The sequence below is a fragment of the Streptomyces sp. NPDC048337 genome, assembly GCF_043201175.1.
GTDB lineage: Bacteria > Actinomycetota > Actinomycetes > Streptomycetales > Streptomycetaceae > Streptomyces.
Map to the genome: position 1 here is coordinate 1 of NZ_JBICYR010000026.1, position 93,845 is coordinate 93,845.

The 93,845-nt window shown below is 71.7% G+C and carries 100 protein-coding genes; 53 read left to right on the forward strand and 47 right to left on the reverse strand.

The features are described from left to right. Nucleotides 1–238: 238 nt before the first annotated feature. A complete protein-coding gene (locus tag ACGFYU_RS31440; RefSeq protein WP_393830713.1) occupies nt 239–757 on the reverse strand; it encodes an EF-hand domain-containing protein in 519 nt (172 codons plus the stop codon). A 314-nt stretch (nt 758–1,071) separates the two neighbouring features. Between ACGFYU_RS31440 and ACGFYU_RS31445 the strand changes: the two genes are divergently transcribed. The 3 genes from ACGFYU_RS31445 to ACGFYU_RS31455 all read left to right on the forward strand — a co-directional run bounded on the left by ACGFYU_RS31445 (nt 1,072) and on the right by ACGFYU_RS31455 (nt 4,492). Next, nucleotides 1,072–1,650, forward strand: a complete 579-nt coding sequence (locus ACGFYU_RS31445; RefSeq protein WP_393830714.1) for a sigma-70 family RNA polymerase sigma factor — start codon at nt 1,072–1,074, stop codon at nt 1,648–1,650. Then, entirely contained in the window at nt 1,647–2,876 is a 1,230-nt protein-coding gene (locus tag ACGFYU_RS31450) for a maleylpyruvate isomerase N-terminal domain-containing protein (RefSeq protein WP_393830715.1), read from the forward strand. The genes ACGFYU_RS31445 and ACGFYU_RS31450 overlap by 4 nt, the downstream gene beginning before the upstream one ends. A 776-nt stretch (nt 2,877–3,652) precedes the next feature. Then, entirely contained in the window at nt 3,653–4,492 is an 840-nt protein-coding gene (locus ACGFYU_RS31455; RefSeq protein WP_393830716.1) for an NAD-dependent epimerase/dehydratase family protein, read from the forward strand. Between the two features lie 167 nt (nt 4,493–4,659). Here ACGFYU_RS31455 and ACGFYU_RS31460 read toward each other — a convergent pair whose 3' ends face one another. Continuing rightward, entirely contained in the window at nt 4,660–6,213 is a 1,554-nt protein-coding gene (locus tag ACGFYU_RS31460) for an AMP-binding protein (RefSeq protein ID WP_393830717.1), read from the reverse strand. Between the two features lie 135 nt (nt 6,214–6,348). On the opposite strand from ACGFYU_RS31460, the gene ACGFYU_RS31465 reads away from it, so the two are divergent. The 7 genes from ACGFYU_RS31465 to ACGFYU_RS31495 all read left to right on the forward strand — a co-directional run bounded on the left by ACGFYU_RS31465 (nt 6,349) and on the right by ACGFYU_RS31495 (nt 13,364). Further along, a complete protein-coding gene (locus ACGFYU_RS31465) occupies nt 6,349–7,563 on the forward strand; it encodes an amidohydrolase family protein (protein WP_393830718.1) in 1,215 nt (404 codons plus the stop codon). Then, the gene (locus ACGFYU_RS31470) at nt 7,563–8,717 is read left to right on the forward strand and encodes an acyl-CoA dehydrogenase (RefSeq protein WP_393830719.1); all 1,155 of its coding nucleotides are present in this window, start codon (nt 7,563–7,565) and stop codon (nt 8,715–8,717) included. Before ACGFYU_RS31465 ends, ACGFYU_RS31470 begins: the two co-directional genes overlap by 1 nt. 5 nt (nt 8,718–8,722) lie before the next feature. Continuing rightward, nucleotides 8,723–9,706, forward strand: a complete 984-nt coding sequence (locus tag ACGFYU_RS31475) for an acyl-CoA dehydrogenase family protein (RefSeq protein WP_393830720.1) — start codon at nt 8,723–8,725, stop codon at nt 9,704–9,706. Between the two features lie 324 nt (nt 9,707–10,030). After that, nucleotides 10,031–10,528 carry an ATP-binding protein gene (locus ACGFYU_RS31480; RefSeq protein WP_393830721.1) on the forward strand — a complete coding sequence of 166 codons (498 nt, stop codon included), beginning with the start codon at nt 10,031–10,033 and terminating at the stop codon, nt 10,526–10,528. A gap of 383 nt (nt 10,529–10,911) precedes the next feature. Beyond that, complete coding sequence (locus tag ACGFYU_RS31485; protein ID WP_393830803.1) at nt 10,912–10,986, forward strand: tryptorubin family RiPP precursor; 75 nt, start codon at nt 10,912–10,914, stop codon at nt 10,984–10,986. A 91-nt stretch (nt 10,987–11,077) separates the two neighbouring features. After that, nucleotides 11,078–12,124 carry a cytochrome P450 gene (locus ACGFYU_RS31490; protein WP_393830722.1) on the forward strand — a complete coding sequence of 349 codons (1,047 nt, stop codon included), beginning with the start codon at nt 11,078–11,080 and terminating at the stop codon, nt 12,122–12,124. Continuing rightward, nucleotides 12,114–13,364, forward strand: coding sequence for a cytochrome P450 (locus ACGFYU_RS31495; protein WP_393830723.1), 1,251 nt, complete (start codon nt 12,114–12,116; stop codon nt 13,362–13,364). The genes ACGFYU_RS31490 and ACGFYU_RS31495 overlap by 11 nt, the downstream gene beginning before the upstream one ends. 18 nt (nt 13,365–13,382) lie before the next feature. On the opposite strand, the gene ACGFYU_RS31500 is transcribed toward ACGFYU_RS31495, so the two are convergent. Further along, complete coding sequence (locus ACGFYU_RS31500; protein WP_393830724.1) at nt 13,383–13,991, reverse strand: SgcJ/EcaC family oxidoreductase; 609 nt, start codon at nt 13,989–13,991, stop codon at nt 13,383–13,385. Nucleotides 13,992–14,130: 139 nt separating this feature from the next. Here ACGFYU_RS31500 and ACGFYU_RS31505 point away from each other — a divergent pair, with 139 nt between their 5' ends. From ACGFYU_RS31505 to ACGFYU_RS31515, 3 genes are all read left to right on the forward strand, one after another. Next, the gene (locus tag ACGFYU_RS31505) at nt 14,131–14,598 is read left to right on the forward strand and encodes a MarR family winged helix-turn-helix transcriptional regulator (protein WP_393830725.1); all 468 of its coding nucleotides are present in this window, start codon (nt 14,131–14,133) and stop codon (nt 14,596–14,598) included. Nucleotides 14,599–14,721: 123 nt separating this feature from the next. Next, nucleotides 14,722–15,438, forward strand: coding sequence for a hypothetical protein (locus tag ACGFYU_RS31510; protein ID WP_393830726.1), 717 nt, complete (start codon nt 14,722–14,724; stop codon nt 15,436–15,438). A gap of 129 nt (nt 15,439–15,567) precedes the next feature. Then, a complete protein-coding gene (locus tag ACGFYU_RS31515) occupies nt 15,568–16,491 on the forward strand; it encodes a zinc-binding alcohol dehydrogenase family protein (RefSeq protein ID WP_393830727.1) in 924 nt (307 codons plus the stop codon). Nucleotides 16,492–16,535: 44 nt separating this feature from the next. On the opposite strand, the gene ACGFYU_RS31520 is transcribed toward ACGFYU_RS31515, so the two are convergent. The 4 genes from ACGFYU_RS31520 to ACGFYU_RS31535 form a co-directional block, all read right to left on the reverse strand. Further along, nucleotides 16,536–16,955: a hypothetical protein gene (locus ACGFYU_RS31520; protein WP_393830728.1), complete on the reverse strand. Its 420-nt coding sequence runs from the start codon at nt 16,953–16,955 to the stop codon at nt 16,536–16,538. 105 nt (nt 16,956–17,060) lie between these two features. Further along, entirely contained in the window at nt 17,061–17,459 is a 399-nt protein-coding gene (locus ACGFYU_RS31525; protein ID WP_393830729.1) for a hypothetical protein, read from the reverse strand. Between the two features lie 301 nt (nt 17,460–17,760). Then, complete coding sequence (locus ACGFYU_RS31530) at nt 17,761–17,952, reverse strand: DUF397 domain-containing protein (RefSeq protein WP_393830804.1); 192 nt, start codon at nt 17,950–17,952, stop codon at nt 17,761–17,763. A 13-nt stretch (nt 17,953–17,965) separates the two neighbouring features. Further along, nucleotides 17,966–18,817 carry a Scr1 family TA system antitoxin-like transcriptional regulator gene (locus ACGFYU_RS31535; protein WP_393830730.1) on the reverse strand — a complete coding sequence of 284 codons (852 nt, stop codon included), beginning with the start codon at nt 18,815–18,817 and terminating at the stop codon, nt 17,966–17,968. A 284-nt stretch (nt 18,818–19,101) separates the two neighbouring features. On the opposite strand from ACGFYU_RS31535, the gene ACGFYU_RS31540 reads away from it, so the two are divergent. After that, nucleotides 19,102–19,455 carry an ATP-binding protein gene (locus tag ACGFYU_RS31540; protein ID WP_393830805.1) on the forward strand — a complete coding sequence of 118 codons (354 nt, stop codon included), beginning with the start codon at nt 19,102–19,104 and terminating at the stop codon, nt 19,453–19,455. 57 nt (nt 19,456–19,512) lie between these two features. Here ACGFYU_RS31540 and ACGFYU_RS31545 read toward each other — a convergent pair whose 3' ends face one another. Beyond that, complete coding sequence (locus ACGFYU_RS31545; protein WP_393830806.1) at nt 19,513–20,043, reverse strand: cupin domain-containing protein; 531 nt, start codon at nt 20,041–20,043, stop codon at nt 19,513–19,515. Nucleotides 20,044–20,066: 23 nt separating this feature from the next. Between ACGFYU_RS31545 and ACGFYU_RS31550 the strand changes: the two genes are divergently transcribed. Beyond that, on the forward strand, nt 20,067–21,281 hold the full coding sequence (locus ACGFYU_RS31550) for an RNA-guided endonuclease InsQ/TnpB family protein (RefSeq protein WP_393830731.1): 1,215 nt from the start codon (nt 20,067–20,069) through the stop codon (nt 21,279–21,281). 17 nt (nt 21,282–21,298) lie between these two features. On the opposite strand, the gene ACGFYU_RS31555 is transcribed toward ACGFYU_RS31550, so the two are convergent. Both ACGFYU_RS31555 and ACGFYU_RS31560 read right to left on the reverse strand, forming a co-directional pair. After that, nucleotides 21,299–21,535 (reverse strand): hypothetical protein, encoded by a 237-nt coding sequence (locus tag ACGFYU_RS31555; RefSeq protein ID WP_393830732.1) that lies wholly within the window; start codon nt 21,533–21,535, stop codon nt 21,299–21,301. A gap of 87 nt (nt 21,536–21,622) precedes the next feature. Beyond that, nucleotides 21,623–22,549 carry a cyclase family protein gene (locus tag ACGFYU_RS31560; RefSeq protein ID WP_393830733.1) on the reverse strand — a complete coding sequence of 309 codons (927 nt, stop codon included), beginning with the start codon at nt 22,547–22,549 and terminating at the stop codon, nt 21,623–21,625. Nucleotides 22,550–22,632: 83 nt separating this feature from the next. Here ACGFYU_RS31560 and ACGFYU_RS31565 point away from each other — a divergent pair, with 83 nt between their 5' ends. Genes ACGFYU_RS31565 through ACGFYU_RS31575 form a run of 3 tightly spaced genes read left to right on the forward strand, consistent with a single transcriptional unit; the run spans nt 22,633 to nt 25,826 of the window. Further along, nucleotides 22,633–23,553 (forward strand): SDR family oxidoreductase, encoded by a 921-nt coding sequence (locus ACGFYU_RS31565; RefSeq protein ID WP_393830734.1) that lies wholly within the window; start codon nt 22,633–22,635, stop codon nt 23,551–23,553. Between the two features lie 15 nt (nt 23,554–23,568). Then, the gene (locus tag ACGFYU_RS31570; RefSeq protein WP_393830735.1) at nt 23,569–24,762 is read left to right on the forward strand and encodes an acyl-CoA dehydrogenase family protein; all 1,194 of its coding nucleotides are present in this window, start codon (nt 23,569–23,571) and stop codon (nt 24,760–24,762) included. Further along, nucleotides 24,759–25,826 (forward strand): Zn-dependent alcohol dehydrogenase, encoded by a 1,068-nt coding sequence (locus tag ACGFYU_RS31575; protein WP_393830736.1) that lies wholly within the window; start codon nt 24,759–24,761, stop codon nt 25,824–25,826. Before ACGFYU_RS31570 ends, ACGFYU_RS31575 begins: the two co-directional genes overlap by 4 nt. Before the next feature lie 210 nt (nt 25,827–26,036). Here the strand turns inward: ACGFYU_RS31575 and ACGFYU_RS31580 are convergent, their stop codons facing one another. Then, nucleotides 26,037–26,654, reverse strand: a complete 618-nt coding sequence (locus ACGFYU_RS31580) for a flavin reductase family protein (RefSeq protein ID WP_393830807.1) — start codon at nt 26,652–26,654, stop codon at nt 26,037–26,039. 107 nt (nt 26,655–26,761) lie between these two features. Between ACGFYU_RS31580 and ACGFYU_RS31585 the strand changes: the two genes are divergently transcribed. The 4 genes from ACGFYU_RS31585 (at nt 26,762) to ACGFYU_RS31600 (ending at nt 30,398) form a co-directional block, all read left to right on the forward strand. Next, a complete protein-coding gene (locus tag ACGFYU_RS31585; RefSeq protein ID WP_393830737.1) occupies nt 26,762–27,709 on the forward strand; it encodes a hypothetical protein in 948 nt (315 codons plus the stop codon). 138 nt (nt 27,710–27,847) lie between these two features. Further along, entirely contained in the window at nt 27,848–28,687 is an 840-nt protein-coding gene (locus ACGFYU_RS31590) for a hypothetical protein (protein WP_393830738.1), read from the forward strand. Nucleotides 28,688–28,748: 61 nt separating this feature from the next. Then, nucleotides 28,749–29,513 (forward strand): hypothetical protein, encoded by a 765-nt coding sequence (locus ACGFYU_RS31595; RefSeq protein ID WP_393830739.1) that lies wholly within the window; start codon nt 28,749–28,751, stop codon nt 29,511–29,513. A gap of 105 nt (nt 29,514–29,618) precedes the next feature. After that, nucleotides 29,619–30,398, forward strand: coding sequence for a VOC family protein (locus ACGFYU_RS31600; protein WP_393830740.1), 780 nt, complete (start codon nt 29,619–29,621; stop codon nt 30,396–30,398). Nucleotides 30,399–30,403: 5 nt separating this feature from the next. On the opposite strand, the gene ACGFYU_RS31605 is transcribed toward ACGFYU_RS31600, so the two are convergent. The 3 genes from ACGFYU_RS31605 to ACGFYU_RS31615 all read right to left on the reverse strand — a co-directional run bounded on the left by ACGFYU_RS31605 (nt 30,404) and on the right by ACGFYU_RS31615 (nt 35,090). After that, nucleotides 30,404–31,204, reverse strand: a complete 801-nt coding sequence (locus tag ACGFYU_RS31605) for an enoyl-CoA hydratase/isomerase family protein (protein WP_393830741.1) — start codon at nt 31,202–31,204, stop codon at nt 30,404–30,406. Nucleotides 31,205–31,378: 174 nt separating this feature from the next. Further along, a complete protein-coding gene (locus tag ACGFYU_RS31610; RefSeq protein WP_393830742.1) occupies nt 31,379–33,613 on the reverse strand; it encodes an acetate--CoA ligase family protein in 2,235 nt (744 codons plus the stop codon). 325 nt (nt 33,614–33,938) lie between these two features. Next, the gene (locus tag ACGFYU_RS31615) at nt 33,939–35,090 is read right to left on the reverse strand and encodes a flavin-containing monooxygenase (RefSeq protein WP_393830743.1); all 1,152 of its coding nucleotides are present in this window, start codon (nt 35,088–35,090) and stop codon (nt 33,939–33,941) included. Nucleotides 35,091–35,273: 183 nt separating this feature from the next. Between ACGFYU_RS31615 and ACGFYU_RS31620 the strand changes: the two genes are divergently transcribed. The 4 genes from ACGFYU_RS31620 (at nt 35,274) to ACGFYU_RS31635 (ending at nt 37,470) form a co-directional block, all read left to right on the forward strand. Further along, the gene (locus tag ACGFYU_RS31620; protein ID WP_393830744.1) at nt 35,274–36,044 is read left to right on the forward strand and encodes a maleate cis-trans isomerase; all 771 of its coding nucleotides are present in this window, start codon (nt 35,274–35,276) and stop codon (nt 36,042–36,044) included. Nucleotides 36,045–36,117: 73 nt separating this feature from the next. After that, nucleotides 36,118–36,570 carry a DoxX family membrane protein gene (locus tag ACGFYU_RS31625; RefSeq protein ID WP_393830745.1) on the forward strand — a complete coding sequence of 151 codons (453 nt, stop codon included), beginning with the start codon at nt 36,118–36,120 and terminating at the stop codon, nt 36,568–36,570. Further along, the gene (locus ACGFYU_RS31630; RefSeq protein WP_393830746.1) at nt 36,567–36,977 is read left to right on the forward strand and encodes a Zn-ribbon domain-containing OB-fold protein; all 411 of its coding nucleotides are present in this window, start codon (nt 36,567–36,569) and stop codon (nt 36,975–36,977) included. The genes ACGFYU_RS31625 and ACGFYU_RS31630 overlap by 4 nt, the downstream gene beginning before the upstream one ends. Before the next feature lie 94 nt (nt 36,978–37,071). Continuing rightward, entirely contained in the window at nt 37,072–37,470 is a 399-nt protein-coding gene (locus ACGFYU_RS31635) for a VOC family protein (protein ID WP_393830747.1), read from the forward strand. Here the strand turns inward: ACGFYU_RS31635 and ACGFYU_RS31640 are convergent. Next, a complete protein-coding gene (locus tag ACGFYU_RS31640) occupies nt 37,467–37,886 on the reverse strand; it encodes a VOC family protein (protein ID WP_393830748.1) in 420 nt (139 codons plus the stop codon). The two genes, ACGFYU_RS31635 and ACGFYU_RS31640, sit on opposite strands and share 4 nt — an antisense overlap. 229 nt (nt 37,887–38,115) lie before the next feature. After that, the gene (locus ACGFYU_RS31645; RefSeq protein WP_393830749.1) at nt 38,116–38,790 is read right to left on the reverse strand and encodes a pyridoxal 5'-phosphate synthase; all 675 of its coding nucleotides are present in this window, start codon (nt 38,788–38,790) and stop codon (nt 38,116–38,118) included. A gap of 504 nt (nt 38,791–39,294) precedes the next feature. On the opposite strand from ACGFYU_RS31645, the gene ACGFYU_RS31650 reads away from it, so the two are divergent. Next, the gene (locus ACGFYU_RS31650) at nt 39,295–40,302 is read left to right on the forward strand and encodes a TauD/TfdA family dioxygenase (protein WP_393830750.1); all 1,008 of its coding nucleotides are present in this window, start codon (nt 39,295–39,297) and stop codon (nt 40,300–40,302) included. A gap of 99 nt (nt 40,303–40,401) precedes the next feature. On the opposite strand, the gene ACGFYU_RS31655 is transcribed toward ACGFYU_RS31650, so the two are convergent. The 7 genes from ACGFYU_RS31655 to leuC all read right to left on the reverse strand — a co-directional run bounded on the left by ACGFYU_RS31655 (nt 40,402) and on the right by leuC (nt 47,480). Further along, nucleotides 40,402–41,697, reverse strand: a complete 1,296-nt coding sequence (locus tag ACGFYU_RS31655) for an IS701 family transposase (RefSeq protein ID WP_393830751.1) — start codon at nt 41,695–41,697, stop codon at nt 40,402–40,404. A 146-nt stretch (nt 41,698–41,843) separates the two neighbouring features. Then, the gene (locus tag ACGFYU_RS31660) at nt 41,844–42,626 is read right to left on the reverse strand and encodes an L-threonylcarbamoyladenylate synthase (RefSeq protein WP_393830752.1); all 783 of its coding nucleotides are present in this window, start codon (nt 42,624–42,626) and stop codon (nt 41,844–41,846) included. A 120-nt stretch (nt 42,627–42,746) separates the two neighbouring features. Beyond that, nucleotides 42,747–43,268: a YbhB/YbcL family Raf kinase inhibitor-like protein gene (locus ACGFYU_RS31665; RefSeq protein WP_393830753.1), complete on the reverse strand. Its 522-nt coding sequence runs from the start codon at nt 43,266–43,268 to the stop codon at nt 42,747–42,749. A 203-nt stretch (nt 43,269–43,471) separates the two neighbouring features. Then, nucleotides 43,472–44,779 (reverse strand): hypothetical protein, encoded by a 1,308-nt coding sequence (locus ACGFYU_RS31670; RefSeq protein WP_393830754.1) that lies wholly within the window; start codon nt 44,777–44,779, stop codon nt 43,472–43,474. Then, a complete protein-coding gene (locus tag ACGFYU_RS31675; protein ID WP_393830755.1) occupies nt 44,776–45,420 on the reverse strand; it encodes an L-threonylcarbamoyladenylate synthase in 645 nt (214 codons plus the stop codon). Before ACGFYU_RS31675 ends, ACGFYU_RS31670 begins: the two co-directional genes overlap by 4 nt. After that, nucleotides 45,417–46,058 carry a 3-isopropylmalate dehydratase small subunit gene (gene leuD, locus ACGFYU_RS31680; protein ID WP_393830808.1) on the reverse strand — a complete coding sequence of 214 codons (642 nt, stop codon included), beginning with the start codon at nt 46,056–46,058 and terminating at the stop codon, nt 45,417–45,419. The genes ACGFYU_RS31675 and leuD overlap by 4 nt, the downstream gene beginning before the upstream one ends. A 24-nt stretch (nt 46,059–46,082) precedes the next feature. Next, the gene (gene leuC, locus ACGFYU_RS31685; RefSeq protein ID WP_393830756.1) at nt 46,083–47,480 is read right to left on the reverse strand and encodes a 3-isopropylmalate dehydratase large subunit; all 1,398 of its coding nucleotides are present in this window, start codon (nt 47,478–47,480) and stop codon (nt 46,083–46,085) included. 666 nt (nt 47,481–48,146) lie between these two features. On the opposite strand from leuC, the gene ACGFYU_RS31690 reads away from it, so the two are divergent. Further along, nucleotides 48,147–48,353 (forward strand): DUF4287 domain-containing protein, encoded by a 207-nt coding sequence (locus ACGFYU_RS31690; RefSeq protein ID WP_393830757.1) that lies wholly within the window; start codon nt 48,147–48,149, stop codon nt 48,351–48,353. A 323-nt stretch (nt 48,354–48,676) separates the two neighbouring features. On the opposite strand, the gene ACGFYU_RS31695 is transcribed toward ACGFYU_RS31690, so the two are convergent. Further along, nucleotides 48,677–49,891, reverse strand: coding sequence for an acetyl-CoA acetyltransferase (locus ACGFYU_RS31695; RefSeq protein ID WP_393830758.1), 1,215 nt, complete (start codon nt 49,889–49,891; stop codon nt 48,677–48,679). A 155-nt stretch (nt 49,892–50,046) separates the two neighbouring features. On the opposite strand from ACGFYU_RS31695, the gene ACGFYU_RS31700 reads away from it, so the two are divergent. Continuing rightward, on the forward strand, nt 50,047–51,267 hold the full coding sequence (locus tag ACGFYU_RS31700) for an acyl-CoA dehydrogenase family protein (protein ID WP_393830759.1): 1,221 nt from the start codon (nt 50,047–50,049) through the stop codon (nt 51,265–51,267). After that, entirely contained in the window at nt 51,267–51,740 is a 474-nt protein-coding gene (locus tag ACGFYU_RS31705; protein WP_393830760.1) for a nitroreductase family deazaflavin-dependent oxidoreductase, read from the forward strand. Before ACGFYU_RS31700 ends, ACGFYU_RS31705 begins: the two co-directional genes overlap by 1 nt. 55 nt (nt 51,741–51,795) lie before the next feature. On the opposite strand, the gene ACGFYU_RS31710 is transcribed toward ACGFYU_RS31705, so the two are convergent. Next, nucleotides 51,796–52,443, reverse strand: a complete 648-nt coding sequence (locus ACGFYU_RS31710) for a TetR family transcriptional regulator (RefSeq protein ID WP_393830761.1) — start codon at nt 52,441–52,443, stop codon at nt 51,796–51,798. A gap of 318 nt (nt 52,444–52,761) precedes the next feature. On the opposite strand from ACGFYU_RS31710, the gene ACGFYU_RS31715 reads away from it, so the two are divergent. The 3 genes from ACGFYU_RS31715 (at nt 52,762) to ACGFYU_RS31725 (ending at nt 56,702) form a co-directional block, all read left to right on the forward strand. Then, nucleotides 52,762–53,562, forward strand: a complete 801-nt coding sequence (locus tag ACGFYU_RS31715) for a VOC family protein (RefSeq protein WP_393830762.1) — start codon at nt 52,762–52,764, stop codon at nt 53,560–53,562. Nucleotides 53,563–53,743: 181 nt separating this feature from the next. Continuing rightward, nucleotides 53,744–56,137 carry a serine/threonine-protein kinase gene (locus ACGFYU_RS31720; RefSeq protein WP_393830809.1) on the forward strand — a complete coding sequence of 798 codons (2,394 nt, stop codon included), beginning with the start codon at nt 53,744–53,746 and terminating at the stop codon, nt 56,135–56,137. A gap of 67 nt (nt 56,138–56,204) precedes the next feature. Further along, nucleotides 56,205–56,702 carry a peptidylprolyl isomerase gene (locus ACGFYU_RS31725; RefSeq protein WP_393830763.1) on the forward strand — a complete coding sequence of 166 codons (498 nt, stop codon included), beginning with the start codon at nt 56,205–56,207 and terminating at the stop codon, nt 56,700–56,702. 61 nt (nt 56,703–56,763) lie between these two features. On the opposite strand, the gene ACGFYU_RS31730 is transcribed toward ACGFYU_RS31725, so the two are convergent. Further along, nucleotides 56,764–57,276: a hypothetical protein gene (locus ACGFYU_RS31730; protein WP_393830764.1), complete on the reverse strand. Its 513-nt coding sequence runs from the start codon at nt 57,274–57,276 to the stop codon at nt 56,764–56,766. 98 nt (nt 57,277–57,374) lie between these two features. After that, nucleotides 57,375–57,950: an NADPH-dependent FMN reductase gene (locus tag ACGFYU_RS31735; RefSeq protein ID WP_393830765.1), complete on the reverse strand. Its 576-nt coding sequence runs from the start codon at nt 57,948–57,950 to the stop codon at nt 57,375–57,377. Between the two features lie 165 nt (nt 57,951–58,115). Here ACGFYU_RS31735 and ACGFYU_RS31740 point away from each other — a divergent pair, with 165 nt between their 5' ends. After that, nucleotides 58,116–58,697 (forward strand): hypothetical protein, encoded by a 582-nt coding sequence (locus ACGFYU_RS31740; RefSeq protein ID WP_393830766.1) that lies wholly within the window; start codon nt 58,116–58,118, stop codon nt 58,695–58,697. Here the strand turns inward: ACGFYU_RS31740 and ACGFYU_RS31745 are convergent, their stop codons facing one another. The 3 genes from ACGFYU_RS31745 to ACGFYU_RS31755 form a co-directional block, all read right to left on the reverse strand. Then, nucleotides 58,698–59,474 carry an enoyl-CoA hydratase/isomerase family protein gene (locus ACGFYU_RS31745; RefSeq protein WP_393830767.1) on the reverse strand — a complete coding sequence of 259 codons (777 nt, stop codon included), beginning with the start codon at nt 59,472–59,474 and terminating at the stop codon, nt 58,698–58,700. Beyond that, nucleotides 59,471–59,920 carry a Zn-ribbon domain-containing OB-fold protein gene (locus ACGFYU_RS31750; RefSeq protein WP_393830768.1) on the reverse strand — a complete coding sequence of 150 codons (450 nt, stop codon included), beginning with the start codon at nt 59,918–59,920 and terminating at the stop codon, nt 59,471–59,473. The genes ACGFYU_RS31745 and ACGFYU_RS31750 overlap by 4 nt, the downstream gene beginning before the upstream one ends. Nucleotides 59,921–60,040: 120 nt before the next feature. Beyond that, on the reverse strand, nt 60,041–61,192 hold the full coding sequence (locus ACGFYU_RS31755) for a lipid-transfer protein (protein WP_393830769.1): 1,152 nt from the start codon (nt 61,190–61,192) through the stop codon (nt 60,041–60,043). 165 nt (nt 61,193–61,357) lie between these two features. Here ACGFYU_RS31755 and ACGFYU_RS31760 point away from each other — a divergent pair, with 165 nt between their 5' ends. Further along, nucleotides 61,358–62,968, forward strand: a complete 1,611-nt coding sequence (locus tag ACGFYU_RS31760) for a FadD3 family acyl-CoA ligase (RefSeq protein ID WP_393830810.1) — start codon at nt 61,358–61,360, stop codon at nt 62,966–62,968. Here the strand turns inward: ACGFYU_RS31760 and ACGFYU_RS31765 are convergent. The 4 genes from ACGFYU_RS31765 to ACGFYU_RS31780 form a co-directional block, all read right to left on the reverse strand. Beyond that, nucleotides 62,958–63,530: a Uma2 family endonuclease gene (locus ACGFYU_RS31765; RefSeq protein WP_393830770.1), complete on the reverse strand. Its 573-nt coding sequence runs from the start codon at nt 63,528–63,530 to the stop codon at nt 62,958–62,960. The two genes, ACGFYU_RS31760 and ACGFYU_RS31765, sit on opposite strands and share 11 nt — an antisense overlap. 59 nt (nt 63,531–63,589) lie before the next feature. Further along, on the reverse strand, nt 63,590–64,360 hold the full coding sequence (locus ACGFYU_RS31770; protein WP_393830771.1) for a class I SAM-dependent methyltransferase: 771 nt from the start codon (nt 64,358–64,360) through the stop codon (nt 63,590–63,592). Between the two features lie 141 nt (nt 64,361–64,501). After that, nucleotides 64,502–64,690, reverse strand: coding sequence for a hypothetical protein (locus tag ACGFYU_RS31775; RefSeq protein WP_393830772.1), 189 nt, complete (start codon nt 64,688–64,690; stop codon nt 64,502–64,504). Nucleotides 64,691–64,864: 174 nt separating this feature from the next. Further along, nucleotides 64,865–68,035, reverse strand: a complete 3,171-nt coding sequence (locus ACGFYU_RS31780; RefSeq protein ID WP_393830773.1) for a BTAD domain-containing putative transcriptional regulator — start codon at nt 68,033–68,035, stop codon at nt 64,865–64,867. Nucleotides 68,036–68,166: 131 nt separating this feature from the next. Here ACGFYU_RS31780 and ACGFYU_RS31785 point away from each other — a divergent pair, with 131 nt between their 5' ends. The 3 genes from ACGFYU_RS31785 (at nt 68,167) to ACGFYU_RS31795 (ending at nt 70,159) form a co-directional block, all read left to right on the forward strand. After that, nucleotides 68,167–69,393: an amidohydrolase family protein gene (locus ACGFYU_RS31785; RefSeq protein WP_393830774.1), complete on the forward strand. Its 1,227-nt coding sequence runs from the start codon at nt 68,167–68,169 to the stop codon at nt 69,391–69,393. Between the two features lie 110 nt (nt 69,394–69,503). After that, nucleotides 69,504–69,746: a type II toxin-antitoxin system VapB family antitoxin gene (locus ACGFYU_RS31790; RefSeq protein WP_393830775.1), complete on the forward strand. Its 243-nt coding sequence runs from the start codon at nt 69,504–69,506 to the stop codon at nt 69,744–69,746. Then, the gene (locus ACGFYU_RS31795; RefSeq protein WP_393830776.1) at nt 69,743–70,159 is read left to right on the forward strand and encodes a PIN domain nuclease; all 417 of its coding nucleotides are present in this window, start codon (nt 69,743–69,745) and stop codon (nt 70,157–70,159) included. The genes ACGFYU_RS31790 and ACGFYU_RS31795 overlap by 4 nt, the downstream gene beginning before the upstream one ends. Here the strand turns inward: ACGFYU_RS31795 and ACGFYU_RS31800 are convergent. Beyond that, nucleotides 70,156–70,659, reverse strand: a complete 504-nt coding sequence (locus tag ACGFYU_RS31800; protein ID WP_393830777.1) for an FBP domain-containing protein — start codon at nt 70,657–70,659, stop codon at nt 70,156–70,158. The genes ACGFYU_RS31795 and ACGFYU_RS31800 overlap by 4 nt on opposite strands. A 341-nt stretch (nt 70,660–71,000) precedes the next feature. Between ACGFYU_RS31800 and ACGFYU_RS31805 the strand changes: the two genes are divergently transcribed. Further along, the gene (locus ACGFYU_RS31805) at nt 71,001–71,870 is read left to right on the forward strand and encodes a trypsin-like serine protease (protein WP_393830778.1); all 870 of its coding nucleotides are present in this window, start codon (nt 71,001–71,003) and stop codon (nt 71,868–71,870) included. Between the two features lie 14 nt (nt 71,871–71,884). Here the strand turns inward: ACGFYU_RS31805 and ACGFYU_RS31810 are convergent, their stop codons facing one another. The 5 genes from ACGFYU_RS31810 to ACGFYU_RS31830 form a co-directional block, all read right to left on the reverse strand. Beyond that, the gene (locus tag ACGFYU_RS31810; protein WP_393830779.1) at nt 71,885–72,325 is read right to left on the reverse strand and encodes an NUDIX hydrolase; all 441 of its coding nucleotides are present in this window, start codon (nt 72,323–72,325) and stop codon (nt 71,885–71,887) included. A gap of 297 nt (nt 72,326–72,622) precedes the next feature. Further along, complete coding sequence (locus tag ACGFYU_RS31815) at nt 72,623–73,828, reverse strand: ABC transporter permease (protein WP_393830780.1); 1,206 nt, start codon at nt 73,826–73,828, stop codon at nt 72,623–72,625. Then, a complete protein-coding gene (locus ACGFYU_RS31820) occupies nt 73,825–74,523 on the reverse strand; it encodes an ABC transporter ATP-binding protein (RefSeq protein ID WP_393830781.1) in 699 nt (232 codons plus the stop codon). The genes ACGFYU_RS31815 and ACGFYU_RS31820 overlap by 4 nt, the downstream gene beginning before the upstream one ends. A gap of 5 nt (nt 74,524–74,528) precedes the next feature. Beyond that, nucleotides 74,529–75,659, reverse strand: a complete 1,131-nt coding sequence (locus ACGFYU_RS31825; RefSeq protein ID WP_393830782.1) for a peptidoglycan-binding protein — start codon at nt 75,657–75,659, stop codon at nt 74,529–74,531. Then, nucleotides 75,656–76,144: a hypothetical protein gene (locus ACGFYU_RS31830; RefSeq protein ID WP_393830783.1), complete on the reverse strand. Its 489-nt coding sequence runs from the start codon at nt 76,142–76,144 to the stop codon at nt 75,656–75,658. Before ACGFYU_RS31830 ends, ACGFYU_RS31825 begins: the two co-directional genes overlap by 4 nt. Before the next feature lie 90 nt (nt 76,145–76,234). Between ACGFYU_RS31830 and ACGFYU_RS31835 the strand changes: the two genes are divergently transcribed. Genes ACGFYU_RS31835 through ACGFYU_RS31845 form a run of 3 tightly spaced genes read left to right on the forward strand, consistent with a single transcriptional unit; the run spans nt 76,235 to nt 78,974 of the window. Further along, complete coding sequence (locus ACGFYU_RS31835; RefSeq protein WP_393830811.1) at nt 76,235–76,894, forward strand: response regulator transcription factor; 660 nt, start codon at nt 76,235–76,237, stop codon at nt 76,892–76,894. After that, a complete protein-coding gene (locus tag ACGFYU_RS31840; protein WP_393830784.1) occupies nt 76,891–78,153 on the forward strand; it encodes a sensor histidine kinase in 1,263 nt (420 codons plus the stop codon). Before ACGFYU_RS31835 ends, ACGFYU_RS31840 begins: the two co-directional genes overlap by 4 nt. A 26-nt stretch (nt 78,154–78,179) precedes the next feature. Further along, on the forward strand, nt 78,180–78,974 hold the full coding sequence (locus tag ACGFYU_RS31845; protein WP_393830785.1) for a hypothetical protein: 795 nt from the start codon (nt 78,180–78,182) through the stop codon (nt 78,972–78,974). Between the two features lie 15 nt (nt 78,975–78,989). Here ACGFYU_RS31845 and ACGFYU_RS31850 read toward each other — a convergent pair whose 3' ends face one another. Together ACGFYU_RS31850 and ACGFYU_RS31855 are read right to left on the reverse strand one after the other, a co-directional pair. Next, a complete protein-coding gene (locus ACGFYU_RS31850) occupies nt 78,990–79,382 on the reverse strand; it encodes a type II toxin-antitoxin system VapC family toxin (RefSeq protein WP_393830786.1) in 393 nt (130 codons plus the stop codon). Further along, the gene (locus tag ACGFYU_RS31855; RefSeq protein WP_393830787.1) at nt 79,379–79,651 is read right to left on the reverse strand and encodes a hypothetical protein; all 273 of its coding nucleotides are present in this window, start codon (nt 79,649–79,651) and stop codon (nt 79,379–79,381) included. The genes ACGFYU_RS31850 and ACGFYU_RS31855 overlap by 4 nt, the downstream gene beginning before the upstream one ends. Nucleotides 79,652–79,847: 196 nt before the next feature. Here ACGFYU_RS31855 and ACGFYU_RS31860 point away from each other — a divergent pair, with 196 nt between their 5' ends. The 5 genes from ACGFYU_RS31860 to ACGFYU_RS31880 all read left to right on the forward strand — a co-directional run bounded on the left by ACGFYU_RS31860 (nt 79,848) and on the right by ACGFYU_RS31880 (nt 86,327). Continuing rightward, nucleotides 79,848–80,795, forward strand: coding sequence for an LLM class F420-dependent oxidoreductase (locus tag ACGFYU_RS31860; RefSeq protein ID WP_393830788.1), 948 nt, complete (start codon nt 79,848–79,850; stop codon nt 80,793–80,795). A gap of 10 nt (nt 80,796–80,805) precedes the next feature. Further along, nucleotides 80,806–81,594: an SDR family NAD(P)-dependent oxidoreductase gene (locus tag ACGFYU_RS31865; RefSeq protein ID WP_393830789.1), complete on the forward strand. Its 789-nt coding sequence runs from the start codon at nt 80,806–80,808 to the stop codon at nt 81,592–81,594. Nucleotides 81,595–81,709: 115 nt separating this feature from the next. After that, nucleotides 81,710–82,831, forward strand: a complete 1,122-nt coding sequence (locus ACGFYU_RS31870; RefSeq protein ID WP_393830812.1) for an LLM class flavin-dependent oxidoreductase — start codon at nt 81,710–81,712, stop codon at nt 82,829–82,831. A gap of 275 nt (nt 82,832–83,106) precedes the next feature. After that, entirely contained in the window at nt 83,107–84,846 is a 1,740-nt protein-coding gene (locus ACGFYU_RS31875; protein ID WP_393830790.1) for an amidohydrolase family protein, read from the forward strand. Then, a complete protein-coding gene (locus tag ACGFYU_RS31880; protein WP_393830791.1) occupies nt 84,843–86,327 on the forward strand; it encodes an aldehyde dehydrogenase family protein in 1,485 nt (494 codons plus the stop codon). The genes ACGFYU_RS31875 and ACGFYU_RS31880 overlap by 4 nt, the downstream gene beginning before the upstream one ends. 45 nt (nt 86,328–86,372) lie before the next feature. Here the strand turns inward: ACGFYU_RS31880 and ACGFYU_RS31885 are convergent, their stop codons facing one another. After that, a complete protein-coding gene (locus ACGFYU_RS31885; protein WP_393830792.1) occupies nt 86,373–87,059 on the reverse strand; it encodes a hypothetical protein in 687 nt (228 codons plus the stop codon). A gap of 287 nt (nt 87,060–87,346) precedes the next feature. Between ACGFYU_RS31885 and ACGFYU_RS31890 the strand changes: the two genes are divergently transcribed. The 5 genes from ACGFYU_RS31890 (at nt 87,347) to ACGFYU_RS31910 (ending at nt 91,189) form a co-directional block, all read left to right on the forward strand. Next, nucleotides 87,347–88,912: an APC family permease gene (locus ACGFYU_RS31890; protein WP_393830793.1), complete on the forward strand. Its 1,566-nt coding sequence runs from the start codon at nt 87,347–87,349 to the stop codon at nt 88,910–88,912. A gap of 163 nt (nt 88,913–89,075) precedes the next feature. Continuing rightward, the gene (locus ACGFYU_RS31895; protein WP_393830794.1) at nt 89,076–89,525 is read left to right on the forward strand and encodes a helix-turn-helix domain-containing protein; all 450 of its coding nucleotides are present in this window, start codon (nt 89,076–89,078) and stop codon (nt 89,523–89,525) included. A gap of 164 nt (nt 89,526–89,689) precedes the next feature. Beyond that, entirely contained in the window at nt 89,690–89,989 is a 300-nt protein-coding gene (locus ACGFYU_RS31900) for a hypothetical protein (protein ID WP_393830795.1), read from the forward strand. 38 nt (nt 89,990–90,027) lie between these two features. Next, a complete protein-coding gene (locus tag ACGFYU_RS31905; RefSeq protein WP_393830796.1) occupies nt 90,028–90,330 on the forward strand; it encodes a hypothetical protein in 303 nt (100 codons plus the stop codon). A gap of 37 nt (nt 90,331–90,367) precedes the next feature. Then, the gene (locus ACGFYU_RS31910) at nt 90,368–91,189 is read left to right on the forward strand and encodes a DUF4239 domain-containing protein (RefSeq protein WP_393830797.1); all 822 of its coding nucleotides are present in this window, start codon (nt 90,368–90,370) and stop codon (nt 91,187–91,189) included. Here the strand turns inward: ACGFYU_RS31910 and ACGFYU_RS31915 are convergent. From ACGFYU_RS31915 to ACGFYU_RS31930, 4 genes are read right to left on the reverse strand one after another with little or no spacing between them, the layout of a single operon-like run. Further along, entirely contained in the window at nt 91,153–91,551 is a 399-nt protein-coding gene (locus ACGFYU_RS31915; RefSeq protein ID WP_393830798.1) for a VOC family protein, read from the reverse strand. The two genes, ACGFYU_RS31910 and ACGFYU_RS31915, sit on opposite strands and share 37 nt — an antisense overlap. Nucleotides 91,552–91,589: 38 nt before the next feature. After that, nucleotides 91,590–92,123: an NADPH-dependent FMN reductase gene (locus tag ACGFYU_RS31920; RefSeq protein WP_393830799.1), complete on the reverse strand. Its 534-nt coding sequence runs from the start codon at nt 92,121–92,123 to the stop codon at nt 91,590–91,592. 10 nt (nt 92,124–92,133) lie between these two features. Then, nucleotides 92,134–92,385, reverse strand: a complete 252-nt coding sequence (locus tag ACGFYU_RS31925) for a DUF397 domain-containing protein (RefSeq protein ID WP_393830800.1) — start codon at nt 92,383–92,385, stop codon at nt 92,134–92,136. Further along, a complete protein-coding gene (locus tag ACGFYU_RS31930; protein ID WP_393830801.1) occupies nt 92,382–93,218 on the reverse strand; it encodes a Scr1 family TA system antitoxin-like transcriptional regulator in 837 nt (278 codons plus the stop codon). Before ACGFYU_RS31930 ends, ACGFYU_RS31925 begins: the two co-directional genes overlap by 4 nt. 125 nt (nt 93,219–93,343) lie before the next feature. Here ACGFYU_RS31930 and ACGFYU_RS31935 point away from each other — a divergent pair. Then, nucleotides 93,344–93,845 (forward strand): ATP-binding protein (locus tag ACGFYU_RS31935; RefSeq protein WP_393830802.1); only part of this gene is annotated, 502 nt, incomplete at its 3' end.

The window sequence follows — 93,845 nt, forward strand, 5'->3', positions numbered from 1 at the left end:
CGCGGTTCGGGCTAGAACCCCCCCGGGGGCCCCGACCCCCACGATGCCCCCGCCAGGGATCGGCCGAGCTCCCGGCCGGGGAACCGGCTCCCGCGAAAGCCCCCGCCAGGGATCGGCCGAGCTCCCGGCCGGGGAACCGGCTCCCGCGAAAGCCCCCGCCAGGGATCGGCCGAGCTCCCGGCCAGGGAACCGGCCCCCCCGAAGCCCCCGGTCAGAACCGCCGAGCGCGCCGCAGGCGTCAGGCGTCCGGGGCCTCCACCCCGCAGTACGCCGCGAACGCCACCAGGATGTCCTCCTCCGCGAGGCGGCCGTCCCCGTCCGGGTCCAGGGCCGTCGCCACCCGCGTGGCCAGTTCCGGCGCCGTCCCCAGGACGCGGAGCACCCGCGCCGCCGCCACCGGCGTGGCCCCCGAGCCGTCCTCGTCCGCCACCGCGATCACCGCCCGCAGAAACGGCCGCGCGATCTCCGCGAACCGCTCCGGATTGTCCCGCAACCGCTTCGCCGCCCCGGTGATGAACTCCTCGCGGGACACCCGCTGGTCACCGTCGACATCGGCGATCCCGGCCATCCCCTGCCAGAACGCCTCCGCGCCCGCGAAGACGGCCTGGCCCTTGTCCGACCGGGCGGTGGTACCGAATTCGGCCAGGACGGCCTTCGCGGCCGCGCTGAAGTCCTCCCGGTCGATGTAGCCGGACCCGTCCTGGTCGAAGGTGGCGAATCGGGCGGCGATCTTGCGCTCGTATTCTGCGCTGTCCATATGCGGCGTTCCGCCTTCACGTGTGCGTGGGGTACAGATCAAGACAAGGCAGGAGCGTAAGGCCTCCGTGGCCTGCGCGTTAAGCGAAGTGGTCAAGGAGGTGGCCGCATCGAACCAGCGCACGGGAAGCGCGACGGGGCGCGTACAACTGTACCCATGTGCCGTCCGCCGCACCGGCGTTCACGCCGTGCCACACCCCTATCACGCAGGGCTCACTTCCAGGGCGAGGTTCTCCCAAAACGGGCGCACCAGGCCGAGTCCCGACTACATTCGATGCGTCGACACACGGCCACGGGCCACGGCTGGGGGCACTTATGCCGAAGGACGTACCACCGCGCTGGGACCGCCGCATGCAGCAGCGCCTCGCACGCGGCGAGGCCGCCGCGCTCGGAGAGCTGTACGACCGCTTCGCCTCGCTCGTGCACAGCCTCGCGCACCGGGTGCTCGGCGACGAGAAGGCCGCGGACCGCATCACGCGCGAGGTCTTCGGCTACATCTGGGAGAACCCCGACGCCTACGACCCCAAGCAGGGCTCCATGCGCTCCTGGGTCGCCCGCATCACCCAGGGCCAGGCGGTGGCCCGGCTGCGCCAGGCCGAACTGGGCCGGGGCTCCCGCGAGGAGCTGGAGCAGAAGGTGCGCAGCGCCAACGCCGCCGCCCGCGCGGACTACATCGTCACCTCCATGCCCGCGCCGCTGCGCGCCGCGCTGGAACTCGCGTACTTCAAGCGGCGCGACTACCGGCAGGCCGCCGCCGACCTCCAGATCAGCGAGGACGAGGCGCGGCGCCGGCTGCGCCTCGGGCTGCAGTTGCTGTCGACCGCCAATGCCCTCCCGCACGAGGACACCGCCCAGCCCGGATACGGCCCACAGGAATACGGAACGCGCCGATGAACGGCCCCGCCGAGTCGTCCGACGACAGCTACGAGGTACCCGGCGGCCCGATGCGGATACCGGGTCCGCGCGGGGCCGCCGACGACCTCGACCCGCGGCACGCGCCCCAGCCGTTGCCACTGCCGCCGCCCTCGCACGCCGTACTGAAGTCCCTGCTCGGCGCGTGGGCGTTGGCCGCCTGCTCCGCCGAGGAGACGCAGGCCGTGGAGGACCACCTCACCGAGTGCGCGCCCTGCGCGGAGGAGGCGCTGCGGCTGCGCGACGCGGTGGGGCTGCTGCATCCGGAGGAGACCCTCGACCTCAAACCGCTGCTGCGCTCGCGGGTGCTGGAGGACTGCCTCGGCAAGCGGCCGGCCCGCATTCCGGTTCCGGTGTGGGCGAACCCGTACGACACCGAGACCGCGCGGCTCGACGCGCTGCTCCAGGACTTCGGGGACTCCGAGTGGCACACCCCGGTCCGGCTGAAGTGGTTCGAGGAGGAGCGGCGCAGGTCGCACCGGACGACGGTGGCCGGGGTGATCGGGCACCTGCTGACCGTGGACGGGCTGATCGCCGGCGCGCTCGGGCTGGACGACCCGCTGGGGACGGACGCGCCGGCGGGCGGCCCGGCCGCGCGGACGGAGCACTTCTGGAAGGCGTCGGCGTACCCGGCGACGCGGCGGATCCGCGAGCCGTGGCGGGAGCAGGGGCACACGCTGGTGCGCACGGTCTCCTTCGCGGGCCGGGGCGTGGCGGAGCTGTCCGTGGACTACGGGGACTTCGCGCTGCCGCTCGGGGACGCGTTCCTGGAGCGGGCCTTCGAGTGCTGGGTGCACGCGTGGGACATCGCGGACGCGGTGGACTACCCGTACGAGCCGCCGTCCGGGCCGCACCTGCACGGGATGATCGACCTGGCGGCGCGCCTCCTGCCGGGGGCGCTGGCCGCGCGGCGACGGGCCGGGCTGGCCGCGCCGGCACGGGGCCTGGTCGCGGCGGGCGCGCCGGGTCGGACGCTGCACCTGGAGATCGAGGGCGCGGGCGGGGGCAGTTGGGACATCGCACTGGACTCACCGGCGGCGAAGCCGTCGGCGGACCGGACGGTGGCGGAGATCGCCCTGGACGGCATCGAGTTCTGCCAGCTGGCCGCGGGCCACATCGCCCCGGAGGACGCGGCCGCGGGCCAACATGGCGACCGCGAGGCCATCCGCGACGTCCTGTTCGCGGCGGCGTCACTGAGCCGGATGTAGGGGGGGCGGGGGCTCGTACGGGTACGGGTACGGCTCGTGCGGCTTGTATGGGTTTACGGCTTGTACGAAGCGACGCGTGGGCGGGGCCTTCGCCCCCTCTCACCACCCCTCCGGGGCGGTGGTTGCCCACCCGCCCCCCTCGGCGGGCTTCGTGGGGCACGGTGCATTGCCAGACGGGGTCGGCCGCACCGGCACCTCGCTCAGGGAAGCCGACCAGCTGGTCGAGGCTTCGGGGTTCGGGGGCCAACCGGATCGGCATCAGAGACGGTTTGGGGGTTTCCCGCCAGTCCCATAGTCCTTCCGGTGCGGGACGGCCTGTCAAGGGCGCTCCTTCGTCGCGTCGCTTAACGATGGCCTTCGGCCACCCTTGACAGGCCGTCCCACCCCGGAAAGACAAGGACTGTCGGGAAGCCCCCAAAAGAACGGTCACGGGTCAGAGACGCCTGCACGGGGCGGTCAGGGAGCCGATGCCTGCTTCCCTTGGCCAGCCAAGGCCCACTCCTCAGGTTGGGCGGCGACCCGGCTCGGGCATCACGGAGACATCCGCCCGGGCTCGTAGAAAGGCATGTTCCGGGTTGGGCGCGGTTCTACCTGCACGAAACAGCGGCGAGAAGCCCCTCGGAGGACGGTGGCGCGTCAAATCGCTACGCGCTCCTCGCGTCTCAGCGTCCGGCGGCCGTCTCGGACTGGGAATAGGCCGCCACTGATCGCTACGCGGCTGAGGTGATCCGGCGGCGATCAGCCCGCCATGGGCTGGGAACCACGACGATGAGAAGGTGATCGACGGCAGCGGAAGGATCTGGGGAGGCGCAGTGGGTCTGGGAACGGTGGCCATCACCGGTGCGGCGGGGAACATCGGCTCCGTGGTGCGGCAGGCGCTGCGAAACGACGTGACCCGACTGATTCTGCTCGACCGCACTCCGCTCCATCCGTGCGCGTCCAACGAGGAGGTCCACACCGTCGACCTGCGGGATGCGGCAGCCGTGGAAGTGGCTCTCTCGGGTGCGGACTCCGTGCTCCACCTGGGCGGATTGCCCGACGAGGCGCCCCTGGCAGCCCTGCTGGAAGCAAATGTCCTGGGGACCCACCACGTCCTCGAAGCCGCCCGGCGCACGGGAATCGACAGGGTGGTGCTGGCCAGCAGCAACCGTGTGACCGGTTTCTACCCGACCGCCCACGTCACCAGCCCGCACGAGCCGGTGCGTCCGGACGGTCTGTACGGGGTGAGCAAGGCGGCCATTGAAGCACTGGGGCAGATGTACGCGGACAAGTTCGACCTATCGGTGATCTGTCTGCGCATCGGAAGCTTCGAGGAGCGACCCACCGAGCTCCGCCACCTCGCAACGTGGCTCAGCCCGCGCGACGCGGTCGGCTACATCCGGGCCGCCCTCACCGCCCCACGCTCCACCCGCTTCACCACGGTCTACGCCGTCTCCGCCAACACCCGCCGCTTCTGGGAGCTCCCGGAGCAATCAGCCCTGGCCTACACACCCGTCGACAACGCCGAACTCCATGCCGCGAGCATTCCCGAAGCCCGCACCCCCGCAGACCCCTCAGCGCCACAGGCCGGCCCGTATGCCCTGCCCGATTTCACCCTGAAACACATTCCCCGCTGACTCCACGCCCAGGCAGACCCTGGTGCCGGACTGACCGCTGTCGCCGTCGCGGAGACGCTTGTAGCGATTTGACGCGTCCCCGACCCGGAACGGCCATGCATACGGGCCTCGGGCGGAGGTCTGCCTGGTGCCCGGGCCCCGAAGCCGCCGACCCAGCCTGCACCCCCCTACGCGTACCGCTCCCGCAGCTTGTACTTCAGGACCTTGCGGAGGGCGTCGTTGCGGGGGAGGGCGTCCACCAGTTCCAGTTGTTCCGGGAGTTTGTGGGTGGCCAGGCCTTCGGTGCGCAGATACGCGGTCAACTGGGGCAGGGTCAGGGGGGTCGCTCCCGTCGGCTGTTCGATGACCGCGCAGACGCGTTCGCCGCGTTCCGGGTCCGGGAGGCCGATGACCGCCACGTCCGCGATGCCCGGGAGTTGGTGGAGGAGGTCCTCTATCTCCTTTGCCGAGATGTTCTCGCCCTTGCGGATGATGACGTCCTTGCTGCGGCCGGTGAGGACCAGGTAGCCGTCCTTGGTGAGGTGGCCTAGGTCGCCCGTGATCAGGTAGCCGTCGGTGTCGAAGACCTGCGCCGACTGGTCGGGGTTGAGGTAGCCCTGGCAGACCGCTTCGCCCTTGAGGCGGACCTCGCCGTCCGTGTCCGGGGGCAGTACCGCTCCGTCCGGGGTCGTGATGCGGATGGACATGCCGGACGGGGGGCGTCCCTCGGTGGTGGCGAGGTGGTCCGGGGTGTCGTCCGGGGCGCCCATGGTGATCATCGGGACCTCGGTCATGCCGTAGCCGTGGGTCAGCTGGCAGCCCAGCTCCCGGACCACCGCGTGGTAGATCTCCGGCGGTTTCGGGGCCCCGCCGCCCGCCAGGAGGCGGAGGGTGGGGATGAGGGGCGTTTGCGGGGCCTTGCGTTGTTCCGTGAGGAACATCGAATAGAAGGCCGTGGAACCGCCGGCCACCGTGACCCCGTGGCGGCGGTAGCCGTCCAGGGCGTCCGGCATCGCGAACTTCTCGAAGAGGACGGCGGGGAAGCCGTACAGCAGCAGCATCACCGTGTAGTCCGGGCCCGCTATGTGCGCGAAGGGGAAGGCCATCGAGCCGACGTCGGACGGGGTCAGGTGCAGGGCGTGCGCGAGGCAGGAGCCGCCCGCGATCAGGGAGCGGTCGGTGTGCAGGACGCCCTTGGGGTCGGAGGTGGTGCCGGAGGTCCAGTAGATCCACCGGACGTCCGTGCCGGAGGCGGGGGGCGGGGGGAGTACGGACGGGTCGCCGTCCGGGAGGGCGGAGTAGGCCTCGAAGACGCCGCGCGCGCCGAGTCGCCGCGCCATCGCCGGGTAGTCGAAGCCGCGCCACACCCCGGGGACGGCGAAATACTCGGCTTTGGACTCCTGGAGGGCGAAGCCGACCTCCCGGTCCCGGTAGAAGGGGATGACAGGGGACTGGACGGCGCCGATCCGGGCGAGGGCGACCGAGAGCAGTACGGTCTCGATGCGGGTGGGGAGTTGCCAGGCGACGACCGTGCCGGGGCGTACGCCCATGTCGTGGAGGCCGGCCGCGACGCGCTCGGAGCGGTCGCGGAGCTCGGCGAAGGTGAGCCGGCGGTCGCAGGCCCGGTCCTCGGCCGCCTCGATGAGGACGGTGGTGTCCGGGGTCAGCGCCGCCCGGAGGGTGATCAGTTCCCACAGGGTCGCGGACCGGCTCAGTTCCGTTGCTGTCTCGGCGTCCGTCATCCCAGGCCTCCCCATAGCTGACGGATAGTCAGATCAAGCGGAGAGCGTAGAGCGCCGACGCTTGTCGGTCCAGGGGTGGCGGGGCTAGCTTGTTTCTGACGATCCATCAGATTGGCATCCGATTGGGGAGACCGCATGGGACTGGAACTGCCTCGGATCATCAGCGTCGACGACCACGTGATCGAGCCCGCCCACCTCTTCGACGTGTGGCTGCCGGCCAAATACCGCGACCGCGGTCCCAAGGCGCTCACCGCGGGCATCGGCGAGCTCGAGTACACGGGCGGCAAGTACGTGATCTCCATGGACCCGGACGGCCCGCCGACCGACTGGTGGATCTACGAGGACCTGAAGTTCCCGTACAAGCGCAACATCGCCGCCGTCGGCTTCGACCGCGACGACATGACCCTGGAGGGGATCACCCGCGACGAGATGCGGCGCGGCTGCTGGGACCCCAAGGCACGGCTCGCCGACATGGACCTCAACCACGTCGAGGCGTCCCTGTGCTTCCCGACCTTCCCGCGCTTCTGCGGGCAGACCTTCGCCGAGGCGCACGACAAGGAGGTCGCCCTCGCCTGCGTGCGCGCGTACAACGACTGGATGGTCGAGGAGTGGTGCGGTGACAGCGGCGGCCGGCTGATCCCGCTGTGCATCATCCCGCTGTGGGACATCGACCTGGCCGTGGCCGAGATCCGGCGCAACGCCGCCCGCGGGGTGCGGGCCGTGACCTTCTCCGAGATCCCGACGTACCTCGGGCTGCCGTCCATCCACTCCGGCTACTGGGACCCCTTCTTCGCCGTCTGCCAGGAGACGGGCACCGTGGTCAACATGCACATCGGGTCCAGCTCCCAGATGCCCGCCGCCTCCCCCGACGCGCCGCCCGCCGTGCAGGCCTCGCTCAGCTTCAACAACGCCATGGCCTCGATGATGGACTTCCTCTTCAGCGGGGTGCTGGTGAAGTTCCCGCAGCTGAAGCTCGCGTACAGCGAGGGCCAGATGGGCTGGATCCCGTACGCCCTGGAGCGCGCCGACGACGTGTGGCAGGAGCACCGCGCCTGGGGCGGGGTCCGCGATCTGATCCCCGAGCCGCCGTCCACGTACTACTACCGGCAGATGTTCTGCTGCTTCTTCCGCGACAAGCACGGGATCGCCTCGCTGGACGTCGTCGGGCGCGACAACGCGACCTTCGAGACCGACTACCCGCACGTGGACTCGACCTTCCCGCACACCAAGGAGGTCGCCCTCGACCACGTGAAGGGGCTGGACGACGAGACGATCTACAAGCTGATGCGCGGCAACGCCATCCGCATGCTCGGCCTGGATCTGGACAAGGACCGGGGCAAGGGCCGCTGATGGACCTCACCTACACCGCCGAGGAGCAGGACTTCCGGGCCCGGCTGCGCGAATGGCTCGCCAAGACCCTCCCCGAGCTGCCCGCCAAGCCGTCCCCGGACGACTGGCCCGGGCGGCGCGCCTACGACCTCGGCTGGCAGCGCCGGCTGTACGAGGCCGGGTACGCGGGCCTGCACTGGCCGGTGGACGCGGGCGGGCGCGGGGCCACCCCGACCCAGCACCTGATCTTCCTGGAGGAGGCGGAGCTCGCGGGGGCCCCGTACGTCGGGGCCAACTTCGTCGGGCTGCTGCACGCCGGCCCGACCATCGCCGCCGAGGGCACCGCGGAGCAGCGGGCGCGCTGGCTGCCGCCGGTGCTGCGCGGCGACGAGGTGTGGTGCCAGGGGTTCAGCGAGCCGGACGCGGGCTCCGACCTGGCCTCGCTGCGGACGCGCGCGGTTCGCGACGGCGACGACTACGTCATCACGGGCTCGAAGATCTGGACCTCGCACGCGGAGGTCGCGGACTGGTGCGAGCTGCTGGTGCGGACGGATCCGCAGGCCCCCAAGCACCGGGGCATCTCCTGGCTGGCCATGCCGATGGACGCGCCCGGGGTGACGGTGCGGCCGCTGCGCACGCTCGCCGGGTCGACGGAGTTCGCGGAGATGTTCCTCGACGAGGTGCGGGTCCCGGTCGCGAACCGGGTCGGGGACGAGAACGACGGCTGGCGGGTCACCATGGTGACGCTGTCCTTCGAGCGGGGCACCGCCTTCGTCGGCGAGGTCGTCGCCTGCCGCCGGACCCTGGGCGAGCTGGCCCGTACGGCGAAGGCGAACGGGCGGTGGGACGATCCGGTGCTGCGGCGCCGACTGGGGCGGTTGCACGGGGAGTTCGGCGCGCTGTGGCGGCTCACGCAGTGGAACGTGAGCGAGTCGGAGCGCACCGGCGGGGTCCCCGGGATCGGCGGCTCCGTCTTCAAGCTGGCGTACTCGCACGCGCGCCAGGAGCTGTACGAGGTGGCGGCGGAGGTGCTGGGGCTCGGATCCCTCTCCCTGGAGGAGGAGTGGACCCTGGACCGGCTCTCCTCCCTCTCGTACACCATCGCGGCCGGTACCTCGCAGATCCAGCAGAACATCGTCGCCGAGCGGATCCTCGGCCTCCCGAAGGGCCGGTGAGGGGCGTGGACTTCCAGCCGACCGAGGACCAGAAGGATCTGCGGGCGGGCGTACGGGACCTCCTGGCGGGGAGGTACGGGCGCGAGGAGCTGCGCGCCTCGGTGGACCGGGCGGCCGCCACCGGCCTGTCCGTGGACCGGGAGCTGTGGCGGGAGCTCGGCGCGGCCGGGTTCTTCGCGCTGCGGCTCCCGGAGAGCGAGGGCGGGGTCGGGCTCGGGCTGCCGGAGGCGGTCCTCGTCTTCGAGGAGGCCGGGCGGGCGCTGGTGCCGGGTCCGCTGGTCGCCACCCACCTGGCCGCCGGAGTGGTGGCGGGGGCCGCGGAGGGGGAGGCGGTGGTGACGGCCTTCGATCTGGACGGGGGGTTGGTGAGCCACTTGGGCGAGGCCGACGCGATGCTCGGGCTCGGCGGGGTGCCCGCAGGGGAGCCGGTGCGGTCGGCGGATCCGCTGACACCGCTGGTGCGGGTGTCCATGCGGACGCAGATCGAGGCGCGCTACAACATGCCCGGCCCCGAAGAGCGTGAGGCGGGGACGCTGCTGACGGCCGCGCTCCAGCTCGGCAGCGCGCTGCGGACCCTGGAACTGGCGGTGCGGTACGCGAAGGAGCGCGAGCAGTTCGGACAGCCGATCGGGGCGTTCCAGGCGGTCAAGCACCTGTGCGCGCAGATGCTGGTGCGGGCGGAGGTGGCCCGTACGGCGGTGTACGCGGCGGCGGTGATGGAGGAGTCCCTGGCGGAGCTGGCGGCGGCCAAGCTGCTGGCCGACGAGGCCGCCGTGCGCAACGCCCGGGACTGCCTGCAGGTGCACGGCGGGATGGGCTTCACCTGGGAGGCGGACGTGCACCTGCACCTGAAGCGGGCGTGGGTGCGGGCGAAGCAGTGGGGGACGGCGGCGCGGATGGAGGAGGTGCTGGCGGAGGAGCTGATGACGGAGGCGCGGTACCGGGCGGGGGAGCCGGGGAGCGCTGAGCCGTACGCTCGCTCGCTGTGACGGCACGGGCCGAAGGGTGGGCACGGGAGGGACGGCGCGGGACGCATGTCCGATTACAGAGAGTTGATATCGGTTTGTGTCCTTCGCCCGACTCCTTACGGACCGGAGTCAGGGGCCTGCTCCGGTACGCTCCCACGAATGCGAGCGGTTGAGCGGCGCGGGCGCCGCACAGTATGCACCACGCCTACTCCTTCGCGCGGGAATATGCCCGAAGCGCTTGTTGTGGTGACTGTATGTCAACCATGCTGCTCCGCAAGGGGATCACAGTGGGTGATCCCGTCCTGTCGCGAGGCGAAGTGTCCGCCGGTTCGGATGGTGTGAGCGGTGCAGGTGCTTCAGGTTCAGCTGGAGGTAGGACCGGATCCCGCCGAGGTCGGCCGGGCGCGCCGGTGGGCCCGGTCCCGGTTGGCAGGGTCGGGCATAGGGGATGACGAGCCGCTCGCCGAGACGCTGGTCCTGCTGATCTCCGAGCTGGTCACGAACGCGGTCGTGCACACGGGCTGTCCGGCCGTGCTGCGGATGCTGTTCGGGGGGCCGGGGGTGCGGGTCGAGGTCGCCGACGCGAGCGACCGGGCACCGTCCCGCCGGCAGGCCTGCGGTGACGACACGGGCGGGCGCGGCCTGGAGCTGGTGGACGGTCTCGCGGACCGCTGGGGCTGGCAGCGCGAGGGCGCGGGCAAGCGGATCTGGTGCGAGATCGACCGGGCGGAGAAGGCCGCGTCGGACCGCGCGGCGGACGGCCCGGGCCGGGCGCCGGAAGGCCGTGCCGAAGGCCGCGCCGAAGGACGTGCCGCCCTGCGGGAACCGCGCGTGTACCTCTAACGAGGTGTTGACGGTTCGTCACATGTTGATCACCCTGGTGTGGAGCGATTCGACGCGAGGGGACGCCAAGGGCAGGCCTTGACGAGTGCGGGTCGCGGGGTGGCGGCTGCCGTGCCGCGCTCGGGGCGTGCATGCGCGTACGCCGCCACCCGCAGGACCTCTTCTTGACGCGCCACTCGCACGTAAGGCGTCTCGGCGTTCAAGCCGAGATAAAAAGATGCACGCCCCATTGAATGAGCGCCGGTCGCCTGTCTATGGTGGCGGCGCGTGCCAACGGGAAACACCCGCGCTCTTCTCCTACCGGGGGAGTACGTGCGGGATTTGGCCTGCTACCCACAATTCGGCCACCAGCCACACATGGGAGAGGGGGTGCGGCGATGAAGATGCTTTTCGCCATCCGCAACGCTGTTTCCGGTCGGAAGAGCCTCAAGGCCAGCGCCTGGTATTTCTGGTACTAGACCGGCACGACCGCCGCCCCGGTCGCCGGCCCCGTCGCCGGCCGGCCGGGGCGGTATCCGACGGCACCGACCGGCCCCATCGGAGTCCCGCATGCCCCTCTCCTCCCCGCCGACGGCCCGGACCACGGAGTTCGCGCCCCGGCTGGCCGCCCTGCTCCGCGACCACACGGGTCGGGACGCCTTCCGGCTCGAACCCGACACCATGGGCGTCGCCGGGCCGGAGCTCGCCCTCCGGATCCTCGCCGCCCGGCGCGCCACCGAGACCGAACGGCCCACGTTCAAGCCGCTGCACGGCCGCTCCATCGAGCGGAACGAGGCGTCGTCGGTGATGCGGATCATCGGCCGTGACGTACGGGAAGCCCTGGAAAAGCCGTTGCCCAAGGAAGCGGACCTGTCCGGTCCGTGGCCGATAACCGGCCATTTCTTTCTCAGGGATCTCATTCTCGGCGACGATCCCTACCGGCTGCGCATTCTCATGAGCCGCAATCTCGAACTCACCCCGAAGCTCACCTGGTCCGTCATAGCGGCCGGCGCCGCGATTCCCTGGCGGAAAAGGCCGGGAGCCAGGACAACCGGAATATCCGGGCTGATGGCCGAAGCCGCCGGATACCACGACCGCCGTTATGCGATGGGCATGTACCGGAGGGCGGCCGCCCCGCTCTGCTTCACCGTCTCCACCCTCGTGGCGAACGCGCTGTGGCTGGGCTCGCCCTTCGATGACGGCGTGTCGAACCGCCACATCATCCACGAGGCCGCGCGGCTGCTGCCGCCCTCGTGGAACATCCTGCGCTACGCCTCACCCGAGTACACCGCCCTCGACGAACGCATCGGCGACGGCGACGACATCCTCGTCCTGCCGCTGCTGTCCCACCGGGACCCCGCGCTGTGGGAGGACCCGGAGGCGTTCCGGCCCGAGCGGTGGGACCACCTCGACCCCGACGCGGCCCCCGGATACCTGCCCTTCGGGCACTCCTCCGAGCGCTGCTGGGGCCGGCACATGGTCATGCCGCTCGCCGAGCTGCTCCTGGACCTGATCCGGGGCGCGGGGCTGGTGGTCGACCCCGGGCAGCGCAGGGCCAAGGTCCCGCTGGTCGGGCTGCTCGGGGTGGAAGACGTACGGCTCGTCCATGGGCGGTGACGGCATGGGGGACGGCATGGGGGACGGCACGGAGGAGGTGGACACCTCCTTCTTCGACCATCCGCACCCCGTCCTGCGACGCTGGCGGGAGCGGGGCGACGGGGCGCACCGGGTCCGGATCCTGGGGGAGGCCCCGCTGGAGGGCTGGGTGATCACCGGGCACGCCGCGTGCAAGGCGGCGCTCGCCGATCCGCGGCTGAGCAAGAACGCCGCCACCGAGGCCTTCGACCGCAGGGGTGGCGCCGACGAGGGGCCGGGGCCCGGGCGGGCGCTGACCGCGCACATGCTCAACACCGATCCGCCCGACCACACCCGGCTGCGCCGACTGGTCCAGCAGGCCTTCACCGTACGGCGGGTGGCCGCGCTGCGGCCGGTGATCGCGGCGCATGTCGAGCGGCTGCTGGACGGCATGGATGCCGTGGAGGGTGGCGAGGAGGTGGACCTCGTGGCGGAGTTCGCCGTGCCGCTGCCGCTCGCGGTGGTCTTCGACCTGCTCGGCGCGTCCGACGGCGCCGCGGAGATCCTGGCGGCCTGGGCCGCGACCCTGACCGGTGAGGAGGGCGACGGGGAGGTGTCCGTCGGGACGGCCGAGGCCCTGGTGGGCCACATCCGCGCCCTGCTGCGGCACAAGCGCACCCGCCCCGGCGACGACCTGCTGTCCGAGCTGATCGCGGCCCGCGACGCGGGGGACCGGCTCACCGAGCCGGAGATCACCTCGATGGCCTTCCTGCTGGTGGCGGCCGGCCACCAGACCACCGCCAACCTCATCGCCAACGGCGTACACGCGCTGCTCACCCACCCCGAGCAGCTCGCCGCCCTGCGCGCGGACCCCGCGCTGACGGGCGCCCTGACCGAGGAAGTCCTGCGGCACGAGAGCCCGTTCTCCATCGCCACCATGCGCTACGCCACGGAGCCCGTGACCATCGGCGGCACCACGATCCCCGCCGGTGACTTCGTACAGATCGCGATGCTGGCCGCCAACCGGGATCCGGCGGTCTTCCCCGACCCGGACCGCTTCGACCTGACCCGCCCGACGGCCGGCCACCTGGCCTTCGGTCACGGCATCCACCACTGCCTCGGCGCGCCGTTGGCCCGTCTCCAGGCCGAGATCGCCTTCACGGCGCTGCTCCGCCGCTACCCGGGCCTGCGGCCGGCCCCGTCCGCCCGTACGGCCGAACCGCACTGGCGGCAGAACCCGCGGCACCGGGGGCTGCGCAGCCTGCCGGTCCTGCTGCGCTAGCGGTCCGCAGGGCGCGGGTCACTTCTCCGCCTTCGGGGCCGTGCGGGGGGAGTAGAGGAAGGAGAAGCGCTCCATCACGTTCTGGCGCCGGGTGTTGTGGAAGGCGGCGATCCGCCAGGTGCCGTCGGTGTCGCGGACGAGGGTGTACGTCTGGACCTTCGAGAGCTCGGCGGCGGCGGGCCTGCCGCCGGTGTAGTCGTCGCCGCGGCCGGTGAGGAGGACGACGTCCTTGCCGAGGAAGCGCATGTCGAGGTAGGTGGCGGCGAGCTTGCTGCCCTTGACGAAGTCCGCGAAGAGCGCGCGGTGGCCCGCGGTGATGTCGGCGCGGCCCTCGTAGTGGGTGCCGATGTAGGTGGTGTAGGTGCCGTTCTCCGTGAACTGGAGGCCGTACGCGTCCGCGTCGCCGGCTCCCCAGGCGGCGGTGAGGGCGTCGAGGGTGGCGCAGACGGCCTCGCCGTCGGCGCGGGGCGCGTCGGCCGGGATGACGTCGGCGCAGGTCGCGACGCCGGTGCGGTGCACCTCGGAGGTGGTGTCGAGGTACAGGTACGCGCCCGCGGCGGTGAGGGCGAGGGCGGCGGAGGCGGCGAGGGCGGCGCGCTTGAGGGTCTTGGCGGTCTTGGCGTTCACGGTGATGCCTCTCTGCTGGCGCTAGGGCGCTAGGGCGCTACGGGCTACGGGGCCGCGCGATTGACTACACTTGTGCAGTAGCTGCGCACACTCATTATCTGCACGCATGCAGATATTCGCCAAGGGGAAAGGTGTCGGGATGGCAGAGCAGGATGAACGGCGGCTGGTTTTCCGGGACTACGTCGACGCCGTGGGGCTGCACGGCATGGCGGGCGCGGAGGCCGCGGGCCTCCAGGCGTCCGAGTGGTACGCGCTCAGCCGCATCACCCTGGCCGACGGCCTCACCTCGGGCGAGCTCGCGGCCCGGACGGGCCTCACGACGGGCGCCACGACGCGGCTGATCGACCGGCTGGAGCGGGCGGGTTACGTACGCCGCGTCGCCGATCCGGCCGACCGGCGCAAGGTCGTGGTGGAGGCGGTACCCGGCGCGCTGGCGGGGGTCGAGGAAGCGGTGGCCCCGGCGCGGCGGCGGATCGCGGAGGTGCTCGCCGAGTACACCGACGAGCAACGGGACCTGCTCTTCGGCTACTTCGCGCGCGCGGCCCCGGCGTTCCGCGAGGCGACCGAGGAGATCCGCGCCGCGACGCACGAGCGGAAGGGACGCTAGCCGGGGGCCCGGCCCGGGGCGGTCGGGTGTCTGCCGTCGTGGAACTATGAAGTGTCCATGACGCGTCATCGTTCGCGCGTCGGATCCAACACCCTTACCCTCCCTCATCATCAGGAGAAGCGCATGGCCAACCCGTACGCGGTGACGCCCCCTCCGCCCCCGCAGCCCCCGCGGCGTTCGGGAGGCGGCAAGCTCCCTGCCGTCCTGGCCGTCGTCCTGGTCATCGTCGGCATCATCGCGGCGTCCCGGTGGCTCGGCAAGGACGGCGACCCGGGCAACGGCAAGGGCACGTCCGCCTCCGCCACCGCGTCCCCCTCCGCCAAGGCGTCCAAGGACCCGGGCAACCCCGAGTCCTCCTCGGACACGTCCAGTTCGTGGAAGGTCGGCGACTGCGGCGGCCCCGACCCGGACAACAAGCCGGACGGCTACCGGCCGCAGAAGTGCTCGGCCGCGGGCGCCACCTTCAAGGCCATCGACATCAAGGACGCCAGCATGTTCCCGGGCGCGATCCAGTGCCCGGCCGGTACCGACCTGATGATCCAGGTGAGCATCTCCTACGGTTCGAGCAAGAAGGGCGGTATCCCCACCAACACCGTCTGCGGCCGGAACCTGTCCGGCGAGCACCCGGGTGACGCGGGCGCCGGCGGCGGGCAGCTGGTGCAGGGCGACTGCATCGACTCGCAGGCCCAGGAGGTCCCCTGCGCCAAGGGCGGTTCGGGCACGTACAAGGTGCTCGGCCTCGTCAAGACCAAGGACGAGTGCCCCTCCGGGACCACCGAGCCGATGCAGCTGACCATGGCCATCGGCCGCCCGTACGACGTGATCTGCGCGGACGGCTGACGCCCGCCCGCCGGCGCCGGGGTGGGGACGTCCGGCGCCGGCCCTCTTCGGAGGGCTCCGGTGGTCGGGGCGCCGAGGCCGGCCGACCTATCGTTGGGGCGTCCAAGGGAACCGGATCGGGGAGGTCCTGTGCTGCGCATTCGTCATGAGGTCAACGGTGGGCCCGAGGTGCTGTTCGCCGAGGAGGCCGACCGGCCCGAGGCGGGCGCCGGGGAGGTGTTGGTCCGGGTCGAGGCGGTCGGGGTGACCCTGCCCACCGTGCGCAAGGTGCGGGAGGGCAGCGGACCGGTCTCGTTCGGCGGCGAGGTCGCCGGGGAGATCGTCGCCGCAGGTGCGGGCGTGACCGCCTTCGGCGTCGGAGACCGCGTCACCGGGCTGTGCTTCGCCGACGCCTACGCCGAGTTCGCGGTCCTGAACACCGCGATGACCTCCCGGATCCCGGACGGCGCGACCGCTGTGGAGGCGGTCGCGCTGGTCCGCAGCGGGCTGGTGGCGCGCGGGGCGTATGAGGCCGGGCGCGTGGAGCCCGGCGAGTCGGTCCTGGTCACCGCGGCGGCGAGCGCCGTGGGCACGCTCGCCCTCCAGTACGCCAAGGCCGGCGGGGCGGCACGCGTCGTCGCCGCCGTCGGCAGCGCGGACAAGGCCGACTTCGTCCGGGGGCTGGGCGCCGACGAAGTCGTCCTGTACGAGGAACTCGACCGGGGTGCCCCGTACGACGTGATCCTCGACGGCGTCGGCGGTGACCTTCTCGGCCCCGCTGTACGGTCCCTGGCGACGGGCGGCCGGCTGGTGGCCTTCAGCTCCGGCGGTGGCACGGTGGAGGCGTACGAACTCCTGGTCCGCGGCGCCTCGATGATCGGATTCCAGATGCGGGCCATCGCCACCGGCAAGCCCGCACTCTACGACCGCTGGCTGCGCGAGCTCTGGCAGTCGCGTGACGCGGGGACCCTGCGCACCGCCGTGCACGAGGAGATCCCCCTCGGCGAGGCGGCCCGGGCCCATGCCCTCATCGAGCAGCGCCGCAACCTCGGCAAGGTCGTCCTCGTCCCCTGATCCGCCGGCGCCGGGTGGGGAAAGCCGGCGCCGGCGGCGGGCGGTCAGGCGACCGGCTGGCCGGTGAGCAGGCCCAGCAGGTGGTCCATCTCGGTGCGCCAGATGCGGTGCACGTTCATGCGCGTGGGCTGCGGCTGGCCGGGGAGCTGCATGCGGAAGTCGCTCCAGATCGTGTTCCGGTTGATCTGCCCGACGAGGCCGGAGGCCTGGTCCGCGGGGATCGCGAAGGCTATCTCCTGCGGGCGGTTGCTCATCCGGCTCGCCTTGTGGACCACGACGGCCTGTTCGGTGACGGTGATGAAGTAGTAGGTGAGGAACGCCTGGCCGATGAGGCCGAGCATGCTCATCAGCCACACGCTCGGGCCGGCGATGGCCTGGATGGTGACGAGGGGACGGTCGGCCGGGTTGGCCTGCGCGATGGCTGCCGCCACCTGCTGCTGGATGGTGGCCTTCTTCATGGCCATGGGGGACTCCTGAGCGGAAGAACTGCCTCCGGCGGTCGGAGGCACCGCAGGGTACCGACCGGCCACCGGCCGCTCCCCTGCGGGTCGGTCTGCGGGAGGAGCTCGTCATCGGTGCGAGACGGTCAGCGAGAGGCAGTCGACGGGGCGGACCCGCCATTCGGCGCGGAGCCCGTCGCGCAGGACGATGCTGAAGCCGGCGATCTCGCCGCGGTGGAGGGCGGCGAGGGCGGGGACGCGGCCGCCGCCATCGGACCAGGCGAGCGCGCGGTGCACCTCGGTCGGTGAGAGGGCGAAGGGGTGGGTGGTCCGGATCTGGACCCGGATCAGGCGGATCGCCTCCTCGGCGGTGTCCAGCATGACGCGGTCGAGGAGTTCGGGGGTCTGGGCGTAGGCGTCGGCGTAGCAGAGGGCCTCGAACCAGTAGCCGGTGCGGATCGCCACCGTGGCGTCTCTGGCGGTGGCCCCGGCCGGGGTGGTGTGCGGGGTGTGGTGTCGCGCGAGCATGCGGATCACTCCTGCCGGTGCGGCGGGGCCGCCCCCTCCAAGCCGTGACGAGCGGCGGGGCGGGGGCGGCGGTGCGCCTCCCATCAACTGGCGCAAGATTGAAGGGAGTTGCCCGCCTCCGGTCTGCGGCGCGTGGTGCGCGATACCGGAGGTGGCGTGCTTGGAAGGTAGCGCCGACCGAAGGGCCGTATCAACTGTTTGACGTCTAAAGAGTGAGACGGCATATGCCGACGCGTGGTACGGCAGCGAAACGGCTCCCCGCCCACAAGGGGGCAGGGAGCCGTTGGTTGCGGCGGGCTGCTCAGGCGAGGTCGTCAAACTCGCCTGCGGCGGCTCCGTCGATGAATGCCCGCAGCTTGGCTCGTGAGGTCTTGATGACCAGACCCGGCTGGTCGCTCTCCCGGATCAGGACCTCGCCGCCAACCACGGCCACTTCGAGGCAGTTGCCTTCCGCGTCCGTCGACTTCGAGGACTTGCGCCACTGAATATCCACTGTTCCCACGCCTTCATACTTGTTGCGCCATTTCGCGAATGAAGTCACGCGACCGTACGGGGTCGTACGACTTCTCCTCGGTCCGGTCCAGGACCGCCCGATAGTTGGCGAGCCGCGTCTCGGCATCGAGGAACGCGGGGCCGGTTGCGGTGTCCGTCTGCACCGTGTCGAGCTGCGGGACCGGGCCGTGCGCATAGAGTGTCGAGCTTCCCGCGTACGGGAAACCTCCGACCCGGAAGGGAATCACCCGTACGGTCAGGTTGTCGCGCTCCGACTGCTTGAGCAGGTAGTCGAGTTGCTGCAACGCGATCCCGCGGCCGCCGTACGTCATGCGCAGGGCGGCCTCGTGGATCAGGAAGGTGCAAGCCGGGGCGTCCGGACGGTCGAGGACATCGCGGCGCCTCATCCGGTGGGAGAGTCGCCGTCGGAGGTCTATCGGCCGCAGAGGCGGTACGGCCTCCTCGAAGACGGCCCGCGCGTAGTCCTCCGTCTGTAGCAGGCCCGGCATGTGCATGATCTGTACGGTGCGGAGTGCGACGGCGTGGTGTTCGAGCTCGGACAGGTCGAGCTGTCCTGCGGAGAGGTCGTCTCGATAGTCGTCCCACCATCCGCGGCCGCGTTCTTCCGCCATGGCCGCCAGGGCGTCGACGTAGGCCTGGTCCGGGCAATCGTAGTGACTGGCCCACGTGCGGACGCGTTCGCTGCTGACGCCGAACCGACCGCTCTCGATGTTGCTCATCGCGGTTCGGTCGGTGCTGAGTTGTGCCGCCGCCTCGGTGAGCGAGATTCCCGCCTGCTCCCGGATCTTCCGCAGCTCGGCGCCCAGCCTCCGCTGCCGCGCGGTCGGAGCCTTCCTCGGTGGCATCGGCGTCCCCTCCTGTCGGCTCCCAGTGTGACGCGTGGGCTCGCGCGAGGTCCACTTCGTCGCATCAAATATCCGAAACCGTAAAACAGATGTTACGTCTCCCGCTACAGTCGTGCTCAGCATCGCGCCGCACGCCGAAGGGAGCGAAGTGCAGCCGCTGGCGCGCGCCTTGGGGGCGCGCCACCTGGGGGCGGCCAAGGCCACGCACGGGCAGGCAGCGCGAATCCGTACCGCGTTGGGAGACGAACGTGACGCACGCGAGTGCCTTAGGGCTCAGCTACCGGATGATTGCGCCCAGTCGGCCCGATACGCCGAGGGTCGTGCGGGAGTTGGTGGCGCTGATCCTGCGGAGCGCAGGTTTCGCCCACCTGGTGGAGGCGGCGCGGCTGTGCACCTCCGAGGTGGTGACCAACGCGCACCGGCACACACGGACCACCCTGATCGGCATCGATGTCACCGTCGTGGGCGGCCGGGTTACCGTCGAGGTGTGCGACAGCGGGCCGGTGGGCCGGCTGGCGGGCGGGGGATTGCTCGATACCGGCGGTCGGGGGCTCGCGCTCGTCGGGGCGTACTGCGACGACTGGGCGGTGGTCAGCGGCGACGGCGGGACCGTGGTGTGGTTCCGGCTCGGCGGGTGAGCCACCTGCGGCCGTGCGCCGGGCGCGGGCGCGCCGTGGGCCGGGTCCCGCGTTCGGTCAGGGCCGTATCTGCATGCCGTAGCGGGCTGCCGCCTCCACGATCTTCGCGATGTCCGGTTCGGTGGGGGTGGGGAGTTCCTTGGCCGTCGCGGGTTCGCCCACCTCGGCGAAGAACTCGTCGATCGCGCCGCCCGGCACGAAGATGGCAAGCATGCGCGTGGTCTCCAGCGGTTCGAACCGCTCCCAGACGCCCTCGGGGAGGTGGAAGAAGGAGCCCGGGCCACCCTCGAACGTCTCGCCGTCGACGTGGTAGCGGACCCGGCCCTCCAGGACCAGGGCGCTCTCGGTTCCGGCGTGCATGTGGGGCGGTGGGCCCCGCCCACCGGGATCGTCATCTCGATGACGGCCATGGCGCCACCTGTCTCCCTGGTGGCCGCCTTCACCCGATTTCTCCCAGGATGCCCCGGCCTTCAGGCCGGGGTGGGGGTACCTCCCGCTTGCGGGGGAGAATGGGTCCTTGGCGCGGAGGCGCGGAGCGCCGGAGTTCTCTTCGCATCTGTTCTGACCTGCGCTCTCTTCCGTTGTCAGTGGGGGCTGTTAGGTTGCTGATCATGACGACAGCAGCGATAGCCGAGGAGGTGACCGGGCATGCCCGGTACACCTTCCGGCTGCGCGTGTCGAAGACGGCGCTGGCCCAGCTCGAAGACGAGTGGTCAAAGTGCCGTTGGGTGTGGAACGAGTGCGTGGCGATGTCCCGCAAGGTCCACAGGCACAGCAAGGCGACAGGCGAGAAGACCACGTGTGGTCCGTCGCAGCTGGACAAGATGCTGACCGAGGCGCGCGGCGTGATGTCGTGGCTGCGGAAAGGCAGTTCGGTTCCTCAGCAGCAGATCATCCGGGACTTCGCCAAGTCCCGGACGAAGGCGCTCAAGGACATCAAGGCGAAGCTGCCGATGCGGCAGCGGGCCGGGATGCCGAAGCCGAAGAAGAAGCGCGAGGCGCTGCCGTCGCTGAACTACAGCAAGCGTGGTTTCCGCCTCAAGGACGGCCGTCTGCACCTGGCCAGCGGGATCGTGCTGACGGTCGTGTGGTCGCGTGACCTGCCATCCGACCCGACGTCGGTCCGTGTCTACCGGGACAGCCTCGGACACTGGTACTGCTCCTTCGTCGTGTCCTCGATGACCGAGGCCCTGCCGGAGACCGGCCGCGCCATCGGCATCGACTGGGGCGTGCGCGAGACGGCCACCACGACCTCCGACGCTCACGACCTTCCGCACGCCCAGCACGGCAAGACCGCCGCGCAGAAGCTCGCCCGCTACCAGCGGATGATGGCCCGATCGCTTCGGGGCTCTCTCCCTTCCAGCGTCGGCCCGGCCGCCACCGGCCGGAATCCGGTTCCGTGGCGGGCGGGGCAACGGGCGACGGGAGACAATGGTGGGGTCGACCGGCGGATCCCTGTGGGCGAAAGGGGGATCGCGATGAGCGAGGCGATTCTGCGCTTCGATTCTCTTCTGTGCGAACGGTCCAGCGAGGACCCGGGCGATGAAGTGATCATGCACGTCGACGGTCGCAAGGTTTGGCCGGGCGACGACGGCGGTTACCCGATGTCGAGTGGCGCGGAGATCGGGTTTTCCAAGGACTTCCTGTTCCGCGCCGCCTATGTGGTCGTGGCGCTCTACGACCACGACGTTCTCACCCCGGACGACGACCTCGGCAGCATCAGCATTCCCGCCGACGAGGCAGGTACCGGGTCGCACACCCGGGACATCCTCGGACCCGGATCGCACTACAAGCTGAAGTACCGGGTCGGAAAGATCCAATTCTGAGGCGCTGGGGCGGTGGCTCACAGGCCGCCGAGGCCGACACCTCCGTCGCCGCCGTACCCCGAACCACCGGAGTCGGTACCGCCGGTGTCGCCGTTGTCGAAGGCGACGACCAGGCACATGACCGGCCAGGGGAGCACGAACACGAAGAGCAGGTAGACCCAGATCGAGTGGTGGCGCGAGGCGAGGACGAACAGGAGCGCGAGAAGGCCGGCCGAGACCACGGCGCCCACGACACCTGCGAGGCGTCTGACCATGGTCTCCTCCGGCCCCCCGTCGGGCGGCCACCCGCGGCCGCTCCCCAAGGTGGTACCCACCCGGCCTGAGCCCACCCCCGTCCGTCGTCAGAGGACGGCCACCGGGGACACCGGGGTGCCCACCGCGCCGACGAAGGGTTCCGGCATCGCCGACAGGAGGAAGGCGTAACGGTTCTCTTCTGCACAGGCTGTGGACAACTTTTCGAGGTTCCAGTTCTGGCCCTGGTGCATGCCCATCTCCACCAGGTCGAGCGCGTGCACGGGCAGCCAGAGGTTGTCGATCTCCGGGGGGAAGATCTCGAAGGTCAGGGTGTCGTTGGCGACCGCCGCCACGTCCCGCGCGTGGAACCACTCCGGGGTACGGACGGACAGGCCCGGGGACGGGAAGCCGTAGCCGTGCTTGTCGCCCGCCAGGTAGACCTGGACCTGGCCGGTGCGGACCAGGACGATGTCGCCGGGGCGGACCGTGACCCCGCCGAATTCCTCCGCCTCCGACAGGTCCTCCGGGGTCACCGCGTGGCCCCCGGGCAGCCGGTCCAGGCCCTTGGCTCGGGCCACGTCCAGGAGCACGCCGCGCGAGACGATCGGGCCGGCCTTGTCGATGCCGCTGAACTCGGCGCGGCCGTGCGCCGTGATCGAGGACGCCGGGCGGCCGTTGTAGATCCTCCCCGAGTGCGAGACGTGCGTCAGGGCGTCCCAGTGGGTGCCCGCCTGGAGTCCCATCGTCACGGCGTCGTCGCTGCACGCCACCGTGCCCGGCCCGAAGATCTCCTGGTTGATCTGCACCATCGTGTGCAGCGGGTTGATCCGGCCGGGAATCATGCCCGCCTGCACCCCGTCCTCCTTCAGCGGCAGGGCCAGCGGTATCCGGCGGCCGGTACGGATCTCCGCCGCGGCCGCCCGTACGACCTCGTCGGTGACGAGGTTGAGGGTGCCGATCTCGTCGTCGGCGCCCCAACGCCCCCAGTTGTTCACGCGCTTGGCGATGTCGTGGAACTCGGCGGGCAGGGTCATGAGGTCCCCCAGGGCTTGTGCTCCGGTATCTGACTGGTCATAGAATCTAACGGTCCGTCAGAAAACGCGGGAAGGGGCCGGACGTGGGGAACTTCTTGGCAGGCAAGGTCGTGGCCGTCACCGGCGCCGGCCGGGGCATCGGGCGGGCCGTGGCACTCGCCGCGGCCGCCGAGGGTGCCAAGGTCGTCGTCAACGACTACGGCGTCGGGATCGAGGGCGGGGAGCCGACGAGCGAGATCGCCGACGGCGTGGTGAAGGAGATCCTCGCCGCCGGCTGGGAGGCCGTCGCCGTCGCCGACGACATCTCGACGATGGAGGGCGGCCAGCGCATCGTCGACACCGCGCTCGCCCGCTACGGACGCATCGACGGCGTCGTCTGCGTCGCCGGCATCCTGCGCGAACGGATGCTGTTCAACATGTCCGAGGAGGAGTGGGACCCGGTGGTCGCCACCCACCTCAAGGGCACCTTCACCGTCTTCCGCGCCGCCTCCGCCGTCATGCGCCGCCAGGGCGGCGGCACCCTGATCGGCTTCACCAGCGGCAACCACCAGGGCTCGGTCGCCCAGGCCAACTACAGCGCCGCCAAGGGCGGGATCATCTCGCTGGTCCGCTCCGCCGCGCTCGGCCTGGCCAAGTACGGGGTCACGGCCAACGCCGTCGCCCCCGTAGCCAGGACCCGCATGTCGGCGGGCGTCCCCATGGAGCTCAAGGAGATCGGCGAGCCCGAGGACGTCGCGGCGCTCGTGACCTACCTGCTCTCCGACAAGGCCGTCGCCGTCGGCGGCGAGAAGATCACCGGGCAGGTCTACACGATCGCCGGCCCGAAGATCGCCGTCTGGGCGCAGCCGCGCGAGCTGCGCGCCGGCTACGCCGAGGGCTCCTGGACCCCGGAGAAGATCGCCGATTTCCTGCCCGGGACGGTCGGCACCGACCCGATGCCGATGCTCGCGCAGCTGGAGGCCATGGCGAAGGCGGCGGCCGCCAAGGACCGACCCAACGCGTAAAGGGAGGGACACGGCGTGGATTTCGGCTTCGGGGACGGGGACGGGGAGCTGCGCGGCCACGCCCGGGCGTGGCTCGCCGAGCACCTCGTCGGCCCGTACGCGCGGGCCAGCGGCCTCGGCGGCCCGGGCAGCGAGCACGAAGGCGTCGACGCCCGGCGCGCCTGGGAGCGCGAGCTGGGCCGCGGCGGCTGGATCGGGCAGGGCTGGGAGGCCGAGGGGTACGGGAACCGGCGGCTCTCCCTGACCGGGCAGGTGGTGTGGGCCGAGGAGTACGCGGCGGCGCGCGCCCCCGGCCGGGTCGGCCACATCGGGGAGAACCTCCTCGCGCCCACCCTGATCGCGTACGGCAGCCAGGACCAGCGGGACCGCTTCCTGCCCGGCATCGCCCGCGGCGAGGAGCTGTGGTGCCAGGGCTACAGCGAGCCGGGCGCCGGCTCCGACCTCGCGGGCGTCCGTACCGCGGCCGTACGGGACCCGGCCGACGGGCTCTTCCGCGTGACCGGGCAGAAGATCTGGACCTCGCTGGCCCGGGACGCCGACTGGTGCTTCGTCCTGGCCCGCACCGAGCCCGGATCCCGGCGCCACCGCGGGCTGTCCTTCCTGCTCGTACGGATGGACCAGCCCGGGCGCGTAGAGGTACGGCCGATCCGGCAGATGTCGGGGACCTCCGAGTTCAACGAGGTGTTCTTCGACGGAGCGGTGGCCTCGGAGGTCGTCGGCGGGGAGGGCGAGGGCTGGACCGTGGCCATGGGCCTGCTCGCCCTGGAGCGCGGGGTCTCCACCCTGGTCCAGCAGATCGGCTTCGCGGCGGAGTTGGAGCGGGTGATCCAGGCCTACGCGGCTTCGGGCGCGCCCGATCCGGCCCTGCGGGAACGCCTCGTACGGCAGTGGGCCGAGCTGCGCACCATGCGGTGGAACGCCCTGCGCACGCTCGGTTCCACGGACGACCCGGGGGCCCCGAGCGTGGCCAAGCTGCTGTGGGGCGGGTGGCACCGGCGGCTCGGCGAGCTGGCGGTGGAAGTGCGCGGCGCGGCGGCCTCGGCCGGCCCGCGGACCTGGGAGCCCGGGCTTCCGTACGAGCTCGGACTCGACGAGGAGCAGCGGCTCTTCCTGTTCACCCGCGCCGACACGATCTACGGCGGCTCGGACGAGATCCAGCGGAACATCATCGCCGAGCGGGTGCTCGGCCTGCCTAAGGAGTCCAGGTGAGAGGCGTCGTGTTCGACGGCAAGCAGGCCCAGGTGGTCGACGACCTGGAGATCCGCGATCCGGGGCCGGGCGAGGTGCTCGTCGCGATAGCCGCGGCCGGCCTGTGCCACAGCGACCTGTCGGTGATCGACGGGACGATCCCCTTCCCGCCGCCGGTGGTGCTCGGGCACGAGGGCGCGGGCGTGGTCGAGGCGGTCGGCACGGGCGTCACGCACGTGGCGCCGGGCGACCACGTGGCGCTGTCGACGCTCGCGAACTGCGGGGCGTGCGCGGACTGCGACCGCGGCCGGCCGACGATGTGCCGCAAGGCGATCGGGATGCCCGGGCAGCCCTTCTCGCGCGGCGGGAAGCCGCTGTTCCAGTTCGCCTCCAACTCGGCCTTCGCGGAACGCACGATCGTCAAGGCCGTGCAGGCGGTGAAGATCCCGGACGACATCCCGCTGACGTCGGCGGCGCTGATCGGCTGCGGGGTCCTGACGGGCGTGGGCGCGGTACTGAACCGGGCGAAGGTGGACCGCGGGGATTCGGTGGTCGTCATCGGCACCGGCGGGATCGGACTGAACGTCCTCCAGGGGGCCCGGATCGCGGGGGCCACGACCATCGTGGCGGTCGACGCGAACCCGGCGAAGGAGGCGGTGGCCCGGCAGTTCGGGGCCACGCACTTCATCGACGCGTCCGCCGTCCCGGACTCCTCCGCGGCGGTCAAGGAGATCCTCCCGACGGGCACCGACCACGCCTTCGAGTGCGTGGGCAACGTCAAGCTGATCCGGCAGGCCGTCGACCTCCTCGACCGGCACGGGCAGGCGATCCTGCTCGGCGTGCCCGGCTTCCAGGAGGAGGCGGCCTTCCAGGTCTCGTCGATGTACCTGGACAAGACGATCATGGGATGCCGGTACGGGTCCTCGCGCCCGCAGCGTGACATCGCGCTGTACGCCGAGCTCTACCGGCAGGGCCGGCTGCTGCTGGACGAGCTGGTCACGGAGGTCTACCCGGTCGAGGACTTCGCCAAGGCCGCCGACGACGCCCACCACGGGCGGGTGGCCCGGGGGGTGCTCACCTTCTAGTACCGGTCGTCATCCGGGCGGGGGTGGTACCAGTACCGCTTGGCCACCCAGGTCAGGGCCAGGGGCGGGGTCAGCACGGGACGGCGAAGGCGAAGAGGTACGGGAGCACCTTGCCCGGCTCGAGCTCGGGCGGCGTCTTCTACAGCCGGCCGAGCCGGGACGGTCCGCAGGATAACGGCGGCCCCCGGGCGCGCCCGGGGGCCGGGCCGGTCAGTCCGCGAGACGTCCGAAGCGGCCCTTGTGGAAGAGCAGCGGTTCACCCTCGCCGGCCGCGCCCATGGCCACGACCCGGCCCACGACGATGAGGTGGTCCCCGCCGGTGTGGACGGCGTGGATCCTGCAGTCGATCCAGGCGGGCACGTCGTCGAGCTGCGGGGATCCGGTGCCGGGGGCGGGGGAGTGGGCGACGCCGGCGAACTTGTCGGCGCCGCTGACGGCGAAGGAGCGGCACAGCTCGCCCTGGTCGGCGCCCAGGATGTTGACGCAGAAGACCCCGGCGCGGGCGATCCGGGGCCAGGTGGTCGACGTACGGGCCACCATGAAGGTGACCAGGGGCGGGTCGAGGGAGAGCGAGGCGAAGGACTGGCAGGCGAAGCCGGCCGGTCCGTCCTCGTCCTCGCCGGGCGGCGCGGTGATGACGGTGACCCCGCTGGCGAAGTTGCCGAGCACGGCCCGGAATTCGGCGGGGCTGACCGGCGCGCGCTCGTCCTCGCCGACGGCCCGGAGGTCGGGGCGCGGCAGGGCGTCGACGGGCTCGGGCCCCTGCTCCGGCGAGGCGGAGGTGGGGGAGCCGACTGACCTGAGGTATCGGACGACGGTGGCCGCCATCCCTGCGTGTCCCATCACACGGACGATTGAAGCTGACGGTTCGTCAGATGGGAAGGGTGGTGTAGGGTCCGGGTCGATTGAACATGTTCAAACGAGGGGCTGGCGGGATGAGCGGTACGGGTGGGGCGCCGCACGCGCACGGGACCACGCCACTGCGGGGATGGCCGCCACCCACGGGCCCGGCGCCCCGCCCCCGCCGCGGGTGGTGGGCCTCCGCGCCCGGGGCCGAGGTGATCGTCGGCGCGGAACTGCTGCTGGGCATGGCCCTGTGGGCCGTCTGGCCCTCCGGCGACGAATACGGACGGGGCGGCGGAGGCGACTGGGGTCCGTTCGCCATCGGCCTCCTCATCTCCCTGGTGCTCCTCGGCGTGGTCTGTGTCGTCGTGCTGCCGGTCCTCGCCTTCGCGCACGCCCTGGTCTTCACCCGGCCCGCCGTGGCCCTGGCCCGCAAGACCGGGAACGCGGCAGCCGCCCCCGCCTATCTGCTGGCCGTGTCCGCGGCCTGCGCGGTGTTCCCCTGGAGGCTCGGAGCCCCGTACGCCGAATCCCTGATCTGGATCGCGGGGAGCGGGACGGTGCCGCTCGTGGTGGCGTGGAGGGCGCAACGCCGCGGCCGGCGGCCCTGGGCCGTCGTGGGGGTGACGGCCGCGGTCACCGTACTGCTGCTGCCGGTCACGGTGGTGGGCGGGCTCATCCTGGTCGACCGGGGGGTGCTGACGGGGTACGAGCCGCCCCGGCTGGAGCGCGCGGCGTACGTCGGCGAGTGGCGCGGCGACGACGGCGGCGTGGTCCGGCTCCGCGAAGGCGGCCAGGTCGAGGTCGAGGGCCTGCCGGTCCGCCACGACGACCGCACCGTGACGAAGTGCACGGCCACCGGCACCTGGAAAGAGTGGACGGGGAGCCACGGGATGCGGGGCGGAGCGAACCTGGACGTCGACGGCTGCGCCGGCTGGGAGAGGAACTGGGAGGTGGCCGGCACCACGGAACACCCGAAGCTGTTCCACCTCGTCGGCGACCCGGACGCGGGACGCGTGCAGGCACTGCGCCGCACGTAGCCGAATCCCGTATGGTTGCCAACTCCCCTTGTGACAAAGGAGACATGACGCGAAACCTCACCCTGCCCACCACGCGTCGGTACAGTCGACGGCGCCGACGGCAGCGTGGCCGCCGCGAGGGGGGAGGCTGGAATGGGGATGGGGAGCGATCTTCGTCAGCGCGCCGAGCGGACCGGGCTGGCCATGATGGCGGCAGCGGGCATCCTCGTCACGGTCGCCGACACCCTCGGATGGCTCGACAAGGTGGCCCCCGGCGGCGTCACCAAGCTCACGCTGCTGATCCTGAGCGTGGTCACCGGGACCGTCCTGCTGGAGATCGGGCGCCTGGGGTTACTGGACAACGTCCATTCCCAGCTGTCCAAGCTCGACATGGAGGCCATCGCGCAGCGCCTCAAACGCGATCACTACAGCGGCGTGGTCCGGGTGCACGACCGCTTCCCCGAGGAGCTGTTCACCAGGTACGTGGAGACGGCCGCGCGGGAGGTGGTCATCCTGCAGACCTGGATCCCCAACCTCCACGAGTTCAAGCACGCGCTGAAGAAGGCCATCGTCGACCGGCAGGTGCAGGTACGCATCCTCCTGCTGCTCCCGTCCTCCCAGGTGGCCGGGTTCCGCGACGAGGCGCTGGCCGCCGCGGAGGGACGCCCGCCGGAGGCGGACGTGAACCTGGACGTGCAGCACTGCCTGGCCGGCCTGGCGGCCCTCTACGGCTCAGTCCGCCCGGAGCACCGCGCGCGGCTCCAGGTGAAGGTGTACAACTCCCTGCCCTCGATCGCCGTGTACAAGGCGGACGAGCACTACCTGGTCAGCTCGTTCCTGCACGGCCGGCTCGCCATCCAGTGCACCCAGACCGAGATCGACGGCGACGACACCGTGATGGGCAGTGAGGTCCAGGAGGAGCTGAACACACTGTGGCGCATCGGCGCCGCGATCGATCTCGGCGACTGGCAGGGATCGCTCAGCACCATCGTCATGTGATGTGCGGCAAGGCACGGCAAAGCACGGCACGAAGCGAGTACGAAGGGCAAAGGGTAAGGCCATGCGAGAACTTGACCGTTTCGAAGACGAACTGATCGACCGCTTCAAGGAGCACCCGGTCCTGGCCAACGTCGGACGGCTCTCCGACGAGGACTTCGGCAAGGTCCTGCTCCAGCGGCGTTTCCTGTCCCTCGCCTTCACCCCGGCCTACGACCTGGCCATCGACCTGCTGCGCGACGAGGTGGGCCTGCGCATCGCACGGGTCATCCTGCGCGAGGAGTACCCGGACGGCCAGGGCTACACCCGCTCGCACCGCGAGGACATGAAGGACGACATCCTGCGGCTCGGCGTCTCCCGGGAGGCCCTGGTCACGACGCGCCCGACGGCGGAGACGAAGCGCGCCATCGACGAGACCTTCGACCTGATCGCGGACGCGGGGGTCCACGAGGACTCCGACCTGCGGCTGCTCGCCATCCTCCGCTTCTGGGGCGAGATCCTCGTCTCCGTCGAGTACGGGTGCCTGTGGGAGCGGATGGAGACGGTCATGCCGCGCGAGGGCGAGAACCGCTCGCGCTTCTACTACCCGCACCATGTCCACGACGAGAAGCGGACCTCGCTCGCGTCCGTCTCCCTGCGGTCCACGACCCACCCCGACCGCCTGGCCAGGCGGCTCACCGAGCTGTTCGCGGGCGGGGCGTCCGAGGACTGCTTCAGGGAGGTGGAGGAACGGTCCTTCCGGCTGAAGGCGAGCTTCTACGACCAGTTCCTGAACCTGCCGTCGCTGGAAGGCGTCACCACCGCCGAGGCCGTACGCCCGGTCGGGTGAAGCCTCCGCCCTGACGGGGGCTGGTACGCACTCCCGCGCGCGGGGTTCGGCATCGTGTCGGGCGCACCGGAATCCGTACCCCCCGTACCTCTGGGAGAGGCCCCCATGCTCGGCACCGACTTCCGTACCGGATCACCCAACTGGCTCGACCTCGGCAGCCCCGACACCGCGGCCGCGGTCGAGTTCTACGGCGAAGTCTTCGGCTGGGACTTCGAATCCGCCGGGCCCCAGGCGGGCGGTTACGGGTTCTTCCGACTGGACGGCAAGACCGTGGCGGCCATCGGGCCGCTCACCGAGGAAGGGGCCACCTCCGCCTGGATGGTGCACTTCAACACCCCCGACATCCAGGCGAGCGCCGAGGCGGTGAAGTCCGGGGGCGGCACGCTCCGGATGGAGCCGATGGACGTCATGGGCGAGGGCTGGCTCGCCCAGTGCACCGACCCGCAGGGCGCCGAGTTCGCGATGTGGCAGCCCGGAAAGACCGCCGGGCTGGGGCTGGCCTCCGCCGACAACGCGCTGATCTGGGTGGAACTGCACGTACCGGACCCGGAGGCGGCCCTCGGCTTCTACTCCGGGCTCTTCGGGTGGCGGCACGCCGAGATGGCGGCGCCCGGGATGACATACCGGGTCCTGAGCACCGCCGACGGGGACCAGCAGGAGACCTCCTTCGGCGGGATCGCACCGCATCAGGGGCAGGGCGAGGAGTCGCGCTGGACCCCGTACTTCAACGTCCCGGACGTGGAGGCCACGGTCGCGGCGGTCACGGAGAACGGCGGGTCCGTCGTCCTCCCGGCGGCGGACATCCCGGAGGTCGGCCGGATCGCGTGGCTGGCGGACCCGGCGGGGGCGGTGTTCGCGCTGCTGAAGCCCAACCCGCGGATGTAGCGGGGTCATCGCCCCAGGTACTTGGGCGTCCGCCGCTCGACGAAGCTCGCCACGCCCTCGTTGGCGTCGGCCGTGGTCATGTTGATCTCCTGGGCGGTGGCCTCGGCCGCCAGCGCGGTCGCCCGGTCGCCGTCCAGGGAGGCGTTGACCAGCTGCTTCGTCATCGCGATGGCCCGGGTGGGACCCTGCGCGAGGCGCTCCGCCCACTCCCGGGCGGCCCCCTCCAGCTCCTCTGCCGGGACCACCTTGTTGACGAGGCCGAGCCGCTCGGCCTCGGCCGCCGGGACGGCATCGCCGAAGAACATCAGCTCCTTGGCCTTCTGCGGGCCGAGGAGGCGGGGGAGCAGGTACGCCCCGCCGCCGTCGGGGACCAGGCCGCGGCGGACGAACACCTCGATGAACCGGGCCGGTTCGGCGGCGATGACGAGATCGCAGGCGAGGGCGAGGTGGGCGCCGATGCCGGCGGCCGTGCCGTTGACGGCGGCGACGACCGGCTTCTCGCAGTCGAGGACCGCGGTGATCAGCCGCTGCGCGCCGAGCCGGATCATGCGGGCCACGTCCCCGGCGACGCGCTCCGCGCCCGCGGCTCCTCCGCGGAGGTCGGCGCCGGCGCAGAAGCCCTTGCCGGTGGCGGTGATGACGACGGCGCGGGTGGCGGGGTCGGCGGAGGCGTCGGCGAGCAGGGCGATGATGCGTTCGCGTTGGTCCCAGGTGAGGGCGTTCATGGCGGCGGGGCGGTTGAGGGTGATCCAGGAGACGTTGCCGTCGGTGCGGTGGAGGACTTCGTCCTCGGGGGCGGTGGTCATGGTGAACTCCCATCGTGTGGACGTGCGTTCCAGTGCTGCCGGTGCCGGTGCCGGTGCCGGTGCCGGTGCCGGTGCGCGGAGGACCGTTTCAGCCCCGCCGGCGTTCGAGGCGCGGGGGTCCGGGGGTCCGGGGGCGGAGCCCCCGCTCCGCGCAGCGGCGCGGCCCCGGCACGGTCAGCGGCAGATGGCCAGGGCGTCCAGGGCCACCGCGCCCTGGCCGCGGGGCAGGACCATCAGGGGGTTGATGTCCAGCTCGGAGAGTTCGTCGCCCAGTTCCAGGGCCATCCGCTGGATGCGGAGGACCACCTCCACCAGCGCGTCCACGTCCGCAGGAGGCGCTCCGCGGACGCCCTCCAGCAGCGCATGGCCGCGGAGTTCGCCGAGCATCGCCCGCGCCTGGTCCTCCCCGAACGGCGGCACCCGTACCGCCGCGTCGTGCAGGACCTCCACCAGGACCCCGCCCAGCCCCACCGTCACCGTCGGGCCGAAGAGCTCGTCCTGCGTGACGCCGACGACCATTTCCACGCCGCGTTCGACCATCTGGCAGACCAGGATGCCGTCCAGCGGGACGTTCTCGTAGCGGGCTATGTCGGTGAGTTCGCGGTACGCGTCGCGGATCTGGCTGGCCGAGGTGAGGCCGATCTTCACCAGGCCCAGTTCCGTCTTGTGCGCGAGCTGCGGGCCCGAGGCCTTCATCACCACCGGGTAGCCGACCAGGCCGGCCGCGCGGACCGCCGCCGCCGCGCTCGTCACCAGCTGCTCCCGCGGCACCCGGATCCCGTACGCCCGCAGCAGCTGCTTCGCCGCGTGCTCGCTGAGCTGCTGCCCGGGCCGCATCAGGGCCTGTGCCTTGCGGTACGAGGGCGAGGGCGTGCGCGGTGCGTCCTCGAAGGGGGAGCGGTAGGACGCGGTGAAGCGGTGGTGGCCGAGGTAGGCCCGTACGGCGGTGATGCAGTTGCCGAACGTACGGAAGGTGGCCACGCGGGAGGAGCCGAGGAGGGTGGTGCGGTAGGCCTCCTCGGTGCCGACCGGGGAGCCCCAGATCACGCAGATCAGCTTGTCGGTGGCCTCGGCCGCGTCGACCAGGTCCTGCGCGAGCTTGTCGCTCATGGGCGGGAACGGGCCGGTGATCGGGCAGATGAGGACGCCGACGGACGGGTCGGAGAGGATCGCGTCGATGATTTTGCGGCCGCGCCAGTCGCCGACGGGGTGGCCGCCGTTGTCGACGGGGTTGGCGACGTTCAGGTACTCCGGGATCCACTGGTGGAGCTCGTCCTGCTTGGCCTGCGAGAGGGTGGGCAGGGTCAGGCCCGCCTCCGTGGCGAGGTCCGAGAAGTGCGCGCCCGTGCCGCCGGAGATGGAGTACACGACGACCCCGTCGGCCTTGGGCTTGCGGGCCCGGGCGAGGAGTGCGGCCGTGTCCTGGAGCTCGTCGAGCCCGTCGACGCGGATGACGCCGAACTGGCGCATGGCGGCGTCCACCACGGTGTCCGCGCCGGTCAGCTTCCCGGTGTGGGAGGCGGCCATCCGGGCGCCGGTCTCCGTGCGGCCGACCTTGACGGCGACGACGGGGACGCCGTTGCGCGCGGCCCGGTCGGCGGCGAGGAGGAACTGGCGGCCGTCCTTGAGGCCTTCCACGTAGCAGGCGATGGCGCCGACCTCGGGCTGCTCGGCGAAGTAGGAGATGAAGTCCGAGGTTTCGAGGTCGGCCTCGTTGCCGGTGGGGGCCCAGTGGGAGAGGCGGATGCCGAGCTCCTGGAGGGTGTAGACGGGGCGGCCCTGGTGGCCGGACTGGGTGATGAGCGCGATCGCCGGGCCGTCGAGGTCTTCGCGGAACTTCTCGAAGGCGTTGAGGTTGGTGTTGGGGCCGAGGAGCCGCAGGCCGGAGCGCTGGACGGCGGCGGAGAGCCGGGCCTGGGCGGCGGCGCCGGCGTCGCCGGTCTCGGCGAAGCCGGAGGCGAAGGCGACGGCGAACTTGACCTTGGTCTCGGCCAGTTCCTCGATGACGGGGAGCGGGTCGGCGACGAGGAGGACGGCGAGGTCCACCTGTTCGGGGAGCTCGGCCACGGAGGCGTGGCAGGGCAGCCCGAAGACGGTGGGGCGGGTGGGGTGGACGGGGTGGATGCGGGCACCTACGCGTTCCGCCCAGGCGATGAGCTGGCGGGTGATGCCGGTGTTCGGTCTGCCGTCGGCGTCGGAGGCGCCGACGACGGCCACGGACTCGGGCCGGAAGAACCGGTCCAGGTCGGGCACGTCGGCGTGCAGGGGCCGTCCGCTGACGTCCACGGCTACCGCGTCCTCGGCGGTCGGGGCCGCGGTGGAGTGGACGGCCGTCCTGGGGGACTCCCCGCAGGCGTGGACACGTGCGCGGAAGTCGGTGGTGAGGGTGCCGTGAGTCGATCCAAGCATCGTTCCGCCCGCTCCTGCTCGATGGACCTCGATAACTGACGCTTAGTCAGATTACTGAACTGACGTGCCGTCAGGAACAGGGCTGCGCAGGAAAGGTGGTGGAGGTGGTGTGTGGAACGGTGTCAGATCGGTTCGGGGTGGGTCCAGAGTGCGGTTTCGGCCGCCGGGTGGGGGTGGGGCGGGCGGGGCCGGGGGCGGGGGGGGGTGTCGTCCGGGACGGGCTTCGATGTTCGGCGCCCCGGGCGTGGTTCCATTGCGTGGGGTGGTTTGCGCCGAATTCATCTCGTTTTAGTCCCGGCCGACACCCCACCCCGCCCCCGGCCCCTCAGGCCGCCGTCCTGCGGAGCCGGCGGGAGATTGCCTTGGCGATCTTTTCTGCGTCCAGGGACATTTCCCGGAACATGCCGCTGATCGGGTTCACGAAGCCCGTGAAGTACAGGCCCGGGGCTTGGGGTGGAGTGCGGCCGCCGTGTGTGCGGGGGCGGCCGCGGTCGTCGAGTACGGCCTCCAGGTGGCCTACCAGGCCCTCCAGTGCGCGACGGTAGCCGGTGGCCGCGATCACCGTGTTCGGGGTGAGACGGGTACCGTCCGCGAGTACTACGTCGGTGCCTTCGAAGGACGCTACGGCGGGGACCGGTTCCACCTTGCCCTTGCGTACGGCGTCGATCAGGCCCACGTCCTGGACCGGGATCGCGCCCTCTCTGACCCTGCTGTACAGGCCGGAGGTGGGGCGCGGGAGGCCGTATGGCGAGAGGTCCGGTACGGACAGTTTGGCCACGAGCGTGCCCAGGCGGTCCACGAGGCGTACGGGCAGGCGCCGTACGAGGATGCCCGTGCGCTGGGCCGGCCAGCCGGCGGTGGAGCGGCGGACGATGTGCGGGGCGGTGCGCACGGCGAGCCGTACCCGGGCGGCCCCGCCCTCGGCGAGGTCGACGGCTATCTCGGCGCCGGTGTTGCCGACGCCGACGACGAGGACGTCCTGGCCCGCGTAGGGGCCCGGTTCGCGGTAGTCGGCGGCGTGCAGGAGCCGTCCCTCGTACGTGTCACGGCCCGGCCAGTCCGGGAGCGCGGGCGTGTGGTTGAAGCCGGTGGCGACGACGACCGCCGCGGCGGTGAGCTCCCGGCCGCCGGAGGCGTGCAGGATCCAGCCGTCGCCGTCGGGCTCGATGCGGGTCACCTCGACGCCGGTGACCAGCTCCAGCTCGTGGAACTCGGCGTACTTCTCCAGGTACCGCACGACGTCGTCGCGCGAGACCCAGCGCCCGAAACGGCGCGGCATGGCCAGGCCCGGGAGGGCGGAGAGCCGGCGCGTGGTGTGGAGGTGGAGCCGGTCGTAGTGGCGCCGCCAGGAGGCGCCGACCGCGTCGGACTTCTCTACGACCACCGCGCGGATCCCGCGGGCGCGCAGCGCCGCGGCGGCGGCCAGGCCGCCGGGGCCGCCGCCTATGACGTACACGGGGCGCGGCTGGGTGGTCATGTCAGGGGCTGTGGGGACTCCGGGCATGAGGTGTGATCGTATCGCCACGCTGGGTTGATGGGTCTCGGACAAGGAGGGAATCGATTGCGGATCGGTCACGGGTGGGTTCGGCGCGGCTCTGCGGTATGAGGGGTTGAAGGCGGACAAACTGGGATATCCGGCCCCTTCGGAGAGGAACGCGCGATGTGGCAACCCGACGGGTGGGACGTCCGTGTCCGGCTTGGCGTCCTCACCCCGCATGCCGATGTCGGCCCCGAGTCGGAGCTGCGCGCCATGGCCCCGCTGGACGTGGGTCTGCACACCGCCCGGGTGCCCTTCGGCGCGATGGGGCGGGGCGGTGCGATGGACCCGACCATCCCGCTCGTGCCCGTACGGGCCTTCGCCGAGCCGCCCGGTGTGGACGAGGCGGCCGAGCTGCTCGCGGCCGCGCCGGTCGCGGCGATCGCCTTCGCCTTCACCAGCTCCGCCTATGTCATCGGCGCCCGCGCCGAGGGGCACATGCTGGCCCGGCTGCGGGAGCGCGCCCACGGCCTTCCGGTGGTCGCCACCTGCGCCGCCACGGTCGAGGCGCTGCGCGCCCTGGGTGTCGCGCGGCTCGCCCTCGTCGACCCGCCGTGGTTCGACGAGACGCTGACCGACCTGGGGCGCGGCTACTACGAGGAGTCCGGCTTCGAGGTCCCGTACGCGGCCCCGTGCGAGCTGCCCAGCGGGCAGACGCTCATCCGGCCGGACGCCCTGCACGACTGGGTCGCGGCGCACACCCCGGACGCGGCCGGGGCGGTGGTCGTCGGCGGCAACGGTTTTAGGGCGGTCGGCGCCATCGAGGCCCTGGAGACCACCCTCGGCCGCCCGGTCCTGACCGCGAACCAGACCCTCCTCTGGGCGGCCCTGCGCGCGGCCGGCGCGCCGACGCATGCCATCACGGGCTACGGCCGACTGTTCGCCGCCCCCTGACGGGACCCCTTGCGCGATCGCCCCGCATCCGATGAACTGACGTACCGTCAGATCAAGGGTGGGTAGGTGACTGATGCAGAGCATCTGGCTCAGCGGGGCCGAATGGCTCGCCGTGCTCCGGATAGGCCTCGGCCTGTGGTGGCTGGAGAGCTGGCGGCACAAGGACAAGAAGGGCTGGTTCGAACGCGGCACCGGCATAGCCTGGGCCGCCGACGTCGCGGGCAAGCACCGCTGGCCCTTCGTCAAGGGCGGCTTCGAGAAGGTCGTGCAGCCCCGGCCGCGACTGATGGCGTACATCGTCGTCTACGCGGAACTCGCCCTCGGGCTGGGCCTGGTCCTCGGCTTCCTGACCCCGATAGCGCTGGTCGGCGGCCTGCTCCTGAACCTGCTCTACCTCATCCTCATGATCCACGACTGGGCCGAGCAGGGCCAGAACGCGATGATGGCCCTCATCTCGCTGGTCGCCCTCTTCGCGATGTCCTGGCAGACATGGTCCCTGGACCGGACGATCGGACTCTTCTCATGAACACCGTCCGGTACGACCTCCCCGAGGCGGACGACTTCACCCACCCCTACTGGGCCGCGGCGGCGGAGGGCCGGCTCCTCCTGCGCCGCTGCGCGGACTGCGGCCGGGCGCACCACTACCCGCGCGAGTTCTGCCCGTTCTGCTGGGCGGGGGAGGACCGGGTGACGTGGGAGGAGGCGAGCGGCCGCGCGACCCTCTACACCTGGTCGGTGATCCACCGCAACGACCTCCCGCCCTTCGGCACGCGCGTCCCGTACACGGCGGCGGTCGTGGACCTGGCGGAGGGCCCCCGGATGATGACGGAGGTCGTGGACTGCCCCTCGCTCGACCTCCGCATCGGCATGCTCCTCCGGGTCACCTTCCGGGAGGCGGTGGAGGGCACCTGGATCCCGGTGTTCAGGCCCTGAACACCGGGATCCATGCCTCATACAACAAAAATCGCGCGGCGTAGCATCAGAGACAGACGGAACACCACCTGAGGACTCTGAGGAGGTGGCGTCCATGCCCGAGACCCCTGTCATCGGGCACGTCGTCCTGACGGTGAACGACGTGAAACGCAGCGCGGAGTTCTACAACCGTCTGCTCGACACGCAGACGGTCGTCGACGTGGAGGACGAATTCGGGCCGTTCATGGTCAGCGCCTCCCCCAGTTTCGTCCTCGGCTTCCGCAGGCACGCGGCGACGAACGAAGCGGACGCCTTCGACCCCGCACGGGTCGGCCTCGACCACTTCGCCTTCCACGTCGCCGACCGGGCCGCCATGGAAGCCTGGGAGTCCCGGCTCGACGAACAGGAGATCGCCCACTCCGGCATCACCGAGGACCCCCACGGCCTCCATCTCAACTTCAGGGATCCGGACAACATCGCCCTGGAACTCTTCTGCATGACCGCCCAGGACTAGGGGCGGACATAGGGCCGGGTCATGATCTCCATGTTGTGGCCGTCCGGGTCGTCGAAGTACGCGCCGCGACCGCCGAACAGACGGTTGATCCGGCCTGGTTCGGTGTGGCCGGGGTCGGCGTAGTAGGTGACCCCGACCGCCTCCAGGCGGGCGATCACGGCGTCGAACTGCCCGTCGGGCACGAGGAACGCGTAGTGCTGCGACTGGATCGGCTCGTCGCGCTTCTCGTAGTAGTCGAGCGTCACGCCATTGCCGAGGTCGACGGGCAGGAACGGCCCGAACGGGGCGCCGACCTTCAACCCCAGGACCACGGCGATGAACTCGGCGGACAGGTGCCGGTCGCCGGCATAGACGGCGGTGTGGTTCAGCTGGACGGCGGTCGCCGCCGGCTCGGGTTCGTACTGGTCATCGGGCATCGGTGAGGTGTCTCCGGGTCTTGGAATGGGGCGCCATGGGGGGCGCCGGGAGCAAAGACGCGGAGAAGGGGGGCGGGCCTCTCGCCCGCCTCGCGCTCACGCCGAGGCCGGGAACCCCACTCGTGCATGGCCCATGGCCGACCCGGCAGTCACCCGACCGACCTTAGTGACGACCACGGGCCGGGGCAACGCCGTTCCCAACGGCAATCCCGAACGGCTCCCCGCGAGATCAGGGCCAGAGCAGCTCACGCACCCAAGCCCCGTCCCCGCCACGCCGATACCGCAGCCGGACATGACGCCGCGCGGCGTCCCCCTGGAAGAACTCGACTTCATCGGCCTCCAACACGTACCGCGTCCAGGTCGGCACCGGCGCGTCCGGCTCGGCCCCGGCCCGCTCCCACGCGGCCGCCGAAGCCCGCGCCAACTCCTCGACGGACCCGAGCACCTCGCTCTGCCGCCCCGTCAGCGCAGCGGCCAACGCCCCGCGCGACCGTACGGCCAGATCCGCCCGGCTCTCCTCGGCCCCGCACGCACTCACGCGCCCCCGAATCCGCACCTGCCGCCCCACAACAGCCCAATAGAACCCGATCGCGGCATCCGCCCGCCCAGCCAACTGCCTGCCCTTGGCACTGCTCGAATGCGAGGCGAAGTGCCACCCCCGCCCATCCACATCGTGCAACATCAACGTCCGCACATCGGGCCGGCCCTCCCCGTCCACCGTCGCCAGCGTCATGGTGTGCGGCTCCAACTGCCCCGCCCCGGCGGCCTGCACGAACCACTCCCGAAACAGCGCCACCGGCTCCCCGGGCGCCTCCCCGACCTCAAATCCGGGAAGCGGCCGGTCCCACACACGCAGGGAGTGCAGAACGTCGCGAAACTCGTCACCACTGATCTCACGGCTCATGCGCCCAGGCTAGAACGAGGCCACACGCCAGATCCGGCGGGCCACGGCTTGCCCAGCACGGCTTGGCGTCCGTCGGACGCCAAGCCGTGAGGACCGCCCAAGTACAGCACCAGGAGCCGGTCGCGGTCCCGGACGTCATCGGCGGTTCCGCCCTCGTAGTCCCCTCCGGACGGCTTTTCCGAACGGCGCCGCGGCGTCATCCGGGAAAGCCGTTCCCGTTTTGGGGCGGACGGCCTATTGGGAAGCGAAAGAGTATTTTTTACAGGAGGAGAAAGTTCTGCACGTCAAGACTCTTCTTCCCCCGAATTCGGGGCTTTCCGTCGAGATTTGGATACGTTGATTCAGGCCTCAAGAGGGCGACGGAGAAAGTCGCCTGGGTGCATCCGTTGAGAGTTTCGGACACAACCCGACTCCGCAGCGCCCCAGGCCGACTGTCAATGCCGAATTGGCGCACCGGGAATCCCGGTGCGCCATGCATCCAAATATCAGAGGATTGCCTGCCGCATGAAAGCGATTTACACCTTCTCGGACGCCGACCGTAGCGACCTCGCGACCACGCTGACCTTCCTCGGGGCCAATCCCTACCAGGATTACGAGAAGTTCCGCGACGCGATCGGAAACCTCATCGCCGACGAGCGCGTGCCGGCCGGCTTCGTGGCCGCCTGCCGCGAGCTGAAGAGTCAGCGCGAGGACAAGGTGACCTACGCGCATGTGGTGTCCAACTGCCCGCTGGACGCCGACATCCCGGTGTTCGACCAGGCGAACCCGGTGGACGACAAGTACCTCCAGAAGGGCACCTTCGTCGGCGAGGGCATGCTCGAACTCCTCGCGCAGCTCACCGGAACCCCGCTTCTTTCCTACGCCACCCGCAACAACGGCGACTTCTTCCACGACGTGTACGCCGACAACCGCTACGCCGGCACCCAGACGCAGAAGACGGACTGGGAGCTCTACTGGCACAACGACCGCACGGCGCACCCGGTCCGGGCCGACTACCTCGCCCTGCTCGGCATGCGCTGCCCCACGGACGACCTCGTCTACACGAAGTACGTGGACGGCCGCGAACTGCTGAAGTTCATCTCTCCCGAGAACCAGGAACTGCTGCGGGAGAAGGCGTTCGTCACCCCCTACGACGAGCTCTCCCGGGACTCCAACCAGAACCAGCAGGTCTCCGACTTCCACGCCGTCCTCGAGAACGAGCACAGCTTCCGGTACTACGACACCCGGACCATGCCGGCCGACACGTCTTCGGCGCCGCATTACGAGGCGCTGCGGCAGTTCCGCGACGCGCTGGCCAAGAGCCGCGAGCAGTACCACCGCATCCAGGAGGGCGACCTGCTGGTGATCGCCAACCAGGACGGCCTGCACAGCCGCCAGATGGTCGACATCCAGCACTTCGAGAGCACGCGGCTGCGCTGGCTCCTGAAGACGTACGCCTTCCGCGACGACGCGGCCGCGGACCTCCACGAGGACGTGTGGCTCGACGGAGTGCGCGGGCGCGTACTGGACTGACCCCCCCGCACGGGACGCTCATACGGCATCCCGTGCCGGACAGGACGGTGGCGACGCGTGGCGAAGGGGCCAGGCGTCGCCGCCGCCTTGTCCGAGGCGTCACAAGCGCACAGCCGGCGCCGGCTCCCAAGGGGTACCGCCGCCGTAGGAGTGACCACCGGCCTGGACGGCCAGGAACCCCGCCGCCAACTGGGCGAGCGTGATGTGCCGGTACCAGCCGTGCCAGGAGCGCACCCGGTACGCCCCCAGACCGCACCGCTCACCGGCCCCGGCAAGGGCGTTGCGGCCGTGCCGCCAGGCCGCGACCACCGCCGCCAGGTCGTCGAGGGAGATGTGCACCGGGCCGCGCGCGATGAAGTAGCGCTGCGACTGGGGGTCCCCCGACCGCCGGCAGGCGACGAGCCAGCGCGCCATGCCGCCGCCGGGCCTCGCGGCCGCCTGTTCGGGCGTCGGCGCGTTCGGCACCGGCTCGGACGGAATGCGGCGCACCCACCACTCCCAGGGCCCCGTGTCCACCGCGTCGGATCCGACGGCGAGGCGGTCCCAGTCCTCCGCCTCGGCGTACCGCTGCACCAGCCGGGAGACCCGGCGCCAGCCCGGATGCGGCAGCACCGGATGGTCCGGGGGCACCCCGACCACGTGGGGGATCCCCTGAGCCAGCAGGAATGCGCAGAAGGCCTGGTCACAGCCCAACTGCGCATCGGCCACGACCCACATGCCCGCCGCGGCGCCGCGGGGAGCCTGGGCCCGGAATCGCTGGACGATGCGGCGGGCGAGATCGGCCTTGGAGGCGTGGCGGACGTCGTCCGGGATGTGCGCGTTGCGCCGCCGCACCGGATCCGCGTCCCAGTCGGGCGGCAGATACAGCTCCCGGTCGACCAGGGCGGTGCCGCTCTGCGTCGACCACGAGGCCATGACCCCGATCTGGCAGGAGACGGCGCCGCCGAGCGCCTCGGAATACTGCCGGGCGACCCCGGCCGAAGCGCTGCCCTTCTTCCGGAAGGCGGTCTCGTCGAGGACGAGGACACCCGGTCCGCAGCCGTCCGCCAATCCCTCCACGACATAGCGCGTGGTGAAGTCGCGCAGGGTGTCCGCATCCCATATCGAACGGCCGAGCAGGTGCTGCTGGACCCAAAAAGCGCCGGCGCCGCTCTCCGTCGCCGCCGGAAGGATACTGTCCGATCGCGTGATTCCCCCGAGCAGGGAACGGACGTATTCCTGGGCGTGATGTCTCAGGTCGGACCGGGAGAAGAACTGCGATCCCACCTCTTCCAGGAGCTCGTCAAACCGCTCCCCCCACTCTTCTGCGGCTCTCTGCTCCGGTGTGACATCCGACGGTGCGAGCCATTCTGCCTGTATTTGCGCCTGCATTTGCATTGCGGACTGTATTTGCATTGCGGATTTCAACTCCCCCCTAGAGCCGATCTCAGCGCTGACTGACACATCTTGAGAAAGCCCTCGGCAAAGCCCTCGGCCGTGTGGTGCCGATCCGTACCGGGGACCCGGCCGCGTGCGCGCCGGGTCCCCGGTACGGCCTTCTCTCAGTAGTACTCGCCGTGGCGGTAGTCCCAGGAGGGGAAGATCTCCGACAGGTTCTCCATGATCGCCGGGTAGTCGAGGCCGCGACGGATCAGCACCGGAGCCGGGGAGACGGAGCGCTCGCCCTTCTGTACGGGGACGAGCGTCCCTTCCGCGTCGACCATCGACACCATGACGCCCTGCTCGTGGCGGGTGTCCTCGTCCTTGTCGGGCTGGATCGACGCGACGTAGTCGTCGGCGGAGACGATGAAGTCCGCCTCGGCCTCGATGCGCGTGCCGATGCCCTCGACCCGGCCCCTGTTCCCGACCCCCGAGGGGTTGGCGGAGCTGGCGAAGACGAGCCGCCGCTCGGCCCACATCCGCTCGACCAGCTGCTCGGCCGGCCGGCCGAAGCGGATCACGAAGCAGCTCGTGCCGCGGGTGTCCGTGGCCAGTTCACGGGTGGTCTCGTCGGGGAGCAGCGCCAGGGCCTCCTCCCGCCACGGCAGGATGCAGCCGAGCAGTACGTCCTGCTCCCAGTGCTGCTCGTAGAAGGCCAGGACCTCCTCGTTCAGCTCGGCCAGTTCCTTGAGCTGCTCGAGGTCGGCGCACAGTACGACACCGGGCTTGTTCCGGTTGCGGCGCTTGGCGTCGAACTTGCGCTCCAGGCCGCGGCCGTCGGAGGTCATCAGGATGTACCCGACCTTGGTCGCGCAGACGACCAGGCCGCCCGGCGCGGACAGCGCTTCGAGGGCCTCGGGTACGGGCTCTCCCTGCCAGGGGCCCCGCGGGGTGTTGCTCGGCATCGGAATCTCGCTCTCTTGTGGGCCGCGTACGGGCGTACGCGGTTGCGGGTGGTGAAGGGGCGGCCGCGGACGGCGGGGCGGTGGCGGGGCCGCCGCCCCGCCGCGAAGCCGCCGGGGGTCCTACTGGCTCTGCGCGACGGTATGGGCGAGGCCGGTGATCGTGCCACGGGCCAGGGAATTGACTGTCAAGTGGAAGCCGGCGAGCGCAGCCGGGGTCTGCTCGTCGACCGGCAGCTCTGCCACGCCCAGCGCGTGGACCGCGAAGATGTAGCGGTGCTCGCGGTCCCCCGGCGGCGGGGCGGCGCCCACGAAGTCGAGGGAGCCGAGGTCGTTGCGCAGGATCCGGCCGGCTCCGGGCTCCCCGCCCGTCGGCAGGCTGTGCACGTGCGGGGGGATGTCGGCCAGGACCCAGTGCCAGACGCCGCCCGGGGTGGGTGCGTCCGGGTCGAAGCAGGTCACCGCGTAGGACGCGGTGCCTTCGGGGCCCGGCTCCCAGGCGAGGGCGGGGCTGGTGTTCCCGCCCGAGGCCAGCTGGGCCTCGGACAGCCGCTCGCCGTGGCGGACGTCGTCGGAGACGACCTTCAGCTCGGGCAGCGGCGGGAGGAAATCGTAGGGGTCGGGCGGGGTCGCACGGTCAAGCACCGGTGTGCTCCTTCGGTTCGTCGGCCGCGCCGATCCGCTGCGCGGCGCGAGGGCGGGGCGTGCGGCGGGCGCGGATACGGGGGTGGAAGTGGGGGACTGCAAGGTCACGAGGTCGAGTAGGTACGGGGACGCCGGGCAGTGGCACCGGACCGGGACTCACCTCGAAGGTGGTGCGGCGGCACGCAGCCGCCGCGGGGGCGGTGTCAGCCGCGGACACCCGACGCGGCGGGAGCGGAGCCGGAGCCGGCGCCCGCTTCCGCGGCGGCGTCCGCGGAAGCGACACCGGCGCTGACGGGCGGACGGGGCTCCGCCCCGCCGTCCTCGGTCCCCTCCTGCGGGCGGCGCGCCACCAGCCGGGCCGCGACCGCCTGGCCGGCGACCACGAGCAGGGCGCAGCCCGCCACGGCCGTCGAGGCGCTGCCGCCGGAGCCGAGCCACAGGCCCGAGCCGATCAGCAGGACCGCCTGGACGAGGCCCTGGCGCCGCTCCAGCCCGCGGGTCACCCGCTGCCGCTCGGCGTCCGGGAGTCCGGCCATCGCCGGTCCGAGGAACCCCATCGTCGTGGGCCGTACGGTGCCGCCGGCCAGACCCAGCAGCGCGGTGCCGCAGGCGGTGGCGGCCAGGCCGCCGGGTACGAGGAGGAGCAGGCCGAGCACCATGGCGCCGCTGCTGAGCCAGAAGAGGGTCGTCGCCGAGTACCGGCGCTGCCAGACCAGGGACAGCCGTACGGACAGCAGCCCGCACAGGGTGTACAGGCCGAGCACCGCGCCGAACAGCGTCACCGACAGCCGTGCCCCGAAGAAGAGCAGCAGCGGCAGCAGGAAGGTGTAGGCGGTCAGCAGCACGGCACGGGACACGGAGTAGTACGAGGCCCAGAGCCGCACCTGCCAGGGCAGTACCCGGGCGGGCCCGGCCGTCGCCGCGGCGCCTGCTCCCTGTGCCGCCGCCTTGGAGCGCAGCCCGCCGCGACCGCCCGGCAGGGCGAGCAGGGCGGCGACGGCGCAGCCCAGCGCCGACAGCAGGAAGGGGGCCCGGTCGTACTGGGCGTAGGCGACCGCTCCGAGGACGCCGGCGGCGAAGGAGATGAGGAACATGCCGGCCTGGGTCCGCGCCTCCCGGGCACGGAAGCGCTCGCCGGAGAGCAGGGTCGAGGCGAGGGCCGCGTCCGTCCCGGCGGTCAGGCAGAAGCCCAGGCCGGACAGCAGCTGCGAGACGACGGCGGTTCCCGCGGAGACCGGCGCCAGCAGCACCAGCAGGCCGACCAGTTTGACGGCCTCCCCGACCACCAGGCAGCCCGCCAGCGAGAGCCTGCGCCGCAGCGGGGCCACCACGTGGTCCCCCAGGGCGGCGGTCACTCCGTAGAGGGCGAGCAGCGCCGCCGTGGCCAGCGGGCCGAAGCCCTGCTGGGTGAGGAAGACGACGACGATCGGCAGGTGGAAGTAGGCGCGGGAGACGATGCGGTAGGCCTGCACCCGCGTCGCGTACCGGCCCTGTTCCGCGGTGGTGCTCATTGCCCCAGACCCGGCAGGTACGGGGCGATCTCCTCGGCCGACAGGTCGCCCTGGCGGACGATCGCGGGCGTGCCCAGCAGGCTGACGATGGTGCTGCTGCGGGTGTGCTTCGAGGGGGCGTTGGCCCGGATGATGATGTCGCAGTGCTCGCCGATGTGCTCGTAGGCGATGTCGAAGGTGACCAGGCCCTCGTCCATGGTGCCGCTGATGTTCGCCGAGGTGGCGGCGATCGCCATCCCGCTGTAGATGGACAGCAGGTTCAGCGTGGAGCTGACGTTGTGCACGACGGACACGGTGTCCTTGCCGGAGGTGACCCAGTCCGGTACGAGCTCACGCTTGCGCATGATGAGGTTCAGCGGCCCCGGCCAGAAGCGTTCCACCAGCGCCTCCACGTCGACGCCTTCGGGCCTGCGGGCCCAGCGCACCCAGTCCGAGGGACTGGCGACGAACAGGGTCAGCGGCTTGCCGCCGTCGCGGCGCTTCATGTCGTACAGGCGCTGGCACGACTGCTCCAGGAACGGGTTGCAGAAGATGCCGTAGTTGGTGTCGGTCTGGGCGGCCACGACCGCCCCCGCCCGCAGGGCTTCGCCGGCCCGGCGGATGCCGTCGCCGTCGGCCTCGTCGATGATCTGCGCGCTCATGCGACCTCAACTCCCGAGTCCTCGAAGACGTCCGCGACCTGTCCGTTGGTACGCGGCATCCAGAACGGCCGCGCTGCCTCGTGCCTGCTGATGGAATCCTCGTCCTGGGCGGCCAGGTCGATGAGGTCCAGCCCGTTGATGAGCCGGTAGCGCGCCCCTTCGTCGAGGAAGAAGGGCTCCGCGACCACACCGGCGGCCTCGCAGGTGACCGTGGTCGTCGGCAGGTCGATGGTGACCTGGGCCGTCGCGTCCGCGGTGACCGCGTCCATGATCTTGCGGGTGGCGTCGGCGTCGAGGGTGACGGGTACCAGGCCCACGTTGGGCAGGTTGTTGCGGAAGATGTCGGCGAAGCTCGGCGCGATCACCGCGGTGAAGCCGTAGTCGCGCAGCGCCCAGGGGGCGTGCTCGCGCGAGGAGCCGCAGCCGAAGTTGGGGCCGGACACCAGGATGGTGGCGCCCTCCCGCTCGGGGCGGTTCAGCACGAACTCCGGGTCACGGCGCCACTTCTGGAAGAGGCCGCCTTCAAAGCCGGTCCGCTCGACCCGCTTCATCCACACGGCCGGGATGATCTGGTCCGTGTCCACGTCGGAGGCGTCCAGTGGGACGGCCCTTCCGCGGATCGTCTCTGTCTTTTCCATCATTGATCCTTAGTGAGAAATAGGTCAGGAGAGGTCCGCGCTGCCCGCCAGGTGCCCGAGCAGGGCCGTCGCCGCGGCCGTCTCGGGGGAGACCAGGTGGGTGCGGGCTCCCGGCCCCTGCCGGCCCTCGAAGTTCCGGTTGGAGGTGGAGGCGGAGTGGGTGCCGGCCGGCACGCGGTCGCCGTTGACCGCGATGCACATCGAGCAGCCCGGGTTGCGCCACTCGAAACCGGCCTCGGTGAAGACCCGGTCCAGGCCCTCGGCCTCCGCCTGCCGCTTGATCTGCTCCGAGCCGGGCACGACCAGGGCCGTCACCTCGTCGGCCACCTTCCGCCCCTCGATGACGGCTGCCGCGGCCCGCAGGTCCTCCATGCGGCCGTTGGTGCAGGAGCCGATGAAGACGGTGCTGATGGGGACCTCGGTCAGGCGCTGGCCCGCCTCGAGCCCCATGTAGTCGAGGGCGCGGCGGCCGGCCTCGCGGGCCACCGGATCGGCCATGGCCTCGGGGTCCGGGACCCGTCCGTCGATCTCGATCGCCTGGCCCGGGTTGATGCCCCAGGTGACCATCGCGCCCAGCCCGTCCACGTCGACCACGACCTCGTGGTCGAACTCGGCGTCAGGGGCGCTGCGGTACGCGGCCCAGGCCTCCTTGGCCCGCTCCCAGTCCTCACCCTTGGGGGCCCGGTCACGACCCTCCAGGTAGGCGAAGGTCGTCTCGTCGGCGGCGATCATTCCGCTGCGCGCACCGGCCTCGATGGCCATGTTGCACAGCGTCATCCGGCCTTCCATGCTCATGCGCTCGATGGCCTCGCCCTGGAACTCGATGAGGTGGCCGGTGCCGCCGTCGGTGCCGATGGCGCGGATGACGGCCAGGGCGATGTCCTTGGCGGTGGCCTCGGCCGAGGGCGTCCCCTTGAGGAGGACGCGCATGCTCTTCGGCTTGGCGATGCGCAGCGTCTGCGTGGCCAGCACGTGCTCGACCTGGCTGGTGCCGATGCCGAAGGCCACCGCGCCGAAGGCGCCGTGGGTGGCGGTGTGGCTGTCGCCGCACACGATCAGCATGCCGGGCAGGGTCAGGCCCATCTGCGGGCCGATGACGTGCACGATGCCCTGCCCGAGGCTGTTCATGGGGTGCAGCTCCACCCCGAACTCCCGGCTGTTGCGGATCTGCAGCGCCAGCTGGCGGCGGCCGATGGTGTCGCTGAGCGGTACTCGCCGGCCCTTGGTCGGCACGTCGTGGTCCGCGGTGGCGATGGTCAGGTCCGGGCGGCGCACCTTGCGACCCGCCTCCCGGAGCCCTTCGAAGGCCTGGGGGGAGGTCAGTTCGTGGAGCAGGTGCATGTCGACGTAGACGAGCTCCTCGCCGGTCCCGTCGATGGTGTGCTCCGCCCAGATCCGCTCCAGCAAGGTGTTCCTGGCCACGCCCGCCTCATCTCACATAGTGAACTCGTCGTGATTACATTTCGAGACGCTAGCAAGGCCCAAATCGCCAACTCACCTGCCTTTCACGGGCTGAGACGCATAACTGCAGGCACTTCCCGAAGCTGTAGATAGCCGCCGCGAGCACCCTGCGCCCACCTGCGGAGAGCCCCCGTCAGCGGAACGCACCCCAGCCGACCGCACCGCCCCTGACCTGCACACACCCCCTCCGTCGACGGCGCATCCCAACAATCCGCACGCCCCGCAGGCTCCCCTGCACGCGAACCCCCGCCAACCACCTCGGGACCCAGGCAAGCACCGCGATCCAACGCCACCAACCACGCGCCGCACCCCCCGGCCGCGCTCAACCCGCGCACCTCAGCCCCGGAAATCCGTCAAGTCACCCCGGGAACCCGAGCCGGGCGGCAAACCTGCTCACGCCGCCCGGTAGCAGGCCGCCACCAGTCGGCGGCTGACGCGCTGCGACCCGGGCTGGTGCAGTCCCTCAAGAAGATCCGTTGAGCAATCAGTGGGAGCCGGTGGCGGTGGAAATCGCGTGTCGCCGAACTGGGGGCCGAAACCTGCCGATCGAAGCGGCAGGGTGGCCGATGAGTTTCCGGTCCGTCCGCAGTCATACATGCGACGGCACCACAACAGAGGAGACGCATCATGACCGAGACCGCGAAGGGCCCCGCCAGCTACTTCCCGTCGATCGAGAAGAAGTACGGCCGCCCGATCGCCGAGTGGAAGGCCCTCATCCAGTCCTCTCCGCTGACGAAGCACATGGAACTCGTCTCCTGGCTCAAGACGGAGCACGGCCTCGGCCACGGCCACGCCAACGCCCTCGTCGCGCACACGCTTGCCGACGGCAGGTAGTCCGCCTTCCGCCCCGGGAGGGGCAGCTCCCGAGCAAACGGTTCGATCGAGGCGTTGTCACTGAGACACCGCACGACGACGGTCGCCTCGACCGCGTCGGCGGTCCGGATCTCACAGATCTGGAGCTCCGCATCAACCGTCGGAAGGCCACCGGATCCCGAGCCCAGAGCATGTCCTCCCCACAGTCGGGGCCGACATCCTTCCGTGTCGTGCCGGCCTGTCAAGGACGCTCCCTGCGGTCGCGTCGGGTGGTGGTGAGAGGGGGGGGGCGAAGGCCCCGCCCGGGCGAAGCGCCCCCGGGCCCCCGCCCGGGCGACGCTCCCTCACCCCCGCCCCAAGATCACCGTCCCCGACGAGCAGAACCATCCACCCGTCCCCGAGGCCAGTGCCACCTCCGGGAGGCGGCCGCCGGGCTTGGTGACCTGGCCCGGGCCCGCCTCGCCGCGGAGTTGGCGGACCGCCTCGACCAGCAGGAACAGCCCGCGCATCCCGGGATGGCAGGCGGACAGCCCGCCGCCGTCCGTGTTGACCGGGAGTTCCCCGTCGCGCAGCAGCCGCCCCTTCTCCACGAAGGCCCCGCCCTCGCCTTTCGCGCAGAAGCCGAGATCCTCCAGCGTCACCAGGGTCATGTACGTGAACGCGTCGTAGATCTCCGCCAGGTCCACGTCCGCCGGGGTGAGCCCGGCCCGCTCGAAGGCCAGCCGCCCCGAGACCGCCGCCGGGGACACCGTGAAGTCCTCCCACTCCGACATCGTCGTGTGGGAGACCGAGGTCCCGGCCCCCAGCACCCACACCGGCGCCTTCGCCGTGTCCGGTACGTAGTCCTCCGCCGCCAGGAGCACCGCGCAGCCGCCGTCCGAGCGGATGCAGCAGTGCAGCTTCGTGAAGGGGTCGGCGATCATCTCCCCGCTCAGGACCTCTTCCACGGTGATCGGCTCGCGGAACATCGCGTCCGGGTTCGTGCCCGCGTTCGCCCGCGCCTGCACGGCCACCGAGGCGAGCTGCTCCAGCGTCGTCCCGTACTCGTGCATGTGGCGGCGCGCGGCCATCGCGTACTTGGAGACCAGCGTGTGCCCGTACGGGACCTCGAACTGCAGCGGCCCCCGCGCCCCGAACGAGAGGTTCGAGGTCCGCCGCCGGGCCTTGATGTCGGCCCGCGCGGTGGACCCGTACACCAGCAGCACGGCATTCGCGTGCCCCGCGGCGATCGCGTCCACCGCGTGGGCGGCCATCACCTCCCAGGTCGAGCCGCCCACCGAGGTGGAGTCGACCCAGGTGGGGCGCAGTCCTAGGTACTCGGCCACCTCGACCGGCGCGAGGATGCCGAGGCCGGCCGAGGCGAAGCCGTCGATGACCGAGCGGTCCAGGCCGGAATCGGCCAGGGCGCGCCGGGCGGCCTGCGCGTGCAGGGCGTACGGGGTGGGGCCGTCCACCCGGCCGCAGTCGGAGAGGGCGACACCGACCACCGCGACCCTGCGGCGGGGGGAGGCGGATGCTGACGCGGTTCCGGTTCCGGGTCCGGGTGTGAGTCCAGGCATGCAGGGAAGGTACATCTGACGGAACGTCAGATGCTAGAGGGGTAGCCGAAGGCGACCTGCACCCCGACCCGCGCCCCAACCCTCCCCACCCCCTGTGCATCTGTCGCCGCTCGCCCTAACATGACGGCCCGTCAGATACGGGGAGGAGCCCGACGATGGATGCCGCCTTCACCGCGGAGCAGGACGAGATGCGCCGTACCCTGCGCGAGATCCTGGGCAAACGCTGCGGCCCGGACGAGGTCAAAGCCGCCGTCCGCACCGCCGCCGGACACGACCGCGAGCTGTGGCAGCAGCTCGCCCAGCGGCTCGGCCTGCCGGGCCTCGCCATCGCCGAGGAATACGGCGGCGTCGGCTGCACCCCCGCCGACCTGGCCCTGGCCTGCGAGGAGACCGGGCGGGCGCTCGCGCCCTCGCCGCTGCTGGCCACCGCCGCCCTGTGCGTGCCGCTGATCACCGCCCTCGGCACCGACGCCCAGCGCTCCGCGCTGCTCCCGCCGCTCGCCGCCGGCGGGCTCACCGCCGCCCTCGCCGTCCCCGGCCCGGCCCTGGCCACCGCCCTCGCGCTGACCGGCGACAACGCCGCCGGCCAGTGGTCCGGCGGCGGCCGCGCGGGCGGGGTGCAGGCCCGCGCCGACGCGGACGGCGGCGGCTGGCGCCTCTACGGCGAGGTCGCCCAGGTGCTCGACGGCCACAGCGCCTCGCTGCTGCTGGTCGCCGCGCACACCGGCGGCTTCGCGCGCAGCCGTACGCTGCTGTTCCTCGTACGGGCGGACGCGCCGGGGCTCGTACGGTCACGGCAGGCCACCCTGGACGAGACCCGCCCCCAGGCCAGGATCCAACTACGGGACGTACCAGCCGAGTTGCTGGGCGATGAAGGGGCCGATGAAGGGGCCGGTGAAGGGGCCGACGTCCTCCAGGCCCTGGCCGCCACCGGCCGCACCGCCTCCACCGTACTGGCCGCCGAGGCCGTCGGCGCGGCCGGCCAGGCGCTCGCCCGCACCGTCGAGTACGTGAACCAGCGCGAGCAGTTCGGCCGGGCGATCGGCTCCTTCCAGGCGGTCAAACACCGCCTCGCCGACCTCTACGTCCAGGTGCAGGCGGCCCGCTCGGCGGCCTACTACGCCGCCTGGGACCCGGACCAGGGCGGCCTCGCCCTCGCCCAGGCCCTGGAAGCCCTGCGGATGACCGCGGGCGAGGCGATCCAGCTGCACGGCGGCATCGGCTTCACCTGGGAGCACGACGCGCACCTCTACTTCAAGCGGGCGGCGGCCGACGAGCTGCTGTTCGGCCCGGTCCACCGGCTGCGGGCGCACGCCGCGGACGGCGCGGGCCTGTTCACCCCCCTGGCCTCCCTGCCCCGGAAGGTGGCTGTCTGATGGCTCCCGGCGTCAAGCTGATGCAGAAGGTCTCCTCGACCATGCTGTTCGCCAAGATCGCACCGCACTTCATCCCCGCCATGGACAAGGCGGTGCACAAGCTGACCCGCGGCAAGGTCATGCTCAGCGCCCAGATGCTGCCGGGCGTGATCCTCACCGCCAAGGGCGCCAAGACCGGCGAACCGCGCACCACGCCGCTCGCCTGCATGCCGGAGGGCGACGGGGCGACCTGGCTGCTGATCGGCTCCAACTTCGGCCGTCCCGGGCACCCGGCGTGGACCGGGAACCTCCTCAAGCACCCGGACGCGCACGTGAGTTGGAAGGGTCAGGACATCGCCGTACGGGCCCGCTTGCTGGAAGGGGAGGAGCGCGCGGCGGCGTGGCAGGCGGTGCTGAAGTTCTGGCCGCCGTACGCGACGTACCAGGCGCGCATCGAGCGCGAGATCCGGCTGTTCCGCCTGGAGCGTCGCTGATCGCAGGCGGGCGCCCGAGCCGGCCGGGGGCGGCGGACCCTGGAGGGGTCCGCCGCTACTTGGTCGGCTTCTTGCCCGTGATGCCGAGGTGGACGAGCAGGGCCAGGTTCGGCTTGAGCTCGGCCTGCTTGACACCCCAGGTCTGGAAGCCCTTCTGGTGCGAGGCGACCGCGGCCAGCATCGCGACCAGCGAACCGGCCATCGCCGCGGGGCTGACGTCCTTGTCGACCTTGCCCTTGGCCTGGAGCTCCTTCATCGACTCCGTCAGGGAGTTGGTGACGGAGTTCAGGATCTTCATGCGGATCTTGTAGAAGCGCTTGTCGCCCTCGGCCGCGCCGAGGTCGACGACCCGCAGGATCGCGTCGTTGCGCCGCCAGAAGTCCAGGAAGCCCTCGACGAGCAGCTCGGCGGCGGCCCATCCGGACTTGCCGACCCAGGTGCGGCCCTCGACGAGCGCCGTCAACTGGGCTCCCTCGGTGGCCATTTCCTCGGCGATCTCCAGGACGGCGCCCTCGACGTCCGGGAAGTACTGGTAGAAGGTTGCGGGGGAGGTGCCGGCCTTGCGGGCGACGTCGATCACCTTGACGTCGCGGTACGGCGAGGAGCTGAGCATCTCGCTGAGGCAGTCGAGCAGCTTCTGCCGCGTCGCCTGGCCGCGCCGGCCGGCGACACGCCCGTCGACGGTGCGTACTTGTCCTGTCATGCCGTCAGCTTACCGAGGGGTGATCGGCGCGCTATTCGGCCGCCTGCAAATGGGGTTACGGGGTCCCCGGCCCGGGCGGAGGCCGGTCCCGCGGGGCCGCGGGGGCGAAAGCGGGGGCGGGAGCGGGGGCGGAAGCGGGGCCGCGGCGGCGGCGCGATCCGGCCCTCGCGCGCCCCGGTGTGCCGCCCGGTTCCTGATTCTTTCCCCCGAATAGTCTTATCAACAGGCTGTGGACAAGTTTTCGGGCGGATCGTGACGGATCATGGCTGAGAGAGGTGGGAGGTTACACACCCCCGCAGAACGGAAGGAACCGGGCTCATGGCCGCATTCGCGGAAGGCGCACCCTGCTGGGTGGACGCCTCGCTGCCGGACGTGGAAGCGGGCAAGCGCTTCTACGGTGAGCTCTTCGGGTGGACCTTCTCCGAGGGCGCGGGCCCCGAGTACGGCCACTACACGCAGGCCTACAGCCGCGGCCGCAACGTCGCCGCCCTCGCCCCCAAGCCCGACGGCCGGATGCCCACCGTATGGGGGGTCTACCTCTACACCACCGACGCCTACGCCTGCGCCCAGCGCATCCGCGCCGCCGGCGGCCAGATGGTGATGGAGCCGATGCCCGTGGGCCCGTACGGGACCGCCGCGATGGCCGCCGACCCCGGCGGCGCCGTCTTCGGCCTGTGGCAGCCCGGCACCCACCACGGCTTCGAGGCGCAGCTGGAGCCGTACACGTACTGCTGGAGCGAGGTCTACACACGGGCCCGCGACGCCGTGGACGCCTTCTACGCCAAGGTCTTCGGCTACGTCCCGGAGGACCAGAACGACGACGAGGCGGGCATCGAGTACCGCGTCTGGTCCCCGCCCGGCAGCGCGCCCGGCAGCGACACCGCCGTCCTGGGCCGCAGCCTGATCACCGACGCCTTCCCCGAGATCATGCCCGCGCACTTCCTCGCCTACTTCGCCGTCCCCGACTGCGACGAGTCCGTCGCGACGGTGCAGCGGCTCGGCGGCCGGGTCACCGCCGATCCCTTCGACACCCCGTACGGGCGGATCGCGGTCGTCGCCGACAATCAGGGGGCGGTCTTCGGGCTCCTCTCGGAACCCCGGACGCGGCTGGCCACGTAGCGAGTGGGCTATCCCACCCCCCTCCCCCTCGCCGTGCCGGGGCCGGACCAGGCGCGGGCCTGACAGAATCGGGGTTGCGCGACCCGGGCGGCGCCCGGAGTGAGACGCTGCACGGGGCATGGCCCCGTACCGGTGGAAGCGGGCCCTGAGCGTGGGCCCGTACGGGGAGGTGTGGAGGCGAGTGGTGGAGCAGCTGACGCAGCACGACCCGAGACGGATCGGCCCCTTCGAGGTGCTGGGACGGCTCGGCGCCGGCGGCATGGGGCTGGTCTATCTCGCGCGGTCCGCGTCCGGACGGCGGGTCGCGATCAAGACGGTGCGCACCGAGCTCGCCGAGGACCAGCTCTTCCGGGTCCGCTTCACCCGCGAGGTGGAGGCGGCGCGCGCCGTGTCCGGCTTCTACACCGCGGCCGTCGTCGACGCCGACCCGCGCGCGGCCGTGCCGTGGCTGGCGACCGCGTACGTGCCGGCGCCCTCCCTGGAGGAGATCGTCAACGAGTGCGGGCCCATGCCCGCCCAGGCCGTACGGTGGCTCGCGGCCGGCATCGCCGAGGCGCTGCAGTCGATCCACGGTGCGGGGCTGGTCCACCGCGACCTGAAGCCGTCCAACGTGCTCGTCGTCGAGGACGGCCCCCGCGTGATCGACTTCGGCATCGCGAGCGGGGTCTCCAACACCCGCCTGACGATGACGAACGTCGCCGTCGGCACCCCCGCCTACATGTCGCCCGAGCAGGCAAAGGACTCGCGCAGCGTCAAGGGCGCCAGCGACGTGTTCTCGCTCGGCTCGACGCTGGTCTTCGCGGCGACCGGGCATCCGCCGTACCACGGGGCGAACCCGGTGGAGACGGTGTTCATGCTGCTGCGCGAGGGGCCCAACCTGGAGGGGCTCCCGGAGGAGCTGCGGCCGCTGATCGAGTCCTGCATGCAGATGGACGCGAGCCTGCGGCCGACCCCGGCCGACCTCCAGGCGCAGCTCGCCCCGCACCTGTTCGAGGGCGGCGACGAGAGCGGGACCGCCTCGGCGTGGCTGCCCGGTCGGGCCGTCGCGATGATCGAGGCCCGGCGCGCGGGGCACCGTACGCCGGTCACGCCCGTACCCCCGCCCGGCTCCGGCCGGGGGCCGGGCTCCGGTTCCGAGGCCGCCACGCACCGCCGGCCGCGCGGCACCGCCGACCAGTGGGTGGACCCGCGCACCGGGCAGGCCCTGCCGCAGCGCCCGGACCGCCCGCCGATGAACCCGGTGCCCTCGGGCGAGCCCGTCCGCCTCGGCGGCTCGCCGGTGCCGATCGGGCCCGGACCGCGGGCGACCGCCTCGGCCCCGGCCGCGCACGCCTCCGCCGACTCCGCGACCGGCTGGGTCCGCCCGCCGGGCGGCTCGGGGGGCGGCGCGTCGGCCGCGCCCGCGGCCGTTTCCGTACCGAATCCGGGCCCGGCCCCGGACAGCGGCCGCTGGCGGCCGTGGCGCTTCCGCATGTCCAACGAGGTCTGGGGCACCCCGACCGTCGCCGGCGAGCTGCTCTACGTGACCTCCTTCGAGGTCCACGCCCTGGACGTGGCCAGCGGGCGGCGCCAGTTCAAGACCCGCGACGTCGCCTGGTCCATGGCCGTCGCCGACGGCCGGATCCACGCCTCCGACGGCCCGTCCCTCTATGCGCTCGACGCCACCGACGGCTCCGAGCGGTGGCGGCTGTCCACCGACGCCTGGGTGTACGCCGTACGGGCGGAGCGGGGCACCGTCGTCACCGCCACGCGCGGTGGCGGCGTACAGGGCTGGGAGGCGTCCAACGGCCAAAAGCTGTGGGAGCTGACCGGCGCGCAGACCGACTTCGAGACCCCGGAGGCGGCCCCCGTCCTCCACGACGGCACGGTGTACGTGTGGCAGGACGCGCGGCTGCGCGCCCTGGACGCCCGCAGCGGTCGCGAGTCCTGGTCCTACCCGGTCGGCGACGCCGCCGCCTGCGGCAACGTGCCGGTCCGCGTGACCCCGGCCCCCGACGGCAACGTCTACGTCGTGGCCGGCACCCGCGTCCTGTCCGTGGACCGGGCCTCGGGCCGGGTGCGCTGGCACTTCGAGGCCCCGGCGGTCTTCCTGGCCCCGCCGGCCTTCGCGCCGGGCGCGGCGGTGACGGGCGGCGGGGTCTACCTCGCCGACTACCTGGGCACGGTCTACGCCCTCGACGCGACCACCGGCAAGGACCGCTGGCGCATCGCGACGGAGGCCCGCTCCTCGGCGGACCCGGTGGTGGTCGCGAACGGCAGCGTCCACCTGGGCGCGGGCAGCGCGCTGTACACGCTCGACGCGGTCACCGGCACCCCGAAGTGGCGGTTCGCGGCGGGCGGCGAGATCACCGGCCTGCCGGCGGTCGCGGACGGCCGCGTGCACTTCGGCTCCGCCGACCACTGCCTGTACACCCTGGACGCGGCGGGCGGCCAGCTCCGCTGGAAGCTGGCCACGGGCGGGGAGATCACGGGCGCCCCGGTCGCCGAGGCGGGTGTGGTCTACGCGTGCAGCAAGGACCGCTGCGTATACGCCCTGGACGCGGCGAAGGGAACCGGTACCCGTACGGCCGGCTGAGGCGACTCGGCCCCGGCCCGGCCCCCTCCCGGTAGCGGAACGCACCGGGAGTGACAGGATGGACCCCATGAGCAACGTCTACTTCGACATCAACATCAACGGCGAGTCCGCCGGCCGCATCGTCTTCCGCCTCTTCGACGACGTCGTCCCGAAGACCGCGCAGAACTTCCGCGAGCTCGCCACCGGCGTGCACGGCTTCGGCTACGCGGGCTCGCCGTTCCACCGTGTCATCCCCGAGTTCATGCTCCAGGGTGGCGACTTCACCAACCAGAACGGCACCGGCGGCAAGAGCATCTACGGCGAGAAGTTCGCCGACGAGAACTTCCAGCTGAAGCACGACCGCCCGTTCCTGCTGTCGATGGCGAACGCCGGCCGCAACACCAACGGCTCGCAGTTCTTCATCACCACCGTCGTCACCCCGTGGCTGGACGGCAAGCACGTCGTGTTCGGCGAGGTCGTCGAGGGCTCGGACCTGGTCAAGAAGATCGAGTCCCTGGGCTCCCAGTCCGGCGCCACCCGCGCCAAGATCGAGGTCGCGGCCTCGGGCGTCGTCGACGCCGCCTGATCCTCCCGCCTGCCCGGCCGGTCGGCCCCGCCCCCACCCGGGGGCCGGGGCCGTCGCCATGTCAGGCGACCGGGTGCGGCGGCGGCTCGGAGGAGGCGTCGGAGGAGTCCGGCGTGGTCGGGGGCAGCGTCCGCCGCGCATGGCGCCCGCCGCGGCCGGGGCGGCCCCGCATCACGGCCGCGGCCAGGATCAGCAGGGCGCCGGCGCCGAAGGCGCTGGCGACGCCGTCCCCGAGGCCGTCGCCGTCGGCGCCCACCGAGAGGCTCCCGGCGGCCTGGCCCTGGCGGACCATCCACAGCACGGCGAAGCCGAGCACGATGATCCCGGCGAGCGCCATGAGCAGCCGCGAGCGGCGCAGGACCGCCACCACGGTGAGGAGGGCGGCGAAGAGGAAGGGGAGCAGGAGCGACCCCAGCAGGGCGGCCTTGTGGTCGGTGATCCCGGTGGAGGTGAAGAGCTCCTGGATGCGGTAGTCGCGTCCGTGACGGCCGTCGTACCAGGCACGGAAGGGGCTCCAGACGGCGGCCGTCGCTCCGATGAGACCCAGCAGCGAGCCGAGTACGTTGCGGATCATGCCCGGCCCTCCGGGGTAGGGGTCTCGATCCCGACGCTACGCCCGGGCCCGGGCCCCCGCACCCGGGAGGGGCCTGCGGGTGGACGGGGCTTTCGGTGTCAGCGCGCCGACGCCGCCTCGACCTTGGTCTTCAGGGCGCCGAGCAGCTGTCGTACCAGGTCGATGGTGGTCTCGTCCGTCAGGTTGCCCTCCCCGTCGAAGCGCTCGTGCGAGCGGAAGACCTGCACCTCGGGCTTGACGACCACGTCGCTGTCGGTCCACACGAACACCTGCCGCAGCGCCAGCTGCGCCCGCACCGTGCCGAAGTTGGTCGGCGCCGCGCCCAGGATCGCGATCGGCTTGCGGTTGAGCAGCAGGCCCTCCTGCTTGGTCCAGTCGGTGCTGGCCCAGTCGAGGGCGTTCTTCAGGGTGCCGGGGACGGAGTAGTTGAACTCGGGGGTGGCGATCAGCAGCCCGTCGGCCTCCGCGATCCGCCGCCGCAGGTCGGCCACGGCCGCCGGGCGGTCCTGCGGGTTGTCGAGGTCCTGGTCGTACGGGGGGATCTCGCGCAGGCCGTCGTAGATCTCGATGTCCAGGCCGCCGGGCTGGTGCTTGCGCGCGGCGCGCAGCAGGGCGGTGTTGTGCGAGTCGGCGCGCAGGCTGCCGGAGATGGCGAGGATCTTGAACTCGGACATGGCGGGTCCCCCTGTGTGTGTTCGCCGTGGCCACCGCGGCCCCGACAGGCGTGACGCTAAACCGTTCAGTTCAGTTCTGCAACTGGACCGTTCGGTTCAGTTCGAGCGGGTGTGCGGCGCCTGGTAGCGTGACCGGCCATTCGTCACAGGGGGAGGGTGCGAGCCGTGTCGGCTGGACGTCAGATCAGATTCACCGCCGTGTCGGTGGCCGTCGTGTTCGCACTGACCGGCTTCTCGTCGAACGGCGGAAGCAGCGGTGGCGGCGGGAAGAGCAAGAGCAAGAGCAGCAGTGGGGGCGGCTGCTCCAGCTCCAAGAGCAAGAAGAAGTCCCACAGCGGCGGCGGCAACAGCACGGCGACCGCCTCGGCCTCCGCCACCCCGACCGGCGATCCGGCCACGGCCGTGGTCGTCACGTGCGTGGGGCCCCAGCAGGCCACCACCACCGTCCGGTTCACCTCCCGGCTGGACCGCAAGGCGAACGTCAAGGTCAACCTGTACCGCGAGGACGCGGCCGGCACGGTCGTCGAATCGTCCGTGGTCCGGGTGACCCTGGAGGCGCGCGAGACCCGCACGGTCGACGTGGCCCTGGAGGACCCGGCCCACGCCGCCGAGGTCAAGACCTGCCGCCTCGCCGCGCCCGACACCGACACCGCCACCGGCGGCCCCACCCCGGCCGACGGCACCTCCAGGTCCACGTCCACGTCCAAGGCCACGCCGAAGCCGACCAAGTCCCCCGCCAAGCGCTGATCAGCGCAGCCGGAACTCCGTCCCCGGCGACCGCCCGCCGAACAGCTCCGCCTGCCGCTCCGGCGCCAGGTTCCCCAGCGTGATCAGCGCCGGAGCCTGCGCCAGGGCCTGCTGGAGCGCCGCCAGCTTCGCCGACCACAGGGCCCGTACGGTGCCCTGCACGGCCTCCGTCGGGAAGCCCGCCAGCGTCTGCGCCGCCCGCAGGGCCGCCGGGAGCAGCTCGCCGGGCTCCGTCACCTCCGAGACCAGGCCGATCTCGTACGCCCGCCGCGCGGAGAGCCGTTCCGCGGTGCCCATCAGCGACATCCGGGCGACCTCGCCGAAGGGCATCCGCTGCGCCATGTACACGGCCTCGTAGGCGCTGACCATCCCGTACGTCGTGTGCGGGTCGAAGTACGTCGCGGACGAGGAGGAGATGACGAACTCGGCCTCGCCCAGCAGGTAGAAGGCCCCGCCGCACGCCATCCCGTTGACGGCGGCGATCACCGGCTTCCACAGGTCGGCCGCCTTGGGGCCGATCGCGACCAGCGGATCGTCGATCGAGTACGGGGAGGCGGGCTGCGGGACGTCCACGCTCCGGTCGATGCCGGTGCAGAACGCGGCCGTCCCGGCGCCCGTGAGCACCACCGCCCGCACGTCCTCTTCGTAGCGGAACTCCCGCCACACCGCGCTCAGTTCGGCGGCCGTCGCCAGGTCGATGGCATTGTGCTTCCGCTCCCGGTCCAGGGTGACGACCGCGACCCCGGTCGCCTTGTCCCGCTCCACCCGCAGCGTCATGACTTCTCCAGGATCCAGCGCGGGAGGGTCACCCCGCCCATCTCGATGAAGACCGCCTGGACGCGCGCGCCGATGCGCAGCCGGGCCGGGTCCATGGAGTTCAGCGGGGCGTCCGGCGAGGTGACGAGGTTGCCGGCCAGGCGGATGTGGGGGGCTTCGGCGAGCTCTACGAGGATCACGTTGTACGGGGCCTGCGCGGCGTACGCCGGAAGGAGCGGCGGATGCGGCTGGACGTACGACCAGATGCGGCCGCGGCCGCTCATCAGGCGCCACTCGGAGGAGAAGGACTGGCAGTGCGGGCAGCACGGCCGGGGCGGAAAGCGGAGCCGACCGCAGTCGGCGCAGGCCTGGACGCGGAGCTCGCCCCGGGCGGCGTACTCCCAGAAGGGGGCGCCGTCCTCGTCGGGGACGGGGAGCAGGAGGTCTTCGGGAGGTGCGGCGGTCATGGTGGTCGGCTCCTAGGGGGTCGGGCTCGGGGCTCGGGCCCCGGGCTCGCGGATCGGGCATCGGCTGCGGGTGGCGGGGCGCGGGAGGTTCCGGCGTCGGGGTCTTCGGGCTCCCCGGCCTTACGCGCGCAGCAGGATCGCGGACGTCGGGACGCCCTCGCCCGCTGTGACCAGGCAGGTCGCGGCGTCCGGCACCTGGGCGGTGGAGACCCCGCGCAGCTGCTTGACGCCCTCGTTGATCAGGTTGAAGCCGTGTACGTAGGCCTCGCTGAGCCCGCCGCCGCCGGTGTTGATCGGGAGCCGGCCGCCCATCTCCAGGGCGCCGCCCTCGGTGAAGGCGGCGCCCTCGCCGCGCCCGCAGAAGCCGTAACCCTCCAGGGACAGCGGGATGAGCGGGGTGAAGGCGTCGTAGATCTGGGCGACGTCCACGTCCTGCGGCCCGAAGTCGGCCTGCTTCCACAGGTGCCGGGCGGCGGTCCAGGCGGGGCCGGACAGCGGGTCGTCGTTCCAGTAGTTGACCATGCCGTGGTGCTGGGCGGGCAGGCCCTGGGCGACGGAGTGCACGTAGACGGGCTTCTGGCGGCAGTCGCGGGCGCGCTCGGCGGAGACGATGACGCAGGCCAGCGCCCCGTCGGTCTCCAGGCAGTTGTCGAAGAGGCAGAGCGGGTCGCTGATCATGCGGGAGGTCATGTACATCTCCCGGGTCAGCGGGCGCTCGTACATCATCGCGGCCGGGTTCTCGTTGGCCCGGTTGCGGCAGGCCATCGCCACGTTGAAGAGGTGGTCGCGGGTGGCCCCGTACTCGTGCATGTAGCGGCGCGCCAGCATGCCGATCTCGTCGGCCGGGCGCAGCAGGCCGAAGGGGCGGGTCCACTGGCCGGGGGTGGGCAGCTGGACGGCGGTGTTCTTCCAGGGTCTGGGCCCGGAGCCGCGCTTGCGGGAGCGCCAGGCGACGCCGACGGTGGCCTGGCCGGTGGCGACGGCGGCCGCGAGGTGGCCGACGGTGGCGCAGGAACCGCCGCCGCCGTAGCCGATCTTGGAGAAGAAGGTGACGTCGCCGGCGCCTATGGCCTTGGCGACCTCGACCTCGTCGGTCTCCTCCATCGTGTACGAGGCGAAGGCGTCGACCTCGGACGGGGCTATGCCGGCGTCGTCGAGCGCGGCCAGAATGGCGCGGCAGGCCAATTCCTTCTCGGTCTGGGGTAGTTGTTTGGCGAAGGGGGTCTGGCCGATGCCGACTATCGCTGTCGCGTCCTTGAGCGTTGCCGCCATCGCCACCTCCGGGGGATGCACCAGTACTGACAGCCGCGAAGGCTACAGCTAATCTGACGGATAGTCAGCTATCGGCACTGGGGAGGGCGGACGATGGACGAGGACAGCCGCGAGGGCAGCCATGAGGACATGCGTGGTGACATGCGTGGTGACATGCGCGGTGACATGCGCGGTGACCTGCGCTGGGGCAGCATCGCCGGGCTGGTCAGGGACGCGGCGGACCGGTACGCGGACCGCGAGGCGGTCGTCGACGGCCGCACCCGCGTCAGCTACGCGCAGCTCGGCGAACGCGTCGAGCGCGCCGCGGCCGCCTGCCTCGCCGCCGGGGTCGAGCCCGGCGACCGGGTCGCCGTCTGGGCCCCCAACACCCTGGAGTGGATCGTCTCCGCCCTCGGCGCCGTCTCCGCGGGCGCGGTACTCGTCCCCCTCAACACCCGCTTCAAGGGCGCGGAAGCGGCGTACGTCCTGCAGCGCAGCCGGGCCCGCCTGCTCTTCGTCACCGGTACCTTCCTCGGCACCTCCTACGTCGCCTCCCTGCGCCGCGCCGCCGCCGAAGGCCCCGGCACCGGCCCGCTGCCCGGCCTGCCCCACCTGGATCAGGTCGTCGTCCTCGCCGAGGACGCCCCCGAGTCCTTCCGCACCTGGAAGGAGTTCCTGGCGGGCGGCGACCACATACCCGCCGAAGCCGTCCGCGAGCGCGCCGGGGCGATCACCTCCGAGGCCCCCTCCGACATCATCTTCACCTCCGGCACCACCGGCAGCCCCAAGGGCGCCGTCATCACCCACGCCCAGTCCCTGCGCTGCTACGACGTCTGGAGCGAGCTCGCCGGACTGCGCGAGGGCGACCGCTACCTGATCGTGAACCCCTTCTTCCACACCTTCGGCTACAAGGCCGGCATCATCGCCTGCCTGATGCGCGGGGCCACGATGGTCCCCCAGCCCGTCTTCAACGTCGACACCGTCCTCGCCAACGTCGCCGCCGAGCGGATCTCCGTACTCCCCGGGCCGCCCACCCTCCACCAGTCCCTCCTCGACCACCCCCAGCGCGACCGCCACGACCTCTCCGCCCTGCGCCTGGTCGTCACGGGCGCCGCCGTGGTCCCGCTCCGGCTCGTCGAACGGCTCCGCGCCGAGCTGCGCATCGCCACCGTCCTCACCGCGTACGGGCTCTCCGAGGCCAGCGGCATCGTCACCATGTGCCGCCGCGGCGACCCGGCGGAGGTCATCGCCGCCACCTCCGGGCGGGCCATCCCGGACACGGAGCTGCGGATCGCCGGCCCGGACGGGGCCGCGCAGCCCGCCGGCACCGCGGGCGAGGTGTGGGTCCGCGGCCACCACGTCATGCAGGGCTACTTCGAGGACCCGGCCGAGACCGCCGCCGCCGTCACCCACGAGGGCTGGCTGCGCACCGGAGACGTGGGCGTCCTCGACGCGGCCGGCAACCTGCGCATCACCGACCGGATCAAGGACATGTTCATCGTCGGCGGCTTCAACGCCTACCCCGCCGAGATCGAGCAACTCCTGGGCCTGCACCCGGACATCGCCGACGTGGCGGTGGTGGGCATCCCGGACCCCCGCCTCGGCGAGGTCGGCAAGGCCTACGCGGTCCGGCGCCCCGGCGCCACCCTCACCGCCGACGACCTGATCGCCTGGTCCCGGCGGGAGATGGCCAACTACAAGGTGCCGCGCGCGGTGGAGTTCGTCACCGAACTCCCGCGCAACGCGAGCGGCAAGGTCCTCAAGCGCGAACTCCGCGCGCGCTTGGTCAAGGGCTGAGTGTGCCCAGGTCGATGTCTACGGGGAACGGGACCGCCACCTTAAGCCGGTCACGGAGGATCCCGGTCGGGACGTACGTCCGGGTGACCGTGTCCAGCTCGTAGACGTGCACGACGGGCTCGCCCTCCTCGTCCTCGACGCGCCAGAAGTGGGGGATCCCCGCCTGGGCGTACTTGAAGGGTTTGATGGACCGGTCGCGGTCCGCCGACTCTTCGGACACCACCTCGATCACCAGGGCGACCTCGTCCGGGAGGTAGCGGGTGCGGTCGGGGTCGTAGGTGACCGTGGCGGCCAGGATGTCAGGCTCGGGGCGGCTCTTCTTGTCGAGGCGGACCGTCATCTCCCGTGAGATCTCGATGCCGTCAGGCGCGGCTTGCCGCAGGCTGAAGGTCAGGTTCTCCACGAACCGGGCGTGCCAGTTCCGCTGCGGGGACATCATGAAGATCAGCGCTCCGTCGATGAGCTCGGTGTGCCGGGGTGCATGGGGCAGGTGATCGAGGTCGTCCGCTTCCCACCCGCTCGGACGGGGCGGGAACATCCATTCGGGGAGTTCGGCTGCCATGGTTTCCTCCAGAGGGTGCCGCGCCAGCCTACTCGGCCGCACGCTTTCATACCGGCGCTCTAGCCCGGTTTCCGGGCCAGGACCAGCCGCCACCGCGGAGCACCCGAGGGCAGCCGCCCGAAGGGCTCCAGCGGTACGGTCTCCACCGCGAAGCCGGCCGCCCGCAGGTCGGCGAGGACCCCACTCGGCGGGAAGGTCCGGTAGTACATGACGAACGGCGGGCGCCACACGGCGTTCCGCACCCGCATCGCCGCGTCGAAGCCGGCCACCGCCCACCACACCGGTGAGCTCGGCGGGATCGGGGCGCCGATGGGGAAGGCGAAGACCCCGCCCTCGCGCAGGGCCGCGTAGGCCCCGGAGAAGAGCGCCGGCCGCTCGGCCGGGAGGAAGTGGCCGAAGGCCCCGAAGCTCACGGCCAGGTCGTACGAGCCCCCGAGCGCGGGCGGCAGGGCCCGCGCGTCGGCCCGTACGAAGTCCACGGGCGGGGAGCCCGGCCCGCCGGTCTCCCGCTCCGCGCCCGGACCGCCGGTCCCGTGCTTGCGCTCGGCCTCGGCCAGCATGCCCGCGCTCAGGTCCACCCCGGTCACGCGCTCCCGGCACAGCCGCCGCAGCATGCCGATCCCGGCGCCCGTGCCGCAGCACAGGTCCAGGCCGGCGCCGAAGGAACCCTCCCGCTGGGCGAGGGCCTCCTCGACGGCGTCGAGGATCCGGTCCGGGGTGCGGAAGGGGGTGTGGTCGAACTTCGGCGCGAGCAGGTCGTAGCCGCGCTCGACGGAGGACAGGGCCTGCACGGCGAGTTCGCGGACGCTGGGCCCGTGGGTGGTGAACACGGATCCAGCCTAGATCCCCGGGCGCGTCCGGGGTGCGGGCACACGGCGGCGGCCGCGGTGGCTCCCCCTCCGGGCCACCGCGGCCGCCGTTCCCCCGTGCGTTTCCCCCGTACGTCTTCGCGTGCGTACGTACCGCGTGCGTTACGGACGCGGACCGGACGCGTGGTTGTCCAGCGTCTGGATCTCCTCGTCCGAGGCGTGGTTGTCGAGGGGCTTGATCTCGATCCCCGACGCGTGGTTGTCCAGAGTCTCGATCTCGACGCCCGAGGCGTGGTTGTCGAGCGGCTTGATGGTGCCGTCGTTCGGCAGGGTGTTCTCGTTCGTCGTCATCGGTTCTCCTGTTGGATGGGTAGGGCCCGTTCGGCGATTCCCCCGCGGACCGCCGAACGGGTAGTCCTCCAACCGACCCTGGCGCCTCCCCCGGCGCGCCGGGTCGATGCACCTATCGTGCCGTCCGGCGATAAACGAACGATGAACGCCTCATTCAACAGACATCATCGCAGGTCAGGCGGCCAGCTCCGAGGACAACAGAGCCCGGACCTCGGCCAGTTCCGCCGAGCCCAGCTGCGCGAAGACCGTCTCCGCCTCCCGCCAGCACGCCCGCGCCCGGTCCGTCTGCCCCAGCCGCCGCAGCGCCTTGCCCAGGACCGTCAGCACGGTAGCCCGCCGCCACTCGCCTCCGATGCCGCGCAGCGCGATGGCCTGCTCGGCGTGCGAGGCGGCCAGCGTGGGCCGGCGCGCCGCCAGATGGGCCTCGGCGAGCCGGAAGTGGGTCACGCCCTCCCACAGCGGCTGGCGGTTGTCGTGGAACAGCGCCAGGGCCTCGGTGAGCTGCGACAGCGCCTCGCCGAGCCGGCCCGCCTGGGTGAGGGCGATGCCCAGCGCGTAGCGGCCGTTGGCCAGGCGCAGGGTCAGTCCCATCCGGTCGTAGATGGTGATGCCCTGCTGGGCGAGGTCGATGGCGCTCGTCAGCCGGCCCAGCTCCACGTGGATGCGGGAGAGGTTGCACAGGGCGCTGGCCTCGCCGACGTTGTTGCCGTCGGCGCGGAAGTTCTCGATGGCCTCCAGCAGGTACCGCTCGCCGTCGGCGTGCCGGCCCTGGTAGAGGGCGATGATCCCGCGGTCGTTGGGCGCCCAGCAACGGGGCAGCGGGTCACCGGCCTCGCGGGCGAGCTCCGTGGCCTGGCGGGCCTCGTCGTCGGCTTCGGTGAAGCGGCCCGCGACGAGGTGGACGTTGGTGAGCGTGGTGCGGGCCCGGCCCTCGGCGTACGGGTCCTTCGCGGCCTGTGCCGCGTCGCGCACGGCGACGGCCGCGGACTCGTACTGCTTGGAGTTGGCCCCGGACTCGGCGAGGTCCTTGGCGGCCCAGAGCAGGTCCACGGCGCGGCGCAGGACCTGCTTCTTCCCGTTGGCCGTCTCGTCGGTCCGTACGCCGGCCTGCCGGACGCACGCCAGCAGCGGGTCGGCCTCGGCGTACAGCCAGTCGAGGGCGGCGCGCGGCTCGCCGAAGACCAGCCCGGGGTAGTGGGTGTCGGACAGGTGGGCGGGGAGGCGGTCGCCGGGGCGTTCCAGGGCGTAGACGCCGGAGGCGGTGGCCAGGTAGAAGTCCAGCAGCCGGTCGAGGGCCGCGTCGCGCCCGCCCGGCGGCTGCTCGTCGCGCTCGGCGCACGCACGCGCGTAGAGGCGTACGAGGTCGTGGAAGCGGTAGCGGCCGGGAGCGGCGGATTCGAGGAGGGAGCAGTCCACTAAAGCCTCGAGGAGGTCCTCGATGTCGTGCTCGGGCAGGTCCAGTACGGCGGCTGCCGCCGAGAGGGAGATGTCGGGCCCGTCGGCGAGCCCGAGCAGGCGGAACGCGCGCTGCTGGGCGGGCTCCAGCTGGCCGTAGCCGAGCTCGAAGGTGGCCTTGACGGCGAGGTCGCCGGTCTGGAGCTCGTCGAGGCGGCGGCGTTCGTCGGCGAGCTTGGCGGCGAGGACGGAGACGGTCCAGGTGCGGCGGGCGGCGAGGCGGGAGGCGGCGATGCGGATGGCGAGCGGCAGGAAGCCGCAGGCGCCGACCACCGCGAGGGCGGCCTGCCGCTCGGCGCGCACGCGCTCCTCGCCGACGATCCGGGTGAAGAGCTGGAGGGCCTCCTCGGGGCTCATCACGTCCAGGTCGACGAGATGGGCCCCGGCGAGGCCCGCCATGCGGACCCGGCTGGTGACGAGGGCGGCGCAGCCGGCGGTGCCGGGCAGCAGCGGGCGGACCTGGGCGGCGTCGCGGGCGTTGTCGAGGAGGACCAGGACGCGGCGGCCGTCGAGGGTGGAGCGGTAGAGCGCGGCGCGGTCGGCGGGGGAGTCGGGGATGGCCGTGTCGGGGGTGCCGAGCGCGCGCAGGAAGGAGCCGAGGACGGCCTCGGGTTCGGCGGGGCGGGCCTCGGTGCCCTGGAGGTCCACGTAGAGCTGGCCGTCGGGGAAGTGCGGGCGGGCGGCGTGCGCGACGTGCACGGCGAGGGTGGTCTTGCCGACGCCGCCGATGCCGGCGAGCGCGGAGACGGCCATGACCTGGCCGCCCTCGGCCCCGCCGGAGAGGATGGTGCCGAGCTCGTCGACGAAACCGGTGCGGCCGGTGAAGTCCGGTACGGTAGCGGGCAGTTGAGCGGGCCGTACGTGGACGGGGGCGGTCGCGGGGGCCGGGTCCTCGGCGCGGGCCAGGTCGGCGTCGGCGTTCAGGATGCGCTGCTGGAGGGCGGCCAGCTCGGGGCGGGGGTCGACGCCGAGTTCGCGGGCGAGGAGCCGGCGGGTGTCGGCGTAGACGGCGAGGGCCTCGGCCTGCCGGCCGCTGCGGTAGAGGGCGAGCATGAGCAGTTCGCGCAGGCGCTCGCGCAGGGGGTGGGCGGCGGTGAGGGCGGTGAGCTCCGAGACGGCCTCGGCGTGGTGGCCGACCTCCAGGTCCAGGTCGAGGCGGGTCTCCAGCAGCTGGAAGCGCCACTCCTCCAGCCGGGTGCGCTCGGTCTCCGCGTGCGGGCCGGGGACCCCGGCGAGGGGTTCGCCGTCCCACAGGTCCAGGGCGCGGGCGAGCAGCGTACGGGCGAGGGCGCGGTCCCCGGCCGCGCGGGCGGCCTCGGCGTCGGCGGCCAGGCTGCGGGCGACGCCGAGGTCGAGGGTGGCGGCGGAGCGCAGGCGGATGGCGTAGCCGCCGGACTCGGTGACGAGCAGCCCGGGGTCGAGGACCTTGCGCAGGCGGGAGGCGTAGGTCCGGATGGTGGCGAGGGCCTGCTGCGGCGGGTCCTCGCCCCAGATGGCGTCGATGAGCTCGGGCGCGGTGGCGGTCCGGCCGTTGCGCAGCAGCAGCGCGGCCAGCAGGGCCCGCTGCTGCGGGGTCCCGGAGGGCAGCGCCTCGGCCCCCCGCCAGGCCCGAATGGGCCCGAGCACGGCGAACCGGGAGCCGGCGGCGGCCCCGGGGGCGGCGGCCGTCCCGGCGACGGGTCGCGCGGCGGTTGCCGTCCAAGCCGCGGACGCGGACGCGTCGGCAGTGACGCCGTCGCCCACCCCGGCCCCCGCCCCGGAAGGGCGGCCCGTAGGGCCGGCGTCGGCCGCGGGGCCAGGACCAGAGCCGGGGCCGGCTTCGGGTGCGGCGGCAGCCGCAGGGGCCTCGGGGTGTTTCCGCGGGTGCGGGATGGCCGGTACGCCGTCCATCTGTCGTCCCCCTGCCTTCCGTCGGTTTAAGGGTCAGTCTGCCCTGTCTTGCGCGTACACGTCAGCCCGTCCCGGACCGATCGGCTCCCAACTAGCTGACGGTTCGTCAGATCGGCGCTACCGTATGAGGTATGGAGACCTTCCCGAAGATCATCTCGGTGGACGACCACACGGTTGAGCCCCCCCACGTCTGGCGGGACCGGCTCCCGTCCAAGTACAAGGACATCGGCCCCCGCGTCGTCCGCGCCCCCTTGAAGGAAATGACCTTCCTGGGAGGCAAGTTCGCCCCCGTCATGGGTGCCAAGGGCGACGACGGCCCGATAGGCGACTGGTGGGTGTACGAGGACCTGCACCGGCCCCTCACCCGCCTCGACACGGCCGTCGGGTACGACCGCGACGAGATCAAACTGGAAGTCATCACCTACGAGCAGATGCGCCCGGGGTCCTTCTCGGTTCCCGACCGCCTCGCGGACATGGACGTCAACCACGTCCAGTCGGCGCTCTGCTTCCCGACCTTCCCGCGCTTCTGCGGCCAGACCTTCACCGAGGCCTCCGACCGCGAGCTGGGCCTGCTCGGCGTACGCGCGTACAACGACTGGATGGTGGAGGAATGGTGCGGCCCGGACGCCCGCGGCCGCCTGATCCCCCTCACCCTCATCCCCCTGTGGGACGCGCACCTCGCCGCCGCCGAGGTCCGCCGCAACGCGGCGCGCGGCGTCCGCGCGGTCGCCTTCTCGGAAATCCCGCCCCACCTCGGCCTCCCGTCCATCCACACGGACTACTGGGATCCCTTCCTCCAGGCCTGCGACGAGACCGGCACGGTCATCGCCATGCACATCGGCTCCTCCTCCCGCATGCCGTCCACCTCGGCGGACGCCCCGCCGGCGGTCGGCTCCACCATCACCTTCGCCAACTGCTGCTTCTCGATGGTCGACTGGCTGATGAGCGGCAAGTTCGAGCGCTTCCCCAACCTGAAGATCATGTACGCGGAAGGCCAGATCGGCTGGATCCCGTACATCCTGGAGCGCGCGAACGTGGTCTGGGAGGAGAACCGCGCCTGGGGCGGCGTCGCCGAGAAGGTCCTGCGCCCGCCGTCCGAGCTCTTCGCGGAACACGTCTTCGGCTGCTTCTTCGACGACCCCTTCGGCCTGAAGAACCTGGACGCGATCGGCGTCGCCAACGTCCTCTACGAGACGGACTACCCCCACTCGGACTCGACCTGGCCGAAGTCCCGCGAGGTGGGCGAGTCCCAGATGGGCCATCTGGCCCCGGACGTGGTGGACCGCATCGTGCGCGGCAACGCGATCGACTTGCTGGGCCTGAGCCCGGAGGGGCTGTGGCCGGGGACGGGGGCGTAGCCGCTTCGGGAAGGGGGCCGCTCCATCCGCAGAAACGATATCTCTTGCCATCGATCTTGATATCGTTTAAGTGGACGGGGCGGGCTGCCCCCATACCCAGGAGGTCCGACATGGCCAGAACCGTGATCGACGTCGACGACGCCCTGCTGGCGGAGGCCGCAGAGATCTTCGGCACGAAGACGAAGGTCGCGACGGTGAACGCGGCCCTCGAAGACGTGGTCAAGCGTCGGAAGCGAGAGGCGTTCTTCGCCCGCCTCGCCGAGGGCCGCCTGCCCGACCTCACGGGCCCGGTCGACCAGCCGACAGAGCCACCTGCGCACGACGCTCCTGATGTCCAGGGCAAGGCGGCATGAACGGACGCTTTCTGATCGACAAGTCCGCACTCGCCCGCTACCCGAAGCCGGCTGTTCGGGCTGTGCTCGACCCCATGCAGCGCTCGGGCGTGCTGGCGTTGTGCGGTGCGATCGAACTCGAAGTGCTGTACAGCGTCAGGGGCAAGGCGGAAGCCGAGGAGGTGCACGAGGAACTCCGGGGCTTCGACTGGCTCACGACCCCCGACGAGGCGTGGGACCGGGCCAAGGAGGTCCAGGCCCAGCTCATCGACAGGGGTACATGGAAGGCGGTGTCGGTTGTCGACCTGATCATCGCCGCAACCGCCGAACGGCACGGGGCAACCGTCCTGCACTACGACGGCGACTACGACATGATCGCCGAAGTGACGGGCCAACCGATGCGTTGGGTAGTGCCGCGCGGGACAGCTGACTAACCCTGGACGACCCGCGCCACGAAGGCGTCCAGGTTCCCCAGGGTCCGCTCGATCCGCTCCTCCACCGTCAGGCTCTCCTCGTGCCGCCCCGCGCGCAGCTTCGGCTGCCGCTTGCCCCGTACGTACAGGGAGCAGGCAAGGTCGGCGCACACGTACACACCCACGGTGTTGCCCTGGCGGCCCCGGACGCCCGCCAGCGGGGCGGTGAGCAGGGTCACGCCGGACGAGGCGTGCCCGGTGAGGCAGAGCTGGCAGAGGCTGGACTTCACCGCACTGGTCCGCGTCGCGCCCGGCACCCGCAGGGTGATCCCGACCGCCCCCTCGGCCCGCGGCACGACGAGATGCGCCCGCAGCGGAGCGCCCGGATCGACCCACCCCAGAAAATCGAGGTCCTGCCACGGCAACTCGCCGAAATCGAGCGGGATCTTCAGGCGCGTCGCCTCGCCCTTGGTGCAGTTCACGAAGGACGAGCGGATCTGTTTCTCACTGAGCGGTTCCACGTCCCCCGACGCTACGCACCGCTTCCCACCCCCGCACCCGAATTTCCGCCCGTTTGTCATCTTGACCCTCACCCGGCCCCCAGCCGGGGGTGGACCGGACCTCCCCCGGCGGCCTTCCCGGGCGACTTCGTCACGGCCCCGCACGACAACACCCCGAAGCCGCCGACCAGCAGGCCTGGCCAACCCGAGGGGGCGGGTGGGCAACCACCGCTATCGGGTGGTCGTGAGAGGGGGGGTGGAGGCTCCGCCCCCGCGTGACGGCGTGCAGGGCCCGCCCCTTGCACCCAGCCCCGCCCGCGGGGCATGCTTCGCCGGGGCAAAGCGGAAGGATCATCATGCCGGTGGACAGGCGGAACGTGGTGACGGCGGTGTTGTGCGCTGTTGCGGCTCTGGGGGCCTCCGCCGCCGTGGCCGAGCTGGTGCCGCCGCCGGAGGGGGCTGCGCCCGTGCGGGCGAAGGCCGCGCCGACCGGGTCGGCGACGGCTCCGTCGCGTTCGCAAGCGGCGAAGCCTCAGCTCTCCGCGCCTCCCGGCACCACGCTGCCGCCGGCCGTCACCCCCCAGCCGGGCGGGCCCGCGGCCTTCACCGGGGCCCTGTTCACCAACGGCCTGGACAGCGACCACTTCTGCACCGCCACCGTGGTGCACAGCCCCGGCCGGAACCTGATCGTCACCGCCGGGCACTGCCTGCTCGACGGGGACCAGAGCAACGGTACGGCCGTGTTCGCACCCGCGTACGCCAACGGGGTTGCCCCGTACGGCACATGGAAGATCGAGGAAGCCTTCGAGGACGGCCGTTGGGCCGAGGGTACGGATGACGACTACGACCTCGCCTTCGCCCGCCTGGCCCCCGACGACAAGGGTCGCACCATCGAGGACGTGACCGGCGCGGCCGTGCTGGACACCAGTGGGCGCGCGGGTGAGGAGGTCACCGTCACCGGGTACCCCGCCGACCGCAAGGTTCCCCGTACGTGCACGGCGGTCACCGTCCGCGAGAGTGCGACCCAGCAGCGTTTCGACTGCGCGGACTTCCCGGGCGGGACCAGCGGCAGCGCGTGGATCGCGCGTGACGGGAAGATCATCGGCATCCTCACGGGAGGCGACACGGACGACGTGTCGACCAGCACGGTCCTCGGCGACTATGCCGCGTCGCTGTACGCGAAGGCCACGGGTGGCGCCGCCGGTACCGGTACCGGTACCGCCAAGCGGTAGGGGCGGCCTCCCCCCTACGCCAGCAGCCCCAAGTGCACCGGTTCCGCAGGGGCGTTCGCCAGGAGCTCCGGCAGCCGCGGCGGCCACAGCGGTTCGCCGAGGGTGGCCAGCCGCTGCGGGGAGAGCCACTGCCAGTGGATGTCGGGCGCCTCGAGGACCGGTTCCCGGCGGGGGCCGGTGGTGAGGTAGATGTGCTCGTGCTGGCGGACGGGGACGCCCTGGTGCGTGAAGTCGTGCTCCCAGGTGCAGAGGAGCCGGCCGGGGTCGAGGTCGGTCCAGCCGGTCTCCTCGCGCAGCTCGCGGCGTACGCACTCCTCGGGGGTCTCGCCGGGGTCTATGCCGCCGCCCGGCGGCAGCCAGTGGATGCCGACCTCCACGTTGTTCTCGCGGAAGAGGAACACCGAGCCGGTGGGGGACACGATGACAACGCGGGCGGCGTGACGTGGAGTTCGCATCGGTTCAGCGTACGCCGGTGATCGCTTGCGGGGGATGGGCCCGGCGGCGCCGCCCCGCGGGTGCGACGCCGCTGCCGGGGCGCTGCCCCGGACCCCGCGCCCCAAACGCCGGTGGGGCCGGATGGGGCCTCCGCCGCCCCGCGGGTGCGGGGCCGTTGCCGGGGGCTGGTCCCCGGACCCCGCGCCTCAAACGCCGGTGGGGCCGGATGGGGCCTCCGCCGCCCCGCGGGTGCGGGGCCGTTGCCCGGGGCTGGCCCCCGGACCCCGCGCCTCAAACGCCCGCGAGGCTGGGTTTCCCTACGTCGCCGCCAGAGCCAGCGTCGGTGACAGCCGGGAGGCGCGGGTTGCCGGGTAGAGGCCGGCCAGGGTGCCGATGGTCAGGGTGGCGGCGAAGCCGCCCGTCAGGGACCAGAGGGGGACCACCCAGGGGAGGCCGCCCGCTTGGGCGTAGACGGCCGTGGCCGCCGCGCCCAGGGCGATGCCGGCCAGGCCGCCCAGTCCGGACAGGAGCAGGGACTCCGTGACGAACTGGATCCGGATCTGCCCCTTCGTGCCGCCCAGGGAGCGGCGAAGGCCGATCTCGTGGCGGCGTTCCAGCACCGAGATGATCATGGTGTTGGCGACCCCGACCCCGCCCACCAGCAGGGCGATTCCGCCCAGGCCCAGCAGCAGCGTGCTGAAGGCGCCCTCCGTGGCCGCCTTCGCCTGGAGCGCCGCCGACGGGTCGCTGACCGAGACGGCGCTCGGGGTCTGGGGGTTGGCCGTCGGGGCGATGAGCCCCCGCACCTGCCTCACCCTGTCGTCCGCCGACCGCTCGTAGACCGCCGTCGGGTGGCCGTCGAAGCCCAGCAGCCGTTCGGCCGCGTCCCAGCCGATCAGGGCGGAGCGTTCGATCTCCGGAGCCAGCGGGACCGGCCCCAGGATGCCGATCACCGTGAAGTACCGGCCGCCGATGAAGACCTGCCCGCCGGGCCGGGTGATGCCGAGCCGGCGTGCGGAGACGTCGCCGAGGACCACGGACGGGTAGCGGGCGGTCGCCCCGTTGAGCCAGGTTCCGTAGGCCATTTCCGCCCGCAGGGTGCCGAGCAGGTCGTCCTTCGCCGCCTTCAGCGCGATGCCGCCGGTCTCCTCCTTCGGGATGTTCTCCGACCGGCGTACGGATTCGGCGACGTCACCGGTGGTGCCGACCGACTCGACCCCCTCGATACGGGCGATCATGCCGGGGGAGTCCTTGGGCAGCTTGGTGTCCTGACCGTTGAACATCCCCTGGCCGGGGGTGGCGACCAGCATGTTCGTGCCCAGCCTGTCGAGTTCGCGCAGCAGCTTGGCCTGGCTGGAGGCCGAGATGCCGACCACCGCGATCATCGTCGCGATGCCGATGGCGATGCCGAGCGCGGAGAGGAAGACCCGCGTCGGGCGGGCGCGGAGCCCCGCCGATCCGACGTGCAGGACGTCCCGCGGGGACAGCCTCGGCGGCCGGAGCGGCCTTCCTGTGCCCCTCACGCGACCACCGCCGTGCGCCGTACGTCGCCCACGATCCGCCCGTCCCGGATCCGCACCTGCCGGGGCAGGCTCGCCGCGATCTCGTTGTCGTGGGTGATCACGGCGATGGTGGCCCCGTCCCGGTTCAGCTCGTGCAGCAGCTCCATCACCGCCTCCCCGGACGCCGTGTCCAGAGCGCCGGTCGGCTCGTCGGCGAGCAGCAGGTCCGGCGACCCCGCCACCGCGCGGGCGATCGCCACGCGCTGCTTCTGCCCGCCGGACAGCTCGTGCGGCCGGTGGTCCATCCGGTCGCCGAGGCCGACCCGCTCCAGGGCCTCGGCCGCCCGGCGGCCGCGCTCCGCCCGCGAGAGGCCGGAGTAGAGCAGCCCCTCGGCGACGTTCGCCCGGGCGCTGATGCCCGGTACGAGGTGGAAGGACTGGAAGACGAAGCCGACGTGGCGCGAGCGCAGGGCCGACAGTGCCCGGTCCGACAGGGCCGCGATGTCGTACCCGGCGATGGCGACCCGGCCGGCGGTCGGCCGGTCGAGGGTGCCGACGATGTGCAGCAGGGTGGACTTCCCGGAGCCGGACGGGCCGACGATGGCGAGCAGTTCGCCGCTCACGACGGTCAGGTCCACGCCGTGCAGCGCCGTGACCCCGCCCGGGTACTCCTTGGTGACTCCGGACAGTTCGACCACCGGAGCCGTTTCGGTCATGTCCGTCATGGTTTCGGGACCCCCACCCGCATGCCCTCCTCGATGGAGCCGCCGGTCACCTCGACCCGGCCGTTGCCGAACATGCCCAGCTCCACCCGTACCTCGCGCACCCGGCCGTCCTCGACGACCTGGACGCCGAAGCCTCCGCCGGTCAGTGCCAGCAGTGCGTTGACCGGTACGGAGAGCACGCCCTTGCGGGTCTCGCCGGTGAGGCCGACCGAGACCGGGGACTGGTCGGGGGCCTTGATCTGGGCCGGGTCGTCGAAGGCGACGATCACCTCGACCTCGGCCTTCTTGTCGCCGTCGCCGTCGCCTCTGCTGCCGCCGTCGCTTCCGGAGCCGGAGCCGGAGCCGGAGCCGGAGCCGGAGCCACCGCCCACCGAATCGATCCGCCCGGTGGCGGAGGCTCCCCCCGGCAGCCGCACGGTGACCTTTTCGCCCGTCTTCGCCGCCCCGGCCCCCGCCTTCGCCGCGTCCAGCCGGATCCGCACGATCCGCTCGGTGCCGGTCAGCGTCAGCACCGGTCTGCCCGGCCCCGGCTCGTCGCCGACCGCGGCGTCGGTCTTCCGTATGCGCTGCGGCCCGGACGCGAAGGTCACGTCCTCCTTGCCGACCTCGCCCGTCTCCGCCGCCTTGTGCGCCTTCTGCCAGCGCTTGACCGCCGTCGCCGTACCCGCCGTGAAGGCGGGGTCCTCCGGGTCGAGCCCCGTCCCGTACCCCAGCGCCTGGAGGTTCCGCTTGAGCTGCTTGACGTCCTCGCCCTTGTCACCGGCCTTCAGCGGCCGGTACATCGGGACGGCCCCGTACATCAGCCGCACCGGCCGGCCGTTGACCTCGTACAGCTTCCCGTCCCGCTCGACCGCCGTGCCCTCGCCCGCGCTCCACGTGATCACGCCCGGCCCGGCCGCGTTCAGCTTGCGCTCCTGCGCGTAGCCCAGGGTGCCCTCGGCCTGGAGGACGACGCTGAGGTCCCCGCGCCGCACCGGCGCCGTGTCCGGGGGCAGCCCGTCCCGCTGCTGCCGTGGCTGCTGTTGCTGCGGCTGCGCCAGCACCGCGTAGCCGTAGCCGCCGCCCGATACGGCCAGCACCGCCGCCACGGCGGCCAGGAGCCATGTGCTCCGCTTCCGTTTCCTCATCGGGCGGCTTCACACTTCTTCATGGCCTCCTCGAAGGCCTTCTCCTGGCCCTTGGGGACCTCCATCGGGGTCATGCCGTTGTCGCGGAACTCCGGGTCCTTGACGTTTACGCCGTTCGCGCGCATGCACTGGGCCTGCTTGAGCGCCAGGTCCTTCTGCTCCTGCGTGATGCCGTTGCCGCCGCCAGGTCCCTGCGCGCCACAGGTCTTCATGGCCTCCTGGAGCTTCCCCTGGTCGACGTCGCCGCCCAGGGCGAGGCCGCGCGGATCCTGGCCGGGTGCGGGGTCGGGCGCGTCTATGCCGTTCTCGCGCAGGCACTTGCGCAACTTGAGCGCGTCGTCGATCTGCTGGGCGCTGGGGCCGTTGCCGCCGCCACCGCTGCTGCCCTTGTCGCTTCCGGAGCCGTTCCCGGCCGAGCATCCGGTGACGGCGAGGGCCAGCCCGGTGAACGCCGCGGCCGTGGTCATGATGAGGGATCGCTTCATGGGCCCGAGCCTGCGCCGGACCGGGATTTCGCTTCCCTCTCCGCCTCCGCTTACAACGACGAAATGCCGGTCTCCGGTAAAGAGGACGCCATGCGCGTACTGGTGGTGGAGGACGAGGAATTCCTCCGGGAGATGATCGCCGAAGGGCTGCGCCGCGACGCGCTGGCCGTCGACGAGGCGGCCGACGGACTGGAGGCCCTGCGGCGCCTGCGCCTGGGCGCGTACGACGTCCTCGTCCTCGACCGCGATCTGCCCGGCCTGCACGGCGACGAGGTCTGCCGGCAGGTGGTGCGCGAGCGGCTGCTGACCCGCGTGCTGATGCTGACGGCGTCCGGGACCGTACGGGACCGCGTCGAGGGCCTGGGCCTGGGCGCCGACGACTACCTCACCAAGCCCTTCGCCTACGACGAGCTCCTCGCCCGGGTCCTGGCCCTCGGCCGGCGCGCCCGCCCCGCCCTGCCGCCCGTACTGGAGCGGGCCGGGATCGCCATCGACACCGCGCGCCGCACCGCCACCCGCGACGGGCACCGGCTCGCGCTGTCGCGCAAGGAGTTCGCCGTACTGGAGGCACTGCTGCGGGCCGAGGGCGCGGTGGTCAGCAGCGACGACCTGATCGAGGAGGTGTGGGAGGAGGACACCAGCTACTCCACCAACGCCGTCCGCGTCACGCTGAGCAAGCTCCGCGCCAAGCTGGGCGACCCGCCGGTGATCGAGACGGTGCCGGGCGCGGGCTACCGGATCGCCGGATGAAGGGCTTCGGCGCCCTGCGGGGCCGCCCCCGCACCGAGCGCGCCCGCCTCACCGCGCTGTACGGGGCCCTGCTGCTCCTCGCGGGCGGCGGACTGGTCGCGCTGGTCTACGTCCTGGTCGGCCAGGGGCTGTACACGAGCGTCAGCGGAGCCGTGAGCACGGTCAGCCCCGCGCTCCGCCGCGGCGAGCGGCAGCCGGAGCCGGATCCCGGCCGCAGCCCCGTGCCCGCCGGGACGGCGGCGCCGGGCGAGCTGCCCTCCGCGGAGGAGCTGCGGGGCTACCGCGTCTACGCCCACACCGTGTCGGACGCCGTCACCGAGGCCGCGCAGCGCCGGCTGCTGACCGTCTCGCTCATCGCCCTCGCCGCCTTCGCCGTCCTGTCGATCTGGCTGGCCTGGTGGATGGCCGGCCGGGTGCTGCGCCCCGTCGCGGTGATCACCGGGACGGCGCGCCGGCTCTCCGGCGAGAACCTGCACGAGCGGATCGCGCTCGACGCCCCGCCCGGCGAGCTGAAGGAACTCGCCGACACCTTCGACGCGATGCTGGGGCGCATGGAGCATCTGGTCTCCGCCCAGCGGCGGTTCGCGGCGAACGCGGCGCACGAGCTGCGCACCCCCCTCGCGGTGCAGCGGGCGGCGGCCGAGATCGGGCTGGCGGGGGATCCCCCGCCGGCGCGGGTGGCCCGGATCCGGGAGAAGCTGATCGGCGTCGCGGACTCCAGCGAGCACCTCATCGAGTCGCTGCTGTTGCTCGCGGTGTCGGAGGAGGGGCTGGAGTCCGGCCGGCCGGGCGAGCCGGTGGACCTCGCGGAGCTCGCGGCGGTCGAGCTGGCGGCCTGCCCGCAGCAGGGGCTGACGGTGGAGCGGACGCTCGCCGCGCTGACCGTGACGGGCGACCGGACGCTGCTGGGCCACCTCGTACGGAACCTGCTGGGCAATGCCGTACGTCACAACCGTGCGGGCGGCCGGCTCGCCGTGGCGACCACCATCGACGGGGAGCTGACGGTGTCCAACACCGGGCCGTTGATCGATCCGGCCGAGGTGCCGATGCTCCTGGAGCCCTTCCGGCGGAGCGCCGAGCGGCAGCACACCGCAGGTGAGGGCGCCGGGTTGGGGCTTTCGATCGTGGCGTCGATCGCGCGGGCGCACGGGGCCGAGCTGGTGGCGCGGGCCAATCCGGAGCCCGACGGCGGGCTGACGATCAGCGTCCGCTTCCCGCCGGCGGACCCCGGGCGGCCGGACGGCGCCCGGTCGCGTTGAAGATCGGCTCATGTACGGTCGGTCCAATGAGCAAGCACGCCCGAGCACGCTCCCGACAAGCACCCGCGTCCCGCCGCGTGGCCCTCGCCGCCACCTTCGGCCTGCTGACCTTCACGGCGGGCTGGCTGTACTCCCTCGACGAGAAGACGGGCGGCACCGCCGCCCCGCAGGCCCGCTCGGACGGCCGTCCGGCGGCCCCGGAGCGGGCGGCGCGCGACGCCGAGCGGGCCGGGCTCCAGGGCCTGACCGGCATCAGCGAGCAGACCCGGGCGAAGATCCCGGCCGAGTCCCGCCAGCTCGTCCTCGTCACCGGCAAGGCCCGGGACTCCTCGGAGTCCACGGCCACGCTCTACACCCGCCCCGAGGCGGGCGCCGACTGGGTCCGGGCCGCGAGCTGGCCGGCCCGCAACGGCGCGAAGGGCTGGTCCACGGAGCGCACGTACGGCGATCTGACCTCCCCGCAGGGCGTCTTCGCGCTGACCGACGCGGGCGGCCTGCTGCCCGCGCCGCCCGGCACCCGGCTCCCGTACGACAAGGACCGCGCCTTCGTGGCGACGGGCCGCGGGGTGAACGGCGAGTCCCTGGCCGGGTCCTTCGACTACGTCGTCGCCATCGACTTCAACCGCAAGCCGGGCAGGTCCCCGCTGGACCCGACGAAGCCGGAGGGCGAGCGCAAGGGCGGCAACATCTGGCTCCACGTGGACCACGACGGCCCCTCGCAGGGCTGCGTCGGCATACCGAAGGAAGCGATGCGGCAGGTCCTGCAAACCCTGGACCCGGCGGCGAAGCCGGTCATAGCGATGGGCCCGGAAGGCTTCTGATCCGGATTCGGTCCGTCAGATCCTGATGATCCGGATCCGGTTCCCACACAGCGCGGACAGGTCCTCGGGATCCGAGGTCAGAAGTGTGACGGGTCCGGCCTGGTCGAGGGCGGTCGCCGCCACGATGGCGTCCAGCGCGTACTTGTGCCCGTGCAGCCCGGCGGCGGCAAGCAGCTTGCTCGCGTTCCGTGCGATGGCCTCGCTCGGCGGGATGATGTTCACGCGGGAGACCGCGTAGTCGAACCGGGCCTGGTTCACTCGGGGATCACGTGCCTCGACGAGGGTGACCGAGCTGATCACCACCCGGATGTCCTCGGCTTCGGCGGCCGTCAGCCATTCCAGCAGACCACGGTCCTGGCGCACGAGGCGGGAGAGCCCCTCGCAGTCGAGGGCCAGTGCCCCGGTCACGCGGCGTCCGACGAGGCCGTGGTCTCGCCGCGCAGGATCGCTCGCTTCGCCTCGACGGCCGCCGGGTCGGCCGGACCGTTCACGGACTCGGAGTCCTCGATCAGCTCTCGGAGCCGGTCACGCTCCAGCTGTCGCTGAATGAGCGCCTCGATGTATGCGGACATGCCGCGCTTGCCGGTGCGCGCTTTGAGCGCCGCGATCGTCCCTTCGTGGAGGGATACGGAAACGGGCCGGGTCGGGCCCTCGCCGGGTGCGGGCTGGTCGGTCATGGAACCAGATTAACAAAGGGAATGTTATTCGTCCCGCCGCTCCCCCCGCGGCCGGTTCCGGGCGGCGTGCGGAGCCGCTCGGATGAACCGGGCTTCCGCGCCACCCCTTGCCTGACGGTCCGTCAGCTACGACGATGGCCCGGCACCGATATGACGAATCGGCAGACGGAGCAGACGAAGGCGAGGCGGGTCCGGCATGGCGCGCGTGTTTCCGCAAGGTCGGCTGGTCTACGGGATGCAGCTCCCGGTCCAGTCGCAGAGCACCATCTACGCCGAGCCCTGGGAGGCGACGGCCACGGCCGCCGACCTCGCCGAGGTGGCGCGGGCCGCCGACCGGGCCGGCTTCGGGTACGTGGCCACCTGCGACCACGTGGCCATCCCGCGGCGGCTCGCGGGCCCCATGAGCACCATCTGGTACGACCCCGTGGCCACCCTCTCCTTCCTCGCCGGCATCACCGAGCACGTCCGGCTCCTCAGCCACGTCGCCATCCTCGGCCTGCGCCACCCGCTGATCAGCGCCAAGCAGTACGCCACCCTCGACCACCTCTCCGGCGGCCGGCTGATCCTCGGTGTCGGCGCGGGGCACGTGCAGGAGGAGTTCGAGATCCTCGGCGTGGACTTCGCCCGCCGCGGGGCCGTCCTCGACGAGACCCTCGACGCGCTGCGGGCCGCCCTCGGCCCCGAGGAGTACCCGGAGTTCCAGGGCGAGCTGTTCTCCTTCAAGGACCTCGGCCAGCTGCCCCGCCCCGCCCAGGAGCGGATCCCCGTCTGGGTCGGCGGCTCCTCGCCCGCCGCCGTGCGCCGGGCCGCCGTCCGCGGGGACGGCTGGCTTCCGCAGGGCGACCCGCGCGACCGGCTCCCGGCGCAGATCGCCCGTATCAGGGCGCTCAGGGAGGAGGCCGGGATCGAGGGCCCCGTCGAGTTCGGGGCGATCACCGAGCCGCTCTACGTCGGCGAGCCCGGCTGGGACACCGGCCGCCGGACCCTCACCGGCCCGGCGGAGGCGCTCGCCGCCTCCCTGCGGGAGTACAAGGCGCTCGGCGTGGACCAGATCCAGGTCCGCTTCCGCAATCGCGACCGCGCCGAACTCGTCGACCAGATCACCGCTTTCGGGGCCGAGGTGGCCCCCCTCCTCAACGACTAGGAGCATCGGCATGGGCAAGCTGGACGGACGCGTAGTGATCATCACCGGCGCCGCACGCGGCCAGGGCGAGCAGGAGGCCCGCCTCTTCGCCGCCGAGGGCGCCAAGGTGCTCCTCGGGGACGTGCTGGACGAGCAGGGCGCGGCCGTGGCCAAGGACATCGGCGAGGACCGGGCCCGGTACGTGCGGATGGACGTCAGCCGCGAGGAGGACTGGGCGGCGGCGATAGCCACCGCCAAGGAGGCCTTCGGCGGCCGGATCGACGGCCTGGTCAACAATGCGGGCATCCTGCGCTTCAACGAGCTGACCGCGACCCCGCTGGAGGAGTTCCAGCAGGTGGTCCAGGTCAACCAGGTGGGTGCCTTCCTCGGCATCAAGTCCGTCGCCCCCGAGATCGAGGCGGCCGGCGGCGGCACCATCGTCAACACCTCCTCCTACACGGGCCTGACGGGCATGGCCTACGTCGGCACGTACGCCGCGACCAAGGCGGCGATCCTCGGCCTGACCCGGGTGGCGGCCCTGGAGCTGGCCGCCAAGAACATCCGGGTCAACGCGATGTGCCCGGGCGCCGTGGACACCCCGATGGCCAATCCCGGCCTGCTGGATCCGGCGAACATGACCGACGAGGCCAGGGACGCGATGGCCGAGCTGTACAAGCGGGTCGTGCCGATGGGGCGGGTCGGGCAGCCGGAGGAGATCGCCAAGCTGGCCCTCTTCCTGACCGGCGACGACTCCTCGTACATCACCGGCCAGCCGTTCGTCATCGACGGGGGCTGGATGGCGGGCGTCAGCATCCTGTAGCGGCCTCCGGCAGATATCTGATGGAGCGTCAGGTATTGACGCTCCCGCCCCCGCGATGGAACAGTCGAGACATCAAATCTGACGCAACGTCAGAAACCAAAGGACGGTGAACCCCTTGGAATTCGGGCTCTTTGTGCAGGGATACGTGCCTGAGGCGCGGTCCAAGGTCGACCCCGAGGCAGAGCACAAGGCGCTGATCGAGGAGACCGAGTACGTCATCCAGGCCGACAAGTCGGGCTTCAAGTACGCCTGGGCCTCGGAGCACCACTTCCTGGAGGAGTACTCGCACCTGTCGGCGAACGAGGTGTTCCTCGGGTACCTCGCCCACGCCACCGAGCGCATCCACCTCGGCTCCGGCATCTTCAACCCGCTCGCCCCGGTGAACCACCCGGTCAAGGTGGCCGAGAAGGTCGCCATGCTCGACCACCTCTCCAAGGGCCGCTTCGAATTCGGCACCGGCCGCGGCGCGGGCAGCCACGAGATCCTCGGATTCCTCCCGGGCATCGAGGACATGAACGGGACCAAGGAGATCTGGGAGGAGACCATCGCGGAGTTCCCCAAGATGTTCCTCCAGGAGGAGTACGAGGGGTTCAACGGCAAGCACTGGTCGCTGCCGCCGCGGAAGGTCTTCCCCAAGCCGTACGGGAAGGCGCACCCGGCCATGTGGTACGCCGCCGGCTCGCCCACCTCGTACGCGATGGCCGCGAAGAAGGGGCTCGGAGTCCTCGGCTTCAGCGTCCAGAAGGTCTCGGACATGGAGTGGGTCCTGGAGCAGTACAAGACGGCGATCCAGGAGGCGAAGGCCATCGGCGCCTTCGTCAACGACAACGTCATGGTCACCTCGACGGCGATCTGCGCGGAGACGCATGAGAAGGCGGTGGAGATCGCGGTCAACGCGAACATGAACCGCTTCCAGTCGCTGGTGTTCCGCTACCACGACACGTTCCCGCGGCCGGAGGCCATCCCGCAGTGGCCCGAGACCCTCCCGGAGTACAACGCGGAGATCATCGAACTCCTCATCGCCGAGGAGCTGCTGATCTGCGGTGACCCGTCGGAGGTCCGGGCCCAGTGCAAGCGGTGGGAGCAGGCGGGGGCCGACCAGCTGTCCTTCGGTCTGCCGACGGGGGTCTCCAAGGAGGACACGCTCACCACGATCAAGCTGATCGGTGAGCACGTCATCCCCCACATCGACACCGACCCGGTCCACCGGACCACCCGCTTCCGCCAGGCCGCGTAGCGCCCAGTACGGGGACGGCGTCTTCCCGGACCGCCGCCCCGAACCCTGCCCCGGCCGGGCGGCCACCGGCCGGGGCGCGGGGCTCAGCCTTTGCGTGTGCGGCGCCGCTCCGGGGCTCCGCCCCGCACCCCGCGCCTCAAACGCCGGCGAGGCTGAAATTGCCCTGCGGGCAATTCAGCCGGGCTTGGCGGACGGCATCAGCCAAAGTCCAGCCCCTCCGGCGTTTGAGGAGCGGGGTTTGGGGCGGAGCCCCAACTCACCCGAGAAGGGACGTCATGCTCGACCACCTGATCAAGGGCGCGACCGTCGTGGACGGCACCGGCGCCCCCGCCCGCACCGCAGACGTCGGCCTGCGCGACGGCCGGATCGCCCTCATAGCCCCGCCGGGTACGGTCACGGAAGAGGCCCGCACCACCGAGGACGCCACCGGCCTCGTCCTCACCCCCGGCTTCATCGACCCGCACACCCACTACGACGCCCAGCTCTTCTGGGACCCGTACGCCACCCCCTCCATGAACCACGGCGTCACCACCGTCGCCGGCGGCAACTGCGGTTTCACCCTGGCCCCGCTCAACCCGGCCCGCCCGGAAGACGCCGACTACACCCGCCGCATGATGAGCAAGGTCGAAGGGATGGCCCTCGCCGCCCTGGAGGAGGGCGTCGACTGGACCTGGTCCACCTTCGGGGAGTACCTCGACGCGCTCGACGGCCGCATCGCCGTCAACGCCGGCTTCATGGTCGGCCACTGCGCGCTCCGCCGGCACGTGATGGGCGAGGCGGCCGTCGGCGGCCAGCCCACCCCCGAGCAGCTGGACGAGATGCTGGCCCTCTTCCACGACGCCATGAACGCCGGCGCCTGGGGCCTGTCCACCACCCAGTCCTCCACCCACTCCGACGGAGCCGGCGCCCCCGTGGCCTCCCGGCACGCCCAGCCCGCCGAGCTCCTCGCCCTCTCCCGAGCGGTCGCCGACCACGAGGGCACCCAGCTCGAAGCCATCGTCGCCGGCTGCCTCGACCAGTTCTCGGACGAGGAGATCGACCTCTTCGTCGACATGAGCGCCGCCGCCGGGCGCCCCCTCAACTGGAACGTCCTCACCATCGACGCCGCCGTCCCGGAGCGCGTCCCGCGCCAGCTGATCCCGAGCGAGCGCGCCCGCAAGGCGGGCGGCCGGATCGTCGCCCTCACCATGCCGATCCTCACCCCCATGAACATGTCGCTCGGCACCTTCTGCGCGCTCAACCTCATCCCCGGCTGGGGTGAGGTCCTCGGCCTGCCCGTCCCCGAGCGGATCGAGAAGCTCCGCGACGCGGACGTCCGCGCCGAGATGCTGCGCCGCGCCGACAGCAAGGAGGCCGGCGTCTTCCGCCGCCTCGCCAACTTCGGGCGCTACGTCATCGGAGACACGTACAGCAAGGAGAACGAGGGGCTCAGCGGCCGGGTCGTCAACGACATCGCGGCCGAGCGCGGACAGGACCCCTTCCACTGCCTGGTGGAGATCTGCGCCAACGACGACCTGCGTACGGTCCTGTGGCCCATGCCCACCGACAACGACCCGGCGAGCTGGGCCCTGCGCGCCGAGACCTGGCAGCACGAGGACGTCATGCTCGGCGGCTCCGACGCCGGCGCGCACCTGGACCGGATGTGCGGGGCCCCGTACACGACCCGCTTCCTCGGCGACTGCCTGCGCGGCCGCAAGCTGGTCCCGCTGGAGCAGGCGGTACGGATGCTCACGGACGATCCGGCCCAGCTGTTCGGGCTGCGCGAGCGCGGGCGCGTAGCGGAGGGCTACCACGCGGACCTGGTGCTCTTCGACCCCGAGCGGATCGAGGCCGGCCCGGCGACGCTCGTGCACGACCTGCCCGGGGACAGCCCGCGGCTGGACGCGCGGGCCATCGGGATCGTGTCCGTACGGGTCAACGGCGTGGAGACCGTCCGCGACGACGAGGTGACGGGCGCGATACCGGGCATCGTGCTCCGGTCCGGCCGGGACACGAGGACGGTGAGCACCCGATGACGGACGCGGACGCGCAGAAGCTCTACATCGGCGGCGAGTGGGTGGAGCCCGGGGGCGGCCACTACGAGGTGGTCAACCCGGCGGACGAATCCGTGGTCGGCCTCGCCCCCGAGGCCTCGCGGACCCAGGTCGAGGAGGCGGCGCGCGCCGCCGCCGGAGCCTTCGAGACCTGGTCCCGTACGCGGCCGGAGGAGCGGGCGGCGATCCTCGACCGGGCCGCCGACATCATGCAGCGGGAGTTCGAGCCGTGGGCCGCGCTGGCCCGGGCGGAGACGGGCGCGCCGACCGGGATCGCGCGCGGCATGCAGGTCGGGGTCGGGGTCTCCCGCTTCCGGCGGTACGCGAAGGGCGCCCTGGAGCCGGTGGAGCGGGGTCTTCCGCCGCAGGTGACGGAGGCCGGCCCGATGGGGAAGGCGAGCATCCTGGGGGCGCTGGAGGTGCGCCAGCCGGTCGGCGTGGTCACCTGCATCACCTCGTACAACAACCCGTGGGCGAATCCGGCGGGCAAGGTGGCCCCGGCCCTGGCCATGGGCAACACGGTGGTGGTCAAGCCGGCCCCGCAGGATCCGCTGTCGGTGTTCAAGATGGCCGAGGCGCTCCACGAGGCCGGGGTCCCGGCGGGCGTGGTGAACGTGGTGTCGGGGCGGTCGGTGGAGGTCGGCGAGGCCGCCGTCGACTCCCCGTACGTGGACATGGTGTCCTTCACCGGCTCCACGGGCGTCGGTCAGCGCATCGCGGAGGTCTGCGGCCGGAGCATGAAGCGGCAGCTGATGGAGCTGGGCGGCAAGGGCGCGGCGGTCGTCATGGACGACGCGGACCTGGACGCGGCGGTGATGGGGATCGGGACGACCTTCTCCTTCTACTCCGGGCAGATCTGCACGGCTCCGACCCGGGTGATCGCGCACCGGTCGGTCTACGACCGGCTGATCGAGAAGCTCACCGGCTACCTGGCCTTCATGAAGGTCGGCGACCCGGCGGCGGCGGGCACGGTGGTGGGTCCGGTGATCTCGGCGGCGCACCGGGACCGCGTGGAGTCGTACGTGGAGCTGGGCCGCAAGGAGGGGGCGCGGATCGCCTTCGGCGGCGAGCGTCCGGTGGTGGGGGAGGGCCGCGGCTTCTACGTGGCGCCCACCCTCCTCGTGGACTGCACGAACGACATGCGCGTGGTCCGGGAGGAGATCTTCGGCCCGGTCGTGGTCGTGGTCCCCTTCGACGGGGACGGGGAGAGCGGCGAGGACGAGGCGGTCCGGCTGGCCAACGACAGCGACTTCGGCCTGCTGAGCTACGTGTGGTCCGGGGACTCGGCGCGCGCCTTCCGGGTGGCGCGCAGGCTGCGGGCGGGCGGGGTGGGCGTGAACACCATCGGCCGCAACATGGAGGCGCCGTTCGGCGGCTTCAAGCGTTCGGGCGTGGGCCGGGACGTGGGCTCGTACGCCTTGCACGCCTACAGCGAGATGCAGTCGATCGTCTGGACGGGCTGAGAAGACAGCCGGCCGGGGCGGCACGCGCCGCCCCGGCCGGGGCCGTCAGTCCTTGTAGTAGTCGGTGAGGACGCAGCCCTTGACCAGGGCGGGTTCCTTCCGGAAGCCGCTCGGCGGCTTGAAGTCCGGGTGGCAGTTGAGCATGAGCAGCCCGGCCTGCGGCTTCAGGAGGGCGGCCATCGCGGTCGAGCGGGTCGACCCGACCGTGAAGTCCTGGCCGACGACGATCCCGCTGTTGGGGTTGCCCTTCCCCTCCTTCGCATCGACCTCGGCCTTGAAGGCGGCCTGGAAGACCTTGGGGTCCTTGATCATGAAGATGCGGGTGTCGCCCCGGTCGCAGCTGCCGCGCTCGGTGACGGAGTACTTGCCGTCGTACTTGGCGTCCTCGTCCCAGTACTCGTAGCCGTCCTTCGTCGTGGTGATCTCGGTGCACTTGGTGTGGCCGTTGACGAAGCGGGCGGCCGCGGCGATGGTGCCGGCCTTGGGGAGCTTCTGGAACGCCGTCCCGTCCTTCGGGGCGTTGCCGTTGACCCCGCCGTTCTTGGTCGGGTTCTCCAGGGTGCCCTCGTCGGGGCCGCCGTCGCCCACCCCGTTGGCGTGGCCCGTGCCGCCGGCGACGGAATCCCCGCCGATGCCGCCGATCGCCGGGTTGCCGCCGCCTCCGCAGGCGGTGGCGAGGGTGAGGAGGGCCGTAACGGCCGTGACAGTGGTGATCATTGACTTGATACGCACGGCCCGGACTTTATGGCGATGATCATGTCAACGGCAAACGACCAGGGGGAAAGTGGCGGCGGTCACACGGGAAAGTTGAAAAGGGTAGAAAACGGGCAAGGCTGCGGTTTCCGTATAGCGGAACGTCATGTCCAATGCCTGGTGAACCACGGCCGAAGACTCAAGTGAACCTTGTATTGCGAGCCCGTGAAGACTCTCGATCTCGAGAATCAAAGGCATTTTGCCGGTCCGTGATGCGGACTTAAGACCTCCAGATGTGGAAAACGCACCGTCTAACGTCCTGACTCATGACTCAGCTGGACGTTCGGCCTCAGGTCGGAGACACGGTAAGCGGCGTCGCCGAGGGCGACGTCCGCGGCAAGGGCCTCGGCAAGGGGTCCGTCGGACTGGTGGGCAGTGCCGTCATCGGCATCTCCACCGTCGCCCCCGTCTACTGCCTGACCTCGACCCTCGGCTCCACGGCCGGTGAGGTCGGCGTGCAGATGCCGGCGGTGTTCCTCGCCGGCTTCCTCCCGATGCTCCTGGTGGCCTTCGCCTACCGCGAGCTCAACAAGGCCATGCCGGACTGCGGCACCTCCTTCACCTGGACCGTCAAGGCCTTCGGCCCGCGGATCGGCTGGATGTGCGGCTGGGGCCTGGTGATCGCCACGATCATCGTGCTCTCCAACCTCGCGGGCGTGGCCACCTCGTACTTCTGGCTGCTGGCCGGTGAGATCACGGGCAATCCGTCGATCGCGGCCCTGGACGACAACAAGTTCGCCCACATCGCCACCTGCCTCACCCTGATCGCCATCGCGACGGCCATCAGCTACCGCGGCATGACCGCCACCAAGGGCATCCAGTACGCCCTGGTCGGCCTCCAGCTCGCCGTCCTCGCCATCTTCGTGGCCATGGCCTTCCAGAAGGCCTCCGCCGGCACTTTCGACACCGGCCTGGACTTCTCCTGGTCCTGGATGAACCCCTTCGCGGTCGAGTCCATGGCGGCCTTCACCGCCGGACTCTCGCTCTCGATCTTCATGTACTGGGGCTGGGACGCCTGCCTGGCCACCAACGAGGAGACCACCGGCTCCGCCAAGACCCCGGGCCGCGCCTCGCTCATCGCGATGATCGTCCTGGTCGGCTCCTACCTGGCCACCGGCATCGCCGCCCAGATGGCCGTCGGCTCCGGCGACAAGGGCCTCGGCCTCGGCAACCCGGACACCTCCGACAACGTCTTCGCGGCCCTCGCCGGCCCGGTGATGGGCCCGATGCTCGGCATCCTGCTCTTCATCGCGGTCCTGGCCTCCGCCGCCGCCTCCCTGCAGACCACCTTCATCCCGGTGGCCCGTACGGTCCTGGCCATGTCGACGTACGAGGCCCTGCCGGCCTCCTACGCCAAGGTCCACCCGAAGTTCAAGACCCCGGGCCGCGCCACGGTCATGGCGGGCCTCGCCACCGGCGCCTTCTACACGGTGATGACCCTGGTCAGCGAGAACGTCCTGACCGACACGATCTTCGCGCTCGGCCTGATGATCTGCTTCTACTACTCGCTGACGGCCTTCGCCTGCGTCTGGTACTTCCGCAAGGACCTCGGCCGCTCCGCCCGCGACCTCTTCTTCAAGGGCGTCTTCCCGATCCTGGGCGGCGTGCTGCTGGCCGCGGTCTTCTTCAAGACCCTGTACGACGCCTGGGACCCGTCCTACGGCTCCGGCTCCCACATCCCCGGCCTCGACGTCGGCAACGTCTTCGTCATCGGCGTCGGCCTGCTGGCCCTCGGCCTGGTGATCATGTTCGTCACCGAGCGCCGCAGCCCCGCCTTCTTCCGCGGCGAGGTCCTCACCAAGTCCACCCCGGCCCTGGTCGTCGAGGACTGACCCCCCCGGCGCCCCCGCGCCCCCCCACCAGCCGAGTCATCCCCACGGCCCCGGATCGCCCCCGATCCGGGGCCGCGGGCGTTCACCCGAGCGGAGCGCGCTTGTGGCATGCCCGCCCCGCGCAGGTTACAGTTATTACAGTTGCCGGAGGAGGCTGGTTGAGATGGCGCGTACGAGCGTGCTCGCGAAGGCGACCACCGTGGAATCGAGCCCGGAGATCCAGGACGCCCTGGCGAGGGCGGGGCGGCTGGTCCCGGATGAGGTTGACGTCATACTGCGGGCCGCCGATGGCAGCGAGAGGGCTCTGCACAAGGAACTGGTCAGAATCCTCGCGGCCTCCGCGGATGAACTGGCCACCGGCCACACCGTCACCGTCCTGGCGTCCGAGTCGCAGCTGACCCCGGCCGAGACCGCCGAGCTGCTCGGCTTGTCCCGGCCCTTCGTGGCCCGGTTGCTGGACTCGGGTGACATTCCGTCGAGCCACTTGCCGGGCAGCAGCCACCGGATCGTGAGGCTTGCCGACGTCCTCGCCTTCCAGGAACGGCGCGCGCGCCGCCGGGAGGGCCGCGAGCGGTTTGCCGAAGCCGCGGAAGACGCCGGGCTGCCGTACTGAGCCGGCTGAGCGAGGGGGAACGATCGCTCCTTGAGTGGGAGCGTGTCATCGTCCGCGAGGGACGGCGATCCGCAGATTCGGCTCAGGCCGTCACGCGGGCGGTCCGTGAGTACTTCGGCGACTCCGAGATCGCGTACGCCGACTATGAGCACCTGATCGACGGGATGCCCGGCGGGGACCCGGACGACCGGCACCACGCGGCCGCGGCATGTGCTGCGGGTGCGGGCGCGCTGATCACCTGGAACCTCGCCGACTTCCCGGAGGCCGAGATGTCGCGGCTGGGTGTCCGCGTCCTGGACCCGGACACCTACCTCTGCGAGCTTTACGCGACATGGCCGGAGGAGGTCGCCGGCACGGTCGCCCGTATCGTGGCCGGGAAGCGGAATCCGCCGTTGACGTTCGGCGACGTCGTGGCCCGGTTGGGCAAAGCGGGAGTCACACGATTCGCGGAACGGCTGGATTGAGACGGTGACTCGGTCGTGGTGGGGTCGTTGGGTCGGGCATGACTGCCATCAAGCGCACCCTTGCCGCACTGGTCCTGTCCGGGGGCGCGGCCCTCGCCCTCACCCCCGTCGCCGCGCACGCCGACGCGAACGCCGACGGGCGCGCCATCGAGGGCCCGCCGATCACCCAGCGCCTCGGCGAGATCGCCAACCACCCCGGACAGGCCGTCCAGGACACGAAGACGGCCGTCGGGGCGACCACCGGAGCGGTCGGCTCCGCCTCGAAGGCCACCGGCAGCTCCCTCAGCGGCACCAAGACGGCCCTGCACGGGCTGCCCAAGACCCCTAAGGTCGGCGGCTAGCCAGGGCGGTCCGGCGGCGGCGCTCGTTGAGCAGCGCATGACCCTCTGGTTGCTCAATCACCTCAGCACATTTGTCATGGCCGTCCTCCTCGTCGGCGGCCTCACCGCCATCGCCGTGGCCGGAAGCCTGGCCGCGCGCCGCCGCTACCCGCACCTGGCCCGCGGGGACCACAACGAGATGGTCGGGGTCGCGCTCGGCATGTTCGGCGCGATCTACGGGATCATCCTCGCCTTCGTCGTCGTCACCCTGTGGACGCAGCTGGAGAACACCCAGACCATCGTCGCCACCGAGGCCACCGACCTGGCCCTCGTCGTGCGCAGCGCCGACGCCTTCCCCGAGGCCGACCGCACGCGCGTGCAGGAGGCGGTCGGCGCGTACACGCGCGCCGTCGTCGAGGTGCAGTGGCCGCTGATGCGGGAGGGGCAGCCGAGCTACGACGCGACCGGGCCGCAGACGCGCGCCCTCTACCAGGCCCTCCAGGCGTACGAGCCGCACGGCGTGCGCGCCGAGACCTTCTACGCCGAAGCGGTCACCCGCCTCAACGACGTCGCCGCCCAGCGCCGGGCCCGCGTCACGATGGCCGAGGCCTCACTGCCGATCCTGCTCCAGGTCCTCGTCTACGGGGGCGCGCTCGTGATCGTCCCCCTGACCTTCCTGTTCGGGCTGCGCAGCCTGAAGATGCAGCTGCTCTTCGTATCGGCGGTGGCCGGGCTGATCGGCTTCAGCCTGCTTCTGGTGATGGCCATGGACCGCCCCTTCGCGGGGGACCTGAGCGTGAGCCCGGAGCCCTACAAGGAGGCGGCCCTGGCGCAGTTCTGGGCTCAGCCCCAGGTACGGGAGCAGAGCACGAGCCGGTAGCCGTCCGGGTCCTCGACGGTGACGCCCCACTCGTCCCAGTACGGGTTGTGGGCGGCCACCCGGGTCCCGCCGTGGTCGACGAGGCGCTGGACGAGGGCCTCGTCCGGCGCCTCGCCCAGGTAGACCACGAACAGGTCGTCGACGGTGGGCGTGGGCGCGATCGGGTTCCCGGCGTCCCGGGTGAGCTCGAAGTGCCAGCCGCCCCCGGCGGGCCCGACCATCAGCAGGTCGTGCTCACCGGGCACGCTCTCGGCACTGCGCCACTGGACCTGGAGCCCGAGCCCGTCGACGTAGAACCGCTCGGCGGCCTTGAGGTCGAGGGAGGGGCGGGCGACACGGATGTGGGTACGTGAGTCGATCATGGGCTCAGCGTACGAAATCCCGTGCGGGCCCCACCGATTCAGGCGGGCACGTACACCGACTCCGCGAGTCGGGTGAGCAGGCCCCGGAGCCCCTCCAGGGTGTCGGGGTCGGTGATGCGCCCGTCCGTGATCTTGCGGGTGGCCTGCGGGATCAGCAGCCCGTCCGGCAGCACCCGGGCGTCCATCACCGTCAGGGTCTCCGCCACCCACGCCTGGGCCCGGCTCCCGCCCGTGGCGGCGGGCGAGGCACTCATCAGCGCCACCGGCTTGCCCGCCATCTCCCCACCGCCCACCAGCCACTCCAGGGCGTTCTTCAGGACCCCCGAGGTGCCGTGCGCGTACTCGGGCGTGGCGATGAGCAGCGCGTCCGCCGCCCCGAGCCGCTGCCGGAGCCCGGCCACGACCTCGGGGAGGTCGTGCTGCTCCAGATCGGCGTCGAAGTAGGGCAGCCGGCTCAGCGCGGGTTCGAGGGTGAACTCCCAGTCCGGGTCGCACAGCTCGGCGGCGGAACGCAGCGCGGACCGGTTCAGGGAACCGGCCCGCAGACTTCCGCACAGGGCAAGGATCTTCATACCGCCCAGCCTATGCGGGCGTGCCCGTGACCCCACCGAGGAAGCCGGTCCAGGCACGGGGGCTGACCGCCAGCTCGGGGCCGGCGTGCACCTTGGAATCGCGGATGTGGATGGTGTCGGCGCAGGTAGCGACCTCGACGCAGCTGTCGCCGTCCCCGCTGCTGTACGTGGACTTGTGCCAGGAGAGCGCGACTTCGACGCAGTCGTCGCCATCGCCGCTGCTGTAACTGCTCTTGAACCACCGGAGTCGGGAGCTGTTCACAGGGATCCTCGCAATCGCATCAACAGGCCCACGGTGTCCGCAGGATTGAGGGCCTGGATGCGAAGTTTGGCATACCGCTGGTGGAGGAGGCTGAGGTCTTTCGGGTCGGTCAGCACCCGGCCCGACTGCTGGCCTTCGCTGTACCCCGCCCATTCGTGCTCATCGGTTTCGAGGAGGCGGAAGGGGCCGCCGAGGCCCGCGTGCTCGGGGCTGATCAGCGGCATGATCTGCAGATCGACGTTGGGCAGTTTCGCGCACTCCAGCAGGTGGTCGATCAGCTGGCGGATCACCTCAGGCCCGCCGGTCTGCCGGAGGATCACCGCCTCGTCGATGATGAAGCTGAAGACCGTGTACGGGGTCCGGTACAGGAGTTGCTGCCGCTTCAGCCGGGCTGTGATCCGGTCCTCCGCCTCCTCTGCGGTGGGCGGCGGCAGGACGGCCTCGACCAGGGCGCGGGCGTAGGCCTCAGTCTGTAACAGGCCCGGAATCGACCGTGATTCGTACGTATTGAGTGTGAGGGCCTTCTCCTCCAGCTCTGCCCACCTCCGGAACCACTTCGCCAGCCCCCGCCTCCGCGTCAACTGGTTGGCCGCGAGCCGGATGACGCCGAACGTGTCCAGCGCCACCTCCACCCGGTCGACGAACCTCGTAGAGGGATGGCGTCGGCCCTGCTCCACGGAGCCGACGTACTGGACCGAGTAGCGGATCTCTCCGGCCAGTTGCTCCTGGGTCAGGCGGGCCCGTTTGCGGGAGGCCTTGACCATGTCCCCGAAGTTCTTCAGGTCGTTGTCCGGCTCGACCTCGTCGTCACCGCTCTCGTCGGCATGCGTCATCGCGGTCACCTCCGCAGCCAGGTTTACGGACGGTGACCACGCCTGTCCAGAGAGTGGACTCGTACAGTTGAAAAGTAGCGGTCGCGGTGCTGGGAACTCCCCTGGCCACACGGGACGTTGTCACCATGACCGCACCCTCCGGCCCGGCCGTGACAGTCGTACGCACGTTCACTCAGCGTTTCAGCTCCACCCGGCGCGGGGCCCGCCTCGCGCGGCAGCTGGCGCTCGTGGAACTGCATGCGTGGGGGATCCCCGAGTCCACCGCGCTGTCGGCCGACGCCGGGCTGATCGTCGCCGAGCTGGCCGCGAACGCCGTCACCCATGGCCGGGTCCCCGGGCGGGACTTCGAGCTGCGCATGACGCTGCTCGCGGGCGTGCTGCGCATCGAGGTCTCCGACGCCCGCCGCGACCGCCGCCCGGCCCTCCAGCCGCACGCGTACCAGGCCGAAACGGGCTACGGCCTGCGCATGATCGACGCGGTGGCCACCGACTGGGGCGTCCTCGACCGCCTGATCGGCAAATCGGTCTGGGTCGAGTGCGCCTTGGAGGCGTCTGAATGTATCCCCGGCTCAGCCGGGAGGGATTTGGAGGATATCCCTGGGTCGAATGACTCACCTGGAGTCGAAA

Bases quoted from the DNA above. Each gene is read 5' to 3' on its own strand.
- ACGFYU_RS31840 (WP_393830784.1), top strand. From the start codon at position 76,891: ATGAAGGGCTTCGGCGCCCTGCGGGGCCGCCCCCGCACCGAGCGCGCC.
- ACGFYU_RS31495 (WP_393830723.1), top strand. From the start codon at position 12,114: ATGGGCGGTGACGGCATGGGGGACGGCATGGGGGACGGCACGGAGGAG.
- ACGFYU_RS31790 (WP_393830775.1), top strand. From the start codon at position 69,504: ATGGCCAGAACCGTGATCGACGTCGACGACGCCCTGCTGGCGGAGGCC.
- ACGFYU_RS31760 (WP_393830810.1), top strand. From the start codon at position 61,358: ATGCGCGGTGACCTGCGCTGGGGCAGCATCGCCGGGCTGGTCAGGGAC.
- ACGFYU_RS31880 (WP_393830791.1), top strand. From the start codon at position 84,843: ATGACGGACGCGGACGCGCAGAAGCTCTACATCGGCGGCGAGTGGGTG.
- ACGFYU_RS31535 (WP_393830730.1), bottom strand. From the start codon at position 18,817: ATGCCACCGAGGAAGGCTCCGACCGCGCGGCAGCGGAGGCTGGGCGCC.
- ACGFYU_RS31725 (WP_393830763.1), top strand. From the start codon at position 56,205: ATGAGCAACGTCTACTTCGACATCAACATCAACGGCGAGTCCGCCGGC.
- ACGFYU_RS31445 (WP_393830714.1), top strand. From the start codon at position 1,072: ATGCCGAAGGACGTACCACCGCGCTGGGACCGCCGCATGCAGCAGCGC.
- ACGFYU_RS31700 (WP_393830759.1), top strand. From the start codon at position 50,047: ATGGATGCCGCCTTCACCGCGGAGCAGGACGAGATGCGCCGTACCCTG.
- ACGFYU_RS31440 (WP_393830713.1), bottom strand. From the start codon at position 757: ATGGACAGCGCAGAATACGAGCGCAAGATCGCCGCCCGATTCGCCACC.
- ACGFYU_RS31750 (WP_393830768.1), bottom strand. From the start codon at position 59,920: ATGACCGCCGCACCTCCCGAAGACCTCCTGCTCCCCGTCCCCGACGAG.
- ACGFYU_RS31705 (WP_393830760.1), top strand. From the start codon at position 51,267: ATGGCTCCCGGCGTCAAGCTGATGCAGAAGGTCTCCTCGACCATGCTG.
- ACGFYU_RS31590 (WP_393830738.1), top strand. From the start codon at position 27,848: ATGGGGAGCGATCTTCGTCAGCGCGCCGAGCGGACCGGGCTGGCCATG.
- ACGFYU_RS31650 (WP_393830750.1), top strand. From the start codon at position 39,295: ATGAAAGCGATTTACACCTTCTCGGACGCCGACCGTAGCGACCTCGCG.
- ACGFYU_RS31755 (WP_393830769.1), bottom strand. From the start codon at position 61,192: ATGGCGGCAACGCTCAAGGACGCGACAGCGATAGTCGGCATCGGCCAG.
- ACGFYU_RS31765 (WP_393830770.1), bottom strand. From the start codon at position 63,530: ATGGCAGCCGAACTCCCCGAATGGATGTTCCCGCCCCGTCCGAGCGGG.
- ACGFYU_RS31640 (WP_393830748.1), bottom strand. From the start codon at position 37,886: ATGCCCGATGACCAGTACGAACCCGAGCCGGCGGCGACCGCCGTCCAG.
- ACGFYU_RS31710 (WP_393830761.1), bottom strand. From the start codon at position 52,443: ATGACAGGACAAGTACGCACCGTCGACGGGCGTGTCGCCGGCCGGCGC.
- ACGFYU_RS31675 (WP_393830755.1), bottom strand. From the start codon at position 45,420: ATGAGCGCGCAGATCATCGACGAGGCCGACGGCGACGGCATCCGCCGG.
- ACGFYU_RS31550 (WP_393830731.1), top strand. From the start codon at position 20,067: ATGACGACAGCAGCGATAGCCGAGGAGGTGACCGGGCATGCCCGGTAC.
- ACGFYU_RS31525 (WP_393830729.1), bottom strand. From the start codon at position 17,459: ATGCTCGCGCGACACCACACCCCGCACACCACCCCGGCCGGGGCCACC.
- ACGFYU_RS31660 (WP_393830752.1), bottom strand. From the start codon at position 42,626: ATGCCGAGCAACACCCCGCGGGGCCCCTGGCAGGGAGAGCCCGTACCC.
- ACGFYU_RS31695 (WP_393830758.1), bottom strand. From the start codon at position 49,891: ATGCCTGGACTCACACCCGGACCCGGAACCGGAACCGCGTCAGCATCC.
- ACGFYU_RS31785 (WP_393830774.1), top strand. From the start codon at position 68,167: ATGGAGACCTTCCCGAAGATCATCTCGGTGGACGACCACACGGTTGAG.
- ACGFYU_RS31625 (WP_393830745.1), top strand. From the start codon at position 36,118: ATGCAGAGCATCTGGCTCAGCGGGGCCGAATGGCTCGCCGTGCTCCGG.
- ACGFYU_RS31900 (WP_393830795.1), top strand. From the start codon at position 89,690: ATGCCCGGCGGGGACCCGGACGACCGGCACCACGCGGCCGCGGCATGT.
- ACGFYU_RS31895 (WP_393830794.1), top strand. From the start codon at position 89,076: ATGGCGCGTACGAGCGTGCTCGCGAAGGCGACCACCGTGGAATCGAGC.
- ACGFYU_RS31690 (WP_393830757.1), top strand. From the start codon at position 48,147: ATGACCGAGACCGCGAAGGGCCCCGCCAGCTACTTCCCGTCGATCGAG.
- ACGFYU_RS31930 (WP_393830801.1), bottom strand. From the start codon at position 93,218: ATGACGCATGCCGACGAGAGCGGTGACGACGAGGTCGAGCCGGACAAC.
- ACGFYU_RS31855 (WP_393830787.1), bottom strand. From the start codon at position 79,651: ATGACCGACCAGCCCGCACCCGGCGAGGGCCCGACCCGGCCCGTTTCC.
- ACGFYU_RS31540 (WP_393830805.1), top strand. From the start codon at position 19,102: ATGATTGCGCCCAGTCGGCCCGATACGCCGAGGGTCGTGCGGGAGTTG.
- ACGFYU_RS31775 (WP_393830772.1), bottom strand. From the start codon at position 64,690: ATGACGACGAACGAGAACACCCTGCCGAACGACGGCACCATCAAGCCG.
- ACGFYU_RS31875 (WP_393830790.1), top strand. From the start codon at position 83,107: ATGCTCGACCACCTGATCAAGGGCGCGACCGTCGTGGACGGCACCGGC.
- ACGFYU_RS31630 (WP_393830746.1), top strand. From the start codon at position 36,567: ATGAACACCGTCCGGTACGACCTCCCCGAGGCGGACGACTTCACCCAC.
- ACGFYU_RS31670 (WP_393830754.1), bottom strand. From the start codon at position 44,779: ATGAGCACCACCGCGGAACAGGGCCGGTACGCGACGCGGGTGCAGGCC.
- ACGFYU_RS31845 (WP_393830785.1), top strand. From the start codon at position 78,180: ATGAGCAAGCACGCCCGAGCACGCTCCCGACAAGCACCCGCGTCCCGC.
- ACGFYU_RS31605 (WP_393830741.1), bottom strand. From the start codon at position 31,204: ATGACCACCGCCCCCGAGGACGAAGTCCTCCACCGCACCGACGGCAAC.
- ACGFYU_RS31450 (WP_393830715.1), top strand. From the start codon at position 1,647: ATGAACGGCCCCGCCGAGTCGTCCGACGACAGCTACGAGGTACCCGGC.
- leuD (WP_393830808.1), bottom strand. From the start codon at position 46,058: ATGGAAAAGACAGAGACGATCCGCGGAAGGGCCGTCCCACTGGACGCC.
- ACGFYU_RS31520 (WP_393830728.1), bottom strand. From the start codon at position 16,955: ATGGCCATGAAGAAGGCCACCATCCAGCAGCAGGTGGCGGCAGCCATC.
- ACGFYU_RS31810 (WP_393830779.1), bottom strand. From the start codon at position 72,325: ATGCGAACTCCACGTCACGCCGCCCGCGTTGTCATCGTGTCCCCCACC.
- ACGFYU_RS31915 (WP_393830798.1), bottom strand. From the start codon at position 91,551: ATGATCGACTCACGTACCCACATCCGTGTCGCCCGCCCCTCCCTCGAC.
- ACGFYU_RS31470 (WP_393830719.1), top strand. From the start codon at position 7,563: ATGGACCTCACCTACACCGCCGAGGAGCAGGACTTCCGGGCCCGGCTG.
- ACGFYU_RS31600 (WP_393830740.1), top strand. From the start codon at position 29,619: ATGCTCGGCACCGACTTCCGTACCGGATCACCCAACTGGCTCGACCTC.
- ACGFYU_RS31635 (WP_393830747.1), top strand. From the start codon at position 37,072: ATGCCCGAGACCCCTGTCATCGGGCACGTCGTCCTGACGGTGAACGAC.
- ACGFYU_RS31890 (WP_393830793.1), top strand. From the start codon at position 87,347: ATGACTCAGCTGGACGTTCGGCCTCAGGTCGGAGACACGGTAAGCGGC.
- ACGFYU_RS31820 (WP_393830781.1), bottom strand. From the start codon at position 74,523: ATGACCGAAACGGCTCCGGTGGTCGAACTGTCCGGAGTCACCAAGGAG.
- ACGFYU_RS31465 (WP_393830718.1), top strand. From the start codon at position 6,349: ATGGGACTGGAACTGCCTCGGATCATCAGCGTCGACGACCACGTGATC.
- ACGFYU_RS31920 (WP_393830799.1), bottom strand. From the start codon at position 92,123: ATGAAGATCCTTGCCCTGTGCGGAAGTCTGCGGGCCGGTTCCCTGAAC.
- ACGFYU_RS31745 (WP_393830767.1), bottom strand. From the start codon at position 59,474: ATGACGCTGCGGGTGGAGCGGGACAAGGCGACCGGGGTCGCGGTCGTC.
- ACGFYU_RS31825 (WP_393830782.1), bottom strand. From the start codon at position 75,659: ATGAGGAAACGGAAGCGGAGCACATGGCTCCTGGCCGCCGTGGCGGCG.
- ACGFYU_RS31615 (WP_393830743.1), bottom strand. From the start codon at position 35,090: ATGACCACCCAGCCGCGCCCCGTGTACGTCATAGGCGGCGGCCCCGGC.
- ACGFYU_RS31580 (WP_393830807.1), bottom strand. From the start codon at position 26,654: ATGGCGGCCACCGTCGTCCGATACCTCAGGTCAGTCGGCTCCCCCACC.
- ACGFYU_RS31795 (WP_393830776.1), top strand. From the start codon at position 69,743: ATGAACGGACGCTTTCTGATCGACAAGTCCGCACTCGCCCGCTACCCG.
- ACGFYU_RS31835 (WP_393830811.1), top strand. From the start codon at position 76,235: ATGCGCGTACTGGTGGTGGAGGACGAGGAATTCCTCCGGGAGATGATC.
- ACGFYU_RS31505 (WP_393830725.1), top strand. From the start codon at position 14,131: ATGGCAGAGCAGGATGAACGGCGGCTGGTTTTCCGGGACTACGTCGAC.
- ACGFYU_RS31620 (WP_393830744.1), top strand. From the start codon at position 35,274: ATGTGGCAACCCGACGGGTGGGACGTCCGTGTCCGGCTTGGCGTCCTC.
- ACGFYU_RS31830 (WP_393830783.1), bottom strand. From the start codon at position 76,144: ATGAAGCGATCCCTCATCATGACCACGGCCGCGGCGTTCACCGGGCTG.
- ACGFYU_RS31730 (WP_393830764.1), bottom strand. From the start codon at position 57,276: ATGATCCGCAACGTACTCGGCTCGCTGCTGGGTCTCATCGGAGCGACG.
- ACGFYU_RS31780 (WP_393830773.1), bottom strand. From the start codon at position 68,035: ATGGACGGCGTACCGGCCATCCCGCACCCGCGGAAACACCCCGAGGCC.
- ACGFYU_RS31715 (WP_393830762.1), top strand. From the start codon at position 52,762: ATGGCCGCATTCGCGGAAGGCGCACCCTGCTGGGTGGACGCCTCGCTG.
- ACGFYU_RS31460 (WP_393830717.1), bottom strand. From the start codon at position 6,213: ATGACGGACGCCGAGACAGCAACGGAACTGAGCCGGTCCGCGACCCTG.
- ACGFYU_RS31610 (WP_393830742.1), bottom strand. From the start codon at position 33,613: ATGCTTGGATCGACTCACGGCACCCTCACCACCGACTTCCGCGCACGT.
- ACGFYU_RS31735 (WP_393830765.1), bottom strand. From the start codon at position 57,950: ATGTCCGAGTTCAAGATCCTCGCCATCTCCGGCAGCCTGCGCGCCGAC.
- ACGFYU_RS31910 (WP_393830797.1), top strand. From the start codon at position 90,368: ATGACCCTCTGGTTGCTCAATCACCTCAGCACATTTGTCATGGCCGTC.
- ACGFYU_RS31645 (WP_393830749.1), bottom strand. From the start codon at position 38,790: ATGAGCCGTGAGATCAGTGGTGACGAGTTTCGCGACGTTCTGCACTCC.
- ACGFYU_RS31595 (WP_393830739.1), top strand. From the start codon at position 28,749: ATGCGAGAACTTGACCGTTTCGAAGACGAACTGATCGACCGCTTCAAG.
- ACGFYU_RS31860 (WP_393830788.1), top strand. From the start codon at position 79,848: ATGGCGCGCGTGTTTCCGCAAGGTCGGCTGGTCTACGGGATGCAGCTC.
- ACGFYU_RS31555 (WP_393830732.1), bottom strand. From the start codon at position 21,535: ATGGTCAGACGCCTCGCAGGTGTCGTGGGCGCCGTGGTCTCGGCCGGC.
- ACGFYU_RS31560 (WP_393830733.1), bottom strand. From the start codon at position 22,549: ATGACCCTGCCCGCCGAGTTCCACGACATCGCCAAGCGCGTGAACAAC.
- ACGFYU_RS31865 (WP_393830789.1), top strand. From the start codon at position 80,806: ATGGGCAAGCTGGACGGACGCGTAGTGATCATCACCGGCGCCGCACGC.
- ACGFYU_RS31585 (WP_393830737.1), top strand. From the start codon at position 26,762: ATGAGCGGTACGGGTGGGGCGCCGCACGCGCACGGGACCACGCCACTG.
- ACGFYU_RS31655 (WP_393830751.1), bottom strand. From the start codon at position 41,697: ATGCAAATACAGTCCGCAATGCAAATGCAGGCGCAAATACAGGCAGAA.
- ACGFYU_RS31510 (WP_393830726.1), top strand. From the start codon at position 14,722: ATGGCCAACCCGTACGCGGTGACGCCCCCTCCGCCCCCGCAGCCCCCG.
- ACGFYU_RS31905 (WP_393830796.1), top strand. From the start codon at position 90,028: ATGACTGCCATCAAGCGCACCCTTGCCGCACTGGTCCTGTCCGGGGGC.
- ACGFYU_RS31490 (WP_393830722.1), top strand. From the start codon at position 11,078: ATGCCCCTCTCCTCCCCGCCGACGGCCCGGACCACGGAGTTCGCGCCC.